The organism is Halomonas sp. SpR8, assembly GCF_031010195.1.
Lineage (GTDB): Bacteria > Pseudomonadota > Gammaproteobacteria > Pseudomonadales > Halomonadaceae > Vreelandella.
Window position 1 is genome coordinate 1 of record NZ_JAUAMC010000002.1, and the last position, 115,343, is coordinate 115,343.

Sequence of the window (115,343 nt, forward strand, 5' to 3'; positions counted from 1 at the left end):
TTGAAATAGGTTTCTTATTCATCGGGCGTCGTCCTTTGCGCTTCGCCGCTAATGCACTTGGCCCTCCACTATGATACTGCTGCTCCCATCTGCCAATAGCACTACGCTCACGAATATCAAACAGGGCCGCTGTCTGGCGTTGTGACAAACCATCTCTCCACATTCTCTCAAGCACTTCCAGTTTGAAAGCCACACTGCGGTGTGTGTATTTCTTTCTCAGCCCTTTCATACCATGCTGTCTATAGGTCTCTACCCATTGCCTTACGGTAGACGTGTCTACGCCGTGCTGATAGGCCACGTCCTTTAAGCTCGTGTGATCGCGTAAATACTGTTGCACCAGCAGCAGCTTAAAATCCTCGTTGTATTGCTTACTCATAAAAACACCCCGAAGGTTGGATTGAGCGTCCAACTTTCGGGGTGCAGTTCAAAATGGGCGGCCCTTTTTGATGTTGATTGATGAATAATTAGCGGCGGCGCACACCTTTACCGGGCAGACGCTCACGATCATGCGGCTGATTAAAATCAAGCAGCGGGCCAGTGGGCACAATGCGCGTTGGATTAATCGTATCGTGGCTGTAATAGTAGTGGCGTTTTATGTGATTCATATTGACCGTCTCCGCCACTCCAGGCCATTGATAGATTTCCCTAACGTAATTGGCAAGGTTGGGATAATCCTCAATACGCTTAAAATTGCATTTGAAATGGCCGTAGTAAACCGCATCGAAGCGTATCAGGGTAGTAAACAGGCGAATATCCGCCTCGGTCAACCACTCCCCTGCCAAGTAACGCTGCTCACCTAAACGGGCTTCCATGCGATCGAGCGCTTCAAATAGCGCCTGCACATGCGTTTCATATACAGCTTGCTCAGTAGCAAAACCCGATTTATAGACCCCGTTATTAATATGATCATAAACATCAGCATTGACGTCATCGATGACGCTGCGCAGACCTTCAGGGTAAAAATCCAAATCATTGCCGGTCAGCTCATCAAACGCATGGTTAAACATACGCAGCAAATCCGCGGACTCATTATTAACGATGGCACTGCGCTGTTTATCCCATAGCACAGGCACGGTGACACGACCGGTATAGTGCGGGTCGGTCATGGTATATAGCTGGTGGTGAAAATCGACGCCGTTAACGGGATCGCCACTGGCGCCTTCGCCCTGGTGGTAGGTCCATCCCTGATCAAGCATCAAGGGGCTGACATGGGACGTGCCGATCAATGGCTCCAGCCCTTTCAGCTTACGCATAATCAGGGTGCGGTGCGCCCAGGGACACGCGAGCGATACGTACAAATGGTAGCGGTCTTTTTCCGCAGGGTAGCATTCTCCGTCCGTTTCCGGCTGTTCACCCACCCAGTCGCGCAATTGAGCCGATTCACGCACGAACTCGCCGCCGTGTTTTTTGGTGTCGTACCACTGGTCTTGCCATGCGCCATTAACGAGTAATCCCATGGGCGTCTCCTGAAAAGTGTCTAGGGGTTATGCATCTTATTTTCAGCATACGCCCGCTTCAGGGAGGCTCAAGCGGATGTTTTACGACCGTTCATTCGAGTTAGTCGAATCATGCATGGCACATTCGCTTATCACCGCCTGTTTAAGTGCCGCCGCCATGGCGTGAGCCGCTGGCCCTGCACGATCTCGGTCGCGGAAAATCATTTGTATCGGCACTTCACGGATGCCCCCTGCTGGCAGTGGCAGCGGTTTCAATTGCCCGCTTTTTAACTCATCAGCAATACGCGTCTCTGGCATCCACGCAAACCCCAAACCACGTCGAAGCATATCGAGTGACGTATGGAGGTGAGTGACGGTCCAGCGCTGTTCTGCCTTCAACCAGCCAGCATTGGTTGATTGCCGTAACGCTGAGTCACGCACCACCAACTGCCGATACTGAGCTAGATCGCGCAGGTCTAACGTGCGACCTAATTGATGAAGGGCGTGCTGAGGATGCGCCACCGCCACAAAACGTATCGTTACCAGTGGCTCACCTAAAAAGCCTTGCGCCTCAATGCCTGAGATCACGAGGTCTGCACGACCATCGTAGAGCATTTCAATACCACCGTTGAGAACACTCTCGTGTAATTGAACACGCACCTGTGGGTACGTTTCAGAGAAGCGCTCTAGCGCTTTAGCTTGCGCGGCAACCGGAAAAACTTGATCAATCGCCACCACGACTTCTGCCTCTAGGCCCGCTGCTAGCCGAGTAGCCACATCCTCGAGCGAGGCCGCACTCTCTATCAACTGACGCGCGCGACGAAGCAGCAGCTTACCGGCCTCAGTTAAACGAACTTGTCGGCCAACCGGCTCCAGCACCTGAACCCCTAGTTGCTCTTCTAATTTATGGACGGCGTGATTCAGCGTGGAGGGACTTTTGTGTACGGCTTCTGCCGCACGTGCAAACCCGCCATAGTCAACCACGGCGGCCAACATTTGCCATTGTGCAAGTGTTACCCGGGACATTTCGATTTCCTCAACGCAAAATCGCGAAACAATGCGCTTAATGTTCGAAAAAACATGACTAGAATGCCAGGAAACGTTTGATCATGCCGCTCATGGTTGAAAAATGGCTGTTAATAACCCTAAAAGATAAGCTATAAATGTGAATCAGCATTGGGTGAAGACTCAAATATTAGACATTGATTGTATTAGCACTTCCAAAATATCAATTTTCGTCTATGGTTAACCTAAGCTATATTGCTAGCCAAATTTATCAGTTACATTTGTTAGCAAACGGTGTTTATAAATAGTAATCTTTAATTAATATTGCCATATTTCTATTTAATTTCATTTTATGTATAGACATACAGTCTATGAACCCTCGCTTTCATGGGGTATGGTTTCCGTGTTTATGTACTCTTATAGTTAATTTTAATCACGAATCCGGCGGTCCATTTACCCATGTTGCGAATCCTCCATTCGCTGCCTCGCACGCACAAATTGTTACTGTTACCAGTGGCCACAATGGTCACAGTGCTGGGCACACAGAAGTTACTGACGACATATCAAGATTTAAATCAACCCAATACTCCGCTTGAAAGTGTGCTGGTACCGCTTCCAAGTGACTCCACCCCGGGTGTTCCTTCCCTGCGCCAAGAACGCACCCCGGTTGCTGATGCGATTGACCGCGCCTCGCGCGCCCTCGACGCCACTCGCGAAAATATTCCCCTCAGTGAATTAACCGCTACTGAAATTGTTGATCTCGACGTCATCGCCACCGCAGAGGCCAGTATGGCCGCCCAAGCAGGCCTGGGACATGATGTAACGGTACTCAGCGCAACATCACTTGATGCACCCGCGTTAGTACCCATCGCGCTTGATAGTGGCGCTCTGCATATGGCAATTGTGGTCGGCACGCTCACCAGCGGCATGCTGGATGTAGACGACACCTCATCGGTTGAGATTGCCGATGCCACCTCTTACGAAGATTATGGCATCGATCTTTTTGATGATATTTCGTTTCTGAATTTAGAACTGGCGGCAGAAAAGCCGTTTGTACCTGAATGGGAAACGCATATTGTCGAATCTGGTGAAACATTTGCCGTGATTGCCCAAAATGAATTAGGCCTTGGCTACAGCGAAGTAATGGCGCTGCTTGAAGACTTACCCGATCAACGCATGCTCACCAACTGGCGCGCCGGGAACAGCTTTGACTATCAGTTAGATGAAGATGGTCGTCTGCTGTCGCTACGCATGATGAAAAACACCCGCGATGGCATATTGCTTGAGCAAGATGCAGACCATTTCGCCATCACCACGATTGAACGCCAGGGTGAACCTGTTCAACGCCTCTATGCAGGTAGCGTCAGCGGTAGTTTTGCGCGCTCGGCCCAGGCGACAGGCTTGAACAGCGGCTCGGTAACAGAACTGACAAAGTTGCTCGAAAAGAAACTCGATTTTCGGCGTGACAGCCGCCGCGGTGACCGCTTTCAGGTGCTGGTTGAGTCCGACATGATTGATGGGGAAACGCTGGATTCCCGCGTTTTAGCGGTTAATTACGACGGCGAACGCATGGATTTAACCGTTGTCCGCAATGCCAGCGACGATAATTTCTATACGCCTGAGGGCGGCAGCCTGGATCCCGCCTTTGCCCGCCACCCGTTTGAAGGCAATTACCGCATAAGCTCCAGCTTCAACCCGCGTCGTAAGCATCCGGTCACTGGCCGCATTAGTCCGCATAACGGCACCGATTTTGCCATGCCGATTGGTACGCCCATCACGGCACCTGCTGCTGGCCGAGTCGAAAAGGTTGCCAACCATTACGCCGCCGGACGCTACATTGTCATTCGTCACGACAACGGCTACCGTACTCGCTATCTGCACACCTCAAAACCTCTGGTCAGCGAAGGTGAGCGGGTCGAAATGGGCGAGCGCATTGCGCTATCGGGCAACACCGGCCGCAGCACTGGACCTCACCTGCACTATGAAGTCATCGTTAACAATTCGCCGGTGAATGCGATGACCGTTCCCCTGCCCGAAAATACCAGCTTGAGCGGCGACACGCTTATTGCCTTCCAAAACCAGGCTGCTCCAATGTTAGCTGCACTGGAAAGCGGCGAAACCGGGCCGGTTAGCGTGGCTAACTATCAGCAGGAAAGCGACGACTAGCGCTTCGCTACGCAATAACGAACGCTTATAAGTAACGCACCGCCCTCGGGCGGTGCGTTACGTTGGGGTGCACTATTTTAACTTTTCAGATGCTTAAACCGGGCGCCGCAATGCTGCCAGTAGCGTTGCATCGCGACGGTAGATGTCAGGCCTAAACTCTACCTCACCCTCGGCATTTGGCCACGCGGTTAAATAGTGCAGCGCAATGGGAATACGCTGGGTCAAACTCACGTTGCGATCGCTCCCGCCACTCAACAGCGTACTCATTTGGTAACGACTGCCGGTGTCTTGCAACAGCATCTGGGCTAGCTCAGCCACACCTTCAACCCGAATACAGCCCGAACTGAGCGCGCGCTGTTCACGCTGGAATAACCCCCGCGCGGGGGTATCGTGCAAATAGATCATGTCATCGTTGGGAAATCGCACCACGACACGGCCTAGCGGGTTACCTGCGCCAGACACTTGACGCAACATAACGCCGCCAGGGCGCTGCCAATCAATCTCCTCAGCAACCAACTGCTCACCCGACAGACTAATCACCTGGATGTTTTTACGCGCCAAATAATCGATATCGGCACGTACCTGGGGTAACACATCCTCACGCATAATGGTCGGCGGGATCGTCCAGGAAGGGTTAATCGTCAAATGGCTGATCGTAGAGTGGATAATCGGTGTTTCGCGGCGCGGTGTACCTACCACCACTCTTGCATCCCAATGCTGGCCATTTGGCCGTACGTAATGCATCCGGTATCCGGCAATATCGACCCACACCCGTGGCTCGGCAGACTGCATCGGACGAATCCAGCGCGCGCGCTCTAGATTGACCCGCAGTTGGTCGATTCGTGTTGTCACCGGGGTGTTTAACGCCAAGCGAGTCTGCTCGCCCACGACACCATCTTCCTGAAGCAGATGACGGCGCTGAAAGCGTCTAACCGCGGCTTCAAGTGGCGCATCAAAGGCACGTCGGTTAGACGCGGACTGCACCCCAATGAGCGGATACGCGCTGCTGTCAGCCATCATTAATTCAGCTTCCCCCCACAGCGCCAGGCGTTGGCGAAGCACGACAACATCGTCAGCTTCGTCGCCAGGCCGCAGCGACTCTTCACGCGCCGCCAAGTATGGCGCGCTGCCTAGATTCGCCAACTGATAATGCTGTTTTAAGGCGTCTCGTAACTGTTGATACTCGCCCGATGAAGGCCGAACCAGCGCGATAGCTTTGTCCAGCTCACCATCCTCGACGGCATGCATCACGCGAAGCAGTGAGTAACCTCTTTCCGGGCGCGGTGAATCCCAGTGAGGTTCGACATCACGGGGATTAACCTTGCCACGCTCTAAATGATCTAACGCTAGCAACAGTGACTCGGTGGCCTTGACATCAAATAACGCCTGCGCCGTGTTACCGCCAGACTTACTGCGCTGAAACTCATTAAGCAGCGTATCAGCGTGGTAATCCTCTGGCACTAAGCCATCGTTTTCCAGGCTATTTAACGCGCCCACCAACGACTCGACGGCTGGTGCTGTTTGCCAGGCAGGCTTTCCTTCGCGTAATTGATAGAATTCAGCAAGGGGTAGCCGACTGGCTTCAACAGCGGTTAATTGTTGTGTTAACGCTTGCTGCAACGGCGCTGAGTCCGCATACGCAAGGCTGGTCCCTAAAGGGCTGTGGGTGAGCGTTAGACATAAAGCGACCCCTATCGCCCATTGTCTTAGTGGCTGTATATCGTTCATCGCCCTCTCCTTGAGTTACTATGTTCCCCAACTTCAGTTTTACATCCGCCGTCTAACACTTTTTATATTAGCGTTTATCTTAGTCGGCTACTCTTCATCATGACTTATATTGCCTGCAGGATCGATTTATATGGCTCTTCGTTTAAATGTTGCCGCGCTACTGTGCTCCCTACCGTTAACGTTACTTACATTGCCGCTACACGCCGCTAGTTTTTTTTCCCACGTGGCTTCAACACCACCGCCCGGCGTAATGCCTCTAAATCATCAGCTTCTGCAGCTCGCCCCTCAAGCAACGCCTGCAGCGCTGCGTCTAGCCGCTCAAGCGCTTAACTGTGCAGACCCTAATGCCGAGCGCCTAGCGGTTATCGATTATTCACTACCCTCCACCGAGCCACGCCTTTGGGTGTTTGACTTGCGCCAGCATAAGTTACTTTTCGAAGAGCTGGTGTCGCACGGTCAAGGCTCCGGCGATGCCCAGGCAGAGTTGTTCTCGAATACCCCCGACAGCCATCAATCCAGTATTGGCTTATTTCGTACCATGAATAGCTACTATGGCCGTAACGGCTATTCCCTGCGCCTGCAGGGACTTGAACCTAACATTAACGACCTGGCGTTTGAGCGCGCCATTGTTATTCACGGCGCCGATTATGTAAGCGATGCTTTCATTGCCCAAACAGGCCGGCTAGGGCGCAGCCACGGCTGCCCGGCAGTACGCGAAGACGTAACTTACCCACTGATCGACAGCCTCAAAGAGGACCAATATGTGTTTGCTTATTACCCTGACGCCGAGTGGCTTGCCACCTCAGCGTTTCTAGGCTGCACAGCCGCCGCCACCCATCTTGCTCGCCGCTAATGTCTCCCATGTTTTCATGTAAAGAGCGTTCACAACCTCTAATCATCACTCATCGTTAGCGAGCACGTCTTAACGCAGTATATTCGTCTTCCTAACTGGCCTATGCGATGCTGGCCTCATGGCAACTAGACTCTTTAACAGTCGCAATGGGAAAAAGCATATGGCAAAGGTCAAAAAGCTAGACCTCGCGTTGCAAGGTGGTGGTGCACACGGAGCCTACACCTGGGGCGTCATTGACCGTCTTTTGGCAGATGACCGCATTGAGCTGGAAGGCATTAGCGGCACCAGTGCCGGGGCGATGAACGGTGTAGTGATGGCCGACGCTTTGACCCGGGGTGATAAAGAGACCGCGCGGCAAGCGCTCCACGATTTTTGGCAGGCAGTTAGCCGAGCAGGTATGGCAAGCCCAATACGTCGTTCGCCAATGGATGTATTAACCGGCAACTGGAGCCTAGATCACTCCCCCGGCTTTATAGCGATGGATCTGTTAAGCCGCGTGGTCTCGCCCTATCAACTCAACCCACTCAACATCAATCCACTGCGCGACATTGTGGCCAGTCATATAGATTTCGAACGTGTCCGCAAGTGTGAACAGCTTAAACTGTTTATCGCCGCGACTAACGTGCGTACGGGCAAGCAACGGGTATTTCGCCGAGAAGAAATGAGCGTTGACGCCGTGATGGCCTCAGCCTGCCTACCCTTTATGTTTCAAGCGGTAGAGATCGATGGCGAAGCATACTGGGACGGCGGCTATATGGGCAATCCAGCGCTATTTCCATTGATGGAAGAGTGCGGCGCACGGGATATCCTACTGATACAAATTAACCCCATCAGCCGTAATGAAGTGCCTACTTCGGCATCGGCGATTATGAACCGGCTCAACGAAATCACTTTTAATTCAGCGCTGATTAAAGAGATCCGCATGATTGCGCTACTCAAGCATGCGCTTGATGAACAGGGTATTGAAAACTGCTACCAGCAGGCGCTATTTCATCGCATCAGCGGCGACCTGGCACTTGAGGGACTGTCAGTTTCCAGCAAATCAAACTCTGAGTGGCCTTTTTTATGCCATCTGTTCGAGCAGGGCCAAGCAGCTGCCGAACGCTGGCTTAGCGAGCACTTCGATGCCATTGGCAACCACTCCTCACTTGATATAGATGCTGTCTACCTTAATGAATAACGGGCCATACGAATAATGAGCCACCAGTAACTACGGTACACAACTCTTCAACTGCACCGAATAAGCACCAAGATGCCGCACGGCAGATGCTGCATGCCCAATCATGCAGCATATTTGCGCAGCCAAACCTATCTAAAAATCACAAAAAAATAAATTAAGGTGATGTTTTTAATAAATAAATAACCGACTGGCAAACTATCTGCATAACTCCTATCAGTGGTGGTAGGCGTGGACCAGGCCCAACTGGGTACGAGTGCGTCGAACCTGACCTTCAATGGAGAAGGCATGTTCTCGTTAATTGCTTGCGCGGCGCGCTGAAATATTGGCGCTGCGTAGTAAAAACTCGTTTTATGCCCCGTGAGGCCATCCCATGGACATACGTAATAAAGCCAACCGCATTCGACTGTTCAATTTCTCCACTCCGCAAATGCGTGCTTTCCATTTCTCGTGGTTCGCATTTCATATCTGTTTCTTCGGCTGGTTCGGTATCGCCCCGCTTATGGCGATCGTTCGCGAAGACCTGTCTCTCACCCAAACGCAAATCGGCAATACCATCATCGCGTCCGTGGCGATTACTGTCATCGTGCGCCTTGCGATTGGCGTGTTGTGTGACCGTATCGGTCCGCGCAAAACCTATACCGGCCTGCTGTTATTGGGCGCAATTCCCGTAATGGGGATTGGCTTAGCCGATAGCTTTGAGACTTTCCTGCTTGCGCGCTTAGCAATTGGTGCCATCGGCGCCTCCTTCGTGATTACCCAGTACCACACCTCCATGATGTTCGCCCCCAATGTCGTCGGCACAGCCAACGCCACCAGCGCCGGCTGGGGTAACTTAGGCGGTGGTACCACGCAAATTCTGATGCCGCTAATCTTTTCAGGCATGTTAATGCTGGGCGTTAACGAAGCCTTTGGTTGGCGCTTGGCGATGATGGTACCTGGTGTCGTGATGCTGTTTACCGGGATTGGCTATTGGTTTTTTACCCAAGATGCCCCCAACGGTAATTTCAGCGCGCTGCGCGCGCGTGGTGAGTTGCCTGAAGCGACGGGTGAAAATGGTGCAAAACAGAGCTTTTTAGCCGCCGCCAAGGATATACGTGTATGGGCGCTGTTCGTTGTCTATGGTCTCTGCTTTGGCGTGGAACTAACCATAAACAATATTGCTGCGATCTACTTTTTTGATAAATTTGATCTTACTTTAGCCACCGCCGGTCTAATTGCTGGCTTATTCGGGCTAATGAACATTTTTGCCCGCACCCTGGGTGGGGTGTTCTCGGATCTTTTCGCCAAACAAGGTGGTTTGAAGGGACGCGTACGCTGGCTATTTATCGCCTTGATTTGCGAAGGGATTGCCTTGGTAGCGTTTTCGCAGATGCATGTGTTAAGCCTCGCCATTGGCATCATGTTGGTGTTCAGCCTATTTGTGCAAATGGCAGAAGGTGCCACTTTTGGGGTCGTCCCATTCATCAATAAAAAAGCGCTGGGAGCGGTCGCAGGTATTGTTGGCGCTGGCGGTAACGTGGGTGCGGTAGGGGCAGCGTTTCTGTTCCGCAGCGAAAGTCTTACATATCAACAAGGCCTGTTCTATTTGGGTCTCACGGTCCTAGTGCTGGCATCCTGCGTTTTACTGGTTCGCTTTAGCGATGCCACCGAAGCCGAAGAGGCCAAAGCCTACCGCGATGCGATAGGTGATGACGTAGGCGCAGGCGCTCTCTCATTGCGTTAAGCGTTTCCCAACACGCTCCCATACACTGATTAACGGTATGGGAGCTTTACTTTTTTAGGCGGCGAGTTACCCAAGGAAATCCCTATGTCTTCAGCGCAGCAACTGCTGTTAACCGCTATTCGTTGCGATATCGACAACCTTACCCATCTTGCCACCACTGCCGACATCGTCGGCGATATCAGTCGCTTTATTCATATGTTGCAGCGTGAACGGGGGGCATCGACGATTTACCTCGCCTCTCAAGGGCGACGCTTTAAAACTCGCCGAGACACCTACCGGCAGCATAGTCAGCAAGCCGAAACCTTAATGCGACAGCGATTGGAGGCGCTCAGTCAGGAGGCACGCCCCCAGGCAGCCGCTCGCTTATTGCGCCGCATCGCCGCCGTTTGGTATGCCTTAGATGAGCTTGACGCCCTCCGCCAAGCCATTGATACGTTCACCATCTCTCCAGATGCGGCCACTCAAGCCTTTAACCAGTTGACCAGTGGGCTGCTGGCGATTGTATTTGAAGCGGCGGATACTTCCATCGACCCGGATATCACTCGAACCCTGGTGGCTATTTTCCACTTGATGCAGGGTAAAGAGCTGGCTGGCCAGGAGCGTGCCTGTGGCGCGTTTGGCTTCACCCATGGACACTTCGATGAAGCCCATCGCGCTTTACTAAATCAGCTAGTGACGGATCAACAGCGCTGTTTTGATACCTTCGTTGAATTTGCTACCCCAGAAGCGCAGCAGACATGGCAAAAGGAGCTTTCACCACGCACCTTGGCGGGTATTTACCAGCTTCGTGACACCGCCTGCCAACACCCAGCAGCAGGGCAATCAACGCCGACTAATCCGCCCGATACGCTGGGTGAAACCTGGTATGAACTGACCACGCTGCGTATTGATGCGATCAAAACGGTTGAAGATGCCCTGATCACTCAACTAAGCGTACTTTGTCACCGCAAAATTGCGCAAGCGGAGGATGCCTTAGAGCAAGCCAAGGCAGAACCCTGCCGGCATGCACCCGCTCCTTGCGAACAGCTGCTGGCATTAAATGATCCCCAGCCGTTGGGCGACCTGACCGCCAGCGCGCTAAATTCGCCGCTAGGACGTTCGCTGATTGAGCTCACACAGGCCCAGGCCAGCCGCTTACAAGGGCTTAGCGATGAGCTGGAAAACACCCGCAAAGCGCTGCGCGAACGCAAACTCATTGAGCGCGCCAAAGGGCTTATCATGGCACACCAGGATATGAGCGAAGAGGAGGCCTATCGCTTTCTACGCAAGACCTCAATGGATCAAAGTAAAAGCATGGCGGATATGGCCCAGGCCATTCTGGATCTTTCAGCCATGCTCAAACGCAAAGAAGAGGGGCGCTCTCGTTAGCGAAAGTGGTGTGGGTGGATCAGGCTGATTAGCTGAAGGTTTGCAGGATCTCATCACCTTAGCCATTCTAAAGGCTTAACTGTTCACATCAGCAAGGAGCGCAACCCATGCATAAAGGCGTGCTATTGATTACCGGCGCATCAAGCGGCATTGGCGCTGCTACCGCCCGTGCGGCGTCTCGTGAAGGCTACAAGCTCGTATTGGCGGCGCGATCTAGCGACAAACTCACCGCGCTGGCTCAGGAGCTAGGCCCAGAAAACGTATTGACCTGTGAGTTAGACGTTACCGATTTCGACCAGCAACAGGCCATGGTTGAACAGACGCTTGAAACCTTTGGCCGCCTGGATGCTATTTTTGCCAATGCTGGCCGCGGTGGTTCCCCCGGCGGGTTTAGCAGCGCCGACCATGAAGCCTGGCGAGAGATGATCCTGACGAATATCTATGGCGTTGGCCTGACTATTCAAGCCTGTTTGCCTGCTCTTAAACGCAGTAAAGGCCATGTATTATTGACTGGCTCAGCGGCTGGCCGCACCACCATTCCCGGCTCTATGTACAGTGCGTCTAAATGGGCGGTAACTGGAATAGGTTATAACCTGCGTGAAGAGCTGCGCGGCACGGGTATGCGCGTGACACTGATTGAACCCGGCATGGTCGACACGCCATTTTTTGATGAGCCGCCAGAGCATGCCCTCGAAGATCGCGATATCGCCAATGCGGTCACGTATGCGCTTTCACAACCTGCTCATGTGGATGTTAATGAAATCCTTATTCGCCCCACCCCGCCGCTTGCATAAAGATTTCTCAGCAGCATTCCTGATCGGACCAGATTAAATAGAGCTCAATGACCGAGCGTGACAATGTTCGCCCCCTTGCAATTCATCTGCCCTGACCGCATAACGTGTAATTAACAAGCGCGCTAAGTAATTTTCTCGCTCTACGCGCCCACGACTCAATTTGCAGGTGAACCATGAGCCAACTCGCTTCCACGGCGCTTTCCGTCCTTGATCTGGCACCGATACGCCAAGGTGGCAGCGCCGCTGAGACTTTCCGCGATAGCGTTGCCCTCGCACAGCTAACCGAGCAGCTTGGCTATACCCGTTACTGGTTAGCCGAGCATCACAATATTGCCGGTATTGCCAGCGCTGCTACAGCCGTTCTGATTGGCCACGTTGCCGGGCAAACCTCCACTATCCGTGTGGGTAGCGGCGGCATCATGCTGCCTAACCATCCGCCACTGGTGATTGCTGAGCAGTTCGGCACCCTGGAAACGCTCTACCCTGATCGTATTGATTTGGGGTTGGGTCGTGCTCCAGGCTCCGATGGTGCCACGATGCAAGCGATGCGCCGCAACGCCCATGCTGGTGTAGATGACTTTCCTCAATTGCTAAATGAGTTACGCAGCTTTTTAGCGGAGGCAGACCCTCAGCAACGAGTCAAGGCGGTGCCCGGCCAGGGCACTCACGTGCCCATTTGGCTACTGGGCTCCAGCGGTTACAGCGCTCAGTTGGCGGCCAAGCTGGGCTTACCCTTTGCGTTCGCCGCTCAGTTTGCGCCGGGTTATTTATTTGAAGCGCTGCGCTTATACCGCGACAACTTCCGCCCTTCCGAATATCTGGATAAACCCCATGCGATGGTCGGCCTGCCCGTAATGGCGGCAGAAAGCGACGCGATGGCCCACTATCTGGCAACGACGGCCCAACAGAAGTTTCTTAATCTTATTCGTGGCAAGCCGACCCAGTCCCAGCCGCCCGTCGAGCAATTGGACTGGTCACCTGTTGAGCAGGCTCAAGTCAGTCAGTTTTTAGGCGCGGCCATTATTGGCGGACCTGAGACGGTTAAAGCCGAGCTTGAGGAGTTTCAAGCGCGTACCGGTGCTGATGAGCTAATGATTAACAGCGATTTTTACAATCATGCAGACCGCATGCGCAGTTATGAAATTGTTGCCGCGGTCGCTCGGTAAGCATTTATTTAAGCAAAGGTTAATATTGGTGTCTTATGGCAACACTGGATTTCTCCCCAATATCGGAAAACGATTTCGCTGCTTTCTGGCCAACCTTTCAGGCCGTGGTCGTGGCGCAAGAAACTTATGCCATTGACCCCAACATAAGCTTCGATGCCGCCTTTCAGCTATGGTGTGAGGCGCCCAAAGCCAGTTGGGTTGCTAAGGATGAAAACGGCCAAATACTGGGGGCTTACTACTTAAAACCCAATGCCGCTGGCCCTGGTGACCATATCGCTAATTGTGGCTATATAGTCTCTCCCGCCGCACGTGGCAAAGGCGTAGCACGCGCTATGTGCGAGCACTCCCAGCAGCAGGCCCGTGAACTCGGGTTTCAGGCCATGCAGTACAACGCCGTGGTAGCCACCAATGAAGTCGCCGTGGCGTTATGGCAAAAGCTAGGGTTTCATATTGTCGGCACCGTTCCTAATGCCTACCGCCATGCGCGCTTTGGCCTTGTCGATAGCCATGTCATGTATAAGGCGCTTTAGCGATTACTGCCAGCTGACACATCAGGCTCATAACAGCGCTGGAGCTGCGCTTCAGCGACTGCACTGCCCATGGCGTTTAGCTTGGCAATGTTGCGTTCAGGAATAGCGTCGGTATCGCCGTAAAATTCGATGGCTTTTTCGACACTCTCTTCGCGCAAGAGGTGAACCATGGCATAGGGTGAACGATTGGTATAATTAGACGCCTCGTCGGGCTCGGTGTCTTCAAAGCAGTAGTCCGGGTGAAAGGTCGCTAACTGATAGATACCTTCATATCCTTGGTCGATCAAAATGCTTTCAGCCAGCTCAACGAAATCCAGGTAGTGTTCAAAGCTTTTAAACAGCGTAGGGAACACCAGCAGCGTGGTCTCAGTTTCCGGGTGCTCATCTAGCCACTGCACCTCGACCATCAACTCCTCGAGCGCCACCTCGGTTTTCTTCGAGCGTACGACCTCCACACGAATAGATTCACGCTCCAGTTCCCGCTGCGCAAACGGGCAGATATCCTGCGCAACAATAAAGGTGCGCACCCACTTCAGCGTTTGCGCGACTATTTGGTTATCCGTGTGCATGACACTCTCTCGCTCATAGGTCGGCAGCGGCCAACGCTTTGTGCGGGGCAGTTTACCCACTTTTCATCGCTAACCAATAACTAACGACACATTAGCCGACACATTAGCGATGCCACGTTAGCCACTGTTCGACTCCTATCCTCCACTAAACGTGCTCTTGATAGCGCTTTAAGGCGACATCGTAGGATTTATGGATATGATCATCTAATAAAGCCCGCGCGGCTTTGGCATCTCGCAGCAGGGCTAACTCGACCAACTGATGATGCTGGTCATCTAGCTCTTGACGAATTGTCGGCATTTTGGGACCTAGCCGACGATAACGATCGAACTGATCGTGCAATTGCTCGATAAATCGCAGTAGCCAAACCGACCCACAGGGCGCCACCAGCGTGCGGTGAAATTGAGTGTGCAAATGTTCCCACTCTTCGCCTTTATCTAAACTAATGTCGGCATGTTTCAGGCGATGCGCCGCTGCTAACAAGTCGGCTTCCCAGTGTGAATCTCCGTGGGCAATGGCGCGCTCAAGGGCCATACCTTCCATCTCCAGGCGCATCTGTGCAATATCATCAAGCTCGTCCCGTGAGAGCTTGGGCACTCGAAAACCGCGCTGATTTTCCTGAATAAGCAGCCCATAGGCCGCCAATTTATTAAGCGCTTCCCGCAGCGGGCTTAAACCGACCTGGTAGCGCTCTTTGAGTGCATTGATCGCGAGCTTCTCACCGGCAACAAAACGGCCGCCGACTAAATCTTTGCGCAAATTATCAAATACGCGGCTTGATGCGGTACCGACTGGCCCTGCTGGCAATGCTGCCTTAGGTAAAGAGTTATTCATGACGATGTCCTTTATGCATCACAGCTCCCGCTGTCCATTCTATTTTTCACTGTTGACGTCTTACCGTGCAATACCTATATTCTATTTTAGACAAGATAATCGATTTTTTAACTTACAAACGATAAATAAGGTTCGGGTATGCTTCTGATCGCCTCGCGGGCTTCATGGAAAGCGCATCCATGAAAGCACCAGATTTGAAAACCAAGGGTTCGCAAATACAGGACTCGAAAAAACAGGCCGTATCCTGGCAACTATTCTGGGCGTTTTTCCGCATCGGTATTTTTGGATTCGGTGGCGGCCCAGCCATGATCCCGCTAGTACGTGCCGAAGTCGTCACCCGTCACCACTGGTTAAATGATGAAGAGTTCGCCGACATACTCGCTATCGGCAACACGTTGCCTGGCCCTATAGCTACCAAAATGCCCGGCTATATCGGCTACCGTGTCGGCGGCGTTAGCGGCTGTATCGCCTCAGTAGTAGCCATTATCTTTCCAATGATAGTGGCGATGATTGTCATGTTAGGCATTTTTAGCCGTTACCGCGATGTGGCTTGGATCCGTGGCATGGGTCAAGCGGTGGTTCCCGTCGTAATGGTAATGATGGCGCAGCTCACTTGGGACTTCTTTGATAAGTCACAGGCCGCGCTTGGTTGGCTGGTGAGTATTGCCATGGCCATTGTCGCTGCAGGGCTTATTTATTGGCTTGGTATTCATCCCGGCTGGGTCATAGGCACCATTCTACTCGCCGCCCTACTACGCCCCTCAGGAACTAAACCGCCGGGCGCTAAAAAAGCGGAGGGGGCGGCGTGATTTATTGGGAACTCTTCTTAGCATTTTTTATACCCAACATTATCGGTTATGGCGGTGGACCGGCGATCATTCCGTTGATTGAGGCTGAAGTCGTCGGTCGGTATGGCTGGATGACCGCGCAGACGTTTGCTGAAACCTTAGCACTGGGCAACGCCCTACCCAGCCCAATCGCAACCAAAATGGCCGGCTATGTAGGCTATGAAGTCGCTGGGTTTGGCGGCGCCTTTATCGCCGTAGCAGCCACCGTCATCCCGACGCTGCTTTTGATGTTGGGCGCACTGGGGCTTTTATACCGCCATCGCGACTCTCCCCGGGTTAAACGCATGAGCCAATGGGTTCGCCCAGTCATTGCCATGATGATGGCGTGGTTAACCTTGGGCTTTCTACTCGAAAGCCTCAACTCCAGCGGTGCTATTCACACACTGATTATCGGTATCGTCGCCGCCATTGCGCTGATTCGCTTCAAAACGCATCCCGCGTTTGTGGTCATGGGCGCTTTGATTTATGGAGGGCTTTTTCTCGGCTGACACTCACTGGTCTGGCACTCACTGATAAACAGTATTGTGACAACAAGAACCCGATAACGGGACCACGCGCTCACCACGCCGCTGCTATACAGGCGGCACTCCACAACACCACCCCTAATCTATAAAGGTGTATAAGAATGACGCGTTCAACATTTACTCTAAGTACACGTACTCTAAGTACCACCCTCGCTGCCATCGGGCTTGCGTCGAGTATGGCAATGTCGACTGCCGCTCAAGCTGACTATCCTGAGCAGGATATTCGCTTAATCATCCCTTACGGCCCAGGTGGGGCGACGGATATTCTGTTCCGGCTGATTTCTCAAGAGGCTGAAAAAAACCTTGGTGAATCTATCGTTCCTGTCAACATGGCCGGCGCGGGTGCCACCCTTGGCTGACGTAACGTCAAAGATGCCGATCCCGATGGCTATACGCTGCTTGGCAGCCACGACACCATTGCGCTTTCCAAGCTAGCAGGTACCGTCGACTACTCGTTTGATGCCTTCGAGCCTATCGCGCTACTCACCCAAACCATCAACATCCCTACGGCTCATGCCAATCATCCTGTGCAGAGCGCTGACGCAATCGCTGACTATGTGAGCGAAAACCCCGGTCAAGTGCGCTTTAGCATGATCCCCAGCTCCACCGACCACTTCTTCTGGGCACAATTCTTCCAGGAAGCGGGCATTGATATGGCCGATGTGCGCCTAGTGGGTTACCCCGATACCGGTGAGCAGGTATCCGCTTTAATGGCTGAAGAGATCGACTTCGCAATGTTCAACCTGCCTTCAGGCGGCGCGTTCTTTGAGGACGGCACCTTCCGCGCACTCGGTATCGCTCATCCGGAACGTCTCGATAGCATGCCGGACGTTGCCACCCTGCGTGAACAAGGAATCGAGATGGATCACTCCACCAGCCGTGGCATTTTCGCGCCCAAAGGCACACCGCAGGAAGTGATCGACGCCATCGCTGACGCCTACGAGCAGGCCCTGGAAAACGAAGAAGTACAGAGCCGAATCGAAAATGAATTTGGCTCCGTCGTGCGCTTCCTGGCAGGCGATGATTATCAAGCGTTCTTGGACGAAAACGAAGCAGCATTGAGCGCTGCTGCCGAAAATATCGATTTCCAGAACTAAGAACGCATCTTCTAGCCCACGTAGACGCGTGGGCTAGGGTTGCCGGAGACATCGCTAATGCTAACGCTAACAAAAGACCGCGCCTTGGCGCTGGCGCTGCTCTTGATTGTGGCTGTCATGTGGGTGGAGTCGGGGGATATTCGGCCGCCAACTAGCTGGCAGCCTTATGGGTCGGCGCTATTCCCACGCATATTATTGGTTGTGATTGGGGTTCTATCACTCATGATTCTGGTGCGCTCCCTATTGGTAAAAGTGCCTGAGCGTGTGGGCGCACAACAGCTCATCAAAGAGTGGTTTCAGAGTCGACATACCATTGTCGCGCTGTTCCTGCTATTTGGGCTTTATGCCGCGCTACTTCCTTTAGTGGGTTATATCACGGCCACGATAGGTTTCTTAGTCGCTTCTCTCGCACTGCTGATGGGCACTAATACACGACGCAAGTGGATTATAAATCTCACCCTCAGTTTCACCCTGACGCTGGTGATTTTTGTGGTTTTCCGCTACGGCCTTAATGTCTGGCTGCCTTAACCGTTGGAGTAAATAATGACTAACTTTTTTCTCCAGGCGCTTGCTGAGGTCGGTACGCCATCGGTTTTAGGCCTGATCGTTATCGGTGTGCTGTTTGGGATTATTGGCGGCAGTATCCCTGGTTTCACCGTCACCATGGCCATCCTGGTGGTCTTTCCCTTCACCTTTGCGATGGACCCGGTAAGCGGCGTTTCCTTGATGGTGGGTGTGTTTGTGGGGGGGTACTCTGGCGGTATTGTATCGGGGGTAATGCTCGGAATACCCGGAACGCCCTCCTCCATCACGACCGTTTACGACGGTTATCCGATGGCCCAGAAAGGCGAGCCGGGCCGTGCCCTGGGTATTGGCGTGGCCGCCTCATTTCTAGGCACCCTTATCAGCGTGGCAGTATTGGTTTTTTTCGGGCCGCTGATTGCAAGCTTCAGCATGAACTTTCGCCCCTGGGAGATCACCGCGTTGATTGTGTTTGCCCTAACGCTTGTGGCAGGCCTCTCCAGCGGTGCGCTACTTAAAGGCCTGATGGCCGCTGCTTTAGGGCTTTTAATCACTACCGTGGGCTATGACCGCAACAGCAACCTGCGCTTCGATTTTGGCCTGCCCGCACTAGGCTCAGGGTTTGAAATACTCCCGGTGATGATTGGCATATTTGCTTTCTCACAACTGCTTGGCAATATCGAAAAGCTTAAAGATGAGAAAACCGATGCCAAAAAAATCGACACCAATGTAACGATTCCTTACGGCCAAATACTCAAAGATATGAGGGGGCAAAAGCTCAATACGCTGCGTTCTTCCCTGATTGGCAGCTTGGTGGGCGCGCTGCCTGGTACAGGCGGCACCGTCGCAAACTTCTTAAGTTACGATCAGGCGAAAAAATTCTCCCGGCGACCGGAAGAGTTTGGTACCGGTACACCAAGCGGCATCGTTGCTTCTGAGGCCTCGAACAGTGCGGTAGCAGGCGGTGCGTTTGTACCCACACTGGCACTGGGGATCCCCGGCGATTTGCCTATGGCGATCATGATGGGGGTACTGATTCTGCACGGCATTACGCCAGGGCCAATGATGTTTGAACAGAACCCGGTATTGGTCGGCGCCATTTATGCCAGCCTACTCATTGGCGCGGTGGTCATGGTGCTTTGCAACCTGCTGCTGGTGCGTTGGTTCGCCAAAATATCGCTTATTCCTCAACAAATTCTCGTCCCTATCGTACTGATGCTGTGCGCGATTGGCGCCTATGCCTTGAATAACAACCTGTTCGACATTTGGGTGCTATTCATCTTCGGGGTCATTGGCTATCTGCTTTGGAAAGCTGAAGTACCACTCACACCGCTAATACTCGGCGTGGTGCTTGGTGACAATTTAGAGCGCCAGCTATTCCGTGCCCTCGAGCTTAATGAAAGCTGGTTAACCTTTTTAACCCGACCTCTCTCGGCGCTGTTTTTGTCACTCGCTGTCGCTTCGATTCTTTTTTCGCTCTATCAAGACCGAAAGATTCAGCGCTTGAGAAATGCTGCACAGCGAGAAAATGTTTGATGTTCAATTTGTTGAGTTAACAACACCACCTAAAAGGAATCTGGTATGCAACAAGACGCACTCTATTACCCCAGCGCCTCGCGCCGAATGGCAGCGTTTGGCAAACGAGGCATGGTGGCCACTTCACAGCCGCTAGCCGCCCAGGTGGGCATTAGCATATTGCAGCAAGGCGGTAATGCGATTGACGCCGCCATTGCTACGGCAGCCGCATTAACCGTGGTTGAACCGACCTCTAATGGAATCGGCAGCGACGCCTTTGCCATTGTGTGGGTTGACGGCAAATTGCATGGCTTAAATGCCAGTGGCCCCGCTCCCCAAGCGGCTACTATTGAAGCACTGAAAGCACTCGGTCATGACGCAGTGCCAAACCACGGCATGCTACCGGTAACAATACCCGGTGCACCCGCTGCATGGGCAGCGCTGTCCAAGCGCTTCGGCAAGCTGCCATTTGCAGAACTGCTAGCACCTGCCATTGCGTTAGCCGATGAAGGTCTCCCTGTCTCTCCCGTTATTCATCAAATGTGGAAGGAAGCCTTCACCACCTACTCCGCCTACAGCCAAGCGTCGTTTAAGCCCTGGTTTGATACCTTCGCCCCTGAAGGGCGTGCGCCGGAAGCTGGAGAACTGTGGCGCTCAGAAGGCCATGCAAAAACCCTAAAAGCGATTGCCGACACCCACGCCAAAGCATTTTACGAAGGCGAACTGGCCGAGGCGATTGACGCCTTTTCCCGTGAACATGGTGGTCTGCTGCGCAAAGAGGACCTAGCAGCTTACCAGCCAGAGTGGGTTGACCCGATCAGCGTGCGCTACAAAGGCCACGATATTTGGGAAATCCCGCCCAACGGTAGCGGCATCGTGGTGCTGCAAGCGCTGGGTATGCTTGAGCACATGGGCGAAGAGGGCTGCGACCAGGTCGAAACGCTGCACCGCCGCATTGAAGCCACCAAACTGGCCTACGTCGATGGCTTCGCGCATGTGACCGATCTTGACGCGATGCACCCCACCATTGATCAAATGCTTGACGATGAGTATTTGAAATCACGCGCCGCGCTGATCGGCGAACAGGCCGTTGATCCCGTCCACGGCAATCCGATTAAAGGCGGTACGGTCTACCTGGCAACGGCGGATAGCGAAGGCAATATGGTGTCACTGATTCAAAGCAACTTTAAAGGCTTTGGTTCGGGCATGGTGGTGCCTGGTACTGGCATTAGCCTGCAAAATCGCGGTTGGTCGTTCTCACTCGATCCGCAGCATCCTAATGCGCTGGCGCCTGGCAAACGCACCTACCACACCATCATCCCAGGCTTTATCACCAAAGATAACCAAGCCGTTGGGCCTTTTGGGGTGATGGGTGGCTACATGCAACCCCAAGGTCATGTGCAGGTAGTCACAGCCATGCTAGAGGATCACCTCAACCCGCAAGCGGCGCTTGATATGCCGCGCTGGAAGTGGACCAAAGGCAAAACTATCGAAGTCGAAGCCGACTTCCCCAACCACTTAGCGCTGGCGCTGGCCCGCCGCGGCCATGACATCGTTAAAGTCGCCGATTCGATTAGCTTTGGCCGCGGCCAAATCATTCTGCGCGACCCTGAAACGGGCGTACTGCAAGGCGGCACCGAGCCGCGCACCGACGGGGCAGTTCTTCCCTGGTAAAATGTTGCCCTGGTAAGTATTGATACTGACCCTATTTCTCCGCCGCGTTGCCGTTGAAGGCAACCGGCGGTTGGGCTGGCTATCCACGCTAACCCCCCGCATCATGACAGCTCTTTTTACTAGGTAATCGCCCGTCATTTTATGCCCTCTTCTGAAACCACTTCCTCTTCGCCATTGAGCGGATTTGTTGGCGTTTTCCGCTATAGCCGCCGCGCGCTTGGCTTGGTGTGGGAAACCTCGCGCTGGATGATGCTTGGCCTGGCGCTGTGCACCTTGGTCGCTGGCGTACTCCCCGCAGTGGCAGCGTGGGTGGGCCAACTGATTGTCGACGGCGTGGTGAGCGCCATGGAGACGCATCAAGCAGCCACTGATCCTAGTCTGCTGGTGTCCATTACGCCGGTGCTTAAGCTGGTAGCTTTTGAGGCATTGATCATCGCCCTCATAGCACTCGCCCAGCGCGGCCTGTCAGCCCAGCAATCACTGCTGCGAGCGCTACTCGGGCAGAAGGTCAACGTGATGATACTGGAAAAAGCGGGCACGCTGTCGCTCAGCCAATTTGAGGATTCAGAACTTTACGACCAGCTTACGCGTGCACGCCGCGAAGCCTCAACACGCCCGCTTGCGCTGGTGAATAAAACCTTTGGGCTGCTGCAGAATGCAATCTCGCTGGGCAGCTTCGGGGTGCTACTGGTGCAGTTCTCGCCTTGGGCGCTGCTGATCTTAGTCGTCGGCGCCCTGCCGGTATTTATCTCGGAAGCCAAATTCTCAGGCGAAGCTTTTCGGCTGTTCCGTTGGCGCTCCCCGCAAACCCGCATGCAGATCTACTTAGAGACGGTGCTGGCACGGGAAGACAGCATTAAAGAGGTCAAGCTATTTGGCCTTGAGGGCCTCTTTCTCAAGCGCTACCGCGATATCTTTACCCAGCTGTTTGCGGAGGATCGCCGCTTAACGCTTCGCCGGGAAAGCTGGGGGTTTCTGCTTGGCTTGCTGGGCACCTTAACGTTTTACTTAGCCTACGGCTGGGTGGTCATTGAGACCATTGCCGGGGCGCTGACCCTTGGCCAAATGACCATGTATTTAATGGTCTTTAAACAGGGCCAAGCCGCTCTTTCCGCCAGCCTTACCGCCGTTAGCGGCATGTACGAAGACAACCTCTATCTCTCCAATCTTTACGAGTATTTAGAGCAGCCGGTTGAGGCTCAGAATGGCACGCTAACGCAGGGCGCAGTGCCTGGGGATGGGCTGCGCTTTGAGCACGTTAGTTTTTCTTATCCTGGCGGTGACCCTGTTCTCCAAGAGCCGGTTCTGCACGACATTTCGCTGCACCTTTCCCCCGGCCAAAGCTTGGCCTTGGTAGGCGAAAACGGTTCAGGTAAGACCACGCTGATCAAGCTATTAACACGACTCTACCACCCAACCGAGGGACGGATTCTGTTAGATGGCAGCGACCTGCGCGATTGGAGCACCCAAGCGCTGCGCGAGCGAACCGGCGTGATCTTTCAAGATTTTGTGCGCTATCAACTGCAGGTGGGTGAAAATCTGGGGGTGGGTGATATTCACGCCTTTGACGATCAACAGCGCTGGCAACAGGCCGCGCGTTACGGCATGGCGGATGACTTTATTGCAACAATGGCGAGCGGCTATAAAACCCAGCTTGGCCGCTGGTTTAAAAATGGCCAGGAACTGTCTGGCGGACAATGGCAGAAGATTGCCCTCTCCCGCGCCTATATGCGCGAAAACGCAGATATTTTAGTGCTCGATGAACCGACTGCCGCCATGGACGCCGCTGCAGAAGCCGCTGTGTTTGCCCGCTTTCGCGACCACAGCCGCGATAAAATGGCGATTTTGATCTCTCATCGTTTCTCTACAGTGCGCAGCGCCGACCTTATTCTTGTGATCGACCAGGGGCATATCATTGAACGCGGCACCCACGAAGAACTACTTGAGACTAACGGGCGCTATGCAAAACTGTTTCACTTGCAGGCGAAAGGTTATCGCTAATTAACAGTTGACGCTCATATAAGCATCGGTTAAAAGATAAGAGCTGCCTTTAAAAGGTAGCTCTTGTTTATTTCTCAGAGACCTTCTCATGCGCTGGCAAATCCCCGCGACACGAATGAATAAGCTGCATCGCATTATTAATAATGCGGTATCAGCTTATTGTTGTCGCGTGCCAGTAATATAGAGAGAAAACTGGCCGCGGCAGGTGTCGCGGCCATGTTGTTTTATCATTACCTTTGATACTCCCTGATCGCGATATTGCCCGGCCTCCTAACCCAGGAGACCGATCCCATGGCAATTGCAACCATTACTCGCAAGCTACTCAACGCATTAAAACACTCGCGCACGCAGCACCGCCTTTACCAAGATCCGCGCTTTCACGATCCCCATCTGTTGAAAGATATCGGCTTACGCTGGGAGCAGGGTCAACTGGTATCTATTCACGGTGTAGAAGAGCCAAGCCAACGCAACCAGCGTCATCAGGCTGAAACCCGCGATGCCTACGAAAAATGTCCACATTGTGGGAGTAGTCTGGCGTAGCCAACGCCCCGGTCACAGGAAGTGACCGGGGCGTTTTCAGTTGCGCGCCAAACGTAGCGCACAATGAAAAAAAGCCGATCCATTGGATCGGCCAAACTGATGGGAATCTGCGCAGCATGGGGGATACTGCGCAGAGATGCCTGGGGAAGGCATCGCCAAAACGCTGGATTAAGCGGCTTGGCGATGCCCTCCCAAAGAGTTGCGTCCTTTACGGGAGTAGCTACCTTTGCCTTTTTTCGGCGTTTGCTGCTGCATTTTAAACATCGGCGTTCGCAGCTGCGCTTTTAACGCATTGTCTTTAATCTTGCGCTGTTTCATTCACTTTCTCCATTGATTAGGTGCCTGTAAAAAAGCAGGCACCGCTATGACAGACGCTAACGTTTAGCGTTCACTTATTAATGTTCAATATTCGGGTTAAGCACACTGTTTACTCATCCCAGGCCGGTGCAAAGTCGGGATTGGCAATACGCTCTTGGCGATCCAGCATGGCAATATCGGCCATTTCACTGTCGCTTAACACCAAATCAAAAGCAGCAATGTTGCTTTGAATGTTGCGCGCCTTGGTGGAAGACGGAATGGTGGTCATATCACGCTGCTTCACCCAGGCAAGAGTAATTTGCGCAGGTGTGACGTTATGCGCCTCGGCAATCTGCTTGAGAGTCGAATCTTCCATTACCTTGCCCACTGCCAGCGGCATAAAGGCGGTGACTTGAATACCTTGCTTCTCGCAGTGCTCGACGAGTCTGCGGTTCTGAAGGAAAGGGTGAACCTCGATCTGGTTGGTCAGGATTTCACCTTTGCCTAGAATGCTGATCGCCTCGTCCACCTGATCGCAGGTAAAGTTGGAAATACCAATATGGTGCGCCTTACCTTCAGCTTTGACTTCCTTAAGGGCGGTCAAATAATCTGCCATTGGCACTTTATTCTCTGGCGATGGCCAGTGGATCAACAGCAGGTCAACGTAACCGGTGCCCAGCTTCTCAAGACTTTCGTCTACGCTGGCCTTCAGCTTTGTAGGCTCCAGGTTGTCAAACCACACCTTGGTGGTGAGAAAAATATCGCTGCGGTGCACGTCACTATCACGAATCGCTTCACCTACGCCTGCTTCATTGCCGTAAAACTGTGCCGTGTCGATATGACGGTACCCGGCCTCAAGCGCTGCGTGAATACTCTGCTTGAGTGTATCGCCTTCCAGGCGAAAAGTACCAAAACCGGGGTTAGGTATCACAGTTTGCATCATTAACATCCTTTTCTATTGATAGCGTGTTAACTAATATGGGGTGGTATCCGCCCCACTTCAACCCCGTTTTTGTGGTTTTACTGTTTGTTGTTTCTTGCTTAACCTCAGTGCTGTTAACGCACTAACAGGAAGATCACCACTAGCATCAAGACTAGCGACACGCCCTTCCAGAATAGTACTGGGTCACGCTCTATCAGCGGTAACTGTGCGCGTTTAAGCAGTTCTGAGCTTGGCGAGCGTAGCTCGAAGATAAATTCCGAAAGCGCCGGGAAACGTTTATGGGGGCTGGGATGCAGCGCCTTTTTGAGCACCTCATCCACCCAGGCGGGCAGTTCGCGGTTTTCACTAAGCGCTGACTGATAGGCAAGCTTATGCTGCGCTGCCCGGGTACGGGTTTTGGCCACCTCAGTGCCGTAGGGCAGCGTGCCGGTTAGCATTTGGTAGGTAATCACCGCCAGGGAGTATTGATCCGAACGGGGCGACCCACCTTCACCCAGAAAATACTCCGGCGCGGTGTACTGGGCGGTACCGAGGATATCGTCGCTCTCGGTTACCTCTTCGGCAATGCCCGCCACCTTGGCGGCACCAAAGTCGATCAGCTTCACCGTGCCATGGCTGTCGATCATGACGTTGTCGGGGCGCAAATCCTGGTGCAGCATTTCCAGGCGATGAAAGGCGCGCAACCCCTTGGCGATCTGCTCGACGATGGGGCGTACGCTGGCCAATTCAGCTTGGGGATGATCGCACATCCATTGGGTCAGTGTTTGCCCTTCGATATACGCCAACACGGTGTAAAGGGAGTTGCGAGGGCGCTCTTGAGCGGGGGCATTGAGCACATGCTGATTATCGATGCGCCGGGCAATCCACTCCTCACGCACAAACCGCTCGATGCTTGCCGGGTCTTGGCTGAGCTCGGTCGAAAGCGTTTTCAGCGCTACTTGCTCACCGCTCTCTACTTCTTCTGCCAGAAACACATGGCTACGGCTGCTGGCATGCAGTTGACGCACAATGCGATAGCCATCCAGCTCGCTCCCCTCGCGCAACTCAGGCGGCTGCGGTAACGCGCCAAGCGCCGCGTAAAGCTCATTGGAATGGCGCTCTGGCAGGCTATCAATGCGCACAATCTGTGCGGTGAGGTTGTCATCGCTGCCATTGTCGAGGGCGGCGGCGATCAGTGCCTCAGCTGCCGCGTCCAGATCCCCCCAGTGGGCATAAATCAGCGCAGCCATTTCGGCGTCAGTCAGCCACTCATAAATGCCATCGGTGGCGAGTAGAAACACATCACCTGCATTTAACGATACCGCGCGGTAATCCAACTCCAGGTGCTGACCAGCTCCCATGGCACGGCTTAAATGACTGACCTCCCGCGAGGCCCAGAAGCGGTGATCCTCGGTCAACGGCTCCAGCATATTACCGGAAAGCTGATAGATACGGCTATCGCCCACATGAAACAGGTGCGCGGTGGTGGATTTAATCACCATCGCACTCAGAGTACACACATAGCCGCGATCAAGGTTATAGCGGTACTGGCTTTGGCGGGTTTGGGCGTAAAGCCACGCATTGGTGGCCTGCAGTACCCGCTGGGCGGAGGTTTTAACCGCCCACGTTGCTGGGGTAGCGTAGTAGTCCGTCAAGAAGCCACCTACTGCAGCCTCGCTGGCCTCGCGGCTCACTTCGCTGCTACTAATACCATCTGCCAACGCGATCGCAATGCCCTTGGTGGCGCGCAGGGGTTCGCTGGGCAGGTAAGCGCCATAGAAATCCTGGTTGCTTGGCTTGCGCCCTTTATCAGAGTGCTGGCCGAGCGAAATGGTCAGCGCTGCCATTATGCTTCCCCTAAAAAAAGCCTCCGCCGGAGCGAAGGCTTGGTTAATGACAAACTACTGCCTATCAAATCATAGGGCTTTTTGCGGCGCGGTACGTACGTGGGTGGTGTAGAGCGTCAGGCCGGTTAATGCCAAACCACCGATTAAGTTACCCAACACTACCGGTATTTCGTTCCAGATCAGGTAATCCATAATCGAGAAATTACCGCCCATCATCAGCCCCGAGGGGAACAGGAACATGTTGACCACCGAGTGCTCAAAGCCCATGCCGAAGAACAGCATAATCGGCATCCACATGGCAATCACCTTGCCGCTCACCGTGGTTGAAATCATTGCACCCACCACGCCAAGCGAGACCATCCAATTACACAGTATGCCGCGAATAAAAATCGTCGCCATGCCGCCGGCACCATACTCCTTGTACCCCACGGTGCGCCCTTCGCCTACTTCACCAATCACCCGCCCTACTTCGCTAGGTGCGGTGCTAAAGCCGTAGGTAAACACAATCGCCATTAGAAAAGCGACCGTTAATGCCCCACCAAAATTCCCCACAAACACAATACCCCAGTGCTTGAGAATACGCGGAATCGTCACGCCCGGTCGCTTATCCAGCCACGCCAGCGGGGTTAACACAAACACCCCGGTCAACAGATCAAACCCCATCAGGTAAAGAATCGAGAAACCCACGGGAAATAGGATGGCGCCGATAATCGGGTAGCCGGTTTGCACCGCCACGGTCACCGCAAACACCGCCGCGATGGCCAAAATGGCCCCCGCCATAAAAGCGCGAATCAGCGTATCGCGGGTAGACATATGCAGCTTGGCTTCGCCAGCATCGACCATCTTGGTGGCAAATTCGGCAGGCAATAAGTAGGACATAGAGAGCGTTTCCTTTGTTGTGAGTTTCGGGGTCAGATGAGAGGTGCAGCGCAAACATCAGGGATTTTTACAGCAGGTGTGGTGGCGACTCGCTGAACAACGCTGCCCACCACAATCAAGCAGGGGGACGGCAAGGGGGATGCGGCAAGCTTCTCGGGCATATCCGCAAGCGTGCCCACCAGCGACTGCTGCTCGCGCTGACTGGCGTTGGCCACCAGCATGATCGGCCACTCATCCGGCAGGCCCGCCTGGCGCAGGCCGTGGCAAATCGCGTCGACCTTGGAAAGCCCCATATAAAACACCAGGGTTTCATCCTTGCGCGCAAGCGTCTCCCAATCCGGGGTGCCGTCTTCGCGACATAGCTGGGCAGTCACAAAGCGCAGCTGCTGGGCATGGCCGCGATCGGTGAGCGGAATGCCCATACACGCAGCAGCGGCAGAGGCGGCGGTAATCCCCGGTACGATAGCAGCGGGCACCTGGGCGGCAGCCAGGGCATCCAACTCTTCGCCCATCCGTGCAAATACCGCCGGGTCACCGCCTTTCAGGCGCACCACCGATTTTCCTTCGCCGGCGAGTTTTACCATCAGCTCGCCAATCTCAGCTTGCGGTACGCTGTGATGACCGCGGGCTTTGCCAACGTAGTAGCGCTCGCTGCTGCTAGGAATCAGCGCTAGCACGTCATCGCCTACCAAGCGGTCATACACCACCGCGTCCGCCTGCATAAGTAAGCGTGCAGCCTTGAGGGTTAGCAGCTCAGCATCGCCGCTGCCTGCACCGACCAGGTAAACCTGCCCGGAGCGGCACTCGCCACGCAGTGGCAAACGTATGTCAGCCCCATGCTGAACCAACGGCGTCAGCGCGCGGTGAGACAAACGCATAAAGGCGTTAAACCACTTCTGTAGCAAGGGGTTGCTTAGTGCGGGCATTGGGCCGCTCCTCTTCAATAAGTGATTTCAATTCGGGAATACAGCTACCGCACTGGGTGCCGCAGGCGAGCCTGGCACCTAGCGCCTCAACAGTGGTATCGCCCTCGCGGATAGCGTTGGCAATAGTGGTTTGGCCCACTTGATGGCAGCTACACACGACAGGGCCAGTATCCGCAGCGCCGTCGTCGCAGCCCGCCAGTAGTCGGCGACGGTGGCTATCGCTCAGCGACGAGTCATTAAAACGCGCATCCAGCCACGCTAACCCTGGCAGCTCTTTGGGCGGGCCAACCATCAGCCACCAGCGCAGTTGATCGTTTTCCACGCAGGCGGCGCGCAGCCGTCCGTTAGTCGGGTCTTGGCTGACGACCGATACATCGCCGGGCAGCCACGTTTTAAGCTGCGCCAACCAGTCATTAACCGACTGCGTATGGGCAAGCTGCCAACGCTGGCAGCCGCGCATGGGAATACGTGTCCAGTAGGCACTGGTGCACCACGGCGTTGATTCCGTTACTCCATCGGCGACCAGCAGAGTGGCCTGCCAATCGGTCGCAAGAGGCGCCAGCGCCACGGCGCCGTGCTTCGATTCCGGTTGCCCAGAGAGCGGATCGGTAATGCTGTCGATCAGCGCGCTGCTTCTGGCCTGCTGGGTAAAGCAGTCAGTCCAGTGGATGGGTACAAAGATCTCGCCGCGACGCTGGGCATTGGATACCCGCACCCGAGCGCGAAATTCGCCCTTCGCGGCGGTTAGCACTGCCACCCCCTGATCGGTGACACCGGCGCTATGGGCATCGTCCGGGTGCACGTCCATAAAGGGTTCGGCGCGATGATTCATTAGCCGCGGTGAGCGCGCGGTGCGGGTCATGGTGTGCCACTGATCACGAATCCGGCCGGTATTCAGACGCAGCGGATAGGCAGCACTAAGGCTCTTTTCAGGCCCCTGGGGATGGATCGCCAGCAGCTTGGCGCGACCATTGGCGGTGGCAAATTCGCCATCCTCAAACAGCCGTGCCGTACCATGGGGAGCGGCCTTTGTGACCGGCCATTGGATGGGTGCCAAGGCGTCATAGCCATCCCGGCCCAGGCCCCCCAAACCCGAAATATCAAACAGCCGTTTTGGGCTGTCAGTCGAACCGTTATTTTCAAACCCCGAGAGCCGGGCGTGCTCGTCGAAAATCTCCCAGGGGTGGGTGTAGTCAAACGCCTCGGCAAAGCCCAATCGTTTCGCCACCTCGCACATTATCCACCAGTCGTGGCGAGCCTCGCCGGGGGGTGGCAGCATGCCCCGCTGGCGAGAAATACGCCGCTCGGAGTTAGTCACGGTGCCATCTTTTTCTGACCAACCCGAGGCGGGCAACACGATATCGGCGTAGGGCAACAGGTCGGTATGGGCCGCGCACTCGGAAACGATCACCAGCGGGCACTTCTCCAACGCGGCACGCACTCGTGCGGCATCGGGCAGGCTGATGGCGGGGTTGGTGGCCATCACCCACAGCGCTTTTATCTCGCCGCGCTCAATGGCTTCAAACAGCTCCACGGCTTTGTAACCCGGTTCTTCCGGCAGACTTGGCGTCAGGCTGTCGGTAGCCCAGAAGCGGCTGACCAGATCGAGGGCGCCTGGGGTGTGGTAATCCATATGCGCAGCTAACTGATTAGCCAACCCGCCCACTTCACGGCCGCCCATGGCATTGGGCTGGCCGGTAATCGAGAACGGCCCAGCCCCCGGCAGGCCGATTTTGCCGCCGGCCAGGTGGCAGTTAATAATCGCGTTGCACTTATCGGTACCGCTGGCGGATTGGTTAACGCCCTGGGAGTAGAGGGTAACCACATGCAGTTGGCTGGCGAACCAGTAATAGAAGGTTTCCAGCCGCTCAGGGTCAACATCACAGGCCGCCGCTACCTCGGCCACCGAGCCTGCGGTTTGCTGCGCGGCTTCCAGGGCCTCGTCAATGCCTTCGGTGTGGCGCTCAAGGTAGAGAGCATCGAGCTTGCGGCGCTTTGCCATCCACGTCAGCAGGCCATTAAATAGATAGGCATCGCTGCCCGGTTTTATGCCCAGGTAAAGGTCGGCGATTTCGCAGCTGTCGGTCACCCGCGGGTCGATCACTACCAGACGCATCAGCGGATTGCGCTCTTTAGCGACTTTAATGCGCTGGTAGAGCACCGGGTGATTCCAAGCCAGGTTGGATCCCACCAGCACGACCAGCTCCGCCTCTTCCAAATCCTCGTAGTTACAGGGCACCGCATCGGCACCGAAGGCGCGTTTGTAGCCAACCACCGCGGAGGCCATGCACAGCCGCGAGTTGGTATCCAAATGGGGTGTGCCCAAAAAGCCTTTAAATAGCTTATTGGCCACGTAGTAATCTTCGGTGAGCAGTTGTCCAGAGAGGTACGCCGCCACGCTGTGGCTACCATGTTCAGTGCGCAGGGTGTTTATACGCTCAGCAGTGGCGCTTAACGCAGAGTCCCAAGAAACGTCGACACCATCCACCCGAGGATGTATCAAGCGACCTTGCTCACCCAAGGTTTCATGCAGCGCAGAACCTTTGACGCACAGCCGCCCGAAGTTGGCCGGATGCTCGCGGTCGCCCTCGACAGCGCTTAGCGTGCCCGCTTCAACGGTCGCCGTCACGCCACAGCCAACGCCGCAATAGGGGCAAGTCGTTTTGGCCTGAGTCATAGCTACTCCTCGGGTTGCTAAACGCCGCGCATAAAAAAACGCCCAGTCCCTTTCTCTAAGGCGCTATATAAACGCATTAAGAGAAGAGGGCTGGACGTCGTTGCCACAGCGCACCTTCGTCGGTGCAAAATTTACTTTAATTTCAGCTACACATTTTCTAACGGCGAGTTGTTTTTCGAACGGCTTTGGAATTGTTCGCAGCCATCGCCTAGCAATGAGCGCTTATCCCTTGTTAACTCACTTGTTGCCTAGAAGTTGCAAAAGCCAAGCCTAAGCACGCCCTCTTGAAAATTTATTTTTTATAAACAGTCACTTAAAAATAAGTAGATGGCGACGTAGCACGCTTTTTGGCACTTGTTTTAATACCTTTCACTCGCTGAATGGTGTGCGAGAGTGCACGCCACCACCCTTTTCGCACCATCACTGTGCAGCCTATGCGAAGAGCCGTGCCAGTGCTTATCCACCATCTACATCTAAACATCTGAAGTTATTTAAAAAAATATTCCAGACGGCCAGTTGGCTAGTTCCTTGCTTGTTACTGGGTAAGGTTTTTAATCAGCTGACAGCCAATGGCGGTTGTCGCAGGTTTAAAACATACGCTTTTAAATAGCGCTATCGGGCAACGACGCCCCTGCTGTGCTCTCCTTCTGCAAATTGCAGAACAGAGGGCGCGACAGGGGCGTTTTTTTTGTTTGGTGCTCAAGCAGCCGCAACGACAAGAGGAGCCACCCATGGAAACCACTTCCCGGTGCTCACCCCACGACCATCTAGTGATTATTGGCAATGGGATGGCCAGCCACCGCCTCATCGAGGCGCTGGTCAAACAGCCCACACGCCCCCAGCGCATCACGGTGATTGGCGCCGAGCCAACCCCTGCCTATAACCGTATTCTGCTTTCGCCACTGCTGGCTGGTGAGATGCAGCAAGACGCGCTTACCCTGCGCGACACCGCATGGTACGCCGATCAAGGCATTACCCTGATACTGGGCGAAAAGGTCGAGACGCTTGACCGCACACACCAAACGTTGACCACCGATAGCGGCCAATCGCTTGATTACGATCATTTGGTCATCGCCACCGGCTCGCGCCCAGCGCTGCCCGACGTTCCCGGCATTGAGCTTGAGGGCATACACGGCTTTCGCGACCTGCAAGACGCCGAAGCACTTGAGGCAATTGCTCACAGCGGCGGCGACGCTGTCGTTATTGGTGGCGGCCTGCTGGGTCTTGAAGCCGCTGAAGGGCTGCGTAAGCGCGGTAATGGTATCAAGGTGAGCGTGCTCCAGCGCAGCGAGCGGCTGATGAACCGCCAGTTGGATGTGACCGCCGCGCATCTACTCAAAGACACCCTCACGCAACGCGGCTTGAACATCATCACCGGTGCGCAGTTAGCGCGTCTGGAGGGAGATAAACGGGGTCGGGTCGCCAAGCTGCATCTTGCCGATGGCAGCCAGTTGAACGCCTCCAGCGTGATCGTTGCCGCGGGCATTACCCCGAATGCAGAGCTGGGTCGCCAAGCGGGCCTGGCCACCGAGCGCGCCATTGTTGTAGATGAGTTTCTAACCACCTCTGACCCGGCAATCTCCGCCCTCGGCGAGTGCTGCCAGTTTGAGGGTACTACCTACGGCCTGGTGGAACCGATCTGGCGCCAGGTAGAGGTGCTTGCCGCAACGCTGTGCGGCATGGCTACCCAAGGCTACGCGGATGCCCCCAGCGCCACCAAACTTAAAATCAGCGGCGTAGCGCTCTTTGCCTTTGGCCCCACCGAGGCCAGCGCCGAGCATGACGTGTTGGATTACCACGACCTTGAGCGCGGCGACTACCGCCGCCTGCTGCTACGCGATGGCCAGATAGAGGGCGCGGTACTTTACGGCGACACCAGCCAGGGCCCCTGGTACTTCGAACAGGCGCTTGCGGGTAGCGATCTTAACGCTTACCGCCAAGCCCTGCTGTTTGGTGCGGCGGATGTCGACGTGCTTCGCGAAGCGGCATCTCAACATACCCCTGATTCTTCTCAGCACTCTTCTAAATGCTCTTCTTCAAAACACTCTTCTCATAATACGTCGGAGGCGGCTTAAGCATGTCTACCCAACAGCAGTTAATCATTATTGGTAATGGTATGGTCGGCCACCACTTGGTCGAGCAGCTGGTCGATAACGGCGGCCTTGAGCGCTATCAAGTTACCGTGTTTGGTGAAGAGCGCCACCGCGCCTACGACCGGGTGCACCTTTCTGAATACTTCAGCGGCCGCGATGCTGAATCGCTAGCGCTTTGTGAGGCCGATTATTACGCCGTTAGCGGTGTGGAATTGCGCACCGGCGAAGCCGTGATTGAGATTGACCGCGACCAGCAAGAAGTGGTCACCGACCAGGGCCGTTACCCCTACGATCGCGTGGTCTTGGCCACCGGCTCTTTCCCCTTTGTGCCGCCGATTCCCGGCAACGACCGCGATGGCTGCCTGGTGTACCGCACCCTGGACGACCTAGACGATATCCGTGCTGCCGCCGAAAACGCGACCACCGGCGTGGTGGTAGGCGGCGGTTTGCTCGGTTTGGAAGCGGCTAACGCCCTGCGCGGTTTGAATCTGGATACGGCGGTGGTGGAATTTGCCTCACGCCTAATGCCGATGCAGGTGGATAACGAAGGCGGCGAGCTACTGCGCGAAAAAATTGAAGCCCTGGGCGTACAGGTGCTCACCGAGCGCGCCACCCAGCGCATTGAAGATGGCGAGGCGAGCCGCCACCGCATGGTCTTCCAAGACGACAAAGTGCTGGAAACCGACCTAATTGTGTTCTCCGCGGGCATCCGCCCTCGCGACCAGTTAGCCCGTGACTGCGGCCTGGAGATAGGCGAACGCGGCGGCGTGGTGGTGGATAACCAATGCCTGACCAGCGACCCGGCCATCCTGGCGATTGGCGAGGTGGCGCTGTGGAACCAGAGTATTTTTGGTCTGGTCGCCCCCGGCTATCAAATGGCCAAAACCGCCCTTTCAACGCTGACCGATGGCGATACGCAGTTTGGCGGTGCCGACATGAGCACCAAGCTCAAACTGCTCGGCGTGGATGTGGGTTCAATCGGGGACGCCCATGGCAACCAGAACCCCGGCGCGCGGATGTTCCGCTACCTTGACCCCATCAAGCAGGAGTACCGCAAGCTGGTGGTCTCCAGCGATGGTAAAAAGCTGCTCGGCGCCATGCTGGTGGGTGACAACGGCGTTTACGACACCCTGCTGCAGTACTACTCCAACGGTATTGAGCTGCCCGATGAGCCCGCCTCGCTGATACTGCCGCAAAGCAGTGGCGCAGCGCCCACGCTCGGCCCTGGGGCGCTCCCAGAAACCGCCACCATCTGCTCCTGCCATAACGTTTCAAAGGGCGATATTTGCGCCTCCATTGATGCGGGTGCAATAGATCTAGGCGGGGTGAAAGGCGATACCAAAGCCAGTACCGGCTGCGGTGGCTGTACGGCGCTACTCAAAAGTGTAGTCGACCATGAGCTGGAAGCCCGCGGCGTTGAAGTCGACAAATCGATTTGCGAGCACTTCGCCCATACCCGCCAGGAGCTTTACGACATTGTGCGTGTGGAAGGCATCAAAACCTTCAGCGAGTTGATCGCCAAACACGGCAATCAGGACACCCACTGCCTGGGCTGCGATATCTGCAAACCCGCCGTGGCGTCCATTCTGGCATCCTGCTTTAACGAGCCGATCACCGACGCGGCGCATATTCCCTTGCAGGACACCAACGACACCTTTATGGCCAACATGCAGAAGAACGGCACCTACTCGGTAGTGCCGCGTGTGGCCGGTGGCGAAATCACCCCAGACAAACTCATCGTGCTGGGTGAGGTAGCCAAAAAATACAGTCTCTACTCCAAAGTGACTGGCGGCCAACGCATCGACCTGTTCGGCGCCCGCCTGGAAGACCTGCCAGATATCTGGAGCGAGCTGATTGCTGCAGGCTTCGAGACCGGCCACGCCTACGGCAAGTCGCTGCGCACAGTGAAATCCTGCGTGGGTAGCACCTGGTGCCGCTACGGCGTGCAGGACAGCGTCGGCATGGCGATTCAATTGGAGAACCGCTATAAGGGCCTGCGCTCACCGCACAAAATCAAGTTCGGCGTTTCCGGCTGTACCCGCGAATGCGCCGAAGCCCAGAGCAAAGATATCGGCATTATCGCCACCGAAAACGGCTGGAACCTCTACGTTTGCGGTAACGGCGGCATGCGCCCCCGCCACGCCGAACTGTTCGCTACCGATCTCGACGACGAGCAGCTCTACCGCACCATTGACCGCTTCCTGATGTTTTACGTGCGCACCGCCGACCGGCTACAGCGCACCTCGGTATGGCGGGAAAATCTCGACGGCGGCCTGGAGTACCTCAAAGAGGTGATTCTGGAAGACAGCCTAGGCATCAACGACGAGCTGGAACGCCAGATGCAAAGTGTGGTGGATACCTACCAGTGTGAATGGGCTGACGCGATTAGCGACCCGGAGAAGCTCAAGCGCTTCCGCAGCTTCGTCAACGACGACCGCCCGGATCCGTCGATCATTATGACCTCCGAGCGCGGCCAGCTACGTCCTGCATAAACGCTATACAAAAACATAACGAGGTAGCTCATGACCGCAACAGCACTGAAAAAAGAGATGGATAGCGTGGATACCCAACACACGGAGGCATGGCAAAAGGTTTGTACCAAAGCCGACCTGGTCGCATTCTCCGGCGTCGCTGCCTGGCTTGAAACCGCCGAAGGCCCGGCCCAGGTGGCTATTTTCTATTTACCCGTCGGTCCAGACACGCCATCGCTACCTGACCACTCCACCGAGCTTTACGCCCTTGACCATCACGACCCTTTCTCTAGCGCCAACGTGATCGCCCGCGGCATCGTCGGTGACCTAAAAGGTGCCACGGTGGTTGCATCACCCGTTTATAAACAGCACTTTCGACTCGCAGACGGCCAGTGCCTGGAAGATGAGAGCGTTAAGCTACGTACCTGGAAGATTGAGTTTAAAGACGACGAGGTATGGATTGAGGGGTGATACCCTACTCGTAATGAAATGGGCGGCTCTACCGCCGCCCTAATATTTCCATCACCGCCATTGATTCGAAAATCAAGGATTTCATTTTTTATATTTAAAAAGCAATAACTTATAGCATTTCAAGCTGACTTATCTAAGAGAACATCAATCTCATTCGGAAAATTATTGCTTTTTTCTGAAATTGTGATCTATAGTGTCTGTGTGGATTGTATACGTTGTATACAATAAATATAAAATATAAAAATAGTTCCCATAATTAGTACTAAACAAAACAACCAAAAATGAGGAGTAAAACAATGAACAAAAAATCAATTGCATTATTAAGCGTCGCAATAGGCTCAAGCTTTTTATTAACAGGATACTCGGAAAAATCTAATGCTGAGGAGGCCTATCCAGATCGCCCAGTTAAGGTGATCGTAGCTTATGGGGCTGGTGGCTCAAATGATTTGACTTCACGAGTTCTAATGAAAGAAGTCGGAGAAATCTTAAACCAACCGTTTAATGTTGAAAATATTGCTGGCGCCTCCGGTACAATCGGTTCGACGGTTGCTGCATCTGCCAAACCAGATGGCTACACGATCTTTTTCGCTCCTACTGATCCCATTGCCGTGCAGCCGAACTTAAGAAGTGTGGAATATAGTTTGGATGACTTTAAAGGCATCGCGGGAGTTTCATATGATGCAAGCGTATTAGCTGTACGTTCTGATTCATCCTGGGAAACATTAGATGATCTGCTTGAAGAGGAGAATACAGATACCGTAATTAACCGAGGCCATTCAGGTGTTGGCGGCGTTGCACAAATATTTTTAGAATCATTCTTTGACCAAACTGATTTAGAAACGAGAGATATTCCTTTTGATGGCGGTGCGGCGGCAATTACGGCCTTATTAGGAGGTCATGTCGATGCTATAGGCGGAACGGCTGGCGCAATGGTGCCATATATAAACTCAGGTGAAATCAGGGTTTTAGCTGCTGCAGCCGATGAGCGCTTAGACCACCTTCCAGACGTACCGACTTTTAAAGAGAAAGGTTATGATATTTCTCTTGGTGTCGAATTCTTCGTGCTTGCTCCAAGTGATGTACCAGACGACATTATTACTACGCTTGAATCTGCAGTAATGGAAGCAGCGAATAGCGAAGAATTTAAAACATTCGTTGATGAAAGAGGTCAGCAATTAATCGTTAGAGATGGCGAAGAAATCATGGCCAAAAATCGGAGAGATTACGAACTATTCAACCAACTTATTAACTAGCCATAACCAATGGGAGATTCGAATATCAATTCAAATCTCCCATATATATGCAATAATTATAAATGGTGAAAACATGCTCGCTACTCTTTATAAATATGCTCCAAGTATATGCACTGCATTAATAGGACTGGCTATATTCATTTTAGTGCCATTTCAGATAGATTTAAGCCATATGCGAGGTAGTAATCTTTCTGGAATAGATGCTCGCACGCTGCCCTATCTTTTATCTTTCAGCATTATTTTTCTAAGCTTTCTAGAAATGATAATCATAAATAGAAAAAAAGAAAAAGAGAGTAACACCGATATAAAATCTAAATATTCAAACATATTAAGAGTCTGCATTACCTTTCTCAGCATTGTGTTATGGATTCTGCTTGTACCATTTCTAGGATTTATAATTTCAATGATTATTCTTCTAGTCTTTGTAATGATGGTAATGGGAAACAGAAAGATATTGCAGCTTACTTTGGTACCGGTAATCACTAGTGTGCTATTGAATTATATATTCACAACGTTTTTAGGGCGAACACTCCCCACTGGTATCTTTTTTTAATTAAGAGGTTTGCATCATGTTACTAGATTACCTTTTACATGGCATGGCCCAACTCTTTGCATTAGACATGCTATTGCTTATGTGCACAGGCGTTGCAATTGGTCTTTTTATTGGAGCAATGCCAGGTCTAACAGTCACATTGGGTGTTGCGCTTGTTCTTCCATTTACTTTTGGTTTGGACTCTTTATCTGGCATTATACTTCTCACAGGCGTTTATTGTGCGGGAACATACGCCGGAGCAATCACTGCTATATTAATCAACACACCCGGAACACCCTCTTCAGTTACTACGGCTTGGGATGGTTACCCATTGACAAACCAAGGAAAAGCTGCAGAAGCATTACGTTTAGCATTATATGCTTCTGTGATAGGCGGTTTAATAAGTGGCGTTTTCCTAATATTGCTTTCTCCACAGCTAGCCAAAATAGCCTTGAAATTTGGCCCTCCTGAAATGTTTGCACTAACATTTTTAGGGTTAACTGTTATTGCGAGAGTTAGCGGCAGCTCTCCTATCAAAGGATTAATATCAGCTGCAGCCGGTTTGTTATTCGCCACTGTTGGAATTGATCTTGTCTCAGGCGTACCGCGTTTCAGTTTTGGAATGAACTTTTTAAATGCTGGCTTAGGTGTTATTCCCGCATGTATTGGCTTATTTGCAATAGCGGAAGTTTTTCATCAAATAGAAAAACGCAATAAGATATTTATTCCGGAAATACCTGAGTCCTCATCAAAAACATCTGAAGTATCATGGAAACTTTTACTAAAGCACAAAATGCTGCTAATGAAGTCTTCTTTAATAGGCGTAGGCGTTGGGGCTATTCCAGGAACCGGTGGCAGTGTGGCTTCATTCATTGCCTATGATGAAGCAAAACGTGCGTCTAAAAATCCCGAATTATTTGGTAAAGGTAGTTATGAAGGACTTATGGCTTCTGAGTCCTCCAACAATGGAATTACGGGCGGGTCTCTAATACCCACATTTACACTTGGCATTCCTGGGACCTCCTCAGCGGCTATTTTTCTAGGCGCTTTGATGATTCATGGCTTAACGCCTGGCCCCGATTTATTTAGGTTTCAAGGAGAGCTAATTTATACTGTTTTCTTGGGATTTTTTATTATTAATATAATTATGTTGTTTTTAGGATTCATGGCTTCAAAATGGGCTATAAGCTTACTTAAAATACCTAATTCAATACTTTACCCTGTCGTATTGGCATTTTGTATAATTGGTGGATACGCGATAACAGGCACCTTGACCGGTGTTGGGGTTAGTTTATTTTTTGGTGTTGTTGGCTATTTAATGCTTAAAAATGGATACCCACCTGCTCCTATGGTTATAGCTTTAATTCTAGGACCTAAAGTCGAAGAGTCTTTAAGGCAGTCATTAATATTATCTAGTGGGGATTTTTCAATATTTTTCACACGGCCAATTTCAGTTTTTTTCATCATCTTAGTAGCACTAACAACCTTAATACCCGTTATTCGGAAATTGAAACTGTCAAAAAACATCAGAAGTAAAACTAAAAATCAATAGACTAGTTCGCATCTATCAAAATGCAACATTGAATTTTAAGTGGAGCAAGATATGTCAAGCTATAAAAGTTATGAAACTGCTACAAAACCAGAAGAAGCATATCGAAGAGTATCAAAAGACATACTTAATTTAACCATGAAACCAGGACAAGTTATCACCGAACAAGACATTTGTGAAAAATACAACATTTCAAGAACTCCAAGTCGTGACGTGCTTCAACGATTAAAAAATGATGGCTTAGTCATCAGCATCCCTTATAAAGCAAATTATGTCACATTGCTGTCTATGGACACTATTAAGCAATTTATCTACATGAGAAAAGTATTAGAAATATCGGTCATAACCGATTTTATTAAACATCTAGATTCTGAAAAAATATATAAGCTAGAAGCAAGCCTTCAGAAACAGGCCTCTTTACTTGAAACTGACTTTACTGCGGAAGATTTCTACAAACTCGACGGAGAGTTTCATGCCATCTGGTTCAATGCAACTAATAAAATTAAGATATGGGAGCAAATTCAAAAATTACAAGTGCACTATACGCGATTTAGAATGCTAGACATTGTTGCTATAAAAAACTTTCAATCTATTTATGACGATCACTGCAGAATTGTTGAAATAGTGAAAAATAGAGATTACGAAGAAATTGATAACGCTTTTACTGATCATCTAAATAGCGGACTCTCACGACTGGGAGACAAGGTTTATACTGACTACGCTGACTATTTCGATAGTGAATAAAACCCAAAGAGGAAGTATAATGAAAATTAGACATGAATCCAACCCTGAAGATGTAAAAAACTACACGACTGAATCCTTACGAAATCATTTTTTGATTGAATCTCTTTTTAAAAGCGATGAGTTAAATATGGTTTATTCACATTATGATCGCTTAATTGTAGGTGGTACTATTCCACTTAAAAAAACAATAAAGCTGGATGCAGGGGATACTTTACGCACCGATTTTTTTTTAGAAAGGCGTGAAATCGGTATCGTTAATATTGGCTCAACAGGAAAAATAACAGTAGATGGAAAAGCCTATTCATTAAATAAACGCGACTGCCTATACATTGGCTTAGGCAATAAAGAAATTATTTTCCACAGTAATGACTCATCCGATCCTGCAATATTTTACTTTGTCTCTTCCAACGCTCACAAAGAGTATCCAACAAAAGTTTTAACTATAAAGGATGCAGTTCCTACCAAATTAGGCTCTGATGCTGAATCTAACAACCGTACTATTTACAAATACATTCATGGCGAAGGTATTCAAAGCTGCCAATTGATGATGGGTATGACGTTACTTGAGCCAAATAATATGTGGAACACAATGCCTCCCCATGTTCATGATCGACGGTCAGAAATTTATCTTTACTTTGATATGGATGAAGAGACAAGAGCGTTTCATTTTATGGGGAAACCGGAAGAAACACGCCACTTACTTGTAAAAAATCAGCAAGCCATCATATCACCGCCTTGGTCGATTCACTCTGGGGTAGGCACAAAAAACTATACGTTTATTTGGGCAATGGCGGGCGAAAACTATACCTTTAAGGATATGGATTTTATTCCTATTGAAGACTTAAGATAAATTCAAAATCATTATTTATACGCAGAACAATAAGGAATACTTATGAACAGCTATTTTTCATTGAAAGGCAAAGTAGCCGTGGTCACAGGTTCTTCTACTGGATTAGGTCAAAGCATGGCCATTGGGCTAGCCCAAGCAGGCGCTGATATTATCGGGATTGCTTCTCGAAGTAATCAAGATGAAACAATGAAGGAAGTAGAAAAAACGGGCCGTGAATTTCATCAACTTCAAGCAGATTTATCTAAGCAAGCTGAAATTACTTCTATCGTCCAAGATTCAATAAACAAAAAAGGGAGAATCGATATTCTTGTTAATAATGCAGGAATAATTCGACGAAATAATGCTGAGAACTTTTCTGATGAAGACTGGGATGACGTTATTAATGTGAATTTAAATTCAGTTTTTCGACTAACGCGAGAAATTGGTAATCACATGATAGCGAATGGGTCTGGAAAAATTATTAATATTGCATCAATGCTTACATTTCAAGGAGGCTTAAAAGTACCTGCTTACACTGCTAGCAAACATGCAATCGCAGGCTTAACAAAATCGTTTTCTAATGAGTGGGCAAGTAAAGGTATCAATGTGAATGCAATTGCCCCTGGCTATATGATTACAAATAACACTAAAGCTCTTAGAGAAGATAAAAAACGCTATGAGTATATTACGTCAAGAATTCCGCAAGGAGAATGGGGAACACCTGAAGACCTTAAAGGTTCAGTCGTATTTTTAGCATCTAACGCCTCACGCTATATCAATGGGCACATTTTATGCGTCGATGGCGGATGGATGAGTTCCTAAGAAGTTGAGAGTTACCATTAAGGTAACTCTCAATGCCTTTTTATGACTCTTCTAAAAATCTAATTAGTGCAGCATTCAATTCATCGGAGTGGGGGTAGCATTAATAGCGTGGGCCGTCTTTGATCACTTCTGTTTGCGCATTAGGCAGTATTTCTTGCGCCCACTCGCCGCTGACCTCAAATGGCACCGACGTTAACCCTTCAAACGCCCCATAAGGGTAGTAGAACTTATCGCGCTTTCCACAACAGAGCGAAGACACGGATTCGATAAATCGCTGACATTGTGACCACCGAAGTTGCTATGCTTACCGGCTATTTTGATCATGTGTGCATTGGAGCAGAACGGCCGTGAAGACAGAAGCAAGAACCTTAGCCTTTTCCGCTTTTATGGCGTTGTTGATTGGCTGTGCGGGCATCATCGCCACTTTAGCGTCTAACTCCCAAGCGATCCTGCTGGATGGATTATTTAATCTTATCTATTTCAGCGTCGCGCTGGTGACCATTAAGGTCAGCAAACTGGCCAGCCGACCCGACAGCGATTCCTATCCGTTTGGCTACAGCTACTTTGAATCATTGGTGAACCTGTGCAAAGGGCTGTTGATTCTGGGCGTCTCGATATTTGCCTTGGTCGATGCGATTGCCGCGCTACTGACGGGCGGTCGCGAAATTGCAGCGGGCTTGGCGGTATTGTACGCACTCTTCGCTACCGCTGCCTGTTCGTTAACCGCCTGGGTAATGCACCGTAGTCAGCGTCACATGAGCAGCCCCCTGGTCGCGGCAGACAAGTTGAATTGGCTGGTTAACAGCGTTATCTCTGCCGCCGTGTTAGCCGCCTTCTGCCTGGTGATGCTGTTTGAGCATTTAGATTGGCAGACGATTCTTCCCTATGTGGATTCAGTACTTGTCATTGCAGTGGTGGTGCTCTGTTTGGGCGTACCCATACGCATGGCCTCCCAAGCGCTGCAAGAGTTGCTCAACAAAACCCCGGAAGAAACCATCGCGCAGCCCGTTCGCCAAGCAGTCGCGCGGGCCTTGGCAGACACCGACACGCAAGAAGTGCGCGTGCGCATCGTGCGACCGGGCCGGTTGCTGTATGTCATCGTGCATGTGGTGCTGCCTGCGACAACGCCCGAGGCCTCAGCCGATACCTCAGCTTATGCTTCAATAAGCACCCAAGATGCCCTGCGGGCGCGTATTGATGACGAAGTGCGCCGTTACTACTCGCCCGTCGTGTGTGACGTGGTGTTTACCGCCAATACCCGTTGGGCGGCACCCTCATGCGGGCTGCTAGTCGAATAAGAGACGTATCGATTTGACCAGCAGACCGGTGACCGCGATAACAGCACCGAGCAAAATAGCGCCAAAGAGCGTGAGGGCGGCCGCATGGCCCAGGTAGTCGATAAGTACGCCCGTTGTCATAACGGGCAGACTGAAGCCTAGGTAAGCCAGCAAGAAAAACCCGGCGCTAGCTTGGGTAGACGATGCTCCAGCGAGCGCCAATACGCCACTTAGCCCACCCAAATAGATAAACCCATAGCAGGCGCTGCTGGCCACCACGGCGCCCAGTAGCACGGCCACGAGATATCCTTGAACGGCCCCCCAAGCGACCAGCCCATAGGCAATCGGTAGAATAACCAGCCCCAACAGAGTAGCCCGATAGGGCGAAAGCTTTCTTGCCCAAGGCTGAAACAGTACGCCACAGCTACAAATACCGAAGGTAGCGAAACCGCTCCAGGCGGTTAATTCGTGCTGACGCAACGCCGAAGGTAGAACCGCAATAACCAATCCCACCACTGCCCACGCCAACATAATGGCCAGCCCAAAGGGCAATGCGCCTTTAGGAAAGCGGGGAAGGCGCAGCATAGGGCTTTTCATGGTACTCGGCGGGTTCTCCTTAAGCGTCATGGCCAAGACCAACGCGAGCGAGGCGGCAACCAGATAAAGCCATAAGCTGGGAGGCGAAATGCTGGGTGTATGCAAGAGAAACAGGCTGGTCACGGCGGCCCCAAGACCAAACCCAAGCGCGGTGCTGGCAGTGACATAGTTGGTGGCTACACGTGAGTCTTCACCGCTTAGCAGCGATTGCATATACGCGGGCGCAACCGCCGACATCAGGGCCGTTCCCACTCCCAGCAAGAAACGGGCAGCTCCCAGCGCCAGCAAACTGGGCGCAATAAGTAAGAGACTGGTCGCGCAAAGGCTGAGTAATAGCGCGGTAATAATCAACGCTTTGCGCCCTACCCGCTCGGCCAAGCCATTCAATCCCAGTAAGACCGGCATAATGCCGGCCACATAGCACGCAAACGCCAAGGTGGTGGCGCCAACCCCCAAGCCGTCCCGCGCCGCGATAGCATTGTAAAGTGGGGCCGGTAAGTTGACCGCGGTTGTAATCATACACAGCGCAAACGCCAGACGGACGGCACCGCTGCTGCTAAGGGAGCGGCTCATAGCTCGGTTCATAGCTTTTATCCTGACTAAGCAATCAATTGAACCGTTACGCTCGCATCCTTAAGGGCGATGGGTAAGGTACACTTAACCATCATTATCGCGACACTGTTCCGCTTTTTTAGCGAACGGTTGAAGGCAACAAGGCCTGTTATGAAACTTACGGTGAACCGGTACGCTGCTACCCCGATTACGCAACAGCTCGAAGAGGGCATTCGCTGTTGGATTCAACAGCACGGCGCAGGCGGCGGTCGCCGTTTGCCCTCTATCCGACGCCTAGCAGCTACCCACGACATTAGCCGCAATGCAGTGATTGAGGCGTATGAACGGCTGGTGGCCGCGGGATTAGTACGCTCAAAACCCGGCTCAGGATTTTATGTCGCCGATCATGCCACAACGCTATCTAACGCGGCGTCTGACAACTCCCTGCAGGAAGTGACTAACGGGCTATGGGGGCTGTTCAGTGCTAACGAGCATACGCTTAAGTTGGGCTGCGGCTGGCTGCCCAGCCACTGGCGTGAGAGCGACGACCTTACCCACGCGATTCGTCAGGTGGCGCGCAAAAGCCGCTCGGAAATTTTTGAGTACAGTACGCCCCATGGGCCGTTAGCGTTGCGCAGCTTAATTCAAGAACGCCTGCGCCCGCTGGCCATTACCGCAGACGCCCAGCAAATTGTGATGACGGGCGGCGGCAGCCATTCACTGGACTTATTAGTACGCATGCTGCTGGAGCCCGGCGACGTGGTGTTTGTCGAGTCGCCAGGGTATTACAACCTATTCGGGCTGCTGCATTTGCAGCGCATACGCGTGATTGGCGTGCCGCGTCTTTCTGACGGGCCGGATATTGAGCATCTGGAAGCGTTACTAGCACAGCACCGCCCTAAGCTGTTCTACATTAACAGCGTGTTCCATAACCCCACGGGCAGCACCCTTACCGCGGCGGTGGCGCACCGAGTGTTACAGCTAGCTGAACAGCATGATTTTCAGATTATCGAAGATGATATCTACGCGGATTTCCAGCACACCCCGACAACGCGATTAGCGGCGCTGGATGGTTTGCAGCGCGTTCTCTACCTGGGCAGCTTTTCTAAAAGCCTCTCCTCTTCGCTAAGGGTAGGTTTTATCGCCATGCCCACACCACTTGTGCAACGGCTGGTGGACATTAAAATGTTGACCAGCATCTCCTCTTCACGCTTCGCCGAACAGGTCATCACCACCATGCTACAAAACGGCAGCTATCGGAAATTGGCCGAGCGGCTGCGAACCAAGCTCTCCAGTCAAATGGCAATGGCCTTAGCGCTGCTTCACCACTCTGGCTGGGAGGTCTACACCGAACCCGCAGGCGGCATGTTTGTATGGGCAAAGCCCCCAGCGGCCATCACGCCTGAAACCCTGAATCAACTGGCAAGCCGGTGGGAGATCACCCTCTCGCCGGGGCACTTATTCTTTGCTGATCATCAGCCGACACCCTGGCTGCGGCTCAACGCTGCCTATATGCAGGATCCCAGGGCGAAGGCATTTATTGAAGCAGCACAATAATTGTCACCACCCCCGCGCCAAACAAAGCATAAACAGCGACGACCAAGCGAGTGCCACTATGAGAGCACCCCGAAATAACGCATCAACCCAATCACCACGCTAAACGTCACAAAGGAGGCCAGCGTAGCGGCCATTAAGGCGCCTGCGGCCACGTCTGCCATGCCGTAACGCTGACCTAACAGCGGATAAATACTCGCCATGGGGGCAGCAGCGAAAAGAATCGCTCCCGCAAGCAGCAGTGGATCTGACGTAGGCATGATTAAAAAAGCCAACACGATGGCCAACGGATGGAGAATGAGTTTACCCACCGCGATATGGCTGACATCCATGACCACACCACGTACATGGAGACCATAGATTGCTCCCCCGATAACAAAAAGTGCCGCCGGGCCAGCCGCGTTAGCCACCATATCAATCGCCTTGGTCACTGGGCCTGGCAAGCTAAACCCCGATAAGGCGATCACTACGCCTATAAAAATGGCCATCAAGACAGGATTTTTTATCAGCCGACTAGCCGTCTGCTTAAGCGTGCGAGAAAGACCGCCACCCGACTGTCGTCCCATCTCCGCCAGTATCAACGCGGCGGGTATGATCAGCAAATTCTCAATAATCATACTTAACGTCATAAAGGTGGCCGCCGGCGGCCCTAACACCATTGCCGCAACGGGATAGCCGGTGAAGGCGCTATTGGAGGCCGACATCCCCAGGGCAAACATAGCGCCGTTTTGCAGGGATTTTTTCATGATAAAAACGGCTAGCCCTAAAGCCAGTGAGAAGATGGTCGCCGAGCCTAATCCATAGGCCAATAAATAATCGACGTTAAATACCTCCTCAAGCGGGTTTTGCGTTAGGGCACGGATCACTAGCGCAGGTAGCGCAAAGTACATCACGAAGCTGCCGACACCCTGCATCTGCTCGCGGCTAACGATCCTCAATCGCATAGCCACAAAGCCCATACCGATAATTAAAAAGATCGGCGTGGTGATGGCTAATATTTCAAGCATGATTGTTCCCTCTTACCCACGCTATCCCCACACACTCTCACCAGCGACTCTACCAACAGTGCCTCATCGCATTAGGAGTAACGCGGTTATTGGACAGTCAGTTCGTTGAGCTCGTCATAGAGCGCCTTGGGGAAGGTAATACCATTGGCTTGACTACGCGCCCTCGCCTCAAAGCGACGCTGGGAAGGCAAGCGTGCACCTTGACCCAGAATACCCTCGAAAAGGACTTCAGCGTGTTTGAGATGGCTCGCTGCGTCCTTACCTAGAAAAGCCTCAGGTGACATCGCGATAATTAGTTCGCCATGAAAAGGCTTGCCAGTTTTCTCTGCATTCGCTGCTTGGGTTTCATGGCCTAGCAGGTCGCCAATCAGTGGGCCCGCCAACAGCTCCACCATGGTGGAAAGCGCCGAGCCTTTATAACTGCCAAAGGGCAACATCGCGCCAGCGAGTGCGGCCACCGGGTCAGTCGTCGAGTTCCCCTCACTATCGATCGCCCACCCCTCGGGGATCGACTTACCCGCTCGCCGATGAAGCTCTATCTCGCCACGGGCGACCACGCTGGTGGCAAAGTCAAACGTATAGGGCGTATTCCCTGGACGGGGCCAAGAGAAAGCGATGGGGTTGGTGCCCAAAAGCGGCGAAGTACCACCCGCCGGAGCCACAAAGGCGTGGCTGGGTGTCATGGCCAACGCTACCAGCCCTTCTGCTGAAAGCGCTTCCACTTCGGGCCACAGGGCGGAGAAGTGAAAGCTGTTGTTAATCGCCAGCGCCGCAATTCCACTGCGTTTAGCTTTCTCAATCAGATGAGGCTTACCCATTTCAAACGACAGCAGCGAGCAGCCCTTATTGGCATTAACCTTGACGACACTGGCTGCTTGGTCAGTGATGGTCGGCTCGGCTTGGGTATCAACACCGCCGTTCAAGGCGGTTTGGACACACCCAATCAGCCGGTATAAACCGTGGGAATGGCATTCATCGCGTTGGGCTGCCATGACGCTGCGCGTAATCGCGTCAGCATGGGGCTGGCTAAAGCCATTATGGGTGAGCACCTTGTTACTCAGCGCTTCGGCGTGTTGTAGAGAAATAGTAATATTCTCGTTCATATCACAACTAACCTTCTATTTTTAATACTTATTTTATTAAACGCGTCTTTAAAAACCGCGCTAAAAAAAGCAGGCATTCAATGCCTGCTTTCGAACTTCAATAGTGAAAGTTATCTTTTAAATTTCGCGTTTGCCGTCAACTAACCGCGACACCTTAAGCGGGTTGCCCTCTTTAAGCGCATCGGGCAGCAAGCCTTCAGGCAGGGACTGGTAACAAACCGGCCGTAAGAAACGGTGAATAGCCGCGGAACCGACTGAGGTCGTGCGCGAATCAGACGTAGCCGGGAACGGCCCGCCGTGCACCATGGCGTGACAAACCTCGACACCGGTAGGCCAACCATTGGCGAGAACACGTCCTGCTTTACGCTCAAGGGTGGGCAGCAGCGCTTTAGCGGCATCCAGGTCGGCATTGTCCATATGCAGTGTGGCGGTGAGCTGGCCTTCCAGCTGTTCAGCCACGCGCTTTACTTCCGACGCATCTTCGCACTCAACAATCAGCGAGCTAGCGCCAAACACTTCCGCTTGCAACGCTTCAGAAGTGAGAAAATCGCTCGCTGAGGCAGCAAACAGGCCCGTTTGGCACTGATAGTCGCTGCCGGTTTGGCCTCGGGCAATTTCGCGTGCGTTGGCTGCGCCGCTTAGGCTGGTCACACCCTCTTGATAGGCACGGTGGATACCCGGCGACAGCATGGTTTGTGCGCCGCTAGCTTCCACTGCACCACGTGCTGTCTCGATGAAGGCGTCAAGCTCCGGGCCTTTTACTGCAACCACCAGACCGGGGTTGGTGCAGAACTGGCCCGCGCCCATATTGAGCGAACCGACAAAGGCTTCGCCCAGGTCTTTACCACGCGCTTTCAGGGCTGCGGGTAGTAAGAAGACAGGGTTAATACTGCTCATCTCAGCGTAGACAGGGATAGGCTGAGGGCGTGCTTGGGCGGTTTGCATCAGCGCCATACCACCACTACGCGAGCCGGTGAAACCAACCGCTTGAATGCGCGGATCATCAACTAGCGCCTGACCGATTTCATTACCGGCGCCAAACAGTAGCGAGAACACGCCCTCGGGTAAGTTGCAGGCTTTCACAGCTTTTTGAATCGCCTTGCCCACCAGCTCTGAGGTACCTGGGTGCGCAGAGTGGCCTTTTACTACCACCGGACAGCCAGCAGCCAGGGCTGAAGCGGTATCGCCACCAGCTACCGAAAATGCTAGCGGAAAGTTACTGGCGCCGAATACAGCGACTGGGCCCAGGGCGATATGACGCTGGCGCAGGTCGGCACGCGGCAGTGGTTGACGCTCAGGCATGGCCGGGTCGATGCGTACATCAAGCCACTCACCAGCACGCACAACTGAAGCGAACAACCGCAACTGCCCGCAGGTTCTGCCCCGCTCACCCTCGATGCGCGCTTGAGGCAGACCGGTTTCGGCCATAGCCCGCTCGATAAGCTCGCTGCCAATCGCTTCAATTTCACTGGCGATGGTTTCTAAAAAGGTCGCGCGCTCTTCGAGCGACGTTTCGCTGTAGGTGGCGTAGGCCGTTTCTGCCAGCTCGCAGGCTTGCTCAACGTGAGCTCGACTGCCGCCGACATAAATAGGTTCAAGCTTTTCTCCGGTTGCAGGGTTAACCGCTTGAATGTTGGCCTGGGTGCCGGTCACTGATTGTTGTCCAATCAGCATTTCGCCTCGCATTGTCATACGTCGCTCCTTAAATGGTCAGTGATACCCTGGGTCGCCCGTGTCGCGTTGCTACTGTGCGCGTTACTACTTTTCCAGATACTGGGCATAGGTATTGCGCGCCCGGTTAAGGTGCTGAAACATTGTTTCGCGGGCAGCTTGCGCATCGCGGGAAAGAATAGCTTCGAGAATATAACTGTGCTCTTCCTGAACGCGCTCTAAATAGCGCTCGGAGGAGATCGGATTAATATCAATACTCAGCAGTTTGGCGCGGGGGATCACGCTCTGACTCCACTGCTTGTAGAAAGATTGGAAAAAGGGATTTTTGGTCGCGGTGGCAATCGCAAAGTGAAATAGATAATCCTCTTCACGGGCTTGGGTTTTTCCAGCATACGCGTTACTAAAGGCAAGGTGCTGCGCTTCCAACCGCTGACGATCTTCATCGTCATGGCGTAAGGCAGCCAGTTCAGCCGCCGCTGGCTCTAAGGTTAGCCGCAGTTCCAGCAGGTGCAAGATATCTTCCACAGTCGTGGGATTAATACGCTCTGCAGGACGCGCCTCTACTGTGGAAGAGCGCAGCACCGAGGTGCCTACGCCTCGCCGGGTCTCCACTAGCCCCAGAGACTTAAGATGGGTAATCGCTTCACGAATCACAGTGCGGCTAACACCAAAGGAGTCACACAGGCTGTTCTCGGTAGGGAGTTTTTCCCCCACCGCGACTTTACCCTGGGTGATCAACGCTTCCAGTTGGTCGGCCACATGCACGGACAAGCTTCCCTGCTGCGTCACTTTAGTTACTTTAAGCGGTTTTAGGGCAGATGCCGTTGCGCTGGGTTTGGCCATGGAAGCTATCCTTCATTAATCAACTAATTGTATTATATCGTACAACCTAGGTCTTATAAGCACCACTAAGCGTCGTTAGGATGGCCTATTTTAGTAAATTTACCTCCCTGATACCGCACGGCTAGGTCATCTTTATCAATATCGCGGTCAAGCTGTTCCGTTTCAACCCGCCATGGCTCAGAGCTATCCTGCGGACGCCAGCCTAAGAAGCCGGCATGAGAATTGTCCCACCATTTCTCAGCATTATCCGACGCTCCGTAGATCACCGTATACCCTAAACGCGGCGTTACAAACGCACGCTGCAAAAGACTGACGAAATCGGCTAGGCTCAGCCAAGTGGCCATCATGCGGGTATCAGCAGGCTTATCAAAACACGAGCCGATTCTAACACTTAGTGTCTCGACACCAAATTTGTCGTGATACAGGCTAGCGAGGTTTTCACCAAAACATTTTGACACGCCGTACAGGGAGTCCGGCTTTTGTACTACCTGGGTGTCGATACGCTGATGGCGCTCATAAAAACCGATGGTATGGTTGGAACTGGCAAACACAATGCGTGTTTTACCTTGCTTCCGAGCCGCTTCATAAAGGTGGTAGGTACCCATAATATTGGCCTGCAAAATGGCTTCCCACGGGCTCTCTACCGACATCCCACCTAAATGAACGATACCATCACAATCGCGCACTAGACTGGCAACGGCCTGCGCATCGCTTAAGTCAGCTTGAACCAGCTCCTCGCCCTCGCTCGCTGTACCTAAATCAGCAATATCGGATAGCCGGACATGTTTGGCGAGTGTACGAAGATGAGGCCGCAGGCTTTTGCCAAGCCCCCCGGCCGCACCGGTCACGAGAATACGGTTTAACATATAAACTCCTTACTCTATTTTTAGCTACAGACTTTTAATAACTGAAGGGTTAAAAGCCATAAAGCGCTGCGGGGTTATCCACCAAAATCTTTTGACGAGTGCTCTCATCCGCCCAATGCAACAAAACATCTAACTGTTCGGGATCGCTTGGAAACTGTTCTCTAGGTACGCCAACATGCGGCCAGTTGGATCCCCATATAATCCGTTCGGGAGCGTGCCCAATAAGCCGCTTAGCGATGGGGCCGACATCGGCATACTCAGGTCCGCCGCTCAGGCTGGCTTCATATCCCGCGCAGATTTTCATCCATACATTACCGCGATCCAGCAAGCTAAGCAGTTGGTCAACGTGGTGGTCGTCAGCGGCCACCGGCGGCATAAATTTGCCGATATGGTCGATGATGTAATCGGTTTCGATCGCTTTTAGCGTGGACAGATAGTCATCAAGCTCACGGCCATTGAACTGCACCATCAAGTGCCAGCCGAAGGCTTTTATCCGTGCTTCCACCTCTGCTAATCGATCTATTCCTACAGCACCGCCGGGCAACTGCATAATCCTGGCACCGCGTGCTCCTTGAGCGTGAAACACTTCAATTTGGGATTCGTCAGCATCCGGCGCTATCGCTACAATCGCTCGGGCGTACTCCTGCCCAATTTCCGCCACACCCTGTAAAATCGCCCGATTATCAAACTGGTAGGCATTGGGCTGGGTCACCACAACGCGCTCCAACGAGAGCCATTTCTGAAGCTTTTGGTAGTCAGCAACGGTGGCCAGTTCAGGGATTTTGGGGCCACCAGGCTGCGCTTCATAGCCGGGTAGATAAAGGTGAACATGGCAATCTGTTGCTCCTGCAGGCGCTTTTAATGCAGGTGGTGGTCCTGTTAACGGACGTGTATTAGCGGGAATAGACAACGTTATTTCTCCTTGAGCGCGTAGGTAGACAGCGCGTCGCGATTAATCTCAATACCCAACCCAGGGCCATCAGGAATCGTCATGACCCCTTGGGTATGCTCAAGGGGTGTTTGAACAATAGCCTGGCGGAAAGGGTTTTCGGTACGGTCGAACTCCATAATAGGTTCAATAGGCTTGCGGCGCGGCGGGTTAGGCGGTAGCGCGGCCATAAATTGCAGGCTGGCGGCCAAACACACCGCAGTACCCCATACATGGGGCACCAAACGCACGCCGTGCATGGCCGCCATATCAGCGACTCGGCGCATTTCGCTAAAACCACCTACGCCACAAATATCCGGTTGCACAATATCGACCGCACGACGTGACAACGGCGCCTGCATGGCATAGCGACCGTGCCAGTTTTCACCACTGGCAATAGGAATCGGCTGCCCGGCGCGAACGGCTTCATAGGTAGAAATTTGCTCGGGCAGCACAGGTTCTTCAAACCAGTCGATACCAAACGGCGCGGCGCGCTGCCCTAGCTCAATGGCTTCCAGGTAGTCGTAACCATGATTGGCATCTATCATCATGCGCATATCCGGACCGATGGCATCACGCACGGCAGCAATCACCTCCAGATCCTCCTCGACATCGAAGCCGATTTTGATCTTAACGGCGTGAAAGCCTTCGCGGCGGTAGCCTGCCACTTCGGCGGCGATATCGGTGACTCGGTCAACACCTGCCCGAGCGAACGAGCCGGTGGCATAAGCGCGCACGCTCTCGCGAAAGCGCCCGCCTAACAGCGTAGAGATCGGCACGCCAAAATGCTTACCTTTGATATCCCACAGCGCAATATCAATCCCGCTCAAAGCCGTCACGGTTAAGCCGCGCTGGCCTTGGTCGCGTAATCGGTTATAGAGCGTTAGCCATATTTTTTCCGTTTGCAGCGGGTCTTCGCCTATTAGTGACTGGGCGTAGACCCCCACAATCGCAGCGTTAGGCTTAGCTGGCCCCAAGCACTCGCCCCAGCCAATGGTGCCATCATCGCAGACGATTTCGACCAGGCAGTGCTGGCGGCGCGAAAAATGCATAGAGGCACTTTCAAACGCCGCCTCAAGTTGGTAATCGAGTATATGGGTGTTTACGGTGACGACTTTCATAATTGATCTATCCTTTTTAGCGGCTTTTTGAAAGCGCCCTTATTGGAAAAAGCTGGGTAACGTCAAAGAGATAGCGGGTACGTAAGTCACCAGCATTAAGGCTGCAAACAGTGCTAAGAAGAACGGCCAAATAGTGCGTACCGCTTCCTCGATTTTAATTTTGCCGATGACACATCCGACAAACAGACAAGCCCCTACGGGTGGTGTACACAGCCCTAACCCCAGGTTCATCATCAAAATAATGCCAAACTGGATCGGATCCATGCCGAACTGCATGGCTACCGGCAGAAAAATAGGCGTACAAATAAGGATTAACGCAGCCATGTCCATAATCATACCTAAAATCAATAGGATGATATTAAGCATAAGGAAAATAACCAGCGGCTTATCGGAAATCGCCATCAGGCCTGTCGTCAGCATTTCCGGAACATTGTAGAGCGCTAACAGGTAAGAGAATGCCGATGCACACCCAACTAAAATCATTACCAGCGAGGTGGTTTTTACCGACTGAACAACAGCGGCTTTAAAAGAGGCCCAGGTCAATTCACGATAAACCAGACCGGTCACGATAATAGCGTAGATAGCGCCGAAGGCACCGGATTCTGTCACAGTCAGAATACCCGAGAGCACCCCGCCGACGATAATCACTGCAGTCATCAGGCCAGGCAAAGAGGCGAAAAAACTGACCATCAATGCATGCCAGCCAGGGAAAGCTTCGCCCTTATAACCGCGCTTCACCGCTACAATATAAGCAGCAACGGCTAAGCTAACGCACATTAAAATACCTGGGACAATACCAGCGATAAACAGTTGGGTAACGGAGATACCACCACCCGCCGCGACGGCATAAAGAATCATGTTATGGCTAGGGGGGATCACTACGCCCGCAATCGATGAAGTTACGGTGACGTTCACGGCATAGTCGGCGTCGTACCCCTTCTCTTTCATCACCGGGATTAGGATAGAACCTAACGCCGAGGTGTCTGCCACTGCCGAACCAGAGATTCCCCCGAACAGCATGGAAGAGCTAATATTTACCATTCCTAAACCACCGCGCACTTTACCCACCATCGCTGATGCCAAGCGCACAAGGCGAGTGGAGATACCGCCGTGCATCATTAGCTCACCAGCAAATATAAAGAAGGGAATAGCGAGCAATGAAAAAACCGAAATACCAGACAGGATGCGTTGAAAGGCAACAAATAGCGGCAAGCCTTCATACAGGAAGGTAACAACCGCAGCTAAGCCAACAGCAAAGGCGACCGGCGCACCAACTAAAAGGCCTAGAAAAAAAATCCCGAAAAGAATGATAAGCCCCATCGTTTAAACCCTCTTAACTTTTCGAGTTAGTAAGCGCTGCACAATATCAGCGGCTGCAAAAAGCATTATTAGCGCACCGCATATCACCAGCGGGGCTGCACGCCAACTCTCTGACAGGCCTATCATGGGAATTGCCCTTTCCAAGTTAGTCATTACGAGTGTCCAGCCTTGGAAAGCCATAAAGCCGCCAAAAAAGAGAATAAAAAGATCCGCGAGGTGATGCATAAAGCCTCGTATAGGGCCTGAAAAGCTCTCACGAACAAAATCAATATTAAGGTGGGTATGGTGCCTCACACCCGCTGCAGCCCCTAAACAAGTGATATAAACCACCATCACTAGTGCTGCTTGCTCGACCCAAGTAGGCGTGTTGTTAAGCACATATCGACCGAAAACTAACCAACCAAATATAGCGATCAAAGCAACGAGTAATATACCTGCGGTTAAGATACATAAAACGGCAATACCATCTAATACTCGATTCAGTGAGCCGCTTTTTTTTGCGTCTTCTTTATCGACTATTGTTTCAAGTTCGACACTCACGGCACTTTCCTTTTAAACTTTCGGCAGCAACTAAGAAACACCTAGTTAACTGCCGAAAGCGTGTGGATGATATTTTTACTCGGTGGCGCGAATTTCTTCGATTAGCTCACCTGTGCCAGGGTTATTAGCAATAAACTCCTCATACATGGGTTCCATCAGTGCTTGGAAGGCAGCTTTATCGTCAACTTCATTAATTTCCACGCCGTGATCAAGAACGATTTGGCGACTTTTTTCAGAGCTTTCTACCCATAGCTCACGCTGACGTTTGGAAGCTTCTTCGGCTACTTCACGAACAATGTCCTGATCCTCTGGTGAAAGTTCTTCCCAGCTGGACTTAGCGACACACAAGCATTCGGGAATAATCAGGTGCTCGGTTAACGAGTAGTAACCCGTTGCTTCATAGTGGTTGCTTGACTCAAAAGAGGGATAGTTATTTTCAGCCCCATCGAGCACGCCGGTGGTTAAGCTTTGATAAACTTCACCGTAAGACATCGGCGTGGCATTACCGCCCATGGCGGCGATCATATCGACGTAAAGATCGTTATTCATTACCCGAATCTTTAAGCCTTCGACATCTTCAGGGGTTTTAATGGGCCGCTGGGTGTTATAAATGCTGCGGGCACCCGAATCGAACCATGAAAGAACCACCAAACCTTTATCTTCTAAGGCATCGGCAAAGCGCTCGCCAATTTCACCGTCCATTACCGTATGCATATGCTCTACGTCATTGAATAGGAAGGGCAACGAGAACACATTGGTTTCTGACACGATGGGGCCCATCGGTCCCATATTGAAATTGGCAAAATCCAGCGCCCCGTTGCGGGTCTGCTCAATCGCGTCTGATTGATCGCCTAGTACAGCATTGTTATATACGCGAGGCGTGACGCGGCCTTCTGTTTGCTCTGCAACAGCTTCAGCAAACTCCTCTAACGCCACAGTATTAGGATAACCGTCAGGGTGAATATTCCAGCCACGCCAGTTGTCAGCTTGGGCAGGCAGTGCCAACGCCATGAGTGCCATTACGCTAGCGGTAGGCAGGATAGCTTTTAAAGAGCTGGTTTTCATAGTGATGGCACTCATGCAGTTATTGTGTGTGCGCATGTATAACTTCCTCTTATTATTGGCAATTACTTACTAACTATTAGTGATAGTTAGAGCGGATTAATACTTCTTTGCTACATTGATAAGCGCTTCAAGCTGCTGGCACTCATCTTTAGTGGGCATTGCCAGCGGAGCGCGTACACTGCCTGCAGGTCGGCCAATAATGCCCGCACCGGCTTTGATCAAGCTAACGGCGTAACCTGCTTTTCGGTCCCTGAGATCCACGAAAGGAATAAAAAAGTCGTTAGTGATCTGTTTCACGACGTCTTTATTACCTTTGCGTAACTCCTTGTAAAACGTTACCGCCATTTCCGGTACGAAGTTGAAAACGGCAGAAGAGTATGTATTCACGCCAATAGAGACATAAGCTTCAGCAAAAATCTCAGCCGTTGGCACGCCACCGATATACACCAATCTGTCGCCAACGGTTTTGACGATTTTATTTAACGCCTGAATATCGCCTTTGCCATCTTTCAGCCCCACTAAATTAGGGCAATGATCGGCCAGTTGCTGAACCGATGAGGCATTCAAAATGCCATTGCCACGGTTGTAATAAATCACGTTGATTGAGGTGGCATCACAAATTTGGCGTGCATACTCGACTAAGCCATCCTGTGGGCACTCTGTCAGGTAAGGTGGCATCAACAGAATGCCATCGGCGCCCGCCTCTTCAGCCGCTTTTGCAAAGGCTTTGCCTGTCTCTACGCTTAAGCCAGCACTGGCAATAACCGGCAAACGTCCGTCAATCACCTCGACCGCCACGCGAACAATTTCGCGATATTCCTCTAGAGAAAGACTGAAAAACTCCCCCGTTCCACCCGCGACAAAGACCGCAGAAATCTCGTGGCTAATGAACCACTCAAGCCGCTTGCGATAGCTCGCTTCATCAAAACGGCCCTGACTATCGAAGTCCGTGATGGGGAACGACAGCAAGCCATCGCCGATGGCATTCGTTATTGCTTCTCTTGAAAACGTCACGTTGCGCCCTCGCTATAAATGCCCGTTCGCTGAGCAGGTTCGCTTAACCAACTGGCAAGTACCCTATGTAATACATCATACAAAATGTAAGGTAGGGTTAAGGGACATGCAAAGCAAGCAGAACTAACGTAATTTAAACCAAAGTTGCAGCTGCCAGCAGGTAGAAATATGGACATCAAAATTGCGGTTACGTACTACCTCCCGATAGAACCAAGCCATTGATGATGTCACGATTTGGCGAATTTTTATTGCAGTACTGTATGATGTAATACAACATGTCATTAAAGACAACACGAAAGGCGATGAGGCACAACGAGATAGAGCGTAACCTCCTAATCTGGTTTGAATAATGCAAATTGATCGAGCTACCTGTGGTCTTAAATTAAACGCTAATGCAGAGTCTATCTGCTATGCCTACTGCCCTAAATCCACGCTCGTTAACACTCTGGATTCCCCACAGCCTTGCCGACTCACCTCCCTGTTACCGAGGCTGTCTAATCATCAAGGAGTATCACCATGCTGTATGACCACCGTACCTATACCTGCATACCTGGCACGTTGAAGAAACAGATGGCGCTCTACGAAGAGCATGGCTGGGCCATCCAAAAGCGTCACCTTGGTGAGCCTTTGCTGTACGGCCCGGTCGAAACCGGCAATGTGAATTCCTATGTACATATCTGGGTGTTCAAAGATGCCGCTGACCGTAGCCAGCGGCGCGCCGCTATGCAGAGCGACCCAGAGTGGGCCGCCTATCTCAAGAAAAGTGCCGAGGCGGGTTATCTAATCAGCCAGGAAAACAAGATTGTTGTCCCCGCCCCCTTTTTTAAAGACTGATTTCTTTATTAATGGGTTTCTTCATGAACGGGTCTATTCATGAACGAGCTTTAGCTGAGCGCAGCGCCGTAACGGTGGTGCGCGTCGAAATCCGCTCGGGGTCAGTCACGAGTTCTATCACGGCGGGGCGACCCGAGGCCATGGCCCGCTCCAGGGCGGGCTTGAAACCGGCCGTATCGCTAACACGTTCGAAATGCGCGCCAAGCCCTGCTGCCAATTGGCCAAAGTCGGGATTCACCAGGTCGGTTCCCGAGACACGGTGAGGATGTTCACGCTCCTGGTGCATGCGAATCGTGCCGTAAGTACCGTTGTTAAATAGCAGCACGATGGGCCGCCCGCCATGCTGCACGGCGGTAGCGATCTCGACACCGCTCATCATAAAGCCGCCATCGCCGACAAACGCCAGCACACACTTATCGGGCTCACGTAAAGAAGCCGCCACGGCGGCAGGTACCGAATACCCCATCGCTCCGCAGGTTGAACCAATGATCCGGCCGGGGCGCTGGTAGGCCAGAAAGCGCTGCGCCCACCCGGTATGGTTTCCGGCGTCCAGAGTGACAATACACTCCTTCGGCAAGCTATCGCGTAACGCATGCACTGCCGCGCCCATATCGAGCGGGTAATCATGTGGCGGAGGCAAAATATCGGCAAGATACTCATCGCGAAGTGTTTTGCACCACTCACTCCAGCGGCTGCGCTGCCCCCAATCGTGAGCTGCTAACGCTGCAGCCAGCTTATCAGGGGCCGAAACAACGCCCAGCGCCGGGCTAAACACACGACCTATCTCATCCGGGTCAATATGCACGTGTATCAGCGTCTGGCTGGGAGTAGGAGACGTCAGCGTAGTATAAGTTCGGGTAGTCATCTCGCCGAGCCGGGCACCGAGGACCAGCAGCAGGTCTGCCTCGGCAAGGCGCTTAATCAGTGACGGCACTACAGCAGTACCGAAATCACCAACGTAGCATTCCGAGGCATTGTCCACTATATCCTGACGGCGAAATGAGCAGGCTACGGGAATGCCGTTAGTTTCAGCGAAGGCGCGTATCTGCACACAGGACTCATCCGTCCAGCCCGATCCACCTACCAACATCATCGGACGCTCGGCACGGGAGACCAGGGCAGCGATTTTCTCGACCTCCTCCACGGCAACACCAGGCCTTGACGGTGAATAGGGTTCAGCGTCTTCGACTTCGACGATATCGGTTAGCATATCCTCAGGTAGTGCCAGCACCACCGGGCCTGGGCGGCCTGACGTCGCTACCCGGAAGGCGCGCGCCATGTATTCGGGAATTCGACGTGCATCCTCAATCTGGGCGACCCATTTGGCGACACCGCCGAACATCACCCGGTAGTCGATTTCCTGAAACGCCTCACGATCCATAGAGTTACGGTCGACCTGACCGACCAAAAGAATCATGGGTGTCGAGTCCTGCTGAGCAATATGTACACCGATAGCGGCATGGCAGGCGCCAGGGCCGCGTGTCACCAGGCAGATCCCGGGGCGCCCTGTCAGCTTGCCATAAGCTTCGGCCATATTCGCCGCTCCGGCCTCGTGCCGCGCATTGTAGAGGGTAAAATGCTCACGCTGATCATAAAGCGCATCAAGCACTTCCAGATAGCTCTCCCCAGGCACACAGTAGCCACTATCGGCACCGTGTATAAGAAGCTGGTCAACTAGCACTTTTCCCCCAGTACGCGGTTTTGGGCGATTTGTTGTTGTCATGTCGGCATCCTAATGGCAGAGAAGAGCGCCCCCAGCCGTTCGTGATGAGCAGCACTGGAGGCGCATATCGAGTAACGGTAACCAATCCGGTTGTGTGCAAGCTAGGGAATGGCGTCGAGCTTCGGCTTCTTACGCAGAATCAGATAGGCAAATACAACGGTCAATACTAGGAAGAACAGACTGTCCATACTCGTCAAAAAGACGATCGGGTTACCGTCATTGAACGACAAGGAACGTCGCAAATACTGCTCCAGATCCGGCCCTAGAATAAAGCCCAGCAGCATGGCCACTACAGAGTAGTTATGCTTACGCAGGAAGAAGGCCAGCACGCCGAACATCAGCGCCAGAAACATTTGAAAAATTGAGTAAGTGGCCACGTAGCTGCCAACGAGCGCTACCACGGCGATTGAGCTATAGAGTAAGCCGCGAGAGATTGAGACGATGCGAATAAAGTACGGCCCAAACAGGAATAGCGTCAGCGGTATGAGGATCAAAGCACTCACAAACAACGAGGCAAACATGGGTGCAATCAGGTCAGCCTGCTGCTCAATTAGCCGGGGCCCTGGCTGTAGGCCATTGATAACCAAAACACCCAATACAATAGCCGTGGTTGGATCGCCCGGGATCCCGAACATCAGCATTGGCACGAAGGCACCGCCGCACATGGAGTTGTTCGCTGACTCCGCCGCGGCAATACCCTCTCGGCTGCCGTTACCATACTCCTCGGGCTTCTTCGAACCACGTTTGGCATCAGCATAAGCCACAAAAGCGGCCATCGAGCCACCCGCGCCGGGTAGAATGCCAATCGCATAACCAATGAAGGCACTCTTAATATAGGTAAAGAAGCCCACTTCACGGATTTCAGACCAAGGGGGAATAAAATCGCGCCGACGTATTTTTAAGCCCTTCGCTCGCTTAAGAGTGCCGTCAAGAGAAAGGTTCCAGTTCTGCGCCTGAACCAGCAGCTCACTGACCGCAAAAGCTCCGATCACCACTGGCATTAAGCCAATACCTTCGACCAGTAGTTCGGTACCGAACTCAAAGCGTGGAATCGGCTGAAGTACATCAATGCCTACTGTAGCCAGCATGATGCCCAGCGTCGTAGCGACAATGCCCTTAGCGATAGCGCCCTTATCGACAATGATGATCACCACCAACGCAAAAAGCACCAGTGAGAACTTCCCTGGGGTGCGGATCAGCAGCGCCAGCTCACCGGCAATGGGCATGAACGCCATGAGCAGTAACGCGCCGATTGCCCCACCAATCATCGAGCCCAGCGCCGCGTGACCCAGCGCATTGGCACCCTGCCCTTTTAACATCAAGGCGTTGCCTTCCACGGCGGTCATCATTGAGGACGGCGCACCTGGAATATTGATGGTGGTGGCCGTAATGCTGCCGGAGTACATGCCCGCCATAAAGATTGAGGCGCACATAACCAGCGCTGGCACAACGTCAATCGTGTAAGTAATCGGTAATAGCAGGGCTATCGCCAGTACAGAGGTAAGGCCTGGCATCGCACCGAAAAAGGTACCAATCAAGAAGCCGGCAATCATGAAACCAAGCACCTCCCAGCTCAACAGCGCTTCAAAACCGCCCAAAAAGCTAACAAACGTCTCCATCAGAACCCTCCTAACACAGGAGGCAGCCGCACCCCGAAAATACCCGCAAACAACCCATAAAAGAGCGCTGTGACGGCGATCACATAAAATACAAAGAAGGCAGGGCGCTGTTTCTCAAAGTCAAAAATAAGGAAGAGTGCTACCAGGAAACCCAGCGTAGCGGGCACATATCCTAAGGGACGAAACAAGGCGATGTAGATGCCTGTCGCCACCACAATCAGCAATGGCCTTAGCAGAGAGCCACCAGCGGCCGCCTCTGCTTCTTTGCGCCACTCCCCTACGATTACAACTATCAGCGCTGCATACATGATGAACGCCATAAGGATAGGCATGAAGCGCGGCCCCACAATGGTGTCGCCACCAAACTGGGAGCGTATGCTCAAGGCTTCTGCCAGGTAGATCGTGGTCAATATCAGCAGGAAGGCTGGAAACAGTACTGCCGACCTTCTAAAACGTTCGACATTGTTCATTGACTCAAAATCCTCTGCTTGAGTTAGCCATGGCACCGGTAACCGGCGCCACGCTCTTTGAGTGGCGAATTACTTGGACATCACGCCTGCTTCTACCAGCGCATCCATTTCGCTGAACAGTGACTCGGCCGTTTCATCAGCCCAGGCAGTCACCTCATCGGTACCCAGCCAGTTCGGCGTTACCCCAACGTTAGCCACCCACTCTTGAAACTCATCGCTGTCGTACGCCGTTTTGTAAGCGCTTTCCAGTACGTTAATGGCTTCTTCCGGGGTGTCTGCTGGTGCGGCAAACACAATAAAGCTGCCAATCTGGAGGTCGATCCCCTCGTCAGCGGTGGTAGGCACATCGGGATACGTCGGGTTTTGCGTGTCAGAGAACTCAACGAGACCGCGTACGGTGCCATCTTCCAGAAGGTTGGAAAAATCGCCCAGACTGGTGAGGGCAACATCGACTTCATCAGACAGAATGGCTTCTTTCTGGGGGGCGGCACCACCGGGATAAGAGACAATTCTGAACTCTGTATCGGTCAACTCTTGAAGCTGCAGGATCGCCAGATGGATACGCCCGCCAAGATTCTGAATGGCAACGCGAATCTCACCGGGATTTGCCTTAGCCGCTTCGATAAGGTCATGAATCGTTTGATAGTCCGAATCGGCGTCAACGACGATAGCGTCTGGCTCGCTGGTCACCCGCGCAATCAGCTTCAATTTATCAATATCGTAACTGGGCAGCATGGCTTGCCAAGGCACGGTGACTAGGCTGTCGTAGGTTAATGCGCCGATGGTATAGCCGTCGGGCCGGGCGCTCATAAGCTGCCCAATACCGGTGGCACTCACGCCACCCTCGATGTTTTCTGCGTACATGGAAACATCGAGGCTGTCTTCCGCGATGGTGGTCAGTTTACGGACGATTCCATCGGTACCACCGCCGGCTCCCCAGGGCACAATGACGCGAATATCGCGCTCAGGATAGTCAGCAATCGCTGCTCCAGATAGCGAGGATAGCGCAACGACAGCGGCTAGGGTCAGCGAGAATTTGTTGTTTTTGTGCATTATGTCTACTCCTTGGTGCATACGCTTATAAGAGGTCTTGGTATGCGTTTTTAAGCAATATTTAATTGCCCACAAATGCCTGTAATCAGCTTATGAACAGACATACGATAAATCGCACTCAGTTACTCAAGATCATGCTTTAGAACTCTATGTAATACATCATACAACTTGAAACTTAGTGTGTTTCTTCCCACACGACAATAGAGAGATGTGCAAACTAGACCAAAGTCGGGTAATGACTCGTTTGGAAACATCCCTCTAAAGAGAATACGTTTATCTTAAACCCTCAGTTATTAAGGAAAAACTCTAACGAACGAGCGCAGGACGTTTAGGATCAAATTCCCAACCAGCAATTAAATACTGCATCGCCATGGCATCATTGCGCTGAGTCACGTCAAGGCTCTTGTAAAGCGCGTGCGCTTCTTTCAGCTTCTCCTCATCCAGCTCCACTCCTAACCCCGGCGTCTTGGGCACGGTCAGTTTACCGTCACGAATCTGGAACGGCTCCTTGGTGATCCGCTGGCCGTCCTGCCAGATCCAGTGGGTATCGATGGCGGTGATTTGGCCAGGGCAGGCAGCGGCCACATGGGTCATCATTGCCAGGGAAATGTCGAAGTGGTTGTTACTGTGTGAACCCCAGGTCATGCCCCACTCGTTGCACAGTTCCCCTACCATCACGGCACCCTGCATGGTCCAGAAGTGACAGTCCGCCAGGGGGATATCGACGGAATTAAGCTGCACAGCGTACTGTAATTGCTTGAAATCAGTCGCAATCATGTTGGTTGCTGTAGGCAGGCCGGTGCGTTTTTTGAACTCAGCCATGGTCTCGCGACCCGAGTAGCTCTCCTCTTGACCGCAAGGGTCTTCAGCGTAGCTTAGCAGGTGCTTGATCGGGTCGAGTACACGTACTGCTTCATCGAGCTTCCAGGCACCGTTAGGGTCGAGGGTCAAGCGCGCTTCGGGGAAAGCTTCATGGAGCGCACGAATGCAGTCGGCCTCTTCCTCACCGCGCAGCACGCCGCCCTTAAGTTTGAAGTCCTTGAAGCCATAGCGATCATAGGCAGCTTTTGCCAAGTTGGCCACGGCGTCCGGGGTGAGCGCTTCTTTATAGCGCACTTCATCCCAGGCATTCTTGGGGTTCTCGGCCTTTGGGTACGGCAGGTCGGTTTTTGCTGGATCACCCAGCAAGAAGAGATACCCGAGCGCTTCGACTTCATCGCGCTGGCGACCGTATTGACCCAGCAGATCGGCCACTGGCATACCCAACGCTTGACCGAACAGATCAAACAGCGCCGACTCAATGGCAGTGATCACGTGAACCGCCACGCGCAGATCGAAGGTCTGGCGACCGCGCTCTTCGCGACCATTGCGGGCCAAAACCTGGCGCGCATGATTCAGCGTCTGCTTAACGTTATTGACTTGCGAACCTTCGATAAGCGAGCGGCACTGCTCTAATCCTTTCATAATGCCATCGCTTGAAGGGATCTCTCCGACCCCTTTGTTTCCGGCGTCATCTTCGAGAATTAGCACACAGCGGATGAACCAGGGGGCATGGCCGCCGCTCAGATTGAGCAGAAAACCATCATAGCCAGCTACTGGTACAATACGCATGGATTTAATCTTGGGAAACATATTGCTCTCGCCTCTTAAATAATCAGCCTACAGGGGGTTAACCCGGAGGGTTATGTCACGGGTGCCGGATTGAACAGCACCAGATCGTTATGGATACCAAGTCGGTCAGCCGCGGCCTGTTGACGCCCACTTGCCACGTCGAGAATCAGATGAAAAAGCTCCCAGCCCACCGTCTCGATGCTGGCCTCGCCGGTGGCGATACGCCCTGCATCGAGATCGATAATGTCGTGCCAACGCCTTCCCAGCGCCGAGTTAGTGGAAACTTTCAGCACCGGCACCATGGCTAGCCCATAAGGTGTGCCGCGGCCTGTGGTGAACACCTGTAAGTTCATACCCGCCGCCAACTGGAGCGTGCCACAGATGAAGTCGCTGGCCGGGGTAGCGGCAAAGGTCAGCCCCTTGCGGCGTAGCCGTTCACCGGGACCGATGACATCGACAATCGGCGAGTTACCCGACTTGATCACCGAGCCCAGCGCCTTCTCGACGATATTGGAAAGCCCACCCTTCTTATTGCCCGGTGAGGTGTTGGCGCTACGGTCTGCCTGGCCTTGCGCCAAGTAGTTGTCGTACCACGCCATCTGCTCAATCAGTGCTCTACCCACGTCTTCGTCAATAGCACGCGGGGTCAGCAGATGTATGGCATCGCGCACCTCGGTGACCTCCGAGAACATCACGCTACCGCCAGCCCGCACAATCAAATCGGTTGCAAAACCTACTGCAGGATTTGCCGTCACGCCGGAAAAGGCATCGCTGCCGCCACACTGCATGCCTACCACTAGCTCGGAAGCAGGACAGGTTTCGCGTTGACGGCGATTGAGTCGCTCAAGGTGGCGTTCGGCCATGGCTAGAATACCCTCGACCATCTCGCCGAAGCCTTGGAAGGATTCATCCTGAAGGCTCAGCACGTTGGCATCAGGGTCGGCCGCCTCGGTGTTTTCGTAAATTTTCACCGGTTGATCGGCAAGCAAGGTGGAGGGTTGCAGCTTCTCGCAACCCAAGCCGATGATCATGATCTCGTTGCCAAAATTGGGATTCAGGGCGATATTTTTAAGCGTTCGAATGGGCACAATAGCCGCCGGCGCATTAATGGCGACCCCACAACCATAAGAGTGATTAAGCCCCACCACATCATCCACGTTGGGAAATCGCGGCAGCAGTTCGCGTTTGATTCGCTGTACGACGAAGTCGACGGTACCGGCAACGCACTGCACACTAGTGGTGATACCCAACACATTTTTGGTACCTACGCTGCCGTTAGCGTTGCGAAACCCCTCGAAGGTATAACCCTCAAGCGGCTCAGTTTCCGGTGCTGGCCGGGTAGCCAGTGGTAGATCCTCAAGCGCAGGCGGTATCGGCATGTGCAAATTAGTCTCGCTGACGTGCCCGCCCTGAGAAATAGGCGTGGCCGCCGTGCCGATAACCTCACCGTAACGAATGATTCGCTCACCCTCCGCCAGATCTGCAAGGGCCACCTTATGCCCCTGCGGAATAGCCATAGTGGTGGTGACACCGCCTTCTATGACAGAGCCTTCCTCAAGGCCACCCTGCTCAACCACAATGGCAACGTTATCGCTGGGATGTACTCGAATCACGCGCGCATTAGTCTTTGTTTGTGTCATGACCCTTTCCTGCCAATGTGTGTGTACTGCCAGTCACCTGTGACAGCTCCATCTTCTCTCGGGCGCGGGACTTTAGACCCATAACGATCGCGAACACCACCGAAGCCAAAATCAACCCCCAGAGCACCAGCGCGATAGGACTTTTGGTGAAAAAGATAGAGTAAGTGCCAAACGATTCCAGACTTTTAACGAAGTAGACCTCAGCTTGTCCGCCCAGAATAAAACCGATAATCAGTGGCGCAACTTCGAGCCCGATTTTCTGCACCAGATAGCCTAAAACACCGAAAATAAGCAGCGTCCAGACGTCAAACATAATCCCGTAGTTGATGGCATAGGCCCCCACTACACACATCATTACAATGATGGGGAAGAGAATATGCTTGGGCACCATCACCACTTTAGCGATGTACTTAATGGCAAAGAACATTAAGAAGAACATCACGATATTGGCGAACACCAGAGCCGTCATCATGACGTACCAAGTGTCGGCATTCTCAGGGATAAATAGTGGCCCTACCTGAATTCCCTGTAGCGTGAAGGCACCAATCAGAACCGCCGTCGTGGAGTCACCAGGAATACCCAGCGATAGCAGTGGAATCAACGCGCCGCCGGTCAGCGCATTATTGGCCGACTCTGAGGCAATAAGCCCCTGGGGCGCCCCTTTACCCATTTGCGAAGAATCACGCGTCAGGTTTTTCTCTTGGGTATACGCCAGCACGGAGGCCGCGCTGCCACCGACCCCAGGCAACATGCCCACGAAGGTACCGATAAAGGAAGAACGCACCAGATTGGTCAGGCGCCCCTTAAAAATCGAGAACGAAAAGAAGCCTCCCTTGCTCAGTTTAATGCGCTCGTTGACCAATCCACTCTTCGCGCCCTTTTCAGCCTCAAGCAGAATGGTGGAAATACCAAATACCCCGATCAGTACCGGCAGCAGCGAAAACCCTTCAAACAAGTAAGGTTCCATGAAATCGAACATCAGGCGGGTTTTGCCGTTACCGCCATCGGAAATACCGTAGTCACCGATTAGGCTCAACCAAATGCCGATGACGCCACTAAAGATACCAATCAGCATGCTGCTGGAGAGCGATGCAATGACACTTAACGCTAGCAAGATGATCAAAAATTTCTCCACGTAAGAGAATTTGATCGAGAAATCTGCCAGCATCGGCGCAAACAAGAACAGCACTGCGGCGCTGATAAGCCCACCGACAACGGAGGCTACAACGCATATTTTTAGCGCTTTCTCCCCCTCACCTTTTTGGGCCATGGGGTAACCATCAAAGGTGGTCGTGATTGAAGACGGTGTACCGGGAATGTTAAGCAAAACCGCTGGCACCATCCCACCAGAGATACCACCCACATAGAGGCCAAGCAGCAGTGCTAAACCGTGATGTAGCCCAAGTGCATAGGTCAGCGGCAGACAAACTGCCACCGCCATGGTGGCGGTCATACCGGGAATAGCGCCAAAAATGATACCGACCAGGGCGCCGAGACCAGCGAGTAAAAAGAAGGTTACGTCAAGAAATGCGAGAAATTCCATAGCAGCACTCGCTCCGGTCACGGTAGGGTGATAGTGAACAGCTTGGCGAGAATGAACCAGGCCAGACTAGGTGCAACGATGGCATTGATTACCAGGATGGTAATGGTCTTCTTTCTCCAGTCATGTAAATAAAGCAGTGACATAAGAAACAAGAAAACTATTGAAACTATTAGGAAACCATAGCCTGTGTAGGGAAACATGTTGCCTACCACTGCCATCAGATAAAAATATGCCGCGATTAGGGCGAGGGTTCCGAAGAAACGGAAATTATCTCTTGCCTCACCCACAATGGGCAGCGTGCGCTCTCCCCGTTTTACTGCGGCCATAAAGGGAGCTACCTTCGTCACTAGAATCAAGACAAAGAGTCCCGCCATGAGCCAGTTAATAACTTTCGGGAAGAACAGATGGGAGGTCTCGAAATCGATGGAGACACTTAGCAAACTTGATAGACCTGATTCCATAACAGCTCCGGGCATAAGCAGCAGGGCATCCTGCTTACCATTGTTCTATAGCGACTCAGGTATAGGAGAGGCACCAGCTGCGAAAGCAGCTGATGCCATACCACTTACTTGATGTTGTTGATGATTTCTTCGTAACGCGCCATTTTCTCGGCAAGATACTCGGAAGCTTCATCGGAGGGCTTAAAGTCAGGAATAAAGAAGGCGTTCTTCTGAATTTCCTGTATTTCACCTTCTGCGTAAATCTCCGCTAGCGCCTCGTCGATTTGCTCAACAATCGCCGGATCCATGTCTTTGTTGTAGAGGAAGAAGAACTCTTTATCGAACACGAAACTCTCATCATCACCCATGGTGACGTGCACGTTCGGCTCTACGTACTCAAGTAGCTGCTCGCGAGATGTTTGACCAAGCCCCTCTTCCGGAGCCTGTTCAATAGTATCTTGACGCGCAGTCAACCAGACAAAGCGCATGGCCTTTTGATCATCTTCTGGCAAACGGGTGTACTGTTCGTTGGCCTGCACAGTGCCATTAATCACATCAGCTTGACCGTCGAAAAGCTGCTGGTTTTTGTCAGACTGAGAGCCGGTATTAATAGCGACCAGATTATCTTCCTGCCCCGGGTGCTCAATGGAGATAGCATTTTTCAGAGCACTGAAACCAATCTCCGAAACACCACCTGGTTGGATAGCCACACGCACCGTCTCGCCATCGCCTACGGCAGCGATAATGTCGTCAAGGGTTTGGTAGGGCGAATCTTTCGGTACCAGGTAGGCATTGCCTGGGTTGATAGCAATCGTCGGCCCGACGGTATATTTCTCGAAAATATCGTCGTAGCCTTCCACGCCATAAAGGTGGCCAAGATAGGACTGGTCGTGGAAGATCATCAGGGTGTTCCCGCGGGAATCGCGGTCAAGGGTGCGAAAAGCAGAGCTTGCACCCACCGCATCTACCTTCATATTGAGATCAAGCTTTTCAGCTAACTGATCCACCACAATGGCAGAGTTCTGGTAAGTGTCACCACCAGTCGACGTTGAACCAATAACCACGCGGATATTACCGCGCAATGGGCCATCTTGTGCCATGGCAACACCGGAGCTGACACTCAATGCTGCCATCAGGGCTGCGGTACCGACACTGGTCATTAACTTGTTGGAAACGATCATGCTTTCACCTCTTTTGCTCGTTATTGAATTGTTATAGCTCAGCGGTTTAATGAGTGAGTAGCGTATTAATAAGTCACTGATTACTGCTTAACGCGATTGATCAGTTGTTCGAGCTCCTGACACTCCTCTTTGGTTGGCATCGTGAGTGGCGCGCGAACATCGCCTGCGGATCGACCAATAATGTTAGCGCCTGCTTTGATCAGACCAACGGCATAGCCTGATTTTCGATCTCTGAGGTCAACGAAGGGAATAAAGAAGTCATTGGTAATCTGTTTAACGACTTCGCGGTTACCCTTGCGTAGTTCCTTATAGAACTTCACCGCCATGTCAGGCACGAAATTGAATACCGCAGATGAATAGGTATTAACTCCGATGGCGAGGTAGGCTTCGGCGAAGATCTCAGCAGTGGGTACACCACCGATATAGACCAAGCGATCGCCAACAGTTTTGACGATTTTGTTGAGCGCCTGCATATCGCCCTTACCGTCCTTTAGGCCAACTAGGTTCGGGCACTGCTCGGCGAGTTTGACAACCGAATCGGCGTTTAATATGCCGTTACCACGGTTATAGTAGATAACGTTAAGCTCAGTTGAGTCACAGATCTGGCGAGCGTATTCAACCAAACCATCCTGAGGGCACTCAGTCAGGTACGGCGGCATCAGCAGGATACCATCAGCGCCTACTTCTTCGGCGGCTGCGGCAAATGCTTTGCCGCTTTCAACGCTCAGGCCCGCGCTGGCGATAACCGGTATCTTGCCATCTACAACTTCCACTGCCAGCGCGACCACTTCGCGGAATTCATCTAGCGTCAGATTGAAGAACTCACCCGTACCACCGGCGACGAAAACAGCGGAAATATCGTGGCTGATAAACCACTCCAGGCGCTTTCGATAGCTCTCTTTATCGAATTTTCCCTGGCTATCAAAATCGGTGATGGGAAAAGATAAAAGACCATCGCCGATTGCTTGTACCACTTGTTCTTTAGAAGATTTCACTTTGCACCCTCATTTATAAATGCGTTGACCATAGCGTGAGCAAACGCCCTTAATTAGCCAATAATTAATGTCATACATCATACAACGCACAACATAAGCATCTCATCGATAGGGTGCAAGCAGAACTATCACCGTTTAAACCAAAGTAGTAGCTAACCGCTTTAAACCTGTTAAGTGTTAAAGCATCCTGAATTAGTCACCGGCGAGCTTACAAACAGAGCGCCAGAGCGTGTCATCGATAACAATCGTCCCCTCGCCGTATCGCTTTTCAGCAGTCGAATTGCCTGGCCAGCGCACACTACGCCCCGGCTCGGCAGGAGGCGTTGCAGTCAGATGAGACTGGATACCTTCGACAATGCTATCGCAGGCTTCTCGGCCACCGAGTTGTTCTGGGTCAAACACCATAAACACCTGGCTGCAACCTCCGCCACTACCGCGCTGAACCCTATCGATGGCATGGCTAGGGCGTCCTTGAGCAAGTAGTGCCGCCAACGCATCCAATAGAATCGCCAGCCCGGAGCCTTTCCAATAGCCGGTCGGCAGCAAGCGGCGCGTCTCAGCGATCGCCGCAGGATCACGGCTCAACTCTCCGCGCTCATCAAAACCACCGTCGACGGGTAGTTGTTCGCCTTTCAACTGAGTCGTCTGCAGCTTGCCGTAGGAGAACTGCGACATCGCCATATCAAGCACCAGGGGCCCGGTATTATGCGGTACCGCCATCACCAGCGGGTTATTACCAATCGACTGCGAAGCCCCACCCCAGGCGGGCATACAGGACTCGGTATTGGTCCACATAAGCGTAGCGAACCCCTGCTCAACCGCGTGCCAACCGTAACTTCCGCCCCGCATCCAGTGAGTGGTGTCGCGTAACGCTACCAGCCCCATAGCGTGCTCACGTGCCAACACCATGGCCCGATCTGTGGCGTAAAGCGCGTTGACCACGCCTATTCCAAACCCTCCATCCAACACCTCAATCGCACCCAGTCGCTGAACAAGGGTCGGCTTAGCATCGACATCGATCCAGCCTTTCCCGACGTACTCAATGAAACGCGGAACCCGCCCGATGCCATGCGAATGTAAGCCGTCGCGGGTGCTTTCAGCATGGATTCGCGCGCAGGTCTCAGCATCAGCGGGCTTTAGTCCCGCCTTCAAGAGTGACCTCTCAATCGTACTGCGCAGCGTCTCAAAATCGATGTTAGCCATCACTTACTCCCATATAAGAAAGCCCACTTCTTCGAGTGGGCTCCAATACCCTAGCCGCCTCACATGGCGGCCCATGGGCTTCAGGTAGCGGCAGAGTTCGCCTCTTTCTGACGTGAGCGATAGTTCTGCCACAGTGTCAGCACCAGCAGCCCAAAGGCGATAACTAAAAAGGTAACGCTAATGGGGCGTGTGAAAAACGGTGACCAATCGCCTCCGAATACCTGCAAACCACGCCTCAGGTTTGATTCCGCTATAGGCCCTAGAATTAGACCTAGAATAACGGGAGCGGTCCCGAAGCCATATCGGTTAAGAAAATAGCCAAGCAAACCAAATGCCAGCATTATATAAAGATTAAACACATCTCCATCAACTCCATATACACCGATAAAGCAGAAAACAATGATGGCCGATATCAACTGTTTTCTTGGGACTAGCAGGACACGAACAAACAGCTTGATGCCTAAACACATAATGATAAGCATGAAAAAATTGGCGACTAAGTACGCTAGAAATATCCCGTAAATGATGCCGCCCTGGTTTTCAAATAGCATTGGTCCCGGCGTAACGCCTTGAATCATTAAACCACCCAAGAGAACAGCTGTTGCCGCCTCACCAGGAATACCCAGCGCAAGCGTAGGAATTAATGCCCCACCTAACAATGCATTGTTTGCACTCTCAACTGAGACAACGCCAGCACCATGCCCCTTGCCAAATTTCTCAGGCGTTTTAGAAAAACGGCGCGCTTGGTCATAAGCTACCAACGAGGCGATACTGCCCCCCGCACCAGGCACTGGGCCCACGACAGAACCAGACACGATACCGACGAGAAGCGCACGCCAATTGCGCAACGTCTCAAGAAACCGGGGTCGCGCGATATCGACTTTGTGGGGACTGTTTTGGAGCTTATTGGACGGATCATAATCGAAAGCGTCCTTAAGTACCTGCGAGACTGCGAACAACCCAATCAGCGCCGGTAGGAGATTTATCCCAGTCAATAGAGAAAGTTGCCCAAAGGTAAAACGATCCACCCCCGCTATAGGATCAGTACCGATCGTAGAACAAAAGAAGCCTATTAGGCCTGCAATTAACCCCTTTAGTAGGGATTTTCCCGCCACGGAAGCAATGATTACCAGTCCAAAAACACTTAGGGAAAAGTACTCTGCCGCCCCAAAACGCAACGCAAACTCAGCGATAGGTGGAGCAAGAAGGCTCAGCACCACCATGCTCGCCACACCGCCAAGAAAAGAGGCGACGATTGCTAGGCCTAATGCTCGCCCCGCTTCGCCCTTTTGTGCCATTGGAAAGCCATCAAACGTGGTCGCGACCGAGGATGGTGTCCCTGGAATATTGAGCAATATGGCCGGTATCGAGCCACTGGCACCAGCGCCACAAAGAGTGCCTAGCAGCATACCGATACCCATCACAGGTGGCATGCCAAAGGTTACCGGCAATAATAGCGCTATCGCCATCGCCGATGTTAAGCCAGGCAGTACCCCCATGATGATCCCAAGGAAGGTTCCCCCAGCTATTGCCAGTAATGTTCCGAACTGAAAGACTAATCCCAAACCTTCCATATATCCCATCAGCATCTCACTTCTCCTTTATCAATCCGGTAGCGGGATATTGAACAGTTCGGTAAATACATAATAAATAACCAATGACAATGCGACCGAGAAAATTGTATACGCTGTCAAGTTTCGCAATTTACGGCTATTGTTTAATTTCTGAAATTCACCACTCGCTGCAATAAGACAAACGACATTAAAGAAGCAAAATAGCGCTGTGCTCACAATATATCCAAGTCGCTCGAACAAATTGATATAAACAATAATCAAAGCCACGATGATCAGCCACTGCATCATGCCTTTCTTGGAAGGCATAGTATTCAGGGTTATGGCCTCGTCACGCCCCCGCCTTGCGGCAAGCCATTCGTAAGAATCGCGTATTAAGCAGGGCACGGCACATAAAAAAATCAAGCCAGAAATCAACTTTGGGAATGTAGCGGGGGTAAGCCCCCCCGCCATGCTGACTGCTGGCAGCGTAGTAGCCATATAAAATCCAGTTGCAGCTGCCACTACGAGAAACAGATCGAAAATCGGTTTACCTATTTCCTTAGCCATCAGTCACTGACTCCTTATCTTATTCAGCCGCCAAATCACCAGCACTCTCTTTCATTACTTCCGCCGACTCGGCGATAAACGCCTCTAGTTCATCCCCATACAGCGGAACGATATCTAAGCCCAGGTTCGAGGCTGTCTCTTCGAAAGTCCCTTCTTCTACAATTTCTTTGATGGCGCTAACCCACTTTTCCTTGACCTCTTCAGGAAGGCCATCAGGACCCGCGATACCGCGAAATACTGTCAGGGACAGATCGTAACCTTCCTCCTGGAAAGTAGGGACATTGGGCAACGACTCGCTACGCTCGTTGTAAGACATACCCAAGGCTTTCAATCGGCCTGACTCTAGCGCCGAGCGAAGCTCTGCTCCACCGAGCACCACGGCATCCACGTGCCCCCCCATGGCAGCGGAGATAGTCTCAGAACCGCCAGGATAGGGAATAAAGTTGAAATCGACTTCAGCGGTATCAGCAAACGCCACCGCCGCGATATGAGCTGATGACCCTACACCCGAAACCCCTACGCTCACTGAGGCGCCTTCCTTAGCGGCCTCGACCATCGCGTCTAGATCGGCGTATTCGCTGTCTTCACCGACGGCGATGACATAGGGCTCCTCAAGGATCTTGGCGATAAAATCGAAATCTTCGTAGGTAAAGTCAACATTGCCCAACGCTTCCAAGGTCAGCAATGCGTTACTGGCGGCCGCTAAAGTGTAGCCATCAGCATCTGATGCTTGAGCGCGCGTAAGACCCACGGCGCCGCCGCCGCCCGAGATATTGCGGATGACCAAGTTGGTATCGAGCTTTTCTTCCAGTAGCGGCTGTAGTGCGCGAACGAAGGTATCGTTACCACCGCCGGCTGAGAAGGGAACGATCATGTCGATGTTTTTCTCAGGATATTCGGCAAATGCACCGGCACTGGCCATCATCGCTGTTGCAATAGATAAATTGAGTATTAATTTTTTCATTGTAATGTCCTTCTTTGTCACATTTAGGGTATTCACTCAGCGCACCAACGCTGGCTTTTTCGGATCAAACGTCCAGTCATCTATCAAATACTGCATTGCCATCGCATCATCCCGAGCACCAGCAGGCAGGGAACGATAGAGCTTATTAGCCTCCTCAATGGCCTTCATATCGATCTCTACACCCAGCCCCGGCGCATCGGTAACAGCCACGTTGCCATCCACAATTTCCGGCGGTTTGCGAGTTAGGCGAGCATCACCCTCCTGCCAGATCCAGTGAGTATCAAGCGCGGTTGTGCGCCCCACGGCGGCAGCTCCCACCTGGGCAAACATGGCCAGAGAAATATCAAAGTGGTTATTGGAGTGCGACCCCCAGGTCATACCGTGATCCTGGCAAAGCTGGGAGACACGTACGGCACCGGAAAGCGTCCAGAAATGCGGATCGGCCAGAGGAATATCGACTGACCGCAACATCAGCGCATGGGCCATTTCCCGCCAGTTGGTGGCCACCATGTTGGTAGCGACTGGCAATCCGGTGGCATGGCGAAACTCTGCTAAAATCTCGCGGCCTGAGAAGCCTTGTTCGGCCCCACAAGGATCCTCTGCGTAAGCGATCACGCCGTGTAGGTCCTTGCATAGCTGAATCGCCTCTTTGAGCGACCAGGCACCATTAGGGTCAATCGTCGTGCGGGCGTCCGGAAATGCATTGTGCAGGGCTGTTACAGCTGCTATCTCTTGCTCACCAGCCAGGGCCCCGCCTTTTAACTTAAAATCTTTAAAACCGTACCGATCATGGGCCGCCTGAGCGAGTTCAACAATCTGCTGTGGGGTCATGGCCGCCTCGTCACGCAGACGGTACCAGTCATGCTTCAGCCCATCGGTACCACGGCGGAAATTCAGCGGCGTTGCATGTCCATCACCGATAAAAAACAAGTATCCCAAAACGTCAACGCTGTCACGCTGCTTGCCGTTGCCTAAAAGCTCTGCCACTGGCACTCCCAGAAACTTCCCCAGCAGATCAAGCAAAGCAGCCTCAAGCGCGGCAACCGCATTGATGCGCAGCTCAAATGTCCAGGAGCCCTTACCGAAATCCTCAAAATCGGCACTCCGTCCCACATTGTGCAATGAAGCAATCATGGAGCGCATTTTTCCAATGGACTGACCAATAACACGCTCTCGTGACTGCTCTAGAGATGTCTGAATAGTCTCGCCACCAGGAGCTTCACCAACACCCACATTACCGTGACTATCTTTGAGAATAACCAGGTTGCGCGTGAAACACGGTGAGTGCGCTCCACCGATATTGAGTAGCATGCTGTCACGCCCTGCGACGGGAATGACCTTCATCTCTGTTATCGTGGGAGTGTCGTGTCTCGACATAAATAATTCTCCATTAGGCGGCTTTGGCGCGCTTCTCAGCATCTCGCTCATTTCCGCAGAAATATTATCTGGGCAGATAAACACAGCTTTTGTTGATCAACTGGAGACTTTCTAGAGAACTTTGAAACATCAACCAACTGCTTACGTTTAGTGAACTCTCGCCACTAATAATTGTTAGTGACGGGCACCCCCTAGAGCCCCGAATAGCGGCATCCGCTTTGACTAAACTCATCACATCGCCCCATGCCTTGCTCCTCAAAGCGACATAAGGCATAAACAGGTCGCGAGTCAGGTTTCTCACATATGCTCTATGAGCTATTGCAACTGAACGCCCCTACCACTCAGCTCGTAATGTTATACATCATACAAGTGAGACGATAAGTAGCATGCCTTTATGGCGCAAGCATAACCATCCAAATTTAAACCAAAGTAGTAGTCTCAAAACCACTACTATCCTATTGAAAAAAACCTAACAATAATAAGTAATTGAAAGTTAATCTCTTAAATACCAATGACGTAAAAGAATGACATGCATTGAATCTATCCGACTATCTAGCACTCCCTTGCTGATGGGTGCGAGACGCCTTGAGCTTATATAAGTCCACCAGCATATCGGGCTCAAGCTCTGTTAATCGCACTATACCTAGCATGCCCATATCCGCCCGCAGCTCCGACAAGAGTAGATTAATGGCATGTTCGACCCCTGCTTGACCACCGATCGACGCCGCATAATTAAACGGGCGACCAATAAATACACTCGAGGCTCCAAGGGCCAATGCTTTTATAACGTCGGTTCCACGCCGAAAACCACTATCGATCATCACGCTCATATCGCCAGCCACTTCCATCGCCTTTGGAAGTGCACGCATTGGTGAGATAGCGCCATCAAGTTGACGCCCCCCATGATTGGAAAGGATCACACCATCGACCCCATGGCGCTTGGCCATCGCAACATCATCAGGATGGAGCAACCCTTTGAGCACTAAGTCCCCCTTCCATCTACGCCTAATGCCACTCAATACTTTCCAATCTAAATGCTCTCGCCCTGAGAAATCGCGGGAGGCATTGCGCGACAAAATAGCGGCACCACACTCAGCAGAGTTATTTTCAAAGTGAGGCATGCCGTGGTGGGCAAACGTGCGCAGGAAGGTTCCTACACTCCAGCTTGGATGTGTTAGACCGTCCCAAAGCAGTTTAAAACTTGGCTGGAGAGGTGTTTTGAAACCGGAGCGAAGATTATTTTCTCTGTTAGGCACCACTGCTGAATCGACGGTAATCACTAATGTTTTCACCCCCGCTGTTTCCACACGATCGATCAAATCATAGATTTTACTCTCCTCTGCCGGCAGATAAGCTTGAAACCATGTGTTAGGAGCGGCGGCCATGATCTCCTCTACCCTAATCAAGGAGGAACCACTCAAAATCATGGGTATACCCGCTGTTTCAGCCGCTCTAGCTTGAGCGAGGTCGCCACGGTAGCCAGTTAATGAAGAAATACCCATCGGCGCAATACCAAAAGGCGCCGAGTAGCGCTGCCCTAATAAGGTTGTAGATGTCTTACGCTCACTCACGTTGCGCAGAACACGGTTCATAAACCCAAATTCATCGAATACAGCGCGATTATCTCGATAGGAAGCTTCATTTTCAGCAGCGCCAGCGACATAACCAAAAATCGGTTTTGGTAAATGTCGTCTAGCAGCGGCTTCAAAGTCCTCAAGACAATAAATACGCGCCAGCCGTCTCGATTGCATGAATGAAGGCTGCTGGCCAATCTTTTTATTAGCAGGAGCTGAATATGACATTTTAATTCCCTATGCTGCTTAGATGAGGTTAGGTAATCGTAATGAGATATGAACACCCCAACAATCGACCATTATTTGGCCTATGCATGAGGTTTACGAATGAACATACATCGACTCTCGCCATCCATGTCGATGCTGCTAGCCTTTGATTCCGCTGCTCGGCATCGCAGCTTCACTCGGGCTGCAGGTGAGCTTAGCCTCACGCAAAGTGCAATCAGTCGACAAGTTCAAGCGCTCGAACAACTGCTGGGCGTTACGTTATTCGAGCGCGAAGGCCGCAAAATCTATCTAACCGAAGTCGGCTTAATGTATGCACATGACATCGCGCCTGCGTTGGCGCGTATTAATGGGGCAAGCGCCCGGGTGGGCGCCTTCCGCAAAGGCATTAGCGCTTTGAATCTTGCGGTATTGCCTACCTTTGGTTCGCGCTGGTTGATGCCTCGTTTAGCCTCTTTTTATCACCAACACCCTGGCACCATGATTCACATTCATACCCGTATCGGTGAATACAACCTTGCAGAATCTGGCATGGATGCTGCCATCAATGTAGGAAATAGCCCTTGGCAAGGGCTTATAGCTCATCCGTTAATAGAAGAAGATATGGTTTTGGTTGCAAGCCCCACAACATTGCAAGAGAGCCCAATTTCAAAACCTAGTGACGTAAGCAATCACTTACTATTGCACATTGCGGTTCGATCCGAGGCTTGGCATCGGTGGTTCACGGCGCAAAAAATACCCTTAGCTTATATGCGACTTGGCCCTCACTTTGAATTCACCAATCATATGATTCAGGCGACGACTGCTGGCATTGGTGTCGCTTTGGTAGCGCGATGCTTAGTAGAAGAGGAGCTCAAAGACGGGCGCTTAACTATGCCTCTTGAAAAGCGTTTAGATAGTCACCGTCATTATTTTTTATTATATCCACCTGAAAAGCAAGACTACCCGCCGTTAATAAAATTCCGTGATTGGCTTTTAAGTAACAACCTACAGCTTTAGATAAACAATAAAAATATTGCGCTTTTATAAACATATATTATTAAATATCAATAATTAAATCTGGTTTAAATAACGCCGGACTTAACTCGTTGGGATAACCGCCTGGATTTGCAATAACGTGGGTACCGTTACGTAGAAGATCAACCGGTTCATGAACGTGACCATGCACCCATAAATCCATCTTTCCCATTAAATCTGGCAAGTGTGAAGCAAACGCGGGTGATAACGCATCACCGAGGTACTGACCAGGAATACTGTCATGCAAAGGAGCATGATGGCTCACCACTACTTTTGAACCATCGAACGGTTTTAACAGCTCGCCTTCTAACCAAGTGAGTGCTTCAGCATGCAATTGCTGGCTCGCCTGTGGCGTGAAGGGTACGCCAGGCGAGATTTGGATAATCTCAAAATCTGGCATAAGGCGCAGCGCTTTAGCCTCTGTTTCAACGGGATCTTTCGTCGGGTCTCCCGCGTATAGCGCAAAATCTGTCCATAATGTGGTGCCATAGAAGCGCACGCCACCGATAGTAACAGCACGATTATCCAGCAATTCAATGTCGAGCCGCTCAGCTTCGAGTGCCAGCTCATCACGTAAAAACGGCATACACGTGCCGTAAAACTCGTGGTTGCCGGGTACATAGATAAGCGGAGTGTTTGGAAAGCGCGTGCGTGCCCAGGCAAGGCCTTCACACTGACGGTGAATATCACCCGCCAGGATCACTACATCGGCATCCACCTCCGGGAGCTCGCGGTTCCCGTCAAAAAACTCCAGGTGTAAGTCAGATAAAATACGCAGTCTCATAGGGCTCCTTCCTATCGTTTATTGTGGAAACTTTAGTGCGATAAACGCGCTACGAAATGACTTACTAAGTTCACCACCGCCGCTTCACACTCGCGATGTAGCCGCGCATAACGCCTCTGGAAAGCTGCGCCATAGCTCAACGCAGCCAAGAGAATCATGCCACAGCAAAATGGGAGGAAGAGCAGTCGCCTGTAATGGCTCCCAGATGCGGGTAAACATACGACCGCTCGACGTGGTAACCCAGCGATCTTGGTAAGGTGCCATCAGCGTCATAGCATGGCTCTTAGTCTTGTCAGTTTATTATGCGCAAAAAACAACATACCATTAGGAACAGCTAACATTCTAAGCAATTGCTTATACTAAGTGAACCACGTCATTCATACGCCCACTCAGCACCCATCACTCTGCTAGTCCACTCTATGTCATTTTGACGCAGGGCATCGGTGAGCGGATTAAGCCATCACCCACCGTGTCGTGGCAGCGTTTTGCGCCAGCGTTTTGAAGTGTTTCCATCGTCATTTCAGCAACATCCGTGCTCATTGGCGACTCCTTTCGCAGTTGGTTTAACGATAGTATCGACCACCTCTCACTTCGCGGGTTAATGGCAAATGTGCTTTAAAACGGCTCTCTCCCGCTTCCTCTGACGACAACAATGCTGCATTGCAACAAAAAAGCGCTATAATGGGTATGTAGTCCCTATAGGAGGACCGCATAATGACTAATTTAATAACATCCCCTGCACGCGATAGCGAAGTTCTGGAATTCTGGAGCTTCCATGCCCAGTGGCAACGGGCCGCTGCTGATGCACTTAAGGCCTATTTAGGCTAGTTTAGGTGCTTTTCACCCTGTATAGACAAAAGATAGACACCGAAGCCGGAGATAACTCCGGCTTTTCTATGCTTATAAAAACCTTGCTTGTGAAAAACCTTGCTTATGCAAAGACTCACTTATGAAAAACTTTTCCATTCAATAACATAAAACCGCTTCCGCTTTTTGTAAGTAAATTCTTACACATAATGGAAAATTACCTACATCTTTTGGACTACCGCTAGGTTGCAAAAGCCCTTACTATCGTGCTCCATAGTTAAATTGCTGCCATGCACAACACAAGTTGTGTACAGCAAAATAGGCTGTGATTCACAAAGTCCTTCACATTTCCCCTGAAAAGGAGCGGTCGCCATGCAGCGCTCAGTGACCCAAGAGCAGACGTTGGAAGTCGATGTTGTGGAAGTATGGGCAGAACGCGCTCAACAGCAGCGCGCAGCCCTCGATGCCATTAAGGCTTATCTAGGATAAGTGGTGGCACTGCAGAGTAATGATCGGCTTTTAGCCAACGCCTCGTTTTAGCGAGGCGTTTTTTATGCTTGCTGTTTACAACCAGTTGGATTCAGGTGCTTCGGTGGTGTCAAGCTGCGAGAGATAGGTGTCTTGTAAGATATACATCCGCTTTACATCGCGGTATTTGCCATTGATAAAAAACTCCTGCACTAAATGACCCTCTTCAATGAAACCGCTCTCCTTATAAAGATGAATCGCTTTGACATTCTCAACCGCCACAATGAGGTATACCTTGTGCAGGTTTAGAATGGTGAATGAGTAATGCAGCGCTTGGCGAATTAACGTGCGGGCAAACCCTTTGCCCTGATATTCCGGGGTAATAATGATTTGAAACTCGCCGCTGCGATGGATGTAATCGATCTCAATCAATTCCACTAGGCCAATGGCGTGGCCATGGCTATCTTCCGCCACAAAGCGTCGCTCGGCATTGTCATGAATATGCTTATTATAGAGCTCCTCCAGCTCATCAAAGGATTCGTAAGGCTCTTCAAACCAGTACGACATAATGCTTTGGTTATTATTTAGTTCATGAACAAAGCGCAGGTCGTTGCGCTCCAGTGCTCGTAAATACAGTTGATGGTCCATCGCCCGCTATCCTTTGAGACTAACCTTTTACGGCTAAGTGATTTTTGCTAAACGCTGGAATGAGAACAGCTCTTCCAGCGGATGTTCCTTACCTTCAATAAGTGCACACAGCAGTTTGGCACCAATCATGCTATAGCTGATTCCGTTGCCCCCATAGGCCATGGCAAAGTGTATACGCGGGCCATGGGCGTCATGGGGTCCAAAGAAAGGCAGGCCGTCATCGGTTTCGGCAAAGGTGCCACCCCAGGAAAACGTTGGATTAATAGCGAGCTTGGGCCAAAGCGCTGCAAGCTTATGTAATAGCCCTTCGGCCTTCTCCTCTACCCTCGCGTCGCGGCGCTTAGGAATATCTTCCTCGTCATCGTCGCCACCCACTAACAGACGACCATCGCAGGTAGTGCGCATATAAAGATAAGGACGCGCCGACTCCCACACCATAGTGTGGCGTAACTTGCCTAACGCCTCTGGCGGTAGCGGATCGGTGATCAGTGCATAGCTACTACGGTTGATCGCCACCGGCTCAGGTAACCAGCCTTGTGACTCATAGCCCGCCGCCATCACCACCTGCTGGCAGCGCAACGTAGCACCGTTGGTTAGCGTCAGAGTAACGCCCTGCTCGTCCGCCGTCATCGTCTCCATTTGCGTGCGATCATATACTTCACCACCACGCTCAACCACTTTGGCAAATAGCTGATAGGCCATACGATATGGATCAATACTGGCAGCTAACTGGGTCAGAATAGCGCCTGGAGCTGCGAAACCATACTCCGACAAAATGGCCTCTCGCTCTAGCCACTCAGCTTTAAAGCCGTGCTTTTGGCGCAAGGCCAGTTCCTCTTTGAGTGACGTCACATCCGCTTCATTACTGGCATAGTAAAGGCTTTGCTGGCGCTCAAAATCAACATCGCCCAGCCCAGCCGCCAAGGATTCAAGTTCACCGATAGCTGTCGCACAGGCTTTATAGGCGAGCACGGCATTGGCTTCCCCGTAGCGCTTGGCTAATTCGGTCATGTGAGTATCGATTTCATACTGCAGCAAGGCGGTGCTCGCAGCAGAGCTTCCCCAACCCACATCACGGCGCTCAAGCACCACCACATGGTGACCGTGTCGGCTGAGCTCATCCGCAATCAACGCGCCCGTAATACCGCCGCCAACCACGACCACTTCACTTTGATGATCACGAGTGAGTTTAGGGAACGCTTTCAACAGGCCGTTCTTTACAGCCCAAAAGGGGTAGCCACTTTTTAGGTCCATCGGGTTGCCTGTGCTGGTTTGACTTGCAGTATGCTGTTAACCATAGATGGTTCCTGCAAAATTGCTCAACAAAGCCTCCCTTAGTGGACGTCATTGCACAAAAAAGGAGTTCCATATGATTGATTTACGAAGCGATACGGTGACTCGTCCCACTCCCACCATGCTAGAAACCATGATGTCCGCGCCGGTCGGCGATGATGTATGGGGCGATGACCCTACGGTCAACGCGTTTCAAGAAAATTTAGCCGAGCAGACAGGCAAATCAGCAGCGTTGCTTTTTCCTAGCGGCACACAAAGTAACCTAGTGGCACTCATGGCCCACTGCGAGCGCGGCGATGAGTACATCGTTGGGCAGTCGGCCCATACCTATCGCTATGAAGGCGGTGGCGCGGCGGTGTTAGGCAGCATTCAGCCTCAGCCTATTGAAAACGCCCCCGACGGCAGCTTGCCACTGGAGAAAATCAGCGCTGCGATTAAAGCCGTTGATTTTCACTTTGCGCGTACCAAGCTACTAGCGTTAGAAAACACCATCGGCGGCAAAGTGCTGCCCGCCGAGTATGTGCTGAAAGCCACCGAACTGGCTCGGGAACGGGGGTTGGCAACGCACCTGGACGGCGCGCGGCTATTCAATGCCGCTGTTGCTACCGACACCTCACTCAAGCAACTGTGCCTGCCGTTTGATAGTGTGTCGCTATGCTTTTCAAAAGGCATGGGTGCGCCCATCGGCTCGGCTCTGGCGGGCTCGCAAGCACTGATCGACCGCGCACGGCGCTGGCGTAAAGTGGTGGGTGGCGGCATGCGCCAATCAGGCATTATCGCGGCCGCCTGCCAGTATGCGCTGGATCATCACGTGGCGGACTTGGCCGACGATCACCGTCGCGCAGCGCGACTGGCAGAGGGCTTGGCTAAGTTGCCCGGTGTCGAAATCACCTCACAAGCCACCAATATGGTATTTGCGCACTTCCCCGACGAACATGTTCAGCCGCTCTCCGCCTGGCTTAAAGAGCATGGCATTTTGATTGAGCTACTCTATGCCACGCGCTTCGTTACCCATCGCGATATTAATGATGCGGATATCGACAAGGTTATCGCAGTGATGGAAGCCTACTTTAGTCGCCACTAAAACGAGTCACCACTGACGACTAGCTGGCATTGAGCGCGAGATGTACGGCGATACCCGCCATCATTAAGCCAATCAAGCCGTCGATAATACGCCACGCGATGGGCTTCGAGAGCCAGGGCGAAAGCGCGGCACCGCCCCAGGCCAGCAGGCTAAACCATAGGATGGAAGCGCTAGAGGCCCCCGCCACAAACACACCGGCGCTCTCCTGCTGAGCGCCAATGGCGGGTATTAGCAGCAGCGTGTCCAGATACACCTGTGGGTTGAGTATGGTGACCGCAAGGGTGGCGAAAATCACTTTGGTTAAGCTGCGCGATTTGCCCGCTTCCCCACTTAACCCCTGCCGCCCGCTGAAGGCTCTAAACAGCGCCTGGGCCGCCAGCCAGCTTAAGAACGCCACGCCCACCCAGCGCATGACTTCCAACGCGCTGGGCATCGTCAGCAGAAAAGCACTCACGCCAAACATGCCCGCCGTAAGCAGGATAATATCCGCACTTATACACAGCCCCGCCGACCACCAGTGATACTCCCGACGAATGGCCAAGCCTAATATGTAGGCGTTCTGCGCCCCAATCGCCATGATAATGCCGCCACACACCACCAGCCCGGTGATATAACTTTCCCACATTGCCCCGCTCCCAGTGTCAGAATAAGCGTCGTGTTGATCAATCTTGCACTAAGGTAACGGGCAGCACTGATAACTAAAAATCATCCTGCTAATGGGGTATTAGTTTTTCTAATAGAGAGGTGTATATATTGCTTGGCAATAACGCAAAGTGGCAAGCAGTGCCATTAGCCAGCGGTGTTAGGGGGCGCTCGCGACTCCAAGGCTTCAACGAGCGACTCGGCCAAGCGGAGAGCTGAAGGAAAACCTCCCCATTGCCAATAGTTGACAGAAATAATCGCATAGTTACCTTGTCTAACGTTTGGCAAGTATCTCCACTGGCCATCAGTGATCAGCTTTTCTTGGCCCCCAACTGGGTCATAGGGGCTGTCAAGAAATATCAATGTAGCATTGATCTCAAAGAGAGACGTGGCGCTGACTGTAGCCCTACCCCATTTGTCTAAATTTCCCTGCCAAGCGTTCTGAAGGGCAAAGCGATTTAACACCATACCTTCTACACTGCCCTTGCCGTAAATACGGGCATGGCTCTCATCAATGAGGCGTACCAATAATACTGGTGAGTCGGTATTATTAAGCTCTGCTTGTAAATTTTCAAAGTGATTATTGACTTGTTCGAGATAATGCTCGGATGCGACATAATCATTTACAAGGGAACCAAGCTGACGAGTCATATCCTCAAGAGCCTCCCAATGACTCTGAACGTTATTACCACTGGAATAGCTATAAAACGGATACTCCTTAACTTCAGCAATTTCTCTAAGTTGTGGTATTAAGCTGACATGAGCGGGTGGTGAAATAAGAATATACTTTGGCGGCAAGCTGGCAAGAAGTTCAAGGTTAGGAAGGTGACGGTGGCCGAGGTCAGTCGTATTAGGAATGATGCCCTCTTTACGTGAGTAGGTCTCATATCCTTCGAGACCTGCTAGAAATCTAGGCGGATGACCAATCGCGGTAAGTGTCTCAGCAATTGCGAAATCAAAAGTCGCTATAAGGCCTGCGCTGCGATCATCGTTTGCCATCGAAATGTTGTTAATTAATAAACTGATCAGCAAGGTGGTTAGTAAAATAATTATTTTATGGAATACAAAACGACAAAAACTACCATTTTGATATTTCACGATTATGCCTGTTTTTTGCGTATAAAGTGGCGTCATGATGACTTTAAAATATCCAGACATTCAAATTGAGAGCAAGGATCAGGCATAATCCAAACGGCCAGATGGATAATCTGGCCACTGTGGTTTTCATGCACAAGATTAATATCTTCCAGTGATGACATCCCGGCATGAAGTATTGCATGACCCCCAATCACCACTGATAGGAAGCTGTGCCTACAATACTGCGAGGCTCGCCATAGAAACACGCATAGGTACAGGACTCGATATAGGTTTCATCGGTCAAGTTGGTCGCATTTAAGGATAGTAGCCATGGGCCCGTCTCATAGCTGACCATGGCGTCAACAAGTGTGAAATCAGACACTTCACCATCAAGAAATGAGTTAGGTAGCGTTGAACCAACATAGCGGACACCAGAACCCACTTTTAGACCTGGGAATCCGAAATCACTGAAGCGATAATCACCCCATAATGAGAACTGGTTGTAGGGTGTTTGACCGGTTCGTTCGCCGACATTTTTGGGAGTGGCCGGGCTACTTTTAGTCGTCCGGGCATCTGTGTAGGCATAAGCTGCGACCAGGTTAGCATTGGGACCAACCTCCGTCTTGGCTTCCAACTCGACGCCGCGGGAGCGTACCTCGCCTATTTGTGTCCGGAAGCTGGTATCAACTGGGTCGGTAACCAGCACGTTTTCCTGAGTCAACTCATAGGCGGTAGCGGTTAACAGAGTATCCCAACCTTCTGGTTGGAAACGGATACCAAGCTCAGTCTGCTCGCCTCGGGTGGGCTCGAATTGATTACCACTACGGTCAGTACCAGTCGCCACCTCGAATGATTGACTAAAACTGGCAAAGGGAGCTAAACCATTATCGGCTAGGTAAACGAACCCCAGACGGCCAGTGAAGGCATCATCATCTTGCTGCTGTTTTTGTGAAGGGTCGAAATACCGGGAAGATTTGGTATCCGTCCAATCCTGGCGGCCGCCCAACATGACAACCCATTTATCGGCAATTTTCATTTGGTTCTGAAAATACAGGCCTACTTGCTCATTACGGTTGACTTGTGAGTAGGTGTTAGGGATAGGTTCCCCTAGCTCGCTGCCATATACTGGATCATAGAGATCAATAGGTGAAATGGTGCGGCGGTAACGCTCAGATTCTTGCCGCTGGCGGGTGTAGTCGAGGCCAACCAGAGATGTATTTGTCGTTGCTCCGGCGTCCCAGTCATACTGCAAAGAAGTATCAGAGGTGAGTGCTTTGGAAGCATCACGCCGATCATTTGCGGTTCTTGAATAGAGTCGCCCGTCGGTGCTCGCAGGGCTCTGAGTGAGGCCAGTATTGTCGACGTCTCTATCGGTGTTCATGGTACGTAAGTTATGGCGTAGTTTCAGGCGATCTGAGAAAGCGTGTTCAAACAAGTAGCCGATAGAGTAGCGTTCGTTATCAAATTCATCATACCCCGGTTCTCCTCCAAAACGTTCTCTGGCAATGTCTCCATTGGGATTAGGAAGTATGGTGCCATTGGAAGGAAGTCCCCAGAAATAGACGCTCTCATCATGTTGATACTCGCCTAGCAAAGTCAGCGATGTACCCTCGTTAGGTTGCCACTTAAAAGCGGGAGCGATATAAGTACGATCATCGGGCACATGGTCAATAAAAGTGTTGCTTTCGCGTCGCAGCATGGTCAAACGGTAAGAAAACTCGCCCTCTTCATCCAAAGCATCAGAGAAGTCGGCAGATATTTGGCGCCGATCAAAACTGCCTGCCTGAATATTAACTTCGCGCAAAGGTTCATTGGTGGGGCGCTTGCTAACTGTGTTGATCAAGCCCCCAGGTGAGGCCACGCCGTAGAGTATTGACGAAGGACCTTTGAGCACCTCCAAACGCTCTAGGCCATAAAGCTCCTGCTGTCCGTCGAACACATTCACTTGATATTTACTACCATCTCGGTAACTGTCGAATAAGCCGAAGCCGCGACTTGTCATGCTATCCTGGGTTGTATCAGCGCTTCCCCCGCCATAAGCGCTTGACAATCCAGCCGTATAACCCAGAGCTTGGTTGACGTTCCGCGCACCATAATTGCGAAATTCTTCACTACTCACTACCGAGATAGACTGTGGCGTTTCAATAATCGGCGTATCGGTCTTGGTGCCTGTCGCGCTGCGGGTGGCTGCAATCCCCTCTACTGGCCCCCGGGCCGTCTCCTGCATCCAATCCGCTTCCACGCGCATCGTCGAAAGCTCTACATCCGTGGGCCGCTCTTCCAACTGATAACCACCATCGCCGCGGCGCACTGGCGCAAGGCCTGTCCCAGCCAACAGGCGCTGCAAGCCGTCATTTACGCCATATTGGCCCTGAAGCCCGCTGGTTTGTTTCCCGGCGGTCAAGGTAGCATCGAAGGCAATCTCAATACCTGCACTGACCGCAAAACGGTTAAGGGCGGTGTCGAGGCGCCCTGCTTCGATTGAATAGGTTTGCTGAGTGGCGGCACCCTGTCCTGTGGCTTGTTGGGCAAGCGCTGTGGCCGGCAAGCCACCTGCCAGGCAACTGGCCAGCAGGCTGTATTTAATGGCTCGCGCCAGAGGAGTCCGGATAAAGCGAGAATGCGCTTGCTGCGTCGTCATGAAGATCCCCGTTGAGTGATGCATTTTTTATGTCTACATCCTCTCTTCCGAACGAGAACGAGAATCCCTCATTTTTTTATGAAATTTTTCCGCTTTATTTCTATCCTTCACTGCGCGGCTTCAGGGTCACCCATAGCGGCGTGCGGTAAACCAGCTCCAGCGACAAAGCATCGGCAAGGCTGGCCAGGGCACGGTCGGTGTTTTGCAGCGAGAACACGCCGCTCACCCGCCGGTTGGCTACCTCAGGCGAACAGCGCAATACCCCATGGCGATAGCGCTTCAAGGTATCGAGCACTTCGATCACCCGCATGCTCTCCGCTACCAGCCGCCCCTCAAAGCGCGCCAGTTCGGTCGCGTCTAGCGGCTCGGGCGTCGTCACCCGCTCGGCGCTCATAGCGGCCTGCTGGCCAGCATCCAGCGTTGTCCGTTCGTTACTTCCCCGTCGCTCCAGGGCCACCTGCCCCTCGAAAACCGCTACGTGGGTGCTATCGCTATGCTGCTGCACGCTAAAGCGGGTGCCTAGCGGATAGGAAAGCCCCTCTCGCGTCATCACGCTGAATGTGCGGGCATCTGCGGTTTTGGACGTGGTAATCAGCACACCACCACGCACAAGGTGGATGCGCCGTTGATCCGCGTCGAAGCTGATGTTGATGGCAGTATCGGTATCCAGGCGCAGTTGAGTGCCATCGCTCAACGTCACCTCTCGCATCTCGCCAATGCCGGTCGCGTAGTCGGCAAATTGGCGCTGCCATTGGGGCGTGCGCGGTAGCCCAAACCCCAGACCACCTGCGAGCAACGCAACGCCGCCCCACTGCAACAAATGACGCCTGGAGACCTGCGAAGAGGCCTCGAATAACTCACTGCGCGCCGCATGGCTCGGCAACGTTCCCAGTCGGCCGTCGATCGCTTGAAGCTGCTGCCAGGCACGTTCGTGCTCAGGCGCGGCTTGGCGCCATTGCAGGCAAGCCTCACGCTGGGCGTCAGTGGCATCGTCGCTCCATAGCCGTGCCATCCACAGGCTGGCCTGCTCCAGAACAATGGGGGAGATGTTTTTTTGAGAAGGCGTCTCTTGGGAGGCGTTGACGGACGGTGGACTCATGGCATCGGCTCGCTTAGGGTTGAGATTCATGCATGGCCTGGTGACACACCAGCAACGCCCTGGCGATGTACTTCTCCACCGAGGAGACCGAAACACCCAATGAATTGGCAATTTCCGAGTAGTTCAGGCCATCAAGACGACACATTAGAAACGCCCGGCGTGGCTTTTCAGGCAGCCCATGCAGAAGCGCATCGATTTCGACCAATGCCTCGATAGTGAGTGCTTGCTCCTCTGGGGAAGACGACATGGGCTCAGGGAGATGGCTTAGAGCTTCAAGGTAGGCTGTTTCAATGCGCTGACGGCGGTAGTGATCGATCACTAACCCCTTGGCGATCTGGGTTAGAAAACGCCGCGACTGATCCGGCGCAGGCGTGGAGCCCCGCGCCAGTATGCGTAGATAGGTATCGTGAGCAAGATCAGCAGCGGTATGGGAACAGCCCAGCTTGGCATTCAACCAGCGCCGCAGCCAGCTATGATGATTGTGATAGAGCGCGTCGAAAGGAGCCTCGCGCCTAGCCTGCTGCTTTATCGATACCATCGCCCATTGCCATTGATTGCCTGTGCCAATTGCCCCAAAAAAAGAGGGCAAAACCAAGCGCAAACAATAAATGATAATACGTATCATTACAAACGTATTAGCAGTATCGAATTATTAACCCTTAGCCCACTTCGCTTAGGGCTTGTTCAAACCAAACCAGAGTCTGCTGACGCTGAGACTCTCCGTACAACTCGATAAAACGCGTTGTCATAAAGTCCCTGTGATTATTTAAGGCGTTGATGCGCTGGCGGATGTAGGACTCGGTCAGCGGAATACCGCAAATTTCAGTGATGCAGTGGTGCCATTCGTCATAGGTGCTGGGAATAAAGTCGGACATATTGACTCCTACTGAACAGTCCACAAAGGGAAGATGTTAGGCAGAACATAGATATCAATGCAACGTAATAACATATCATAAAAGATGCAAGCGAGCGCCTTATGCAGACACCGCCGACACGTGATAACACTCGTCACAGCAGGCGCATTAGCAGTATCAAAGTCCTGAGGAAAATAGGTGGCGTTAGGGCTCAGGAGGCGTTTCCAGTGCTTCAACTAGGGACTCGGCGAAGCGGAGGGCTGAGGGGAGTCCTCCAGCAATCCAGAAAGTGCTAGGAAGCACAATGACATCACCGCGTCTTACACTGGGCAGGTAACGCCATAAAGCAGTACGAGCTATTTGCTCCTCGAGACCATCTGAATTATAGGATCTGATAATCACTAATCTGGCCTCAGTATTGAATAAATTCTCAACGCCTACTTGGGCATACCCCCACTGATTAGTTGCACCTTTCCAGGCATTGCATAGACCCAGTTGCTGAGAAACAGCATGCACAAAACTATTGTCACCAAATACACGGATATGCCTTTCATCCAGTAGCTGTATGAACAGCAAAGGCTCACAGTCTTTCGCGACATGCTCTCTTAGGATGGCCAACCGAGCCTGAGTTTCTTGAACAAGATGGCTTGCTTGCTGCTGCTGTTCGGCTAATTCGCCAAGTTCATATGTGAAGCTTAATAGCCTATCCCAGACATCGCCTTCAGCCGTGTAAGGATAATTATCAACAACGTTAACTGGAGCAACGGACGAAAGCCGTGCTTCCTGGTTAGTTTGCCAAGGTGCAAGCAAAATCATGCTTGGTAAAACTTGTTGAAGCAGTTCCATATTTGGCCCCGGCAACCCAACCTCTATCATATTTGAGGATATATAAGTATTGCCAGTCCAGAAGTTAAGAGAGCTCAGTTGCTTAACCACAACAGGAGATACTCCTATTTCAATAAGCGTTTCAGCAATTAGAAGGTCGAGAGCTGCTATAGGTGATGGTGTGGATGCCTGGATTCCTGTCGAACATAAGGCAAAAAAAACGACCATTGCTTTACATAATTTTCGATAACTAAACATCAATAAAAAAATCATACCTCTCTCTTTTAACTATCGAAACAGCCAGTAGAAAACACTGGGAGGCTAATCAATATAAAGCCTCCCTTTTAGCACTCAGTAGCTATAATTAAGATTCAACGAAAAATTGCGGGGATCTCCATAGTAATTGTGTCTAGTGTTAGCTCGAACCGTCGAATAATATTTTTCATCAGTAAGATTATTCCCCTTAAAGCTCACATCAAGGTGCTCATTGAAGCGATAACCTAACTGAGCTGAAAGTAAGGTATAGCCACCTTGCTCCCATCGATTAGTGCCATCTTCAGCATAAATGCTGCTGACAGTATTAACGCCAGCACCAATACGCCATCCTTGGTTGGCATCGTCAGAGAAGCGATAACGTGCCCAAAGTTTTAAGTTATGCCGTGGTGTATCAGGTGATAGCGATAATCCCTCCAGACTTGCATCACGCGTATACTCAGTATCTGTATATGCGTAACCGGCGCTTATATCTAAACGCGGTAATGGGCTACCGGAGACTTCTGCTTCAAAACCCCGGCTGCGCGTCTCTCCAAGCGGGATAGAGAAAGCAGAGTTGGCGGGGTCTGTATAGGCTCGGTTCTGATCCTCAATATTGAATACAGCAAGATGCCAATTGAGCTCTCCATTGGGTGATCCACCCTTTACACCCGCTTCAATTTGCTCTCCTGTGCGTGGCTCGATAATCTCCCCGCTAGATTCAACCTCTGTTTGCGGCTGAAAGATATTTGACATGCTTGTATAAAAATTAATGCTTGGGGTTATTTCATAGATAATCCCGTAATAAGGAGAGAATTCGCGGCCGCTGCCACTTCTATGACGACCCCAATCTCCTTCAGCAAGGTCTGATGTGATGTCGTACCAATCAAGACGTCCGCCAGTCACTAGGCTTAGGCGTGATGTGATAGACCAGTTGGCTTGCCCATATATGCCCTTTTGCTTCAAATCGGCGCCGACATGCCCAGCATACAGAGGATAGCTGTCAGGCTCTGGCAATTCATGTGGGGAATAGAGATTCTGGAGTGAATGCTGGTTGAAATAATCTCCCTCCCCATAAGAGTATTGACTAAGCTTGTCCTTGTCGTTGTAGCTGGCTCCTAAAGAAGCAATATGTTCGGAATCGAATAGACGAAAAGGAGTGGTTAGACTGATATTCATTGACTCGTTCTTGTCGCGATTATGCCAAGAGATATTTCGAGTCAAAATGTCGCCAGAGTGTTCATCAAGTACTGAAGCACCTTCGCTACTTGTGACATTCATTCTATATGTTTCTATCTGATTAGCTTTTAAATTAAAGATGCCGCCATTATTAAGATAGTGTTCTAGATCAGCAAAGTAGCGTGTCGCATTTGCATGCGAACGATCCCATGACGAACCGAGATAGGTTGAGCGGTCAACATCGAATAAGTTGCCGTTACTGGCAACGGGCAAACCAGAATGAGGGCGAGAATCTCCCGTATGCCTAGCGACGCCGACCGACAATGTAGTGTCCGGAGTGATATCGTATTCCAACGTGCCGTAACCAACAGAGTCTTGGGCATAAACCTCATCGATGAACGACTCTTGTTCATCGTAGACCCCCACGATTCTGCCGCGCAGGCTACCACTCTCATTTAGCGAACCAGTGACGTCAACCGTACTGCGATAGGCGTCCCAAGTGCCGGCAGACAATGACATATCGAAGCCAAAATCTCGCCGGGCACGTTTGCGCACCAAGTTGACCGTACCGCTGGGCTCGCCACTACCCATGAGTATACCCGTAGGCCCCCGCATAACCTCAATACGGTCGTAGAGCGCCGTGTCATAGAGCTTAGTATTAGCTAGGGCGCTGTAGGGTGCTGTAACTCGGCTTCCATCTAGCATTAGGGAATCAATATCGTAGCCACGAGCCCTAAGTTGATACTGATTTGGCCCGTATGTCATCACGCTGACACCGGTAGTCTGCTCCATTGCTTCCTTGAGGGAAGTCAGATTTTGATCGTCGAGTCTTTCGCGGGTCAATACACTGACTGACTGCGGGACATCCTTGATGGCCTGTTCGCTCAAACCAATGGTGGTTCGATCCGTGGTAAAAGAGTCACTGCCCTCAGTGGTCACAGAACTTTGCCACTCAGCCTCCACACGCACCGTAGAAAGCGCCACATCCGCAGGCCGCTCCACTAACCGATAACTACCATCGGCTTCCTTAACCAGAGACAAACCACTCCCGCTGAGCAGTGCCCGCAATCCACTTTCGACGTTGTAATCGCCGGATAGCCCGCGGGTTTGCTTACCCTGGGTCAGGCTGGCATCAAAGTAGATAACCACGCCGGAATCAGCGGCAAAGCGGCTGAGGGCATTGCCCAGGTCACCGGCGGGCACTTCAAAATGCTGCGCACTTTGCTGGGCTGGTTGCTGCGATTGTTGCTGCGATTGTTGCTGAGATGGCTGCTGGGCGTGGGCGGTCAGTGGCAGCAGCACGCCGGGCAGTGATAGCGCTGTACACAGCATTGCGCCGCCAATTGCATGGGCAAGCCGCGTTTTTTTAAACGTCGTGTTGTGCATGGATTCCCCTCTGGTTAGCAACAAAAAAGTGCCTCTTTAACCAGTAAGTCGAACGGGGAAACCAAAAGGTACCGCCATGGGTAAAAATTATTTTTCTCGTCCACCGTCAACCAGTAACGGGTGCGGATATAGTGCTTTAAAGAGACAGCTAACACCACAGGGATGACAAGGGAGCCGCCGCCAACTTATCTCCAAAGGGAACGAAATCGGCGCTATCGTAAAGCACAACACCATAGGCAAACCTTTCCTTGCACGCATCGGCCAGCGTTCGCAGTCCGGCGAAGTCGCTGGATTTCACCGTCGCCGATGCCTTAACCTCGATGCCCACAATCATACCGTCATCACGCTCCAGCACTATGTCCACTTCATGCATCTGTTGATCGCGGAAATGATAAGGCGTTAACCGCAGGGTCGACGCCGTCATAAGTTTCAACACTTCAGAGAATACAAAGCTTTCGAGCAGTGAGCCGAATAGATTCCGGTTGGTTCGCACGCGGTCGAAGCTCAAACCGCGTACTGTTGCGAGCAGACCGGAATCGAGAAAGTGCAGCTTGGGTGTCTTGGCTAGCCGTTTCAATGTGTTCGTGTACCAGGGCTGCAAAGTTGAAACGAGGAAAATTTGTTCCAACAGCGCAACGTAGCGTTGTCCAGTCTTATGGCTAACCCCGATACTAGCACCGAACCGCGAGTAATTGACCAAACACCCCGAATGCTCTGCCAGAAAACGAACGAATTTCGGCAGTTCGGTCAGTTTATCAATGTCAGCAATATCCTTGAGATCACGGGTCAGCACCGCTGTTAGATAGGAGCGAGCCCAATCCTGGCGGCGACGCTCGCTCTCGCGGCTTACCGCCTCTGGGAAACCACCGAGCAAGGCAAGCTGGATAAATTCATCGCCAACAATAGCTCCCGGGTTGCTCTTTAGCTCACCCGTAAACAGGCGCTCCAGGAAGGTTGGCTCTGTGCCCGAAATTTCAGCTCGCGCAAGTGGTAGCATGCGAATAGTTTCCATCCGGCCAGCCAGGCTATCGGCAACCCGCGGCAAGGTGAGCACATTCGCGGAGCCGGTCAGCAGGAAGCGACCAGGGCCATAGTCATCATCCACAGCCTTCTTGATCGCCAGAAGCAGTTCAGGCACGCGTTGAATTTCGTCGATAGTAGCCCGGCCCAAACCGCGAATAAATCCCACCGGATCGGAGCGAGCAGCTTCGAGGGTCGTCTGATCGTCCAGAGTGATGTAGGTTCGCCCAGCTTCGCCCATCTTGCGGACAAGCGTGGTTTTACCTGCTCTACGCGGCCCCACAATCAAAACCACAGGAGTATCTGCAAGGGCTTCCTCTACTCGGAGCTTTACAAATCGTGGGTACATACTGCCGCCTCCAATTTTTATGATAATTGGAACTATACAGAATGATATCTGGGAATGAAAAACCTGTTATTTGGGAATGAAAACTCCGTTATTTGGAATCGGTTGATCGCCGGGTGAGCGGTTACTGCCCCTGGCACTGCGGCTGAGCATGATGATCTGCTGGACATGAAGCACAAAATACTACCGCTCCGCTACTGTCACCCAATAACGCGTACGGAAATTGACCGATACCGGGAAGGATTTGCTCAGCGCATGCAGCGCCTGATCGGTGTCGTCCACCCTGAAAGCGCCGGTAATACGGAAATTAGCCACGCTGGGCGCGCAGCGTAAAACGCCCGTGCGGTAGCGGCCCAGCTCGGCAAGAAACGCATCCAGAGGCATGTTTTGCACCACCAGCATCTGGCGAGTCCAGGCGTCATCGGTGGGTGCCAGGCCTGTCGGTGGGGACGCCGTGTCGGCGGTAAAGGTGAGCTGCTGGCCAGCAGGGCACTGGTTTTGAGCCCCCGAGTGAGTAGTCACTTCCACGCTGTGCTCGAACACAGCGACCTGGGTTCCTCCTTCCATCATCCGCACCGAGAACCGCGTGCCCAGAGCGCGCACCCTGCCCTGTGGCGTTTGCACAATAAAAGGTCGCGGGTTCTCGTTACTATCGCTGGCGGTGGTCACCATGATTTCGCCTGCGCGTAATATCACCAGGCGCTCGTTGGCATCAAAGTGGATATCCACCGCCGAAGCGGTATTGAGTATCAAGGTGGTGCCATCCGCCAGCGTTAGCTGTTTGATCTCACCGGAGGCGGTGTGATGATCCGCCAGCCATTGCTCCATGGGAGCGTGGCGGTAGGCGGCCACGCCCAGAGTCCCCGTTCCCAGCATCAGTACCAGGCTTTTCAACACACTACGACGGCTCACACTGAAGTGCTGTTCGGCCCGCTCCAGTGTGTTTAGTGCCAGGTGGCCCGGCACTCGACCAAGCCGGGCCTGCAGTTGGTCTACCCGCTGCCAGGCCCACTGGTGCATGGGGTCGCTGTTTAGCCACTGCTGCAGGGCCTGCTCGTCTGCTGGCCCTGCCTCTTCCGAGCACAGGCGTGCATACCATTGCGCGGCCGCTTGCAGTGCCTCCCGCCGAGACTGGGCCAGTTCATGGGGGGCTGTGACAGTCAACGGTTACAGCTCCGCTTCCAGCGCATAGAGCAAACAGGACTCGGTCGCCTTGGCCATGTATTTTTTGACTGAGCTGAGCGATACCCCCAGCTCCTGGGCAATATCCGCGTAGCGCATACCCTGTAACTGCGATAACAAGAAGGCTCGCCTTACGTTACTCCCAAGGCCGCTGAGCATGGCATCCAGTTCGTGCAGGGTTTCCAGCATGATGGCCTGTTCTTCTAGCGAAATGGCAACCGATTCTGGCTGCAAGGCAAGGCTTTCCTGATAGGCCTTTTCCAGCGCGTGGCGGCGGAAATGATCGATCAGAACCCGATTGGCGATGGTCGTCAGAAAACTGCGTGGCTCACGGATAGCCTCAATTTGGCGTTCGGCATCACTGCGCCCCAGAATGCGCACGAAGGTATCCTGAGCAAAATCCGCCGCTTGCTGCGAACAGCCCAAACGACCGCGCAGCCAGCCAAGCAGCCAGCGGTGATGCTCGGAATAGAGGGTATGTACCTGCTCGCGCAGTGGGTAATTCCCAGACGACATGGTTACCTTCTGGCCTCAATATTATGTAAATGATAATTATTGCCATCATATTGGGTGACCCAGGAGGATACAAGCCCTTGCTATTGATTCCTGACGTTACGGATATGAAAGATGGCGAGGCGGCCTACGAGACAGCAGATCCCCCTTCCCCACCTCCGCCTGGGATAAACGCTGCGCTTTGCGGCTGCTTTGTAGCTCCAGCGGGAAAGTGATCTGACAACAGCGCCTTGTTACAACTTGCCTCAATTGTGGCGCTTTGCTACAGTTAATAAAATCCGACTCTGGAGGTACAAATGGCTACGAACAGCATTCGCTTAGATCAAAACCTAATTGAAAAGGCAACTATTATAGCCAAAGCGCTTAATCGGACCCCGCCCAAGCAAATAGAGCATTGGGCAAAAATCGGCAAGATGATGGAAGATAACCCCGATTTACCCTACGAGTTTGTAAGGCGGGCCATTATCGCGCAGGCAGAACGGGACGCCGGACAGTTGGAGGCCTACGATTTTGGTTAAAGCCACGAGTGTATTACAGACCCCTACATTCAAGAAAGCGGTTAAGAAGCTCAAGCCTAACCAGAAAAAGGACCTTGATTTGGCCGTGAAGGAGCTTATGGCCAACCCCAACATCGGAGAACAAAAGAAAGGGGATCTGGCCTTCCTGCGAGTCCATAAGTTCAAGATGAACAAGCAACTGACTCTGCTCGGCTATAGTTTTGATGATGGCGCTCTTGTCCTTGAACTGATGGCCCTGGACTCACACGAAAACTTCTACCGCGATCTCAAACGACGAAAATAACGTTGTAACATTCGCCAGAAAAGCCAAAAGCAGGCATAGCCTACAAGTGATAACACTCATCACAACAAGCGTATTAGCAGTATCAAATTCCTGAAGATAAACTGGTGGTGTTAGGGCTCTGCGGATGTTTCCAGTGCTTCAACGAGAGCCTCGGCGAAGCGGAGGGCTGAGGGGTGAACGCCGCCTATCCAAAAAGTAGATGGCAAAACGACATAATCGCCCCGCTGCACACTGGGAAGGTAACGCCACATGTCGCTCATTTCGATATTGTGTTCTATGCCTACGGGTAATGGACTTTCTATAATAACCAGCCTTGCGTCTTCAAGATTATCATTGAAAAGTTCTCTAACACTTACCAGAGAGCGCCCCCATATATCAGTATCTCTTGTCCACGCATTTTGAAGACCTAACCGATCTAACACTCCCTGAAACATGCTGTTTTCGCCGTATACACGCACGTATTGCTCAGTCATTAATTGGACGACTAGTAGGGGGGGGGGAGGATCCAGCTCATCTTTTAAAGATGCTAGATTAGATTTAGTATTTGTAATTAATTGCTCTGCTGAAGCTCTTCGGCCTGAAAGTTCACCGATCTCAAGAATGAATGCATCAAAATTTTCCCACAACTCATCTCCACTATTATTCACGAATGGAAATGAGTGGATTATGTGGGAAGGTGCTATATTCGCTAATGTAGCTGCCATGCGGGTTTGGCGAGGCGCAAGGAGTATATACTGAGGATCAATGCTGCTTAGTAATTCCATGTTAGGAAATGACCGAGTGCCAATATTTATTATATCAGCATCAACGTAGTCATTGCCGGTCCATGTGTGGAAATCCTGAACGTTGCCCATAAGAACAGGGGGAGGATCAAGCGAAAGAAGTGCTTCAGCAATGGTCCAATCGAAAACTGCAATAGATGAGGGGGATTCAGATGCCTGCGTTGGACTGGTGATAAAGTAAAGTCCTAGCAAGAAAATAAGAGTGCGCCAGAATTTAGGTGGTGGCTGAAAAAAATGCATACCGAACTCCTTTAATAATATTCTGTGTGGATGGCGTTTTTAAAAAGTCGAACTTAGTTTAAGTGAAAGGTGGCGAGTAATGGGGGTAGTAAGTGGTTATGCAGAAAAAAACGATCATGAATGATTTCTAACCCATTGAATTATAATGAATGTGGTGCACGAAAACTTATGTGGAACCACTTAGCTTTTGATTGGAAATATTCTTGTATGAAATTCAGCCCCATAGTGGGGCTGAATGAGATACCTATTAATAGAGATGTTTGGTTACTATACTGACTTCTTAGAAGTCATACTTCATAGACATCATGAAATTACGCGGAGCACCGTAATAATTATGCCTAGTTGATCCTCGAACTGTAGAGTAGTACTCCTTGTCGGTCAGGTTGTTGCCATTCAATGAGATATCTAAGTTCTCATTGACTCGATAACCAATCAGGGCTGAAACAGTGGTATAGCCCCCTTGATCAATACGAGTATCACCGCTTTCGGCATAAACACTGCTGACGGTATTTAGGCCAGCACCAAGGCGCCAGCCCTGATTTGGATTATCGCTAAAGCGATAACGTGACCATAGGTTGAAATTATGCTCAGGTGTGCCAGGCGAGAGTGTGAGTCCTTCTGAGTTAGCATCTCTTACGAACTCAGTCTGCGTATAAGCATAGCCAGCGCTGAGATCCCAACGAGGTAACAGTTGGCCGCTGACTTCTAGTTCGAAACCTTCACTCTTTGCTTCGCCGATGGGAATTGAAAAACCTGGGTTATTAGGATCAGCATAGGCACGATTGGTGTCTTCAATACGGAATACCGCAGCGTGCCAGTTCAAATCGCCTCCAAAATGGGAACCCTTGATGCCAGCCTCGTATTGTTCGCCTTCTCTCGGGTCAATGGGTTCACCATTATTAGCCATAGCTGTTTGCGGCTGAAATATGCCTGTGTAGCTGGTGTAAAGGTTGAGCTCTTCGTTGAGGCGATAGATTAAACCAGCGTAGGGGAGAAATTCTGTACCGTCATCACTGGACGTATTGCCGCCAAAAAAATTATCTGTTTCCCACCGATTGAATCGACCACCCAGTGCAACAGTGAAATCATCGACAACATTGAAGCGTGCTTGACCGAAGGCCGCGTATTGTTTGGTGCTATAAGTTGACCTGCCAGGAGAAACATTGAAGTCTGGTTCAGCTCGATCATATGCTGGATCAAACAGATTTTGAGGAAGGTACTGTGGATCGCCGTAGATCCAGTCGTTCGTCTGCCATCTGTCTTGATAATTAGCACCAAATACGGCTTCATGGGAAGCGTCAAAAAGTTTGAATGGCGTTCTAAGCTGGGCCTCTAAATAATCGTCCTGCTGCTCCATATCATAAGAGATCTGCCGTATAGCAAAATCACCAGAATTCTGATCAGGAGTAAGTACCCCTTCACTGCTTTTTATCTGGCTGGCATCGCGATCCAATCGATTGGCCTTGAGCGTTAATTCGCCACCGTTGGCGAGGCGATGTTCAAGCTCCAGGAAATAGCGCTGCGAATCTCCCGTTTGCCTGTCCCAGTTGGATCCGAGGTAGGTGGAACGGTCTACATTGGGTAGGGTGCCGTCATTGTAGATAGGCAGCCCAGAGTGAGGGCGGAATTCCTCATCTTGTACAGTAATACCCATTGACAGTGTCGTTTCTGGAGACAAGTCAAACTCAAGTGTGCCGTAGCCGATTTGGTTCTCTGAGTACACGTGGTCAATAAAAGATTTTCTGTCATCGTAGACACCTACGAAGCGACCGCGAACTCGTCCTTCGCGGTCTAGCGCGCCGGTAATATCGACAACGCCCCGGTAAGCATCCTCCGTACCGGCAGAAAGGGTAACAGATGCTTTGTTATCAGCTAACGCACGCTTTCTCACTAGATTTATAGTGCCGCTGGGTTCTCCGGAGCCATGGAGAATGCCCGCAGGCCCACGCAGTACTTCGATATGATCGAGCAGTGCTGTGTCAAAAACGCCGGCACTTTGCCAGGCGCTGCCAACATCCTGCACCGGGCTACCATCCATAAGGTAATACTCAATATTATAGCCTCGTGCCTTGATCTCATACTGATTGGGGCCATAATCACGCACAGTGATACCCGTTACGTTACGCATGGCCTCCGCCAGTGATGTAGTCCCTTGGTCGTCCAGGCGCTCTCTGGTCACAACACTGACGGATTGTGGCGTTTCTTTCACTGACTGTGGAACTAAGCCGATGTTAGCGCTCTCGCTAGTGTAGGAGTTGCTGTTTTCGGTCATGCCGTAGGGCAGGCGCGCTCCAGTCACCTCAATCGTAGAAAGCTCCACACCAGCAGGCCGCTCTTCCAACCGATAACTCCCATCCCCCTGCCGCACGGCCCTAAGGCGGGTGCCATTCAGCAGCCGTTCCAGCCCTTCATCAACACTATACTGGCCCTCCAAGCCAGGGCTTTGGCGCCCTTGCCCTAGCTCGCCAGCACCGCTGATAAACACACCGGCCTCGGCGGCGAAGCGGTTGAGCACCGTGCTGACCGGGCCCGCGGGGATAGCGTACTGGCGTGTTTGCTGCTGGCTGGTTTGCGCCATGGCAGGTAGCGACAGCAGCGGCGTGGCTAGCAAACCGGCGGCGGCGAGATGAACCGCCAGCGCGAGGGCGCGGCGGCGCCGTGGGAGCTGACGGGTAACGGCTAACGATGAAGATAATACAGAGCGCTGTTGCGGCATATTGATTCCCCTTGCAGATGGTTTTTGGCTGCTTATATAGGGGAATCGAACCAGCGCGAAAAAAGGGAACCAGGAAAATCAATTTTTCTTCTTTTACTATTAGCTCGCTTTTATTCGCGCTCTGACCCGGCCGCCTCAATCTTGATCCACCAGGGCATCACTTGCCGTACCGTCACCGGTAGCGTGGTCTCGACCATGTGCAAGGTACGCTCCAGATCGTCCAGCGGGAAAGCACCGAGCAGGGTGAGATTCGCCACCTCTGGGTCGACCTCAAGATGGCCACGGTGATGCTGGCTCAGCTCTGCGGCAAAGGTTTTCAACGACATATTTTCGGCCAGCAACACCCCATTGGCCCAGGCAGCCCGGCTGCCGTCGGCGGGGTTGAGTTCGCCAATGCCGCCAGAGGCGTAGCTGGCCTGTTGCCCGGCGTCGACCACCTGGCGCTGGCTTACATGGTCGGCATCGCCACGGGTTTGAATAGCCACCGCGCCCTCAAATACCGCTAGCAGTTCGTCGGTTTGGCGTTGACGCACGCTAAAGCGGGTGCCCAAGGGGGTTAGCCGGGCACTGCGGGTATCCACATAAAAGGGGCGTTCGGGGTCTTGGCCGGTCGTAATCAGCACTTCGCCCGCCACTAGTTGCAGTCGGCGCCGCTGGTGGTCATAGTCTACGTCCAGCGCCGAGGCGCTGCTTAGCCACACTTGGGTGCCGTCATCTAGTTCGATGCGGGTAATGTCGCCGGTCGCGGTACGGTAGTCGGCGCCCCAGTACGCTACCCACTGGGGCAATGGTGTCCACTGCCAGAAAAGCCCGATCAACACGGCCGCAAACGCCAGGGTAGAGAGCCCACTCAGCAGGTGCCACCGCCCCCGCCGTCGTTGCCGCGCCGAGCTGATCACCCGGTCGGCGGTCTGCCTCTCTGCCTCATCCAGGTTGGCGTTAAAACGTTGACTAACGCCTTCTACCTGCTGCCAAGCCCAGCGGTGGGCATCGCTGGCGTCAAACCACGCCTGCCACCGTTCGTGTTGGGCTGAAGAGAGTTCACCTGCCTGCCATTCGGCAAACCACTCGGCGGCCTCCGCCAGCGCGCGGCGCTTGGCGGCTTCATCATGGCTGACGGCAGAGGCCATTTAGAGGCTGGCCTCGAAACCGGCTTCGATCAAGGCACATTGCAGCATGGCCTGGGCCATGTATTTCTTGACCATCCGTTCGGAAACGCCGAGTTCTTCAGCAATCTGCCGGTAGGGTTTGCCGTGGAGTTGCGACGCCAGGAAAGCAGTAGCGACCTTTTCGGGTAACCGCGACAGCATGCGGTCGATTTCGCACAACGTCTCGATGACGATCTGCTGGTGTTCGACGGAGGGCAAATGCACCTCAGCGCGGGCAGCAAGGGCTTCTTGCCAGGCCCGCTCGATATCCTGGCGGCGCCAATGATCCACGCACAGCCCTTTAGCCATGCGGCTGAGGTAGGCTCTGGCACCGTCGAAACTATCCAGATGCCGCGGCGTTTGCAGCAGCCGCACAAAGGCGTCCTGGGCCAGGTCAGCCGCCGATTCGCCGCAGCCCAACCGCCGACTCAGCAACTGCTGCAGCCAGGGGTGATGGTGGTGATAGAGTTGGCCGAGTGAGTCCCGGCAGCCAGTGTGATACGCCGTGGTCTTGGCTGATTGGGGAACCGCCGCCATAAGAAATAGTCCAACGCCATTTTCGAAAATGATTCTTATTCTTTTTCAATTCACAAACAGTGTCAATGACCGTTCTCGCCTAGATAGAGAAGAAACGTCAACAAGCACTCATTAAATGCACACACAGAAAGCAAGCCGATGCCTTAGGGGTCAGCGGGTGGGAGCGCCAGCGAACTGTCTAACTCTACTCGGCAGGCACCCGAACTGTTTCAGAAAAGCGGTGCTGAAATGGCTGACATTAGAATAGCCAAGTACCATAGCGGTCTCAGTGACATTGTAATCTTGCAGCAAGCGTTTTGCTTTCTTCATGCGCTCTTCTTGGAAGAGCGCATAAATGGTCGTTCCAAAGCGCTTTTTAAAACATATCTTCAGTTTGCATTCGTTCATACCGACAGCACGTGCGAGCTTTGCAATGGTCGGTGGGTCACTGAGATCTTGTAGCAGAAGTTCTTTGGCCCCATCCAGTTGGCGGCATACACGGGGGGAGAGTGCATCGCATCCACGGCAGGTCTGGAACGCTGCCAAGTGCCAGTGAAGAAAATCTAACGTTGCCGCATGCAGCAATAATCGATGCTGCGGTATATCTTTCATCAGATTGGCAATGCTCATCGCTGAGCGCATCGTTTTGCGGCATTGGCCAGCATGGCGGACGAAGAAATCAGCCTCTTCTCCCCTCTCTCTGCCAATCAGAGGCTCTACCTCCTCTCCAGCCAAGCCATAAAGAGCATCAGGGGAAACCATCACCGTTAAATTCTGAAAATCATGGCTGTGGCGAATGAAAAAGGACTCGCCGGCAGAATAGCCTAGGGTCACATCGCCTTGGGAGTAATCCAGCGTACGCTTGCCCACTTGGCCGTCGAACCTGCCCGCCAGTTGGCAATTCAGATGCAGAAACTGGTGATCACCCGAGAATGACTTAGGCGTATCAATCGCCCCTAGGCACTCAGCCGTGGTGTGGCAAACAATGAGCCCAGGCTGCAACATAACCCCGACATGATCTGTATTCTGGAGTGTAGTACTCCCCAGTCTGCCGCGGGTGCTTACCGAGTCTGACTGATTCATATCCACCCTTTCATACCCGCCCTTTCATATCTACCCCTTCACACTAGCCCCCAAAACACTAATGATAATCAATATCAAAAGATATTACTATCAGTCTCTTTATTAATGCACAAGATAAGCCTTCATCCCTGAGGCTAGAGCCTTCCATAGCACTGTGGGGGCGCAGAAACGGGTGTTAGAAGTGGAGGGCGGCACCTAGACCTACTGTTGCACCGCGAGCATAGGACACACCAAACACTGGGTTGCCCTCTGCATCCGTGCCAAAGCGATCTTTAATGCTCATGTACTCTTCATCCAGCAGGTTGTCGCCAAAGAAATACACCTCGCTATTACCGAAATCCATGCCCAGGCGGGCGGATACCAAGTGTACTGGCGGCAACTTGCCGAAGTTAGACGCATCCGTGTAGCGGCTACCCATGTAGTTATAAGCAAGCCGCGCGTTGACGGTCCCATCCGCCAATACTCCTCCAAGGCCGATGTCTTGACCCGCTACCTGATAGCCAATGGCTGCCTTGGCGGACCATTCCGGCACTGTTGGCAAGTGATTGCCACTATTCAAGCCATCTTGCAGCGCCGCCGCCTCCTCAGACACATTGCGCAGTGCAGTATTGGTATAGGCAACACCACCGCTTAGCCACCAGCGATCCGAGGGGCGATACTGTGCGTCTAGCTCGAAGCCTACTGAACGCGCATCCAGGTTCAGGTTCTTACCGGTGAAATCCTCGTAGTCCCAGGTTTGCATTTGCTCCTTACGCATATCGTTCAAGAACAATGCCCCACTGATTGCCAGACGGTCATCAAGCCATGCAGAGCGTGCACCCAGCTCGTAGGTCAACACCGTCGAGGAGTCATAGGGGTCTCGGGGTACACCGCTCCACATAAGCGAATTACCCTGCCCAAAGCCACCACTCTTGTAGCCTCTAGAAAGACTCGCCCAGGTCATCAGGTCGGGGGACCAATCGTAGGTGATCGCTGCCCGCCCCGTTACAAAGTCGTAGCTCTTCTCCCCCTCCTCGGCAAAATAGGGCACTGCCCCAGACATACCGTCACTGGTGAACTCCGAGTGGAACTCCTTGGATTCATGGGTAGCACGCGCGCCCAGCGACAGCTGCAGTTGATCGTTCATTGGCAGGTTAACTTCACCGAATACCGCCTGCCCTGTCGTGGTGAGATCGTAGTCGGTGCTGCCCGTGGCGGATGGGCCGAAGTACCACATTTCACTGGTTCGATCTCGCTGCGCTTCATCCCGGTAGAACACCACACCTGCGAGCCACCCCATCTCCGCATCAGGTAAAGCTGCGACCCGGAACTCTTGGGTCAGCCGCGAGTCTCGCTTATCCCAATCGATAAAGTTCGTTTCAGGATCCAGGAAGTCCGATGGTGGCAAGCCACTAAAGTCACTGGCGATAATGGCATCAGGAAAGTTGTAGCTATTGCGGTTATTCAGGCGTGCATAGCTGGTTTGCGCGGTTGCCGTGAATGTGTCGAAATCATGCTCAAGTCGTGAGTTGATACTGAGCATGCGCAAATCATCCACGGTCTTGTTCTGAGCCGCCTGTTTCGCCTGCCCCGGGCGATCAGCAATGTAGGCCGTCGGTGCGGTGTCAGTGCTTTCTCCCTGAACACTGAGCAGCCAACTTGTTCGCTCGGTGGGGGTAAACAGTAGAGAACCACGGGCCACCCAACTCTCATCTTTACCCAGATCCTCACCCGCACTATTGGGAATATAGCCATCGGTGCGGGAGCGGCGAATCGCTAACCTGCCAGCAAGCCGTTCAGGTACGATGGAGCCATTGATAATGCTCTCAGCGCGAAAGATACCATCCGTACCGACCTCTGTACGCAAAGAACCCTCGAACCTATGATCAGGCTGCACAGGCACCAAGTTGATAGCACCACCGGCCGTATTGCGACCAAACAGCGTATTTTGCGGCCCCTTGACGACCTCCATCCTCTCCAGGTCCAGATAGGGTGAGAGCGAAGCGCCCATCGGCATGGGTGCACCATCAACGAAAGTCAGCACCGAGCTATCATCCGGGCTAAGGGGCGTAAGGATCGGTGCAACTCCACGAATGACGGTAAACGCATTGGAGCGGTCACCGAAAGTGCCGAGGCTAGCGCCCGCTACATCACGCAACGCCGCCGCACCATCGAGCATCCGCTTCTGCTCCAGCGATTCACCACTCTCCACATGAATTGACGCGGGCACATCCCGAAGGCTTTCCTCGCGACGCCGTGCCGTAACGGTGACTGCCTCAAGCTTGGTGGTCTGGTCGTCCAGTGCGGGGTCAGGACGTTCATCCTCTGCAACGGCGTAGGGCGTTTTCGGTACAATCAAAAGACCGGCAATCAGTAGGTGGCAGGGTCGAATGCTCCGCATATTCATGGCTGTATCCGTATTAATGAAGTCAATTAAAGTCAATGGGAGCCACCATGCTAGAGAGCCACGCGCCAACGGCACTACTCCAAACGGGACACGAACCCCCGAATGCGATTTATTTCTATTCTCTACCAGAATACAGGAACATCAGGATACTGGAGTCGGCTCATCAGATGCCTGGGCTGCCCACATGGCGGCATACAGACCGTCGCAGCGCAGCAATACATCATGCTTGCCGGATTCGACGACGCAGCCCCGGTCCAGGACAATGATCTGATCAGCGTTGCGCACCGTGCTCAGCCGGTGCGCCACCATGATCAGGGTGCGATCCCTGGCTAGCGTGTTAAGGGCGCGATGGATCGCCATCTGCGACTGCGGGTCCACGGCGGCAGTGACCTCATCCAGCAACAGCACGGGTGCATCCTTAAGCAGAGCCCGGGCAATCGAAAGGCGCTGGCGTTCGCCGCCAGAAAGTGCAAAACCGGACTCTCCCACTCGGGTTAGGTAGCCTTCCGGCAACCGCTCAATAAAGTCGGCACAGTCAGCGGCAACACACGCTTGCCGCACGTCTTCATCGCTAGCATCCTCCCGCCCTGCCCTCAGGTTCTCGATGATGGTGCCGTCAAAAATCTGGACCTGTTGAAACACTGCGCTAACTTTTTCATACAGTTGTTCCGAACCCATCTCACGCAGGTCGACACCGCCCATACGTACAGCCCCTTGGTCAGGGTCATAAAAACGCCCCAGCAGATGCAACAACGTGCTCTTACCCGCACCGGAGGGCCCAACGATGGCCGTGACACTTCGCTCAGGTATCTCGATGCTGATGTCACGCAAGCGGGCTTCCCCCCCGTGGGAGAACGACACCGCATCGAAGCTCACCGCAAAGTGCCCCGGCGTCTTCGCGACCAGCGGCTCGGCGAGTGGCTGCAGTGCCCACGCTTCCTCTAGCTTGACTTCGCTTTGGCAGGCATGGCGCAACATGACCAGATATTCGGCCGCCTCCAGTAGCGGCCCAAGAAACTTGTAAGCCAACAGGAAGAAGGCGATCCAACTCACCGGGGGAATCTCGTCACCAAGCACGCTCAAGGTGCCAGCCAGCAGTAGCACAAGCAGACCGCACTCGACGAGGAAGCGAAACAGCATCACTGGGCCACCGCCCCATTTTTCAATGCTCAGGCTCATTCGGCGCAGGTCGGCAAAGGCTGCCGTCAAGCGCTGCGCCCAGGCATCAGCTCGATGGAACAGACGCAGTGTCGTAAGCCCGCCGATGAACTCCACTAGTAGACCAGATGTCTGCCGATAGAGTACGTGCTTGCGCAGCCCCGCACGCTCGAACAGATGGCGGCTAACCACCAGCGCCAGCGCCGCTAGAGGTACCAGAGCAGCTAGAGCGAGCGCTAGGCGCCACTCAATACTAGCCAGAACAAGCAGTGCCACCAGCGATAAGCCCAGCGCGGCGACGAAGTCTGCCAGAACATGGGCGAAGATCGATTCCACACGGTTAATGTCATCCGTCACCACATCGGCTAGCTGTCCAACACGCTGGCTGCGCAGCTCGCCAATAGGGACGTTGCGCATTCGTTCAATCAACCGTTCCCGATAGCCTGCAATGATGCGGTAGCTTTCCAGAAAGCAGCGTTTCTGGCCGCCATAGGCCAACAGCCACTGCAGTACAAAGCTGACGATCAGGGCCAGCGCCAGCCAACCTGGATCTGCCGCCCAACCAAAGCCGGGACGTGGAACCTCCAGAATGGTACACAACCACAGGTAACAGAGCAGATAAGGCATCAGTTCGCAGCAGCGTTCAAGCACCCTCAGCAGCAGTCCCAACAGCAACGGCCGCGCAGCAGTGCCGCTACGGGCAAAAATGCGCCGCAAGCTGATCCAGACATTCACGTTTGTCATCGTTTGCTATCCTTGTGACGTTGTCAGATCGCCGCGCCCCGAGGTCAGCGTCCAGCCGGAGCACGATGCTTCACAACGCATCATCGACTGGTAGTAACCGTTACGCTGCATCAGTTGGGTATGACGGCCGTTAGCGCTCAGTCGCCCCTGTTCGATCACCAAAATCTGATCGGCGCACTCGATCCCGGCAAGACGATGCGCGACGATTACGAAGGTCTTGCCGGGATATGCCTGTCGCAGATCCCAGAAAAAAGCGCGCTGGGTCAGGCTATCGGCAAACGCTGTCGCTTCGTCGAGCAGCAGAATCGGTGTATCGGCGAGCAGCAGCCTTGCCACAGCAATGCGTTGTCGCTCGCCGCCGGAGAGTCGTGTCCCAAGCTCTTCGACCTGAGTATCAAGTCCATCGGGTAATCCGTGCACAAGCACTTCTGCCTGGGCCACCCGCAACGCCTTTGTGATGTCAGCCTCGCTGGCATCCGGCCGAGCTAGGCATAGATTCTCACGGATGGTGCCGTTGAACAGGAACACCTCCTGGGTGGCCATTCCTACCAGACGTGTTCGATCACTGTCCGCTAATTCGCTCATCGGCCTACCGTTGATGAATACACCGCCGGTAAGTGGCACCAGCAGCCCAGCCATGATATGTGCGATGGTGGATTTCCCTGCACCCGAAGGCCCCACCAGCACATTGAGTGATCCAGGTCGTAGGCAAAGACTCACATCCGCCAACACCGAGCGGCCACCGTACTGTATGTCAACGTCTCTCAGCTCGACCAAGGGCGGCTCGCTGAACGTTACTGAGCGGCTCGCGATAGAAGGGGGCACCGGTAATGCCAGGATAGGCGCCATGCGCCGCAGCCCAGCCAGCACCGGCGGAATCTCCATAAAGAAGCGGCTTACTTTGAGTAGCGGTTTGAAAATAGCTGAGCCCAGCATCAGGGCCAGCGCCACATCCTCCGGGCTTACTTCTCCCCTGGCATACAGCCATGCCCCAAGCGGCAGCACCAGCAACATATGAGCCCCCAGCACGCTGGTAAACAGTGACCAAACAGGCACCGTGCGTCTGGTGATGGACGTTGTCAGTTGGTAGTACGCCTGCAATCGGGACTGCAGCAGTTGGAAATGTGATGCGGATCGGCAAAATACTTTCAGTACCGGCATATTGCGCAGATACTCCACCACCACATTATTGAGATTGGCGGTGGCTAAGCTGAATTGGTCGTGGTCATTGCCAACCCCACGCATACCCAGCATAGCGGCGAATAGCGCCACGGGTCCGATGGCTAGCACTGCCAGAGCCAACCGCCAGTCCAACCAGAACAGCAGTATGGCAACACACAGTGGTGCAAGAATCGCGGCGGTGATCTCGATCGTGTGATGGGCGAGAAAACCCTCAAGGCGCTCCACATCCTGAATGACCGACTGCTTCAAAGCACCGCTGCCTTGCCCGTGCAACCAGGGTAAAGGGGCTGCCACCAGCTTGGCGACCAGGGTATTACGAGCCGTTGCCATGATCGCGTAGGCGACATGATGGCTGATCAAGTAAGCCGCGCCGTAGAGCAGGTACTTGAGCATCAGCGCCGCCGCCAGCCAAGCCGCCAGGAACGGCAATGTCTCCACAAACTGATATGGCGTTAGCACAAGAGTACTAATCGCCTGGTAAAGCAACCAGAACGGCAGCAGTTCGGCCAGTACCGCCAGGAATGTTATTAGCAGCGCCACTACCATCACCAGTCGATGGCTGGCTGTTAGTTCGTAAAGCAGGCGCGGTGCACTGGTATTGGCTCTGAAATTTCTCATGGGTAGGCTCATACTGGTCGAAGCGAACTCAGCATAGAGAGGTAGCGGCCGCCAAGACTCCCCGCAGCAGATCCTTTTGGGGGTGATTTCACTCCCGATTCGGGTAGCTGAAGGGTGCCGATTAGCCAACAATCCAGTACTTCGAATGGCCGTTCTGGATTCCAGCTCATGCAACGTCTACGCTCGCTTCTTATCGCAATTCCCGTCATGACCATTCTGAATACAGGGGGTGTTCTCGCCCATGATTTCCCCCTAACCATCGTCGATGACCGGAATAAGAGCGTTGAGATCGCTCAGCTACCGCGCACCGTCGCCTCTATTTCCAGTTTCGGTGCGGACGTACTGGTATCGTTAGGCAGGCAAGTCGATGGCCTGTCGATACTGGGTGGCCAGCAGTCTGACTTTCTCGGCGGCGCAGCAGTGGACGCAGTGAATCTTGGGGAGGTTCACCAAACCAATCTAGAAGTTTTGGCTCAGTTATCCCCGGACTTAACTATCGGGCTACGCACCTACACTGAGCCTTTCGAACAGAAAATTGAGGAAGCCGGTGCCTTTCTGGCGTTTGACCTGATCACCCTGGAAGACTCTCTACGTAGTGTCGAACGCGCCACCCTGGCGCTCGGCGCCGAAAGCCAGGGTAGCGAGTTGAACGAGCGCTTCCTGAACGACCTGGAGCGCCATGCCGAGCGTGCACCGGGTGGCATCAGCGCCGTATTTCTCTGGCACTGGGGGGATGTTCCTTATGCTTTCTACAGTCATCACCTAACCGGGCACATCATGACCCAGCTTGGCGCAACCAATATCCAGGGCAATCCGCCGCGAGGCATGGCGCCAGCGGATTCGTCCGCGATCAGCATGGAAACGCTGCTGCGCCTGAACCCGGATGTGATCCTGTCGTTCAAGGCGGACGATGGCCCCTTCGTCAGCCACCCCGCTTGGCCCCGTTTAAAAGCAGTGCGCAATAACCGGGCCTGGCGAGTGGGTGACCAGTACGTCATGCCCCACGGCCCGCTGGCCAGGCAGATGGTTCTTAAGGAGATGGCCTACCTGCTCTACCCAGACCACTTCCCTGCTCCCAAAGATATCCCCGAACCCGCCCAAGCCCGGGCTATGAACTTCGAGCGCTAGCAGGGCATGGATAATCTCCTGCTCCAGAAAGCCCTGCCGATTCGCGTGTTCTGGCTTGCATCGGCCTGCCTGCTCGTCCTGAGTCTAACAACAGCAGGAGCGCTTGCGCTGGGCGAGTTTGGTATTCCGCTCCGCGTCCTGCTCGAAGCGCTGATGCGTGATGATGGATCCGATGCGGCATTCGTGATTCGTGAACTGCGTATACCTAGGTTACTGACCGGGATGCTGGCAGGTGGTGCGCTGGGTTTAGCGGGCGCCATCGTGCAATCAATCACCCGCAACCCGTTGGGTGAACCTGGATTACTAGGGGTCACGTCAGGGGCGGCATTCGCGATGGCGCTGTGCATGACCTACTTCACGCTACCAACCCCGACCATGCTGTTACTAAGCACGCTGGGTGGCATAGTAGCAGCGCTAATGACACTCTCCATCAGCCTGGGGGCACGCCTGAATCCGCTGTACCTGACGCTGACCGGAATGAGCGTTAATCTGTTCTTCGCTGCCGCCATCATCGTGCTACTGATCTGCGCCAATGTGGAGGCCAACGGCATCTACTACTGGTTAACGGGCAGCTTAATCAACCGCACTTGGGAGCACGTACACCTCCTGTGGCCTTGGGTGCTACCCGCCCTACTATTGGGAATCGTCTTTGCTGGCAGGCTGGATCTATTGCGTCTGGACGACACGATTCTCATCGCTCTCGGCATGCGCGTCACGCCTTGGAGACTGCTGTTCGGTGTCGTTGCCGTACTACTAGCGGCGGCGACAGTGGCGGCCACGGGCCCAATCACCTTCATTGGCTTGGTCGCCCCCCACTTGGTCCGCTTCACCCTGGGCAGTAACGGAGTTCGCCATCGTCATCTACTGCCGCTGTCCGCCCTGGTCGGCGCCAGCTTGGTATGCGCGGCTGATCTTATCGCCAAGTGGCATGAGGTTCCCGTTGGGATTCTCTGTGTACTGCTGGGCGGGCCGATACTGGTTTACCTGATCAGTCGGCAGAAGGGCTAATTCTATGTTTCAAAACGTTATAACAACACGCAGCAGCGCGAGCCAGCGCATGCCATTGCGCATTCCCCTCACACTGCTCGGGGTTATCTTGGTACTGCTGGTGCTAGCTTCTCTGTTTATTGGGGCTGTATCGGTGTCGCCACGATTGATCCTCGACGGCCTATTCTCAGGCCAGGCGTCGTCACTGGAAGGCACGCTGGTATGGCAACACCGTTTGCCACGCGCACTACTCGCCATCCTGGTCGGCCTGCAGCTCGCCACCGCAGGCCTGATCTTGCAAGCGGTTTTCCGTAATCCATTGGCGGACCCGAGTATCGTTGGCATTTCCAGCGGGGCTGGGCTCGCCGTCATCACCGTTCTGCTGCTTGCCGACCTTGCCACGGTGGATGTGCTGATCGGCGACGCGGCTCCCGCAATGATGAGCTGGCTGCCCGCAGCGGCACTGCTCGGCGGATTGCTGGCAGCCAGCTTGGTGCTGGGCCTATCCTGGAGGGCACAGCTGCGCCCCATCCATCTGGTGCTCAACGGAATCGCCGTGGGCTCTGTGCTGAACGCGTTAGTGATGTGGGTCATCGTCACCTGGGGCGGTGCACGCACCGAAATCGCTTTGATCTGGCTAGCAGGCAGCCTATACGGGCGCGACTTTCAGCATCTGTACATGCTGTGGCCCTGGAGCCTAGCAGGGTTACTCGGCACCCTGGCTTTGCTGAAACCCCTTGCCCTGCTGCGTTTTGATGACAGCATGGTGATCAGCCTGGGGCTTCGCCCTATGTTCTGGCGTGCTGTTGCCATTGCTGTTGCGGTTCTGCTCGCCGCCAGTGCGGTGGCGGTTACTGGCCCGGTCGGTTTCGTGGGGCTGGTCGCTCCCCACCTCGCCCGACTACTGGTGGGCTCAAAACTGCATCGGTTATGGATCGGCAGCATGTTGCTCGGCAGTATGCTGATGCTATGCGCTGATCTCATTGGCCGCACCGTGATCAGCCCCTTAGAGATTCCCGTGGGTGCATTAACGGCCTTGCTTGGCATACCCATATTCCTGCTGCTCTTGCACCGACAAGCGAGGGTTAGGTTTTGACTGAGCATAGATCACCCAAGACGCCGGTTATGCAAGATTCAAGCGCTGGTTGAGTCGAACTCACCCAGGCTCTATATGCACTTCACCTATTCAACACAGCCCGCTGTAGCCCCCGGCTGACTATCAACGCCAGCACCACTACCGCTGCCATACATAGCGCTAGCATGGTGAACATGCCCGAATAACCCAGCTGGTCGAGCACAATACCGGCGAGCACGGGCACCGCCAGGCGCGACAGGGTGAAAAGACTGGCCTGTAGACCGTAATCCAACGCCCGGTTCCCCGGTCTGGCAAAGTGCATCATCAGCCCGAACATCAGCCCCGATAGTGCTCCCATGGCGCAAGCGATCAGCCCCGCGCCTACTAGCCATAGCGACTGCCCGGCGGCCATGTGGCTCACCAATCCCAGGGTCGCCAAGGCCAGTGCTCCCAAGCCAGCGAACAGCGGCACTGCTCGGCCAATGCCTATCCCCATTGCCAGGCGTTGACCCGTCAGGCTAGCCAAAGCCCCCATCACGCCTCCACCAACCCCAACCCACCATGCCACCTGCTCTGCTGGCATACCAAGGTCAAGCATCAGTGGTTTAAGATAGATCCAACCAGCGCCGACAAAAGGGAAGAGCAACATCAACAACGCCACCCAGATACCAGCAGCAGGCTGACGAAAAAAGTTCAGCACCCCACTCTGATAAGGCGGCGAAAAGTGCGCTTCTGACGAGGTATGAGGCTCGTTTTCTGGCTGTGCTGTCACCACCAGAATGCCGCCCACCACGAGTAGCAGTGCCATCAGCACAAAGGGAACCGCCCCACCCGCTCGCTGGTGCAGCACCAACAGTAGGCCACCGCCCACCACGGCAGCCAGAAACAGGGCTGCCGAACGAATGCTACCAGCGCGCAGCCGCTCCTCAGCGGGCAGGCAACGAATCGCCAGCGCGTTCACGGGCACATCGGCCCAGGTCGCCAGCAAGCTGATCAGCAGCACCCAGGCATAGAAGCGCGGCGGCTGCGCGAGAGGAAAATCGTACGCTAACCCCAACAACGCTAGGCCCAGCAACAGCCCGAGCAGGCATGCCCAGGCGCGATAGCCTCCGCCAGCGAGGCGGCAGCGCTCCACAGGAACCGCCATCACCAATTTGAGTATCGCAGGCAGCCCCGCTAGCTGTAGCAAACCAATTTGTGTGCCGCTCCACCCTTGTTCGCGCAGAACCAGGGGCATCCCTAGCAATAG

General features: G+C 52.8%; 101 protein-coding genes and 1 pseudogene (1 of these 102 running past the window's edge). 36 read left to right on the forward strand and 66 right to left on the reverse strand.

The genetic code is table 11. The features are described 5' to 3' along the window. From QT230_RS03505 to QT230_RS03515, 3 genes are all read right to left on the reverse strand, one after another. Nucleotides 1-376 (reverse strand): transposase (locus tag QT230_RS03505; protein ID WP_308320122.1); only part of this gene is annotated, 376 nt, incomplete at its 3' end. An 88-nt stretch (nucleotides 377-464) separates the two neighbouring features. Then, a complete protein-coding gene (locus tag QT230_RS03510; protein WP_308320124.1) occupies nucleotides 465-1,457 on the reverse strand; it encodes a glutathione S-transferase family protein in 993 nt (330 codons plus the stop codon). A gap of 81 nt (nucleotides 1,458-1,538) precedes the next feature. After that, nucleotides 1,539-2,462, reverse strand: coding sequence for a LysR family transcriptional regulator (locus tag QT230_RS03515; RefSeq protein ID WP_308320125.1), 924 nt, complete (start codon nucleotides 2,460-2,462; stop codon nucleotides 1,539-1,541). Between the two features lie 438 nt (nucleotides 2,463-2,900). On the opposite strand from QT230_RS03515, the gene QT230_RS03520 reads away from it, so the two are divergent. After that, nucleotides 2,901-4,607: a peptidoglycan DD-metalloendopeptidase family protein gene (locus QT230_RS03520; protein WP_308320126.1), complete on the forward strand. Its 1,707-nt coding sequence runs from the start codon at nucleotides 2,901-2,903 to the stop codon at nucleotides 4,605-4,607. A gap of 93 nt (nucleotides 4,608-4,700) precedes the next feature. Here the strand turns inward: QT230_RS03520 and QT230_RS03525 are convergent, their stop codons facing one another. Beyond that, the gene (locus tag QT230_RS03525) at nucleotides 4,701-6,335 is read right to left on the reverse strand and encodes a L,D-transpeptidase family protein (RefSeq protein ID WP_308320128.1); all 1,635 of its coding nucleotides are present in this window, start codon (nucleotides 6,333-6,335) and stop codon (nucleotides 4,701-4,703) included. A gap of 130 nt (nucleotides 6,336-6,465) precedes the next feature. Between QT230_RS03525 and QT230_RS03530 the strand changes: the two genes are divergently transcribed. From QT230_RS03530 to QT230_RS03560, 7 genes are all read left to right on the forward strand, one after another. After that, on the forward strand, nucleotides 6,466-7,188 hold the full coding sequence (locus QT230_RS03530; protein WP_308320129.1) for a murein L,D-transpeptidase catalytic domain family protein: 723 nt from the start codon (nucleotides 6,466-6,468) through the stop codon (nucleotides 7,186-7,188). Nucleotides 7,189-7,348: 160 nt separating this feature from the next. Beyond that, nucleotides 7,349-8,368, forward strand: a complete 1,020-nt coding sequence (locus QT230_RS03535; RefSeq protein WP_308320130.1) for a patatin-like phospholipase family protein — start codon at nucleotides 7,349-7,351, stop codon at nucleotides 8,366-8,368. A gap of 370 nt (nucleotides 8,369-8,738) precedes the next feature. Next, nucleotides 8,739-10,091: an MFS transporter gene (locus QT230_RS03540; RefSeq protein WP_308320132.1), complete on the forward strand. Its 1,353-nt coding sequence runs from the start codon at nucleotides 8,739-8,741 to the stop codon at nucleotides 10,089-10,091. Nucleotides 10,092-10,175: 84 nt separating this feature from the next. Beyond that, the gene (locus QT230_RS03545; protein WP_308320133.1) at nucleotides 10,176-11,459 is read left to right on the forward strand and encodes a nitrate- and nitrite sensing domain-containing protein; all 1,284 of its coding nucleotides are present in this window, start codon (nucleotides 10,176-10,178) and stop codon (nucleotides 11,457-11,459) included. Between the two features lie 107 nt (nucleotides 11,460-11,566). Further along, entirely contained in the window at nucleotides 11,567-12,253 is a 687-nt protein-coding gene (locus tag QT230_RS03550) for an SDR family oxidoreductase (RefSeq protein WP_308320134.1), read from the forward strand. 173 nt (nucleotides 12,254-12,426) lie between these two features. Beyond that, nucleotides 12,427-13,419, forward strand: a complete 993-nt coding sequence (locus tag QT230_RS03555; protein WP_308320136.1) for an LLM class flavin-dependent oxidoreductase — start codon at nucleotides 12,427-12,429, stop codon at nucleotides 13,417-13,419. A 35-nt stretch (nucleotides 13,420-13,454) separates the two neighbouring features. Further along, nucleotides 13,455-13,949 (forward strand): GNAT family N-acetyltransferase, encoded by a 495-nt coding sequence (locus tag QT230_RS03560; RefSeq protein ID WP_308320138.1) that lies wholly within the window; start codon nucleotides 13,455-13,457, stop codon nucleotides 13,947-13,949. Here QT230_RS03560 and QT230_RS03565 read toward each other — a convergent pair. Then, the gene (locus QT230_RS03565; RefSeq protein WP_308320140.1) at nucleotides 13,946-14,518 is read right to left on the reverse strand and encodes a DUF1415 domain-containing protein; all 573 of its coding nucleotides are present in this window, start codon (nucleotides 14,516-14,518) and stop codon (nucleotides 13,946-13,948) included. The genes QT230_RS03560 and QT230_RS03565 overlap by 4 nt on opposite strands. Before the next feature lie 145 nt (nucleotides 14,519-14,663). Continuing rightward, on the reverse strand, nucleotides 14,664-15,350 hold the full coding sequence (locus QT230_RS03570; protein ID WP_308320141.1) for an FCD domain-containing protein: 687 nt from the start codon (nucleotides 15,348-15,350) through the stop codon (nucleotides 14,664-14,666). A gap of 179 nt (nucleotides 15,351-15,529) precedes the next feature. Between QT230_RS03570 and QT230_RS03575 the strand changes: the two genes are divergently transcribed. The 9 genes and pseudogenes from QT230_RS03575 (at nucleotide 15,530) to QT230_RS03615 (ending at nucleotide 24,071) form a co-directional block, all read left to right on the forward strand. Then, nucleotides 15,530-16,159 (forward strand): chromate transporter, encoded by a 630-nt coding sequence (locus QT230_RS03575; RefSeq protein ID WP_308320143.1) that lies wholly within the window; start codon nucleotides 15,530-15,532, stop codon nucleotides 16,157-16,159. Beyond that, entirely contained in the window at nucleotides 16,156-16,686 is a 531-nt protein-coding gene (locus QT230_RS03580) for a chromate transporter (protein WP_308320145.1), read from the forward strand. Before QT230_RS03575 ends, QT230_RS03580 begins: the two co-directional genes overlap by 4 nt. A gap of 137 nt (nucleotides 16,687-16,823) precedes the next feature. After that, a complete protein-coding gene (locus tag QT230_RS03585) occupies nucleotides 16,824-17,081 on the forward strand; it encodes a hypothetical protein (protein ID WP_308320147.1) in 258 nt (85 codons plus the stop codon). A gap of 18 nt (nucleotides 17,082-17,099) precedes the next feature. Then, nucleotides 17,100-17,819: pseudogene (locus QT230_RS03590) on the forward strand (Bug family tripartite tricarboxylate transporter substrate binding protein); the annotation flags it as partial. Between the two features lie 57 nt (nucleotides 17,820-17,876). Continuing rightward, entirely contained in the window at nucleotides 17,877-18,347 is a 471-nt protein-coding gene (locus QT230_RS03595) for a tripartite tricarboxylate transporter TctB family protein (protein WP_308320148.1), read from the forward strand. Between the two features lie 15 nt (nucleotides 18,348-18,362). Further along, on the forward strand, nucleotides 18,363-19,877 hold the full coding sequence (locus QT230_RS03600) for a tripartite tricarboxylate transporter permease (RefSeq protein WP_308320149.1): 1,515 nt from the start codon (nucleotides 18,363-18,365) through the stop codon (nucleotides 19,875-19,877). Nucleotides 19,878-19,922: 45 nt separating this feature from the next. Continuing rightward, nucleotides 19,923-21,530 carry a gamma-glutamyltransferase family protein gene (locus tag QT230_RS03605; RefSeq protein ID WP_308320150.1) on the forward strand — a complete coding sequence of 536 codons (1,608 nt, stop codon included), beginning with the start codon at nucleotides 19,923-19,925 and terminating at the stop codon, nucleotides 21,528-21,530. A gap of 141 nt (nucleotides 21,531-21,671) precedes the next feature. After that, the gene (locus tag QT230_RS03610; RefSeq protein WP_308320151.1) at nucleotides 21,672-23,531 is read left to right on the forward strand and encodes an ABC transporter ATP-binding protein; all 1,860 of its coding nucleotides are present in this window, start codon (nucleotides 21,672-21,674) and stop codon (nucleotides 23,529-23,531) included. Between the two features lie 291 nt (nucleotides 23,532-23,822). Then, the gene (locus QT230_RS03615; RefSeq protein WP_308320154.1) at nucleotides 23,823-24,071 is read left to right on the forward strand and encodes a hypothetical protein; all 249 of its coding nucleotides are present in this window, start codon (nucleotides 23,823-23,825) and stop codon (nucleotides 24,069-24,071) included. 168 nt (nucleotides 24,072-24,239) lie between these two features. Here QT230_RS03615 and arfA read toward each other — a convergent pair whose 3' ends face one another. The 6 genes from arfA to QT230_RS03645 form a co-directional block, all read right to left on the reverse strand. After that, the gene (arfA, locus tag QT230_RS03620) at nucleotides 24,240-24,389 is read right to left on the reverse strand and encodes an alternative ribosome rescue factor ArfA (RefSeq protein WP_008957724.1); all 150 of its coding nucleotides are present in this window, start codon (nucleotides 24,387-24,389) and stop codon (nucleotides 24,240-24,242) included. A gap of 109 nt (nucleotides 24,390-24,498) precedes the next feature. Further along, on the reverse strand, nucleotides 24,499-25,317 hold the full coding sequence (gene dkgB / locus QT230_RS03625; RefSeq protein WP_308320162.1) for a 2,5-didehydrogluconate reductase DkgB: 819 nt from the start codon (nucleotides 25,315-25,317) through the stop codon (nucleotides 24,499-24,501). A 107-nt stretch (nucleotides 25,318-25,424) separates the two neighbouring features. Beyond that, complete coding sequence (locus QT230_RS03630) at nucleotides 25,425-27,137, reverse strand: bifunctional protein-serine/threonine kinase/phosphatase (RefSeq protein ID WP_308320164.1); 1,713 nt, start codon at nucleotides 27,135-27,137, stop codon at nucleotides 25,425-25,427. A gap of 69 nt (nucleotides 27,138-27,206) precedes the next feature. Then, nucleotides 27,207-28,016 (reverse strand): formate/nitrite transporter family protein, encoded by an 810-nt coding sequence (locus QT230_RS03635; RefSeq protein ID WP_308320165.1) that lies wholly within the window; start codon nucleotides 28,014-28,016, stop codon nucleotides 27,207-27,209. 32 nt (nucleotides 28,017-28,048) lie between these two features. Further along, on the reverse strand, nucleotides 28,049-28,942 hold the full coding sequence (gene cobA / locus QT230_RS03640; protein WP_308320167.1) for a uroporphyrinogen-III C-methyltransferase: 894 nt from the start codon (nucleotides 28,940-28,942) through the stop codon (nucleotides 28,049-28,051). After that, nucleotides 28,902-31,619, reverse strand: a complete 2,718-nt coding sequence (locus QT230_RS03645) for a molybdopterin-dependent oxidoreductase (protein WP_308320169.1) — start codon at nucleotides 31,617-31,619, stop codon at nucleotides 28,902-28,904. The genes cobA and QT230_RS03645 overlap by 41 nt, the downstream gene beginning before the upstream one ends. 731 nt (nucleotides 31,620-32,350) lie before the next feature. Between QT230_RS03645 and QT230_RS03650 the strand changes: the two genes are divergently transcribed. The 9 genes from QT230_RS03650 to kduD all read left to right on the forward strand — a co-directional run bounded on the left by QT230_RS03650 (nucleotide 32,351) and on the right by kduD (nucleotide 42,383). Further along, nucleotides 32,351-33,694, forward strand: a complete 1,344-nt coding sequence (locus QT230_RS03650; protein ID WP_308320171.1) for an FAD-dependent oxidoreductase — start codon at nucleotides 32,351-32,353, stop codon at nucleotides 33,692-33,694. A 2-nt stretch (nucleotides 33,695-33,696) separates the two neighbouring features. Then, a complete protein-coding gene (gene nirB, locus QT230_RS03655; RefSeq protein ID WP_308320173.1) occupies nucleotides 33,697-36,204 on the forward strand; it encodes a nitrite reductase large subunit NirB in 2,508 nt (835 codons plus the stop codon). Between the two features lie 30 nt (nucleotides 36,205-36,234). Further along, nucleotides 36,235-36,654 carry a nitrite reductase small subunit NirD gene (nirD, locus tag QT230_RS03660; protein WP_308320175.1) on the forward strand — a complete coding sequence of 140 codons (420 nt, stop codon included), beginning with the start codon at nucleotides 36,235-36,237 and terminating at the stop codon, nucleotides 36,652-36,654. Nucleotides 36,655-36,950: 296 nt separating this feature from the next. Further along, nucleotides 36,951-37,907, forward strand: a complete 957-nt coding sequence (locus tag QT230_RS03665) for a tripartite tricarboxylate transporter substrate binding protein (protein WP_308320176.1) — start codon at nucleotides 36,951-36,953, stop codon at nucleotides 37,905-37,907. Between the two features lie 73 nt (nucleotides 37,908-37,980). Further along, complete coding sequence (locus tag QT230_RS20845; RefSeq protein ID WP_374694438.1) at nucleotides 37,981-38,460, forward strand: tripartite tricarboxylate transporter TctB family protein; 480 nt, start codon at nucleotides 37,981-37,983, stop codon at nucleotides 38,458-38,460. Between the two features lie 16 nt (nucleotides 38,461-38,476). Then, complete coding sequence (locus tag QT230_RS03670; protein WP_308320177.1) at nucleotides 38,477-39,991, forward strand: tripartite tricarboxylate transporter permease; 1,515 nt, start codon at nucleotides 38,477-38,479, stop codon at nucleotides 39,989-39,991. Between the two features lie 51 nt (nucleotides 39,992-40,042). Then, the gene (locus tag QT230_RS03675; protein ID WP_308320179.1) at nucleotides 40,043-40,732 is read left to right on the forward strand and encodes a GntR family transcriptional regulator; all 690 of its coding nucleotides are present in this window, start codon (nucleotides 40,043-40,045) and stop codon (nucleotides 40,730-40,732) included. Nucleotides 40,733-40,751: 19 nt separating this feature from the next. Continuing rightward, entirely contained in the window at nucleotides 40,752-41,582 is an 831-nt protein-coding gene (gene kduI, locus QT230_RS03680; protein ID WP_308320180.1) for a 5-dehydro-4-deoxy-D-glucuronate isomerase, read from the forward strand. 42 nt (nucleotides 41,583-41,624) lie between these two features. Beyond that, entirely contained in the window at nucleotides 41,625-42,383 is a 759-nt protein-coding gene (gene kduD / locus QT230_RS03685) for a 2-dehydro-3-deoxy-D-gluconate 5-dehydrogenase KduD (RefSeq protein WP_308320181.1), read from the forward strand. Between the two features lie 100 nt (nucleotides 42,384-42,483). Here the strand turns inward: kduD and QT230_RS03690 are convergent, their stop codons facing one another. Continuing rightward, the gene (locus tag QT230_RS03690) at nucleotides 42,484-42,642 is read right to left on the reverse strand and encodes a hypothetical protein (protein WP_308320182.1); all 159 of its coding nucleotides are present in this window, start codon (nucleotides 42,640-42,642) and stop codon (nucleotides 42,484-42,486) included. Nucleotides 42,643-42,730: 88 nt separating this feature from the next. Between QT230_RS03690 and QT230_RS03695 the strand changes: the two genes are divergently transcribed. Then, the gene (locus QT230_RS03695; protein WP_308320183.1) at nucleotides 42,731-43,681 is read left to right on the forward strand and encodes a cation diffusion facilitator family transporter; all 951 of its coding nucleotides are present in this window, start codon (nucleotides 42,731-42,733) and stop codon (nucleotides 43,679-43,681) included. Here the strand turns inward: QT230_RS03695 and QT230_RS03700 are convergent. Then, nucleotides 43,670-44,842: an MFS transporter gene (locus QT230_RS03700; RefSeq protein ID WP_308320185.1), complete on the reverse strand. Its 1,173-nt coding sequence runs from the start codon at nucleotides 44,840-44,842 to the stop codon at nucleotides 43,670-43,672. The genes QT230_RS03695 and QT230_RS03700 overlap by 12 nt on opposite strands. 138 nt (nucleotides 44,843-44,980) lie before the next feature. Here QT230_RS03700 and QT230_RS03705 point away from each other — a divergent pair, with 138 nt between their 5' ends. After that, complete coding sequence (locus tag QT230_RS03705) at nucleotides 44,981-46,366, forward strand: PLP-dependent aminotransferase family protein (RefSeq protein ID WP_308320186.1); 1,386 nt, start codon at nucleotides 44,981-44,983, stop codon at nucleotides 46,364-46,366. 56 nt (nucleotides 46,367-46,422) lie between these two features. On the opposite strand, the gene QT230_RS03710 is transcribed toward QT230_RS03705, so the two are convergent. The 11 genes from QT230_RS03710 to kdgD (QT230_RS03760) form a co-directional block, all read right to left on the reverse strand. Next, the gene (locus QT230_RS03710) at nucleotides 46,423-47,370 is read right to left on the reverse strand and encodes an AEC family transporter (RefSeq protein ID WP_308320187.1); all 948 of its coding nucleotides are present in this window, start codon (nucleotides 47,368-47,370) and stop codon (nucleotides 46,423-46,425) included. An 86-nt stretch (nucleotides 47,371-47,456) separates the two neighbouring features. Further along, complete coding sequence (locus tag QT230_RS03715) at nucleotides 47,457-48,473, reverse strand: Ldh family oxidoreductase (RefSeq protein ID WP_308320189.1); 1,017 nt, start codon at nucleotides 48,471-48,473, stop codon at nucleotides 47,457-47,459. 117 nt (nucleotides 48,474-48,590) lie between these two features. Further along, complete coding sequence (locus QT230_RS03720; protein WP_308320190.1) at nucleotides 48,591-50,165, reverse strand: aldehyde dehydrogenase (NADP(+)); 1,575 nt, start codon at nucleotides 50,163-50,165, stop codon at nucleotides 48,591-48,593. A 66-nt stretch (nucleotides 50,166-50,231) separates the two neighbouring features. After that, complete coding sequence (locus tag QT230_RS03725) at nucleotides 50,232-50,987, reverse strand: FadR/GntR family transcriptional regulator (RefSeq protein WP_308320191.1); 756 nt, start codon at nucleotides 50,985-50,987, stop codon at nucleotides 50,232-50,234. Between the two features lie 65 nt (nucleotides 50,988-51,052). Next, nucleotides 51,053-51,853, reverse strand: a complete 801-nt coding sequence (locus tag QT230_RS03730; protein ID WP_308320192.1) for an NAD(P)-dependent oxidoreductase — start codon at nucleotides 51,851-51,853, stop codon at nucleotides 51,053-51,055. A 49-nt stretch (nucleotides 51,854-51,902) separates the two neighbouring features. Next, a complete protein-coding gene (locus QT230_RS03735) occupies nucleotides 51,903-52,763 on the reverse strand; it encodes an amidohydrolase family protein (RefSeq protein ID WP_308320194.1) in 861 nt (286 codons plus the stop codon). A gap of 2 nt (nucleotides 52,764-52,765) precedes the next feature. Next, nucleotides 52,766-53,902: a mandelate racemase/muconate lactonizing enzyme family protein gene (locus QT230_RS03740; protein ID WP_308320197.1), complete on the reverse strand. Its 1,137-nt coding sequence runs from the start codon at nucleotides 53,900-53,902 to the stop codon at nucleotides 52,766-52,768. A gap of 39 nt (nucleotides 53,903-53,941) precedes the next feature. Continuing rightward, the gene (locus QT230_RS03745; protein WP_308320199.1) at nucleotides 53,942-55,222 is read right to left on the reverse strand and encodes a TRAP transporter large permease; all 1,281 of its coding nucleotides are present in this window, start codon (nucleotides 55,220-55,222) and stop codon (nucleotides 53,942-53,944) included. A 3-nt stretch (nucleotides 55,223-55,225) separates the two neighbouring features. Next, nucleotides 55,226-55,762 (reverse strand): TRAP transporter small permease, encoded by a 537-nt coding sequence (locus QT230_RS03750; protein WP_308320202.1) that lies wholly within the window; start codon nucleotides 55,760-55,762, stop codon nucleotides 55,226-55,228. Nucleotides 55,763-55,837: 75 nt separating this feature from the next. Further along, nucleotides 55,838-56,863: a TRAP transporter substrate-binding protein gene (locus QT230_RS03755; protein ID WP_374694439.1), complete on the reverse strand. Its 1,026-nt coding sequence runs from the start codon at nucleotides 56,861-56,863 to the stop codon at nucleotides 55,838-55,840. 60 nt (nucleotides 56,864-56,923) lie between these two features. Continuing rightward, the gene (gene kdgD, locus QT230_RS03760; protein ID WP_308320204.1) at nucleotides 56,924-57,841 is read right to left on the reverse strand and encodes a 5-dehydro-4-deoxyglucarate dehydratase; all 918 of its coding nucleotides are present in this window, start codon (nucleotides 57,839-57,841) and stop codon (nucleotides 56,924-56,926) included. Nucleotides 57,842-58,357: 516 nt separating this feature from the next. On the opposite strand from kdgD (QT230_RS03760), the gene QT230_RS03765 reads away from it, so the two are divergent. Further along, nucleotides 58,358-58,675 (forward strand): NIPSNAP family protein, encoded by a 318-nt coding sequence (locus tag QT230_RS03765; protein WP_308320206.1) that lies wholly within the window; start codon nucleotides 58,358-58,360, stop codon nucleotides 58,673-58,675. A 37-nt stretch (nucleotides 58,676-58,712) separates the two neighbouring features. On the opposite strand, the gene QT230_RS03770 is transcribed toward QT230_RS03765, so the two are convergent. The 16 genes from QT230_RS03770 to QT230_RS03845 all read right to left on the reverse strand — a co-directional run bounded on the left by QT230_RS03770 (nucleotide 58,713) and on the right by QT230_RS03845 (nucleotide 78,416). Beyond that, nucleotides 58,713-60,398 (reverse strand): thiamine pyrophosphate-binding protein, encoded by a 1,686-nt coding sequence (locus tag QT230_RS03770; protein ID WP_308320208.1) that lies wholly within the window; start codon nucleotides 60,396-60,398, stop codon nucleotides 58,713-58,715. 101 nt (nucleotides 60,399-60,499) lie between these two features. After that, nucleotides 60,500-62,017, reverse strand: a complete 1,518-nt coding sequence (locus tag QT230_RS03775; RefSeq protein ID WP_308320210.1) for a tripartite tricarboxylate transporter permease — start codon at nucleotides 62,015-62,017, stop codon at nucleotides 60,500-60,502. After that, nucleotides 62,017-62,487 (reverse strand): tripartite tricarboxylate transporter TctB family protein, encoded by a 471-nt coding sequence (locus tag QT230_RS03780; RefSeq protein WP_308320212.1) that lies wholly within the window; start codon nucleotides 62,485-62,487, stop codon nucleotides 62,017-62,019. Before QT230_RS03780 ends, QT230_RS03775 begins: the two co-directional genes overlap by 1 nt. Before the next feature lie 69 nt (nucleotides 62,488-62,556). Then, complete coding sequence (locus QT230_RS03785) at nucleotides 62,557-63,540, reverse strand: tripartite tricarboxylate transporter substrate binding protein (RefSeq protein ID WP_308320214.1); 984 nt, start codon at nucleotides 63,538-63,540, stop codon at nucleotides 62,557-62,559. A 306-nt stretch (nucleotides 63,541-63,846) separates the two neighbouring features. After that, a complete protein-coding gene (locus QT230_RS03790; RefSeq protein WP_308320216.1) occupies nucleotides 63,847-65,172 on the reverse strand; it encodes an enolase C-terminal domain-like protein in 1,326 nt (441 codons plus the stop codon). 50 nt (nucleotides 65,173-65,222) lie between these two features. Further along, a complete protein-coding gene (gene garD / locus QT230_RS03795) occupies nucleotides 65,223-66,791 on the reverse strand; it encodes a galactarate dehydratase (protein WP_308320218.1) in 1,569 nt (522 codons plus the stop codon). Further along, nucleotides 66,772-68,334, reverse strand: coding sequence for a tripartite tricarboxylate transporter permease (locus QT230_RS03800; RefSeq protein WP_308320220.1), 1,563 nt, complete (start codon nucleotides 68,332-68,334; stop codon nucleotides 66,772-66,774). Before QT230_RS03800 ends, garD begins: the two co-directional genes overlap by 20 nt. Before the next feature lie 17 nt (nucleotides 68,335-68,351). Then, on the reverse strand, nucleotides 68,352-68,795 hold the full coding sequence (locus QT230_RS03805; protein WP_308320221.1) for a tripartite tricarboxylate transporter TctB family protein: 444 nt from the start codon (nucleotides 68,793-68,795) through the stop codon (nucleotides 68,352-68,354). A 104-nt stretch (nucleotides 68,796-68,899) separates the two neighbouring features. After that, entirely contained in the window at nucleotides 68,900-69,955 is a 1,056-nt protein-coding gene (locus QT230_RS03810; protein WP_308320223.1) for an ABC transporter substrate-binding protein, read from the reverse strand. 80 nt (nucleotides 69,956-70,035) lie between these two features. Further along, nucleotides 70,036-70,950, reverse strand: a complete 915-nt coding sequence (gene kdgD, locus QT230_RS03815) for a 5-dehydro-4-deoxyglucarate dehydratase (RefSeq protein WP_308320225.1) — start codon at nucleotides 70,948-70,950, stop codon at nucleotides 70,036-70,038. A 192-nt stretch (nucleotides 70,951-71,142) separates the two neighbouring features. Then, entirely contained in the window at nucleotides 71,143-72,153 is a 1,011-nt protein-coding gene (gene yiaK / locus QT230_RS03820) for a 3-dehydro-L-gulonate 2-dehydrogenase (protein ID WP_308320226.1), read from the reverse strand. 80 nt (nucleotides 72,154-72,233) lie between these two features. Then, complete coding sequence (locus tag QT230_RS03825; protein WP_308320227.1) at nucleotides 72,234-73,742, reverse strand: tripartite tricarboxylate transporter permease; 1,509 nt, start codon at nucleotides 73,740-73,742, stop codon at nucleotides 72,234-72,236. A 15-nt stretch (nucleotides 73,743-73,757) separates the two neighbouring features. After that, nucleotides 73,758-74,273: a tripartite tricarboxylate transporter TctB family protein gene (locus QT230_RS03830; RefSeq protein ID WP_308320229.1), complete on the reverse strand. Its 516-nt coding sequence runs from the start codon at nucleotides 74,271-74,273 to the stop codon at nucleotides 73,758-73,760. 19 nt (nucleotides 74,274-74,292) lie between these two features. Next, complete coding sequence (locus QT230_RS03835) at nucleotides 74,293-75,237, reverse strand: tripartite tricarboxylate transporter substrate binding protein (protein ID WP_308320230.1); 945 nt, start codon at nucleotides 75,235-75,237, stop codon at nucleotides 74,293-74,295. A gap of 36 nt (nucleotides 75,238-75,273) precedes the next feature. Then, nucleotides 75,274-76,614, reverse strand: coding sequence for an enolase C-terminal domain-like protein (locus QT230_RS03840; protein WP_308320232.1), 1,341 nt, complete (start codon nucleotides 76,612-76,614; stop codon nucleotides 75,274-75,276). Nucleotides 76,615-77,162: 548 nt separating this feature from the next. Beyond that, nucleotides 77,163-78,416, reverse strand: coding sequence for an alpha-hydroxy acid oxidase (locus QT230_RS03845; RefSeq protein ID WP_308320233.1), 1,254 nt, complete (start codon nucleotides 78,414-78,416; stop codon nucleotides 77,163-77,165). A gap of 99 nt (nucleotides 78,417-78,515) precedes the next feature. Between QT230_RS03845 and QT230_RS03850 the strand changes: the two genes are divergently transcribed. Continuing rightward, nucleotides 78,516-79,412, forward strand: coding sequence for a LysR substrate-binding domain-containing protein (locus QT230_RS03850; RefSeq protein ID WP_308320234.1), 897 nt, complete (start codon nucleotides 78,516-78,518; stop codon nucleotides 79,410-79,412). Between the two features lie 40 nt (nucleotides 79,413-79,452). Here QT230_RS03850 and QT230_RS03855 read toward each other — a convergent pair whose 3' ends face one another. The 5 genes from QT230_RS03855 to QT230_RS03875 form a co-directional block, all read right to left on the reverse strand. Next, complete coding sequence (locus QT230_RS03855; RefSeq protein ID WP_308320235.1) at nucleotides 79,453-80,214, reverse strand: metallophosphoesterase; 762 nt, start codon at nucleotides 80,212-80,214, stop codon at nucleotides 79,453-79,455. Between the two features lie 84 nt (nucleotides 80,215-80,298). Next, entirely contained in the window at nucleotides 80,299-80,487 is a 189-nt protein-coding gene (locus tag QT230_RS03860; protein WP_308320236.1) for a hypothetical protein, read from the reverse strand. 144 nt (nucleotides 80,488-80,631) lie between these two features. Then, a complete protein-coding gene (locus QT230_RS03865; protein WP_308320237.1) occupies nucleotides 80,632-80,754 on the reverse strand; it encodes a hypothetical protein in 123 nt (40 codons plus the stop codon). Nucleotides 80,755-81,585: 831 nt separating this feature from the next. After that, a complete protein-coding gene (gene speG / locus QT230_RS03870) occupies nucleotides 81,586-82,137 on the reverse strand; it encodes a spermidine N1-acetyltransferase (RefSeq protein WP_308320238.1) in 552 nt (183 codons plus the stop codon). 33 nt (nucleotides 82,138-82,170) lie between these two features. Then, complete coding sequence (locus QT230_RS03875; RefSeq protein WP_308320239.1) at nucleotides 82,171-83,343, reverse strand: FAD-dependent oxidoreductase; 1,173 nt, start codon at nucleotides 83,341-83,343, stop codon at nucleotides 82,171-82,173. 163 nt (nucleotides 83,344-83,506) lie between these two features. Between QT230_RS03875 and ltaE the strand changes: the two genes are divergently transcribed. Beyond that, complete coding sequence (gene ltaE, locus QT230_RS03880) at nucleotides 83,507-84,514, forward strand: low-specificity L-threonine aldolase (protein WP_308320240.1); 1,008 nt, start codon at nucleotides 83,507-83,509, stop codon at nucleotides 84,512-84,514. A 19-nt stretch (nucleotides 84,515-84,533) separates the two neighbouring features. Here ltaE and QT230_RS03885 read toward each other — a convergent pair whose 3' ends face one another. The 11 genes from QT230_RS03885 to QT230_RS03935 all read right to left on the reverse strand — a co-directional run bounded on the left by QT230_RS03885 (nucleotide 84,534) and on the right by QT230_RS03935 (nucleotide 97,533). Further along, complete coding sequence (locus tag QT230_RS03885; RefSeq protein WP_308320241.1) at nucleotides 84,534-85,139, reverse strand: LysE family transporter; 606 nt, start codon at nucleotides 85,137-85,139, stop codon at nucleotides 84,534-84,536. A gap of 164 nt (nucleotides 85,140-85,303) precedes the next feature. Then, nucleotides 85,304-86,290 (reverse strand): ABC transporter substrate-binding protein, encoded by a 987-nt coding sequence (locus QT230_RS03890; protein WP_308320243.1) that lies wholly within the window; start codon nucleotides 86,288-86,290, stop codon nucleotides 85,304-85,306. Between the two features lie 154 nt (nucleotides 86,291-86,444). Beyond that, complete coding sequence (locus QT230_RS03895; protein ID WP_308320245.1) at nucleotides 86,445-88,874, reverse strand: TonB-dependent siderophore receptor; 2,430 nt, start codon at nucleotides 88,872-88,874, stop codon at nucleotides 86,445-86,447. A gap of 100 nt (nucleotides 88,875-88,974) precedes the next feature. Beyond that, nucleotides 88,975-89,973 (reverse strand): FecR family protein, encoded by a 999-nt coding sequence (locus tag QT230_RS03900; RefSeq protein WP_308320247.1) that lies wholly within the window; start codon nucleotides 89,971-89,973, stop codon nucleotides 88,975-88,977. A gap of 13 nt (nucleotides 89,974-89,986) precedes the next feature. Further along, nucleotides 89,987-90,511 (reverse strand): sigma-70 family RNA polymerase sigma factor, encoded by a 525-nt coding sequence (locus QT230_RS03905; protein ID WP_308320248.1) that lies wholly within the window; start codon nucleotides 90,509-90,511, stop codon nucleotides 89,987-89,989. Between the two features lie 121 nt (nucleotides 90,512-90,632). Further along, entirely contained in the window at nucleotides 90,633-90,848 is a 216-nt protein-coding gene (locus QT230_RS03910; RefSeq protein ID WP_308320249.1) for a hypothetical protein, read from the reverse strand. A 183-nt stretch (nucleotides 90,849-91,031) separates the two neighbouring features. After that, nucleotides 91,032-91,925 carry an ABC transporter substrate-binding protein gene (locus QT230_RS03915; protein WP_308320251.1) on the reverse strand — a complete coding sequence of 298 codons (894 nt, stop codon included), beginning with the start codon at nucleotides 91,923-91,925 and terminating at the stop codon, nucleotides 91,032-91,034. 78 nt (nucleotides 91,926-92,003) lie between these two features. Next, complete coding sequence (locus tag QT230_RS03920; RefSeq protein ID WP_308320253.1) at nucleotides 92,004-94,469, reverse strand: TonB-dependent siderophore receptor; 2,466 nt, start codon at nucleotides 94,467-94,469, stop codon at nucleotides 92,004-92,006. 148 nt (nucleotides 94,470-94,617) lie between these two features. Beyond that, nucleotides 94,618-95,838 carry an ATP-binding protein gene (locus QT230_RS03925; protein ID WP_308320255.1) on the reverse strand — a complete coding sequence of 407 codons (1,221 nt, stop codon included), beginning with the start codon at nucleotides 95,836-95,838 and terminating at the stop codon, nucleotides 94,618-94,620. 180 nt (nucleotides 95,839-96,018) lie between these two features. Further along, nucleotides 96,019-96,999, reverse strand: coding sequence for a FecR domain-containing protein (locus tag QT230_RS03930; protein ID WP_308320257.1), 981 nt, complete (start codon nucleotides 96,997-96,999; stop codon nucleotides 96,019-96,021). Nucleotides 97,000-97,002: 3 nt separating this feature from the next. Next, nucleotides 97,003-97,533 carry a sigma-70 family RNA polymerase sigma factor gene (locus QT230_RS03935; protein ID WP_308320258.1) on the reverse strand — a complete coding sequence of 177 codons (531 nt, stop codon included), beginning with the start codon at nucleotides 97,531-97,533 and terminating at the stop codon, nucleotides 97,003-97,005. A 293-nt stretch (nucleotides 97,534-97,826) separates the two neighbouring features. Here QT230_RS03935 and QT230_RS03940 point away from each other — a divergent pair, with 293 nt between their 5' ends. After that, nucleotides 97,827-98,048 (forward strand): hypothetical protein, encoded by a 222-nt coding sequence (locus QT230_RS03940; protein WP_308320259.1) that lies wholly within the window; start codon nucleotides 97,827-97,829, stop codon nucleotides 98,046-98,048. Next, on the forward strand, nucleotides 98,041-98,331 hold the full coding sequence (locus tag QT230_RS03945) for a type II toxin-antitoxin system RelE/ParE family toxin (protein ID WP_308320260.1): 291 nt from the start codon (nucleotides 98,041-98,043) through the stop codon (nucleotides 98,329-98,331). The genes QT230_RS03940 and QT230_RS03945 overlap by 8 nt, the downstream gene beginning before the upstream one ends. Nucleotides 98,332-98,441: 110 nt before the next feature. Here the strand turns inward: QT230_RS03945 and QT230_RS03950 are convergent, their stop codons facing one another. The 8 genes from QT230_RS03950 to QT230_RS03985 all read right to left on the reverse strand — a co-directional run bounded on the left by QT230_RS03950 (nucleotide 98,442) and on the right by QT230_RS03985 (nucleotide 110,904). Then, on the reverse strand, nucleotides 98,442-99,353 hold the full coding sequence (locus tag QT230_RS03950) for an ABC transporter substrate-binding protein (protein WP_308320261.1): 912 nt from the start codon (nucleotides 99,351-99,353) through the stop codon (nucleotides 98,442-98,444). 280 nt (nucleotides 99,354-99,633) lie between these two features. Next, nucleotides 99,634-102,069 (reverse strand): TonB-dependent siderophore receptor, encoded by a 2,436-nt coding sequence (locus tag QT230_RS03955; RefSeq protein ID WP_308320262.1) that lies wholly within the window; start codon nucleotides 102,067-102,069, stop codon nucleotides 99,634-99,636. 110 nt (nucleotides 102,070-102,179) lie between these two features. Then, the gene (locus QT230_RS03960; RefSeq protein WP_308320263.1) at nucleotides 102,180-103,199 is read right to left on the reverse strand and encodes a FecR domain-containing protein; all 1,020 of its coding nucleotides are present in this window, start codon (nucleotides 103,197-103,199) and stop codon (nucleotides 102,180-102,182) included. After that, nucleotides 103,200-103,754 carry a sigma-70 family RNA polymerase sigma factor gene (locus tag QT230_RS03965; RefSeq protein WP_308320264.1) on the reverse strand — a complete coding sequence of 185 codons (555 nt, stop codon included), beginning with the start codon at nucleotides 103,752-103,754 and terminating at the stop codon, nucleotides 103,200-103,202. A gap of 150 nt (nucleotides 103,755-103,904) precedes the next feature. Next, on the reverse strand, nucleotides 103,905-104,816 hold the full coding sequence (locus QT230_RS03970; protein WP_308320266.1) for an AraC family transcriptional regulator: 912 nt from the start codon (nucleotides 104,814-104,816) through the stop codon (nucleotides 103,905-103,907). A gap of 175 nt (nucleotides 104,817-104,991) precedes the next feature. Further along, nucleotides 104,992-107,202: a TonB-dependent receptor gene (locus QT230_RS03975; RefSeq protein ID WP_308320267.1), complete on the reverse strand. Its 2,211-nt coding sequence runs from the start codon at nucleotides 107,200-107,202 to the stop codon at nucleotides 104,992-104,994. A 141-nt stretch (nucleotides 107,203-107,343) separates the two neighbouring features. Continuing rightward, entirely contained in the window at nucleotides 107,344-109,104 is a 1,761-nt protein-coding gene (locus QT230_RS03980) for an ABC transporter ATP-binding protein (protein ID WP_308320268.1), read from the reverse strand. 6 nt (nucleotides 109,105-109,110) lie between these two features. Further along, the gene (locus QT230_RS03985; RefSeq protein WP_308320269.1) at nucleotides 109,111-110,904 is read right to left on the reverse strand and encodes an ABC transporter ATP-binding protein; all 1,794 of its coding nucleotides are present in this window, start codon (nucleotides 110,902-110,904) and stop codon (nucleotides 109,111-109,113) included. Nucleotides 110,905-111,072: 168 nt separating this feature from the next. Here QT230_RS03985 and QT230_RS03990 point away from each other — a divergent pair, with 168 nt between their 5' ends. The 3 genes from QT230_RS03990 to QT230_RS04000 are packed head-to-tail and all read left to right on the forward strand — an operon-like array spanning nucleotide 111,073 to nucleotide 114,115. Next, a complete protein-coding gene (locus QT230_RS03990; protein WP_308320270.1) occupies nucleotides 111,073-112,032 on the forward strand; it encodes an ABC transporter substrate-binding protein in 960 nt (319 codons plus the stop codon). A 6-nt stretch (nucleotides 112,033-112,038) separates the two neighbouring features. After that, entirely contained in the window at nucleotides 112,039-113,040 is a 1,002-nt protein-coding gene (locus QT230_RS03995) for an iron ABC transporter permease (protein ID WP_308320271.1), read from the forward strand. Nucleotides 113,041-113,089: 49 nt separating this feature from the next. Continuing rightward, complete coding sequence (locus QT230_RS04000; RefSeq protein WP_308320272.1) at nucleotides 113,090-114,115, forward strand: iron ABC transporter permease; 1,026 nt, start codon at nucleotides 113,090-113,092, stop codon at nucleotides 114,113-114,115. Between the two features lie 82 nt (nucleotides 114,116-114,197). Here the strand turns inward: QT230_RS04000 and QT230_RS04005 are convergent, their stop codons facing one another. Then, nucleotides 114,198-115,343 carry the 3' portion of an MFS transporter gene (locus QT230_RS04005; protein ID WP_308320273.1) on the reverse strand. Its footprint extends 72 nt past the window's final position, so the window shows 1,146 of its 1,218 coding nt (coding positions 73-1,218); the start codon falls outside the window, past its right edge; the stop codon is at nucleotides 114,198-114,200.

Bases quoted from the DNA above. Each gene is read 5' to 3' on its own strand.
- QT230_RS03510 (WP_308320124.1), bottom strand. From the start codon at position 1,457: ATGGGATTACTCGTTAATGGCGCATGGCAAGACCAGTGGTACGACACC.
- QT230_RS03515 (WP_308320125.1), bottom strand. From the start codon at position 2,462: ATGTCCCGGGTAACACTTGCACAATGGCAAATGTTGGCCGCCGTGGTT.
- QT230_RS03520 (WP_308320126.1), top strand. From the start codon at position 2,901: ATGTTGCGAATCCTCCATTCGCTGCCTCGCACGCACAAATTGTTACTG.
- QT230_RS03525 (WP_308320128.1), bottom strand. From the start codon at position 6,335: ATGAACGATATACAGCCACTAAGACAATGGGCGATAGGGGTCGCTTTA.
- QT230_RS03530 (WP_308320129.1), top strand. From the start codon at position 6,466: ATGGCTCTTCGTTTAAATGTTGCCGCGCTACTGTGCTCCCTACCGTTA.
- QT230_RS03535 (WP_308320130.1), top strand. From the start codon at position 7,349: ATGGCAAAGGTCAAAAAGCTAGACCTCGCGTTGCAAGGTGGTGGTGCA.
- QT230_RS03540 (WP_308320132.1), top strand. From the start codon at position 8,739: ATGGACATACGTAATAAAGCCAACCGCATTCGACTGTTCAATTTCTCC.
- QT230_RS03545 (WP_308320133.1), top strand. From the start codon at position 10,176: ATGTCTTCAGCGCAGCAACTGCTGTTAACCGCTATTCGTTGCGATATC.
- QT230_RS03550 (WP_308320134.1), top strand. From the start codon at position 11,567: ATGCATAAAGGCGTGCTATTGATTACCGGCGCATCAAGCGGCATTGGC.
- QT230_RS03555 (WP_308320136.1), top strand. From the start codon at position 12,427: ATGAGCCAACTCGCTTCCACGGCGCTTTCCGTCCTTGATCTGGCACCG.
- QT230_RS03560 (WP_308320138.1), top strand. From the start codon at position 13,455: ATGGCAACACTGGATTTCTCCCCAATATCGGAAAACGATTTCGCTGCT.
- QT230_RS03565 (WP_308320140.1), bottom strand. From the start codon at position 14,518: ATGCACACGGATAACCAAATAGTCGCGCAAACGCTGAAGTGGGTGCGC.
- QT230_RS03570 (WP_308320141.1), bottom strand. From the start codon at position 15,350: ATGAATAACTCTTTACCTAAGGCAGCATTGCCAGCAGGGCCAGTCGGT.
- QT230_RS03575 (WP_308320143.1), top strand. From the start codon at position 15,530: ATGAAAGCACCAGATTTGAAAACCAAGGGTTCGCAAATACAGGACTCG.
- QT230_RS03585 (WP_308320147.1), top strand. From the start codon at position 16,824: ATGACGCGTTCAACATTTACTCTAAGTACACGTACTCTAAGTACCACC.
- QT230_RS03595 (WP_308320148.1), top strand. From the start codon at position 17,877: ATGCTAACGCTAACAAAAGACCGCGCCTTGGCGCTGGCGCTGCTCTTG.
- QT230_RS03600 (WP_308320149.1), top strand. From the start codon at position 18,363: ATGACTAACTTTTTTCTCCAGGCGCTTGCTGAGGTCGGTACGCCATCG.
- QT230_RS03605 (WP_308320150.1), top strand. From the start codon at position 19,923: ATGCAACAAGACGCACTCTATTACCCCAGCGCCTCGCGCCGAATGGCA.
- QT230_RS03610 (WP_308320151.1), top strand. From the start codon at position 21,672: ATGCCCTCTTCTGAAACCACTTCCTCTTCGCCATTGAGCGGATTTGTT.
- QT230_RS03615 (WP_308320154.1), top strand. From the start codon at position 23,823: ATGGCAATTGCAACCATTACTCGCAAGCTACTCAACGCATTAAAACAC.
- arfA (WP_008957724.1), bottom strand. From the start codon at position 24,389: ATGAAACAGCGCAAGATTAAAGACAATGCGTTAAAAGCGCAGCTGCGA.
- dkgB (WP_308320162.1), bottom strand. From the start codon at position 25,317: ATGTTAATGATGCAAACTGTGATACCTAACCCCGGTTTTGGTACTTTT.
- QT230_RS03630 (WP_308320164.1), bottom strand. From the start codon at position 27,137: ATGGCAGCGCTGACCATTTCGCTCGGCCAGCACTCTGATAAAGGGCGC.
- QT230_RS03635 (WP_308320165.1), bottom strand. From the start codon at position 28,016: ATGTCCTACTTATTGCCTGCCGAATTTGCCACCAAGATGGTCGATGCT.
- cobA (WP_308320167.1), bottom strand. From the start codon at position 28,942: ATGCCCGCACTAAGCAACCCCTTGCTACAGAAGTGGTTTAACGCCTTT.
- QT230_RS03645 (WP_308320169.1), bottom strand. From the start codon at position 31,619: ATGACTCAGGCCAAAACGACTTGCCCCTATTGCGGCGTTGGCTGTGGC.
- QT230_RS03650 (WP_308320171.1), top strand. From the start codon at position 32,351: ATGGAAACCACTTCCCGGTGCTCACCCCACGACCATCTAGTGATTATT.
- nirB (WP_308320173.1), top strand. From the start codon at position 33,697: ATGTCTACCCAACAGCAGTTAATCATTATTGGTAATGGTATGGTCGGC.
- nirD (WP_308320175.1), top strand. From the start codon at position 36,235: ATGACCGCAACAGCACTGAAAAAAGAGATGGATAGCGTGGATACCCAA.
- QT230_RS03665 (WP_308320176.1), top strand. From the start codon at position 36,951: ATGAACAAAAAATCAATTGCATTATTAAGCGTCGCAATAGGCTCAAGC.
- QT230_RS20845 (WP_374694438.1), top strand. From the start codon at position 37,981: ATGCTCGCTACTCTTTATAAATATGCTCCAAGTATATGCACTGCATTA.
- QT230_RS03670 (WP_308320177.1), top strand. From the start codon at position 38,477: ATGTTACTAGATTACCTTTTACATGGCATGGCCCAACTCTTTGCATTA.
- QT230_RS03675 (WP_308320179.1), top strand. From the start codon at position 40,043: ATGTCAAGCTATAAAAGTTATGAAACTGCTACAAAACCAGAAGAAGCA.
- kduI (WP_308320180.1), top strand. From the start codon at position 40,752: ATGAAAATTAGACATGAATCCAACCCTGAAGATGTAAAAAACTACACG.
- kduD (WP_308320181.1), top strand. From the start codon at position 41,625: ATGAACAGCTATTTTTCATTGAAAGGCAAAGTAGCCGTGGTCACAGGT.
- QT230_RS03700 (WP_308320185.1), bottom strand. From the start codon at position 44,842: ATGAACCGAGCTATGAGCCGCTCCCTTAGCAGCAGCGGTGCCGTCCGT.
- QT230_RS03705 (WP_308320186.1), top strand. From the start codon at position 44,981: ATGAAACTTACGGTGAACCGGTACGCTGCTACCCCGATTACGCAACAG.
- QT230_RS03710 (WP_308320187.1), bottom strand. From the start codon at position 47,370: ATGCTTGAAATATTAGCCATCACCACGCCGATCTTTTTAATTATCGGT.
- QT230_RS03715 (WP_308320189.1), bottom strand. From the start codon at position 48,473: ATGAACGAGAATATTACTATTTCTCTACAACACGCCGAAGCGCTGAGT.
- QT230_RS03720 (WP_308320190.1), bottom strand. From the start codon at position 50,165: ATGACAATGCGAGGCGAAATGCTGATTGGACAACAATCAGTGACCGGC.
- QT230_RS03725 (WP_308320191.1), bottom strand. From the start codon at position 50,987: ATGGCCAAACCCAGCGCAACGGCATCTGCCCTAAAACCGCTTAAAGTA.
- QT230_RS03730 (WP_308320192.1), bottom strand. From the start codon at position 51,853: ATGTTAAACCGTATTCTCGTGACCGGTGCGGCCGGGGGGCTTGGCAAA.
- QT230_RS03740 (WP_308320197.1), bottom strand. From the start codon at position 53,902: ATGAAAGTCGTCACCGTAAACACCCATATACTCGATTACCAACTTGAG.
- QT230_RS03745 (WP_308320199.1), bottom strand. From the start codon at position 55,222: ATGGGGCTTATCATTCTTTTCGGGATTTTTTTTCTAGGCCTTTTAGTT.
- QT230_RS03755 (WP_374694439.1), bottom strand. From the start codon at position 56,863: ATGCGCACACACAATAACTGCATGAGTGCCATCACTATGAAAACCAGC.
- QT230_RS03765 (WP_308320206.1), top strand. From the start codon at position 58,358: ATGCTGTATGACCACCGTACCTATACCTGCATACCTGGCACGTTGAAG.
- QT230_RS03770 (WP_308320208.1), bottom strand. From the start codon at position 60,398: ATGACAACAACAAATCGCCCAAAACCGCGTACTGGGGGAAAAGTGCTA.
- QT230_RS03775 (WP_308320210.1), bottom strand. From the start codon at position 62,017: ATGGAGACGTTTGTTAGCTTTTTGGGCGGTTTTGAAGCGCTGTTGAGC.
- QT230_RS03780 (WP_308320212.1), bottom strand. From the start codon at position 62,487: ATGAACAATGTCGAACGTTTTAGAAGGTCGGCAGTACTGTTTCCAGCC.
- QT230_RS03785 (WP_308320214.1), bottom strand. From the start codon at position 63,540: ATGCACAAAAACAACAAATTCTCGCTGACCCTAGCCGCTGTCGTTGCG.
- QT230_RS03790 (WP_308320216.1), bottom strand. From the start codon at position 65,172: ATGTTTCCCAAGATTAAATCCATGCGTATTGTACCAGTAGCTGGCTAT.
- garD (WP_308320218.1), bottom strand. From the start codon at position 66,791: ATGACACAAACAAAGACTAATGCGCGCGTGATTCGAGTACATCCCAGC.
- QT230_RS03800 (WP_308320220.1), bottom strand. From the start codon at position 68,334: ATGGAATTTCTCGCATTTCTTGACGTAACCTTCTTTTTACTCGCTGGT.
- QT230_RS03805 (WP_308320221.1), bottom strand. From the start codon at position 68,795: ATGGAATCAGGTCTATCAAGTTTGCTAAGTGTCTCCATCGATTTCGAG.
- QT230_RS03810 (WP_308320223.1), bottom strand. From the start codon at position 69,955: ATGATCGTTTCCAACAAGTTAATGACCAGTGTCGGTACCGCAGCCCTG.
- yiaK (WP_308320226.1), bottom strand. From the start codon at position 72,153: ATGGCTAACATCGATTTTGAGACGCTGCGCAGTACGATTGAGAGGTCA.
- QT230_RS03825 (WP_308320227.1), bottom strand. From the start codon at position 73,742: ATGCTGATGGGATATATGGAAGGTTTGGGATTAGTCTTTCAGTTCGGA.
- QT230_RS03830 (WP_308320229.1), bottom strand. From the start codon at position 74,273: ATGGCTAAGGAAATAGGTAAACCGATTTTCGATCTGTTTCTCGTAGTG.
- QT230_RS03835 (WP_308320230.1), bottom strand. From the start codon at position 75,237: ATGAAAAAATTAATACTCAATTTATCTATTGCAACAGCGATGATGGCC.
- QT230_RS03840 (WP_308320232.1), bottom strand. From the start codon at position 76,614: ATGTCGAGACACGACACTCCCACGATAACAGAGATGAAGGTCATTCCC.
- QT230_RS03845 (WP_308320233.1), bottom strand. From the start codon at position 78,416: ATGTCATATTCAGCTCCTGCTAATAAAAAGATTGGCCAGCAGCCTTCA.
- QT230_RS03850 (WP_308320234.1), top strand. From the start codon at position 78,516: ATGAACATACATCGACTCTCGCCATCCATGTCGATGCTGCTAGCCTTT.
- QT230_RS03855 (WP_308320235.1), bottom strand. From the start codon at position 80,214: ATGAGACTGCGTATTTTATCTGACTTACACCTGGAGTTTTTTGACGGG.
- QT230_RS03860 (WP_308320236.1), bottom strand. From the start codon at position 80,487: ATGACGCTGATGGCACCTTACCAAGATCGCTGGGTTACCACGTCGAGC.
- QT230_RS03865 (WP_308320237.1), bottom strand. From the start codon at position 80,754: ATGAGCACGGATGTTGCTGAAATGACGATGGAAACACTTCAAAACGCT.
- speG (WP_308320238.1), bottom strand. From the start codon at position 82,137: ATGGACCATCAACTGTATTTACGAGCACTGGAGCGCAACGACCTGCGC.
- ltaE (WP_308320240.1), top strand. From the start codon at position 83,507: ATGATTGATTTACGAAGCGATACGGTGACTCGTCCCACTCCCACCATG.
- QT230_RS03885 (WP_308320241.1), bottom strand. From the start codon at position 85,139: ATGTGGGAAAGTTATATCACCGGGCTGGTGGTGTGTGGCGGCATTATC.
- QT230_RS03890 (WP_308320243.1), bottom strand. From the start codon at position 86,290: ATGACGCCACTTTATACGCAAAAAACAGGCATAATCGTGAAATATCAA.
- QT230_RS03895 (WP_308320245.1), bottom strand. From the start codon at position 88,874: ATGACGACGCAGCAAGCGCATTCTCGCTTTATCCGGACTCCTCTGGCG.
- QT230_RS03900 (WP_308320247.1), bottom strand. From the start codon at position 89,973: ATGAGTCCACCGTCCGTCAACGCCTCCCAAGAGACGCCTTCTCAAAAA.
- QT230_RS03905 (WP_308320248.1), bottom strand. From the start codon at position 90,511: ATGGTATCGATAAAGCAGCAGGCTAGGCGCGAGGCTCCTTTCGACGCG.
- QT230_RS03910 (WP_308320249.1), bottom strand. From the start codon at position 90,848: ATGTCCGACTTTATTCCCAGCACCTATGACGAATGGCACCACTGCATC.
- QT230_RS03915 (WP_308320251.1), bottom strand. From the start codon at position 91,925: ATGATTTTTTTATTGATGTTTAGTTATCGAAAATTATGTAAAGCAATG.
- QT230_RS03920 (WP_308320253.1), bottom strand. From the start codon at position 94,469: ATGCACAACACGACGTTTAAAAAAACGCGGCTTGCCCATGCAATTGGC.
- QT230_RS03925 (WP_308320255.1), bottom strand. From the start codon at position 95,838: ATGTACCCACGATTTGTAAAGCTCCGAGTAGAGGAAGCCCTTGCAGAT.
- QT230_RS03935 (WP_308320258.1), bottom strand. From the start codon at position 97,533: ATGTCGTCTGGGAATTACCCACTGCGCGAGCAGGTACATACCCTCTAT.
- QT230_RS03940 (WP_308320259.1), top strand. From the start codon at position 97,827: ATGGCTACGAACAGCATTCGCTTAGATCAAAACCTAATTGAAAAGGCA.
- QT230_RS03950 (WP_308320261.1), bottom strand. From the start codon at position 99,353: ATGCATTTTTTTCAGCCACCACCTAAATTCTGGCGCACTCTTATTTTC.
- QT230_RS03955 (WP_308320262.1), bottom strand. From the start codon at position 102,069: ATGCCGCAACAGCGCTCTGTATTATCTTCATCGTTAGCCGTTACCCGT.
- QT230_RS03960 (WP_308320263.1), bottom strand. From the start codon at position 103,199: ATGGCCTCTGCCGTCAGCCATGATGAAGCCGCCAAGCGCCGCGCGCTG.
- QT230_RS03965 (WP_308320264.1), bottom strand. From the start codon at position 103,754: ATGGCGGCGGTTCCCCAATCAGCCAAGACCACGGCGTATCACACTGGC.
- QT230_RS03970 (WP_308320266.1), bottom strand. From the start codon at position 104,816: ATGAATCAGTCAGACTCGGTAAGCACCCGCGGCAGACTGGGGAGTACT.
- QT230_RS03975 (WP_308320267.1), bottom strand. From the start codon at position 107,202: ATGAATATGCGGAGCATTCGACCCTGCCACCTACTGATTGCCGGTCTT.
- QT230_RS03980 (WP_308320268.1), bottom strand. From the start codon at position 109,104: ATGACAAACGTGAATGTCTGGATCAGCTTGCGGCGCATTTTTGCCCGT.
- QT230_RS03985 (WP_308320269.1), bottom strand. From the start codon at position 110,904: ATGAGAAATTTCAGAGCCAATACCAGTGCACCGCGCCTGCTTTACGAA.
- QT230_RS03990 (WP_308320270.1), top strand. From the start codon at position 111,073: ATGCAACGTCTACGCTCGCTTCTTATCGCAATTCCCGTCATGACCATT.
- QT230_RS03995 (WP_308320271.1), top strand. From the start codon at position 112,039: ATGGATAATCTCCTGCTCCAGAAAGCCCTGCCGATTCGCGTGTTCTGG.
- QT230_RS04000 (WP_308320272.1), top strand. From the start codon at position 113,090: ATGCCATTGCGCATTCCCCTCACACTGCTCGGGGTTATCTTGGTACTG.